Below are 115,343 nucleotides of genomic sequence, written 5' to 3'. Positions count from 1 at the left end.
CAGGCGATCCGCGCCGAGCCGGGCACCGACTGGGTGCCACGGGTGAAAATCTTCGCCGGCAAGGCTGCAGCCAGCTACCACCAGGCCAAGCTGATCATCAAGTTGACCAACGACATCGCCCGCACCGTCAACAACGACCCGACCGTGCGCGGTCTGCTCAAAGTGGTGTTCCTGCCCAACTACAACGTCAGCCTGGCGGAGAGCATCATTCCGGCGGCGGACTTGTCGGAGCAGATTTCCACTGCCGGCTTTGAAGCATCGGGTACCAGCAACATGAAGTTCGGCCTCAACGGCGCGCTGACCATCGGCACCATGGACGGCGCCAACGTGGAGATGCACGAGCGGGTCGGTGCCGAGCACATGTTTATCTTCGGCCTCAGTGCCCAGCAGGTGGAAGCCCGCAAGCACGCCGGTGAGTTCAACGCCGGGCCGGACATCGCCGCGTCCCATCGCTTGAACGACGTGTTGCAAGCGATCCGTGGCGGGGTGTTCTCGCCGGATGATCCGGGGCGCTATGTGGGCCTGATCGATGGGCTGATCGACTACGACCGTTTCCTGGTGTGTGCCGACTTTGACTCCTACTGGGATGCCCAGGCGCGGGTCGAAGCCCACTGGCACGACTCCAAGGAATGGTGGCGCTCGGCGGTGCTCAATACCGCGCGCATGGGCTGGTTCAGCTCGGACCGGACCATCCGCGAGTACGCCACCGAGATCTGGAAAGCCCTCGACTGACCACTGCGGTTAAAAAATGTGGGAGGTGGCAAGCCCCTTCCCACATGGGTTCTGCGATGTTGGAGAGGGTCGTGGCGCCAGGTCGTGAACTCTATTGGCGTTAAATCCTCTGATTAGAGGAAATAACCCTCGACTCGCGTTAAACTGCGCGGGTTTTCAGCCCCCCATTTTCCGGAGCCTTCCATGTCCCGCGTTACCCTGAGTCGCTATTTGATCGAGCAGACCCGCAGCAACAACACGCCTGCCGATCTGCGCTTCCTTATCGAAGTGGTGGCGCGTGCTTGCAAGGAAATCAGCCACGCCGTTTCCAAAGGCGCACTGGGCGGCGTCCTGGGCAGCATGGGCACTGAAAACGTCCAAGGTGAAGTGCAGAAGAAGCTCGACGTACTCTCCAATGAAATCCTGCTCGAAGCCAACGAATGGGGCGGTCACCTGGCCGGCATGGCGTCCGAAGAAATGGACAATGCCTACCAGATCCCTGGCAAGTACCCGAAAGGCGCTTACCTGCTGGTATTCGACCCACTGGACGGTTCGTCCAACATCGACATCAATGCACCGGTCGGCACCATCTTCTCGGTACTGCGTTGCCCGAATGAATACCTGAGCCAGAACGAAGCCCTGAACGAAAAGGCCTTCCTGCAGCCGGGCACCGAGCAGGTCGCTGCCGGTTATGCCATCTACGGTCCACAGACCATGCTGGTGCTGACCCTGGGTGATGGCGTCAAAGGCTTCACCCTGGACCGCGAAATGGGCAGCTTCGTGCTGACCCACGAAGACATTTCGATTCCTGCTTCTACCCAGGAATTCGCCATCAACATGTCTAACCAGCGTCACTGGGAAGAACCGGTGAAACGCTACGTCAACGAGTTGATGGAAGGCGAAGAAGGCCCGTTGAAGAAGAACTTCAATATGCGCTGGGTCGCTGCGATGGTTGCCGATGTGCACCGCATCCTGACCCGTGGTGGCCTGTTCATGTACCCACGAGACAGCCGCGAGCCGTCCAAGCCGGGCAAACTGCGCCTGATGTACGAAGCCAACCCGATGTCGTTCCTGGTTGAGCAGGCAGGCGGTGCGTCCACCGATGGCCACCAGCGCATCCTCGACATCCAGCCTGAGGGTTTGCACCAGCGTGTGGCGGTGTTCCTGGGTTCCAAGGAAGAAGTTGAGCGTGTGACCAGCTACCACAAGAAGTAATACACGGCGATAAGTTATCCACTGTGTTGTGAGGCCGTTCACCCTTGAAGAAGCCCCGAAACGTTTCAGCGTTTTCGGGGCTTTTTTGTTTTCGCTCGTCGGGAACCAGACACCCCTTTTCCCTTCTAAGCTTCTGGCAGATACCCCAGCTGCTTTGTCTCTCCAGGAGCTTTTCCATGTCTTTACGCCGTCTCGCCCTGCTGACTTTTTGCGTGCTGTTAGCCGCTTGCAGCAAGGTCACTCAAGAAAACTACCAGAAACTGTCGGCTGGCATGGCCAAGGCCGAGGTGGAGTCGTTGCTGGGTAAGCCGACCGATTGTTCCGGTGCGCTGGGCATGTCCAGCTGCACCTGGGGCGATAAAAACAGCTTTATCAGCGTGCAGTACGCCGGTGACAAAGTTCTGATGTTTTCCGGGCAAGGCCTGAAGTAAACCGGGGCGCGAGCCTGCGGGAGAAGAAGAATGATGCGTTTTGTTTTGTTCCTTTGCGCCAGCCTGTTTTTGGCGGGCTGCGCCAGCCATTCTGGCGATGATCTGCAACCCAAGACGGCAACCAACGTCAACCTCAAGCGTTACCAGGGCACCTGGTATGAGTTGGCCCGATTGCCGATGTACTTCCAGCGCAACTGCGCGCAGTCCGAGGCGCGTTACACCTTGCTGCCGGATGGCGACATGTCGGTGTTCAACCGCTGCCTGACGCCTGAATGGAAGTGGCAAGAAGCCAAAGGCACGGCCACGCCGCAGGTGCCTGGCAAAACCGACAAGCTCTGGGTGGAATTCAATAACTGGTTTACGTCACTGTTGCCGGGCGTTGCCAAGGGCGATTACTGGGTGCTGTATGTCAGCGATGACTACAAGACCGCCATCGTCGGCAGCCCGAGCCGGCGCTATATGTGGATCCTGTCGCGCACGCCGACGGTGAGTGCCGAGACGCGTGAAGACCTGTTGAGCAGGGCGCGACAGCAGGGGTATGACACTACGCGGTTGATCTGGCGTACTTCAGATAAACAAATGGCCAAGAGTTCGCAGTAATCAAATGTGGGAGGGGGCTTGCTCCCGATGCAGTGTGTCAGCCAGTACATCTGATACTGACACACCGCTATCGGGAGCAAGCCCCCTCCCACATTTGTTAGGTGTTGGCCGTTAGCCCAACAAAGCCTTCAAGACCTGGGTGAATGCCCGGTTGCTTTCCTCTTCACCGGCATGATGCCCATCCCGCACCACCCACTTGCCATTGACCAGCACATCGCGCACCTGCCGATCGCCACCAGCGAAGAGCCAGCGATTGAGAATCCCATCCTCACTGGCGGTCGCCAGGTACGGGTCGCTACCGTCCAGCACAATCCAATCCGCCCGCTTGCCGACTTCCAGCCGCCCGATCGGCTGGCCAAGCGCCTGTGCGCCACCATCCAGCGCAGCATCGAACAGCGTGCGGCCAACCATTGGCTGATCACTGCGATACAGGCGATTACGCCGTTGATCGCGAAGACGCTGGCCGTATTCCAGCCAACGTAATTCCTCCACCACGCTCAGTGAAACATGGCTGTCGGAGCCGATACCCATGCGTCCGCCCTGGGCAAGGAAATCCACCGCCGGGAAAATCCCATCGCCCAGGTTGGCTTCGGTGGTCAGGCACAAACCGGCAATCGCTCGGCTGTTGGCCATGCGCGTCACTTCGTCAGCATCGGCATGAGTGGCGTGCACCAGGCACCAGCGCTCGTCCACTTCAACGTTGTCATACAGCCATTGCAGCGGGCGCTTGCCGCTCCAGGCCAGGCAATCGTCGACTTCTTTTTGCTGCTCGGCGATATGGATATGCACCGGGCAGGTCTTGTCACTGGCCGCCAGCACTTGCTGGATCTGTTCGGGGGTGACCGCACGCAGGGAGTGGAAACACAGGCCCAGTTGCTGCGCAGGTTGTGCCGCCAGGATCGGCTGCAAACGCGCTTGCAGGTCCAGGTAGTGCTCGGTGCTATTGATAAACCGGCGCTGCCCCTCATTCGGCGCCTGGCCACCGAAACCTGCGTGGGTATAGAGCACCGGCAGCAAGGTCAGGCCGATCCCGCTGCTGGCGGCTGCCAGGCTGATCTGGCGTGACAGTTCCGTACGGTCGGCATAAGGCTGGCCGTTGGTATCGTGATGCACATAATGAAACTCGGCCACCGAGGTGTACCCAGCCTTGAGCATTTCGATATACAGCTGGCGGGCGATGACCTGTAACTGCTCGGGGTTGATCTTGCCGACCATGCGGTACATCAGGTCGCGCCAAGTCCAGAAACTGTCATTGGGGTTGCCGGCCACTTCGGCCAGACCTGCCATTGCGCGCTGGAAGGCATGGGAATGCAGGTTTGGCATGCCCGCCAATACTGGGCCTCTGAGCCGTTCGGCAGCGTCTGCACTGGCATTGGGCTCAACATGGGTCAGCAGGCCATCGGCGCTGACTTCAAGACGTACATCGTTGGCCCATCCATTAGGCAGCAGCGCGCGTTCGGCAAAGAAAGCGGACATGATCAAGGCACCCCGGTCGTGTGTTTATTTGTATATACATATACAGACGTTTGCCTGCTCGGTAAACTCCGGCAATCTATGCATCTTTTTCCCCTGCAAGGATTCCTCGTGCCGACTCCGCCTGCCAAGTCTTCGCTGGCTGCCCACATGGACGAAAGTCCGGCGCCCTTGTATGCCCGCGTCAAACAGATGATCAGCCAGCAGATCCTCAACGGCAACTGGCCGCCCCATTACCGCGTGCCGTCGGAAAGCGAACTGGTCAGCCAGCTGGGTTTCAGCCGCATGACCATTAACCGCGCCCTGCGTGAGCTTACCGCCGAAGGTCTGCTGGTGCGCATGCAAGGCGTGGGTACGTTCGTGGCCGAGCCGAAGAGCCAGTCGGCGCTGTTTGAAGTGCACAACATTGCCGATGAAATCGCTTCCCGCGGGCATCGGCACACGTGCCAGGTCATCACCCTGGGCGAAGAGGCCGCGGGTTCCGAACGCGCCGTCGCCCTGGAAATGCGTGAAGGTGGGCGAGTGTTCCACTCGTTGATCGTGCATTACGAGAACGATATTCCCGTGCAAATCGAAGATCGTTTCGTCAACGCCCTGGTTGCGCCGCAATATTTGCAGCAGGACTTCACCCAGCAAACCCCCTATGCCTATCTGAACCAGGTCGCGCCGTTGACCGAGGGTGAGCATGTGGTCGAAGCGATCCTTGCCGACGCAGCCGAGTGCAAGCTGTTGCAGATCGAGCCGAGCGAGCCGTGCCTGTTGATTCGCCGTCGCACCTGGTCGGGTCGCCAGCCGGTAACCGCTGCGCGATTGATCCACCCCGGTTCCCGTCACAGCCTGGAAGGACGTTTCAGCAAATGAGTACAGTGAAGGTCTGGCGCGCCGCCGACTACGTGCGCATGCCGTGGAAAAACGGTGGCGGCAGCACCGAAGAAATCAGCCGCGACGCCGGCATCGGCCTGGATGGATTTGGCTGGCGTGTGTCGATTGCCGATATCGCCGAGTCGGGTGGTTTTTCCACCTTCGCCGGTTACCAGCGCGTGATCACGGTGATCAAGGGCGCGGGCATGGTGTTGACCGTGGACGGCGAGGAGCAGCGCGGCTTGTTACCGTTGCAGCCGTTCGCGTTCCAGGGTGAAAGCCAGGTTTCCTGCCGCTTGATCACTGGGCCGATCCGCGACTTCAACCTGATCTACTCGCCCGAGCGTTACCATGCACGGTTGCAGTGGGTGGACGGTGTGCAGCAGTTTTTCAGCACGGCGCAGACGGTGTTGGTGTTCAGCGTGGCGGATGAGGTGAAGGTGTTGGGCGAGAAGCTCGGCCATCACGATTGCCTGCAAGTGGACGGTAACACTGGCTTGCTGGATATCTCGGTCAGCGGCCGCAGCTGCGTAATCGAATTGACCGCACTCGGTTAAAAACTGTGGGAGCTGGCTTGCCTGCGATAGCGGTGTATCAGCCTAGGATGTGCTGACTGACACACTGCTATCGCAGGCAAGCCAGCTCCCACATTTGTTTTTGCATTGTTCACAAAATCTGTTTCCAGCCCGCGCACCAATTTGTTACCGAATGCCCCAGCGTGACGCAAAGCTGCGCCGACGTGCCCCATCCTCCTGGCCGCAAAACATCTCCGTAAGAAATTTCATCAAGCTTCCAGGCCTTTATTTTCAAGGCTTTTGCTCATCTTCGAAAAAAATCTGCAGGGCTCACCCAGAAAGTTGGCCGCTCGATTGCATATGCTTGTACATACAAGTAAAGATGTGTGCGTAAGAGCTTCCTTCGCACCATCCATGTTCGCGCATCGATCGCCGAGGAGTCCTAGCAGTGACCAAGTCTACAAAATACCGTGACGTCGAAATCCGCGCCGCCCGCGGTAACAAGCTCACCGCCAAAAGCTGGCTGACTGAAGCGCCGCTGCGCATGTTGATGAACAACCTCGACCCACAAGTGGCCGAGAACCCCAAGGAACTCGTGGTTTACGGCGGTATTGGCCGTGCGGCGCGCAACTGGGAATGTTACGACCAGATTGTCGAGAGCCTCACCCATTTGAACGATGACGAAACCCTGCTGGTGCAGTCCGGCAAGCCGGTCGGCGTGTTCAAGACCCACAGCAACGCCCCGCGCGTACTGATCGCCAACTCCAACCTGGTACCGCACTGGGCCAGTTGGGAGCACTTCAACGAACTGGATGCCAAGGGCCTGGCCATGTACGGCCAGATGACCGCCGGCAGCTGGATCTACATCGGTAGCCAAGGCATCGTCCAGGGCACCTATGAAACGTTCGTCGAAGCTGGCCGTCAGCACTACGATTCAAACCTTCAGGGCCGTTGGGTCCTCACCGCTGGCCTCGGCGGCATGGGCGGCGCGCAACCGTTGGCCGCGACCCTGGCCGGCGCCTGCTCGCTGAATATCGAGTGCCAACAGGTCAGCATCGACTTCCGCCTGGCCAGCCGCTATGTCGACGAACAAGCCACCGACCTCGATGACGCCCTGGCGCGCATCGCCAAGTACACCAAGGAAGGCAAGGCCATTTCCATCGCCCTGCTGGGCAACGCCGCCGAAATTCTGCCAGAGCTGGTCAAGCGTGGCGTGCGCCCGGACATGGTCACCGACCAGACCAGCGCCCACGACCCGCTCAACGGCTACCTGCCGGCCGGCTGGACCTGGGACGAATACCGCGCCCGCGCCAAAACCGAGCCGGCTGCCGTGATCAAGGCCGCCAAGCAGTCCATGGCCGTGCACGTCAAGGCCATGCTGGAATTCCAGAAGCAAGGCATCCCAACCTTCGACTACGGCAATAACATCCGCCAGATGGCCCAGGAAGAGGGCGTGGAAAATGCCTTCGACTTCCCGGGTTTCGTACCGGCCTACATTCGCCCGCTGTTCTGCCGTGGCATTGGCCCGTTCCGCTGGGCGGCGCTGTCTGGCGACCCGCAAGACATCTACAAGACCGACGCCAAAGTCAAAGAGTTGATCCCGGACGACGCCCACCTGCACAACTGGCTGGACATGGCCCGCGAGCGCATCAGCTTCCAGGGCCTGCCGGCACGTATCTGCTGGGTCGGCCTGGGCCAGCGCGCCAAGCTCGGCCTGGCCTTCAACGAAATGGTACGCAGCGGCGAGCTGTCCGCCCCTGTGGTGATCGGTCGTGACCACCTGGACTCCGGTTCCGTATCCAGCCCGAACCGCGAAACCGAGGCCATGCAGGACGGTTCCGATGCCGTGTCCGACTGGCCACTGCTCAACGCCTTGCTCAACACCGCCAGCGGCGCGACCTGGGTCTCGCTGCACCACGGTGGTGGCGTGGGCATGGGCTTCTCTCAGCACTCAGGCATGGTGATCGTCTGCGACGGTACCGATGAAGCGGCCGAGCGGATTGCGCGGGTGCTGCATAACGACCCGGCGACCGGGGTGATGCGTCATGCCGATGCCGGTTATCAGATTGCTATCGATTGCGCCAAAGAGCAGGGCCTCAACCTGCCGATGATCAAGTGACCCATGTGGGAGGGGGCTTGCCCCCGATAGCGGCGGGTCAGTCATCTGATCTGTTGGCTGAGACACCGCAATCGGGGGCAAGCCCCCTCCCACATTGGATCGGCGGCAACCCCAAGACAATCCATCAGAGGTTGAACCACATGGCTGCAAACGACACTACCCCGTTGATCGAAAGGCGCTCGATCGACTACATCCCGGAAGCGGAAAGACACGGTCGTCTATTGAGCCAGTTCACCCTATGGATGGGTGCCAACCTGCAGATCACCGCGATTGTCACCGGGGCCCTGGCCGTGGTGCTGGGTGGTGATGTGTTCTGGTCGTTGATCGGCCTGCTCATCGGTCAACTGATCGGCGGCGGCGTCATGGCGCTGCACGCGGCGCAAGGCCCCAAGCTCGGCTTGCCGCAGATGATCTCCAGCCGGGTGCAGTTCGGCGTGTATGGCGCGGCTATCCCGATCGTGCTGGTGTGCTTGATGTACGTGGGTTTCACCGCGACCGGCACCGTGCTGTCGGGTCAGGCGCTGGGCCAATTGTTCGGAGTCAGCGACAGCGTAGGTATTCTGATTTTCGCCAGTGTCATCGTGCTGGTCACCGTACTGGGTTACCGGGTGATCCACTTCATCGGCCGTGTCGCCAGCATCATCGGTGTGATTGCCTTTGTATATCTGTTCAGTCGCCTGATGAGCCAGACCGACGTTGGCGCGCTCCTGCAAATCCGCCACTTCAGCTGGAGCAGCTTTCTGTTGGCCGTGTCGCTTGCGGCCTCCTGGCAGATCGCTTTCGGCCCCTACGTGGCGGACTATTCGCGTTATCTGCCGAGCAACACGTCGTCAGTGAAAACCTTTCTCGCCGCCGGCGCGGGTTCGGTCATCGGCGCGCAGGTGGCAATGGTGCTCGGCGTGTTCGCCGCGGCCATGTCCAACGGCCAATTTGCCGGGCATGAAGTGGCCTACATCGTTGGCTTGAGCGGCACGGGGGCCACCGCTGCACTGCTGTACTTCAGCATCGCGTTCGGCAAGGTCACCATCTCCACGCTCAACTCCTACGGCAGCTTCATGTGCATCGCGACCATTATCAGCGGTTTCCGTGGCCGCCTGGAGGTTACGCGTCTGCAACGCCTGGTGTTCGTGCTCGCCATCGTCGGTACGGCAACCCTGATCGCCTTGCTCGGCCAGCACTCGTTTCTCGGTGCATTCAAGTCGTTCATCCTGTTCCTGCTGGCGTTTTTCACGCCCTGGAGCGCGATCAACCTGGTGGATTACTACTGCATCACCCGCGAGCGCTATGACGTGCCGGCACTGGCCGACCCGAACGGTCGCTATGGCCGCTGGAACCTCTTGGGTATCAGTGTCTATGTCTTCGGCGTGCTGGTGCAGTTGCCGTTCATCTCGACCAAGTTCTACACCGGCCCTTTGGTGGCCGCGCTGGGTGACGTGGATATTTCCTGGATCATCGGCCTGGTGCTGCCCGCGGCCCTCTATTACGTGTGTGCGAAAAAATGGCACGGCACGGTACCCGATCACCTGATCCTGCCAAAAGAGCAGGGCGCTTTACCCACAACAGACGGGCTGGCTGCACAAGCCTGATGGGACGTGGACAAGGCAGGACGCCTTTTGACTGCCGTAATCCATTTCATGATTGGGAGCGTCACAACAATGAAAATGCATAAGACCCTGCTGACTACGTTGCTCTCTGCGGGCTTGCTGGCGAGTGCCGGCGCCCAGGCGGCCGGCTGGTGCGAATCCGGCAAACCGGTGAAATTCGCCGGCCTGAATTGGGAAAGCGGCATGTTGCTCACCGACATCCTGCAAACCGTGCTGGAAAAAGGCTACGACTGCAAAACCGACAGCCTGCCAGGCAATTCCATCACCATGGAAAACGCCTTGAGCAGCAACGATATTCAGGTGTTCGCCGAAGAGTGGGTGGGCCGCAGCGAGGTCTGGAACAAGGCCGAAAAGGCCGGCAAAGTCGTCGGCGTAGGTGCCCCGGTGGTCGGCGCGGTGGAAGGCTGGTACGTGCCGCGTTATGTGATCGAGGGCGACGCCAAGCGCAAGCTGGAAGCCAAGGCCCCGGACCTGAAAAACATCTCCGACCTGGCCAAATACGCCTCGGTGTTCAAGGACCAGGAAGAGCCCTCCAAGGGCCGTTTCTACAACTGCCCGGCCGGCTGGACCTGTGAGCTGGACAACAGCGAAATGCTCAAGAGCTACGGCCTGGAAAGCACCTACACCAACTTCCGCCCAGGCACCGGCCCGGCGCTGGATGCGGCGGTGCTGTCGAGCTACAAGCGCGGCGAACCGATCCTGTTCTACTACTGGTCACCGACACCGCTGATGGGCCAGGTCGACCTGGTCAAGCTGGAAGAAAAGCCCGGCGTGGATAAGAGCGTAAGCATCAAGGTCGGCCTGTCCAAGACCTTCCACGAACAAGCGCCAGAACTGGTGGCCGTGCTGGAAAAGGTCAACCTGCCCATCGACCTGCTCAACCAGAACCTCGGCCGCATGGCCAAGGAGCGAATCGAGTCGCCGAAACTGGCGAAAATTTTCCTCAAGGAACATCCTGAAGTCTGGCACGCCTGGGTGAGCGACGACGCAGCCAAGAAAATCGAAGCGGCCTTGTAGGTCAAGTGTGCACGGCTACCCTCAGGGGTGGCCGGGCGGCTGGCCACAACCCACTGGATCGAGAGCACGATATGTTTCCTGAGAGTTTTACGTTTTCCATCGCCGACTGGGTCAACGGTTGGGTGGACTCGCTGGTCACCAACTACGGCGATGTGTTCCGGCACATCTCCGACACCCTGCTATGGGCCATCGTCAACCTGGAAGGCCTGCTCCGCATGGCGCCCTGGTGGCTGATGCTGGCCATTGTCGGGGGCATCGCCTGGCACGCCACGCGCAAGCTGGTGACCACAGCGGTGATCGTCGGTTTGCTGTTCCTGGTGGGCGCGGTTGGCCTGTGGGACAAGCTGATGCAAACCCTGGCACTGATGATGGTCGCCACGGTGATCTCGGTGCTGATCGGCATTCCCCTGGGCATCCTGTCGGCGCGCAGCAATCGCCTGCGTTCGGTGCTGATGCCGTTGCTGGACATCATGCAGACCATGCCCAGCTTCGTGTACCTGATCCCGGTGCTGATGTTGTTCGGCCTGGGCAAGGTGCCGGCGATTTTCGCCACGGTGATCTACGCCGCGCCGCCGCTGATTCGCCTGACGGACCTGGGCATTCGCCAGGTCGATGGCGAGGTCATGGAAGCCATCAACGCCTTTGGCGCCAACCGCTGGCAGCAACTGTTCGGCGTGCAACTGCCGCTGGCGCTGCCGAGCATCATGGCCGGGATCAACCAGACCACCATGATGGCGCTGTCGATGGTGGTAATCGCCTCGATGATCGGCGCCCGCGGCTTGGGTGAAGACGTGCTCGTCGGCATCCAGACCCTCAACGTCGGCCGTGGCCTGGAAGCCGGGCTGGCGATCGTGATTCTCGCAGTGGTCATCGACCGCATTACCCAGGCTTATGGCCGCCCACGGCATGAGGCGAGCAAATGACGACTGTCAGCAAAATCGAAGTAAAGAACGTCTTCAAGATCTTCGGCGCCCGTTCCAAGGACGCCCTGGCGATGGTCGGCCAGGGCAAGACCAAGGATCAGGTACTGGCCGAGACCGGTTGCGTGGTCGGCGTGAACGATCTGTCCTTGAGCATCGGCACGGGTGAGATCTTCGTGATCATGGGCCTGTCAGGTTCCGGCAAGTCCACCCTGGTGCGCCACTTCAACCGCCTGATCGATCCCACCAGCGGCGCGATCCTGGTGGACGGCGAAGACATCCTGCAACTGGACATGGAAGCCCTGCGCCAATTCCGTCGCCACAAGATCAGCATGGTGTTCCAGAGCTTCGGCCTGTTGCCCCACAAGAGCGTGCTCGACAACGTCGCCTACGGCCTCAAAGTGCGCGGTGAAACCAAGCAGGTATGCGCTGAGCGCGCCCTGCACTGGATCGAAACCGTGGGGCTCAAGGGCTACGAAAGCAAATACCCACACCAGCTTTCCGGCGGTATGCGCCAGCGTGTGGGCCTGGCCCGCGCCTTGGCCGCAGACACCGACATCATCCTGATGGACGAAGCCTTCAGCGCCCTCGACCCGCTGATCCGCGCAGAAATGCAGGACCAGTTGCTCGAGCTGCAAAAGACCCTGCACAAGACCATCGTGTTTATCACCCATGACCTCGACGAAGCCGTGCGCATTGGTAACCGCATTGCGATCCTCAAGGACGGCAAGTTGATCCAGGTCGGCACGCCGCGGGAGATTTTGCATTCGCCGGCGGACGAGTATGTGGATCGGTTTGTTCAGCGGCGGGCGGCGGTGGTCTGACGGACGCCATCGCAGGCAAGCCAGCTCCCACATTTGATTGGGTTCACACAGTTCAAATGTGGGAGCCGGGCTTGCCCGCGATGAGGCCGCCAAAGGTTTAGAGAATATGAAGAGGTCAACGATGTCCCAGGCAACCAAAATCATCATCGCCGACGCCCCGATGCGCTGGCAGGACGTCGCCGCCGTTGCTCGCCACGGCGCAGTGCTCGAACTCTCGGGCCACGCCTGGGCGCGCATCGACAATGCCCAGGCCATCGTGCAGCGCATCGTCGCCAGCGGCGAGCGCGCCTATGGCGTGAACACCGGCCTGGGCGCGTTGTGCAATGTGTCGCTTGAGGGCGGGCAACTGAGCCAACTGTCGCGCAATACGCTGCTCAGCCATGCCTGCGGCGTCGGCCCGGTGCTCAGCGACGAGCAGGCCCGCGCGATCATGTGCGCGGCAATCATCAACTACAGCCACGGTAAATCCGGCCTGCACCCGCAGGTGGTGCACGCGTTGCTGGCGCTGCTCAATCACGGCATCACGCCGCAAGTGCCATCCCAGGGTTCGGTGGGGTATTTGACCCACATGGCCCATGTCGGTGTGGCCTTGCTCGGCATCGGCAATGTGAGTTACCGCGGCCGGATCGTCACGGCGCAATACGCGTTGCAGGCTGAAGGCTTGCAGCCCGTGGTACTCGGTGCCAAGGATGGCCTATGCCTGGTCAACGGCACGCCGTGCATGACCGGCCTGAGTTGCCTGGCCCTGGCCGACGCGCACCACCTGTTGCAATGGGCCGACGTGATCGGCGCCATGAGTTTCGAAGCCCAGCGCGGCCAGATCGATGCCTTCGACGAAGAAATCATCGCCCTCAAGCCGCACCCGGGTATGCAGCAAGTGGGCAGCAACCTGCGTGCGTTGCTCGACGGCAGTGAGGTGATCGCCAGCAGCAAAGGTATCCGCACCCAGGACGCCTTGAGCATTCGCTCGATCCCGCAGATCCACGGCGCGGCCCGCGATCAGGTGGAGCACGCCACGCGCCAGATCGAGACCGAACTCAACAGCGCCACCGACAACCCTTTGGTGCTCGGCACGCCGGTCAGCTACCGCGTGGTGTCCCAGGCCAACCCCCACGGCCAGTCCGTGGCGCTGGCGGCCGACATGCTCGCCATCGCCATGGCCGAAATCGGCTCGGTGGCCGAGCGCCGCCTGGATCGCCTGATCAATCCGCACGTCAGCGGCTTGCCGGCCTTTCTGGTCAGCAACCCCGGGGTCAACTCCGGGATGATGATCGTGCAGTACGTCGCCGCGTCCTTGTGCGGGCAAAACCGCCAGTTGGCGCAACCGGCGGTGCTCGACAACTTCGTCACCTCGGGCCTGCAGGAAGACCACCTGAGCATGGGCACCAACGCCGCGCTCAAGCTGCACCAGGTATTGGCCAACGTCACCCAGATTCTTGCCATCGAATACTTGCTGGCGGCCCAGGCGTTCGAGTTCCTCAAGGACCAGCGCTTGGGCGCCGGTACCGACCACGCCTGGCGCTTGCTGCGCGAAGTGGTCCCCGCTTACGAGCAGGACCGCTGGCTGGCGCCGGATATTGCCGCCGCTGCCCAGTTGCTTAAAGACACTGCGTTACCGAATTTGCACTGAACACTTAAGAATAATTCACAAGGAGAACGAATGTGACTGCGCTAAACCTGATTCCAGGCCAACTGAGCCTCGCCCAACTGCGTGCCATCTACCAGCAGCCGGTAACCCTCAGCCTGGATGACAGCGCCTCGGCCCAGATCGAAGCCAGCGTTGCCTGCGTGGAGCAGATCCTCGCCGAGAACCGCACCGCCTATGGCATCAACACCGGTTTTGGCCTGCTGGCCTCGACCCGTATCGCCAGCGAAGACCTGGAAAACCTCCAGCGTTCACTGGTGCTGTCCCATGCTGCCGGCGTCGGTGAGCCGATCAGCGATGCGCTGGTGCGGCTGGTCATGGTGCTCAAGGTCAACAGCCTGAGCCGTGGTTTCTCCGGGATCCGTCGCCAGGTGATCGACGCGCTGATTGCGCTGATCAACGCCCAGGTGTACCCGCACATTCCGCTCAAGGGTTCGGTCGGTGCATCCGGTGACCTGGCGCCATTGGCGCATATGTCCCTGGTGCTGCTCGGCGAAGGCAAGGCGCGCTACAAAGGCGAATGGCTGGACGCGACCGCAGCGCTGAAAGTGGCTGGCCTCACACCGCTGACCCTGGCCGCCAAAGAGGGCCTGGCCCTGCTCAACGGTACCCAGGTGTCCACCGCTTATGCATTGCGCGGCCTGTTCGAAGGTGAAGACCTGTTCGCCGGCGCCCTTGCCTGCGGCGGCCTCACCGTAGAAGCCGTACTGGGTTCGCGCTCGCCGTTCGATGCGCGTATTCATGCGGCGCGTGGCCAGCGTGGGCAGGTCGATGCGGCTGCGGCCTATCGTGACCTGCTGGGCGAAAGCAGCCAGGTCTCGCAGTCGCACCAGAACTGCGACAAAGTGCAAGACCCTTACTCCCTGCGTTGCCAGCCACAGGTCATGGGCGCCTGCCTGACCCAGTTCCGCCAGGCTGCCGAAGTGCTGGTGGTGGAAGCCAACGCGGTGTCGGATAACCCACTGGTATTTGCCGCCGAAGGCGATGTGATTTCCGGTGGCAACTTCCACGCCGAACCGGTGGCCATGGCCGCCGATAACATGGCCCTGGCGATTGCCGAAATCGGCTCCCTGAGCGAGCGACGCATCTCGTTGATGATGGACAAGCACATGTCGCAACTGCCACCGTTTTTGGTGGGCAATGGCGGGGTGAACTCCGGCTTCATGATTGCCCAGGTGACGGCTGCTGCGCTCGCCAGCGAGAACAAGGCGCTGGCCCATCCCCATAGCGTCGACAGCCTGCCGACCTCGGCGAACCAGGAAGACCACGTGTCCATGGCCCCGGCTGCGGGCAAGCGTCTGTGGGAAATGGCCGAGAACACCCGTGGCATCCTCGCGGTGGAATGGCTGGCAGCGTGCCAGGGCCTGGATTTGCGCGACGGCCTGAAGACCTCGCCGAAACTTGAAAAAGCCCGCGGCATCCTGCGCGATAAGGTGGCGTTCTATGACAAGGATCGCTTCTTCGCCCCAGACATCAACGCCGCCAGCGAACTGCTCGCCACCCGCTGCCTGAATGAGCTGGTACCGGCCAAGTTGCTGCCGAGCCTTTAAGCACCCCGGTACCCAATGTGGGAGCTGGCTTGCCTGCGATAGCGGTGTGTCTGCGCCAGATGGGCTGGCTGGAAGTCCGCCATCGCAGGCAAGCCAGCTCCCACATTGATTTTCGCCAGATTCAGATTTTCTCGGGATAAGAATAATAGGGAAGAGAAATGCACCAGCCAGAAAAAGGTTTGAAACGCGGGCTCAACGCCCGACATATTCGCTTCATGGCACTCGGTTCCGCGATCGGCACCGGGCTGTTCTATGGTTCTGCCTCCGCTATCCAGATGGCCGGCCCCGCCGTGCTGCTGGCTTACCTCATCGGCGGCGCCGCCGTGTTCATGGTGATGCGCGCCCTCGGTGAAATGGCCGTGCACAACCCGGTGTCCGGCTCGTTCGGCCACTACGCCAGCACTTACCTGGGGCCCATGGCGGGGTTTATCCTCGGCTGGACCTACGCCTTTGAAATGATCATCGTCTGCCTGGCCGACGTCACCGCGTTCGGTATCTACATGGGCTTCTGGTTTCCCGAGGTGGCCCGTTGGGTCTGGGTGCTGGGCATCGTGTTTTTGATCGGCGGCCTGAACCTGTGCAACGTCAAGGTCTTTGGCGAAATGGAGTTCTGGCTGTCGTTGCTCAAGGTCGGTGCCATCGTGGCGATGATCCTCGGCGGTTTCGGCATCATGCTGTTCGGCATTCACTCGGCGGGTGAAACCCAGGCTAGCGGCCTGAGCAACCTGTGGGCGCACGGCGGCTTCATGCCCAACGGCATTGGTGGCTTGATCGCCTCGTTTGCGGTGGTGATGTTTGCGTTCGGCGGTATCGAAATCATCGGCATCACTGCCGGTGAAGCCAAGGACCCGCAGCGAGTGATCCCCAAGGCGATCAACGCGGTACCGCTGCGTATCCTGTTGTTCTACGTGCTGACCCTGTTCGTGCTGATGGCGATCTACCCGTGGCCGCAAATTGGCAGCCAGGGCAGCCCGTTCGTGCAGATCTTCAGTAACCTGGGGATAGGCTCGGCGGCGACCATTCTCAATATCGTGGTGATCTCGGCGGCGGTCTCGGCCATCAACAGTGACATCTTCGGCGCCGGTCGCATGATGTACGGCCTGGCCCAGCAAGGGCAGGCGCCCAAGGGCTTTGCGCAGCTGTCCAAACAAGGCGTGCCGTGGATGACCGTGGTGGTGATGGGCGCCGCGTTGCTCGGCGGCGTGGTGCTCAACTACCTGATCCCGGAAAACGTCTTCCTGCTGATCGCTTCGATCGCCACCTTTGCCACCGTGTGGGTCTGGCTGATGATCCTGTTTACCCAGGTCGCCATGCGTCGCTCAATGACCAGGGAGCAGGTCGCCGAACTGAAATTCCCGGTGCCGTTCTGGCCCTATGCGCCGGCAGCGGCCATTGTGTTCATGCTGTTTGTGTTTGGTGTGCTCGGTTACTTCCCGGACACCCAGGCGGCCTTGATGGTCGGCGCTGTGTGGATCGTGCTGCTGATCGTCGCGTACCTGCTGTGGGTCAAGCCCGCTGCCGGGCAAGCGGCCAAGGTCCATTACGAACAGGCTTTGTCTCATCGATAACTTAGGGAGGCGTTGATGAAAACCCTTTGGCAACACTGCCACGTCGCAACCATGGCCCAAGGCAAATACTCGATTATCGAGGATGCCGCCATGGTGACAGCGGGCTCGCTGATCGAGTGGATCGGCCCGCGCAGCCAGGCACCTACGGCCGATTACGCCCAGGTGCATGACCTGCAAGGCGCGTGGGTCACCCCCGGGCTGATCGACTGCCACACCCATACCGTGTTTGGTGGCAATCGCAGCGGCGAATTCGAGCAGCGCCTCGAAGGCGTCAGCTACGCCGAGATCGCGGCCAAGGGCGGCGGGATTGCCAGTACCGTGCGTGCCACGCGTGCAGCCACGGAAGATCAATTGTTCCTGAGCGCTGAAAAACGTCTGCGCAGCCTTTTGCGTGACGGCGTGACTACCGTGGAGATCAAGTCCGGCTACGGCCTGGATCTGCCCAACGAGCGCAAGATGCTGCGCGTGGCCCGGCGCCTGGGTGAAGCGCTGCCGGTCAGCGTGCGCGCCACGTGCCTGGCCGCTCACGCGCTGCCGCCGGAGTACAAGGACCGCGCCGATGACTACATTGAGCACATCTGCAATGAGATGCTGCCGGCGCTGGCCGCAGAGGGCCTGGTGGATGCGGTGGATGCCTTCTGTGAATACCTGGCGTTTTCCCCCGAACAGGTCGAGCGCGTGTTCAAGGTTGCCCACCAGCTTGGCTTGCCGGTAAAGCTGCACGCCGAGCAACTCTCATCGCTGCACGGTTCCAGCCTGGCGGCGCGCTATCACGCGTTGTCGGCCGACCATCTTGAGTTCATGACTGAAGAAGATGCCATCGCCATGGCCGCTGCCGGCACGGTCGCCGTGTTGCTGCCGGGCGCTTTTTACTTCCTGCGCGAAACCCAGTTGCCGCCCATGGAGGCCCTGCGCAAGCACGGCGTGAAGATCGCCATCGCCAGCGACCTCAACCCCGGCACTTCCCCTGCGTTGTCGGTGCGTCTGATGCTGAACATGGCCTGCACCCTGTTCCGCATGACTCCCGAAGAAGCCTTGGCCGGTGCCACGCAACACGCCGCCACCGCGTTGGGCATGGGCGACACCCATGGCTCCCTGGAAGCGGGCAAGGTCGCTGACTTTGTCGCCTGGCAGATTGATCGCCCCGCTGACCTGGCCTACTGGCTGGGCGGCCAGCTGGATAAACGCGTTGTGCGCCACGGCGCCGACGTCACTGTGTAAGGAGTGGTGTTGTGGATAAGGTTCTGACATTCAAACAAGGCCGCGTACCGCTGCTGATCAGCATGCCCCACGCCGGCGTGCGCCTGACGCCTGCGGTCGAGGCCGGGTTGATTCCCCAAGCGCAAAGCCTGCCGGACACCGACTGGCATATTCCGCTGCTGTATGACTTTGCCGAAGAACTGGGCGCCAGCACCCTGGCGGCGGAGTACTCGCGGTTTGTCATCGACTTGAACCGGCCTTCCGACAACAAGCCGCTCTATGCCGGCGCTACCACTGGCCTGTACCCGGAGACGCTGTTCGATGGTGTGCCCTTGTTCCGCGAGGGGCTGGAGCCGAACGAGACCGAGCGCGCCAGTTACTTGCAGAAAATTTGGGGCCCATATCACCGCACGCTGCAGGAGGAACTGGCACGGCTCAAGGCCGAATTCGGCTACGCGTTGCTGTTCGATGCGCACTCGATCCGCTCGGTGATCCCGCACCTGTTCGACGGCAAGCTGCCGGACTTCAACCTCGGCACCTTCAACGGCGCTGCCTGTGATCCCGAGTTGGCCAGCCAACTGGAAGCCATCTGCGCCGGGCATCCGCAGTACAGCCATGTGTTGAACGGGCGCTTCAAGGGCGGGCATATCACCCGTCACTACGGCAATCCCGCGCAGGATGTTCATGCGGTGCAGTTGGAGTTGGGGCAATGCACGTATATGGAAGAGGTTGAGCCGTTTCGGTATCGGGCGGATTTGGCTGAGCCGACGCGGGAGGTATTGAAGCAGTTGTTGCAAGGTTGTTTGGCCTGGGGGAAAAAGCAGTACGGCTGAAATCGCCACCGCAAGCCAGTCGCGCCTGCTGATCGTTGCCGGCCTGTGGATGACCGCTGTGATCGGTGGCTCGGCCAGGAATCGACAGCAGCGCTGAGGAGGCGGGCGGTGTTGCTAAGAGTTGCACGCGCGTTTGACCGTCACTGGACAATATCGCTTTGTTTCAGGTCGCCGTGCACCTTCACCTCCAGTGGCTGACCTTGGCCATCGAAGACCCGCAGTGTGCTGATGTTCTTGTGTGGGTCGTAGGATATGGAGGCGTCGCCTTTTTGCATCTGCGCCGATTTGCCATCGACAAATCGCAATGGGGCGTCTCCGATTTTACTGCGTATGCCCGACACATCGACCTTGTCCTTGCCGCTTTCAAAATCCATGATTTCGTCGGTTCCATCCACGCTGTTCGATTCAGTCCAACTACCATAAACATAGGTGTCGGCACCTTTTCCGCCCCACAGTTTATCCGCGCCTCTGCCACCATCAATAATGTCGTCGCCATCACCACCCTTGAGTATGTTGTCGGCGTCGTTACCGATTATCAGGTCATTGCCTTTGCCACCAATCGCGTTTTCGATGATGACGCCCCGGGCAATAGAGAGGTTTCGATCGCGACCATTGGCATTGGTGAAGGTGCCAGGCGTCAGGTTGATCTTTTGGTTTTTCTGATAGCCGGATAAATCCAGTGTGTCGTTGCCGCCGCTATCCCAAAGGGTACCTCTGAGCTCATCCTTGTCGGACTTGAGCTTGAGGAAGTTTCGGTTGGCGTTGGAGTTGAAGCCGTAGACGGTGTCCTCTTTGCGAGTATTGTGGTTCACACCGTACCGGGTCTGTATGGCGGTGATGTCATCCTGTAGGGGGGACTTCGCAACCGAGCCATGCTGGTATTTGCTCATAATGGTGTGGGAACGGGAATCTTCCACATAACCGAGTTTTTGCTGTTCATATTTTGTTCCGTAGTTGCCTCCTGGATGCTTCAAGCCAAGCGTGTGGCCGACTTCATGGATCAGAGTCGTCATGCCGCTCGGGCCTGCACTTTCTTTTTCTGTGGTCCAGACATGCGCCGTTAGCCTGTCTTTCGTCGGCGGCAAGGCGTGGGGGTTGAAAGGGGTGTACTGACCTTTGTGATTCAGTCTGGTTTTGAAGTTGCCGAAGTTGATATGACCTTCGCTTTGTTCATTTCTCGGCCCTTCTACAAATTTCACGTTTGTCACATCTTCCCAGAGCTTGAGTGCCTCGCGGGTTTTGGCTTTGTTTGCTTCGGACACATCAGTCACGCCTTGGTAACTGTCATGTTGCCCTTCAGGTTTATCGGAGCCGGGGGTAAATGAATAGGTGATGGTGATGACGCCATCGCCGTTCTTATCCTTCCAGATCGGATTCGGGCTTATCAGTCGCGCAGTGGCTTCCTCTGCGGTCTTGGACTTCAGGCCGTTGATTTCGATGTGCCCGCCACGATCATCACGACGCCTGAACTGTTCAACTTGTTGATATGTGGCACTTCCTTGCGGGGGAAGTCTGCTGATCGACATGGGATTCTCTATTCAAAGTTGGCGAGCTCTGAGCTTGGCGATGTCGAATCCAGTCGCAATTAAGAGTTTTCCGCAGTAGTGAGATGTCTTGCTCGCTGATTTGTAGGAAAGGGCAGTGACGCAATTGCAGCAACTCGACGATAACGTGCTGCATTACCTGAGCAGCGAAGGGCTGACACAGGTCTAAGCGCTCAATGACATGCTCATTGCACAATTCGGGTTTATGATGCGAGACGGCAAAATAATAGACGTCCCCCCAGGGATGAACCCGACACCCTACGGAGCGCGCAATGCAGACTTGGTACCCGCAGATCAAACCCTACGCCCGGCATGATCTGGCAGTCGATGACACCCACACGCTGTATGTCGATGAAAGTGGCTCTCCCGAGGGCTTGCCCGTCGTGTTCATCCACGGGGGGCCAGGTGCCGGTTGCGACGCCCAGAGCCGCTGCTATTTCGATCCGAACCTCTACCACATCGTCACCTTCGACCAGCGTGGCTGCGGGCGCTCCACCCCCCGCGCCAACCTTGAGAACAACACCACCTGGGATCTGGTCGCCGACCTTGAGCGCATCCGCGAGCACCTGGGCATCGACAAATGGGTGCTGTTCGGCGGCTCCTGGGGTTCAACCCTGGCCCTGGCCTACGCACAAACCCATCCAGAGCGTGTGCTTGGCCTGATTGTGCGCGGCATCTTCCTGGCCCGCCCGCAGGATATTCACTGGTTCTACCAAGAGGGCGCGAGCCGTCTTTTCCCGGACTACTGGCAGGACTACCTGGCGCCAATCCCGGTGGAAGAACGCCACGACATGATTGCCGCCTACCACAAGCGCCTCACCGGCAACGACCAGATCGCCCAGATGCATGCGGCCAAAGCCTGGTCGGGTTGGGAAGGGCGCATGCTCGGCCTGTGCCCGAGCCCGCAGCATGTGGAGCGTTTTTCCGAACCGCAACGCGCGCTGTCCATTGCGCGTATCGAGTGCCATTACTTCACCAACAACTCCTTCCTGGAGCCCAACCAGCTGATTCGCGATATGCACAAGATCGCCCATCTGCCGGGCATCATCATCCATGGTCGCTACGACATGATCTGCCCGCTGGATAACGCCTGGGAGCTGCATCAGGCCTGGCCCAACAGTGAATTGCAGGTGATTCGCGAGGCTGGCCATGCCGCGTCTGAGCCGGGCATCACCGACGCGCTGGTGCGCGCCACCGGCGAGATGGCACGGCGCCTGCTTGATCTGCCGCCTGAAGAAGCATGAAGGGCCTGTTGCAGCGGGTGCGTGGCGCCCGCGTCGAAGTAGCCGGTGAGGTCGTGGGGGCGATTGACCAAGGTTTGCTGGTGCTGGTCGCCGTCGAACCTACAGATACGCCCGAGAGCGCCGACAAACTGCTGCACAAGCTGCTTAACTACCGGGTGTTCAGTGACGCCGAGGGCAAGATGAACCTCTCGCTCAAGGATATCGGCGGCGGGTTGCTGCTGGTGTCGCAGTTCACCCTGGCGGCGGACACGAAGAGCGGGCTGCGGCCAAGCTTCTCCACCGCTGCCCCTCCGGCCTTGGGAGCGGCGCTTTTTGAGCACTTGTTGTTACAAGCGCAACAATTGCATGGCAAGGTGGCGTCAGGGCGTTTTGGCGCTGATATGCAGGTGCATTTGGTCAATGATGGCCCTGTGACCTTTCTCTTACAGACATGAATGTATGAAAAACGACTTTAATGCCTAAAAACGCAGGTTTTCGCTACAAATACTTCGCTGTCCCTGATGCGTTGTCTCGCGGGCTACTAGATAATCGCGCGCTACGGGGATCAGCGTTGTTTGGTCCATTTTTGACTTAGGTAGAGCCTTGTCCGATAGCCTTTGGGGAATCATTTTGCCTTGGGGGAGTCGGAACATTGCTCGCCAACCTGGCATATAGATAGCTGGCCGTTGGTTTTTTGATCTGTTTTCGGCGAGGGTTGCTCGTGATTGTTAGTCCCTGTAATGCACCAAAATTGTCTGCCAAACGGTTACGAAACGCACTGGTAACGGGCTCTGCCCTGTTTTGCCTGTTCGGCGCGGGTCAACTGTGGGCATTCAGTCTGGATGATGTGTCGGCCAAGGCAAAAGAGCTGGCCGGGCAGAAATACGAAGCTCCGCGCAGCAATCTGCCGAACGAATTCCGCGAAATGAAATTCGCTGACTACCAGAAGATTCGTTTCCGCAACGAAAAAGCCGAGTGGGCCGATCAGAACACCCCGTTCAAGCTGTCCTTCTATCACCAGGGTATGCATTTCGATACGCCGGTGAAAATCAATGAAGTCACCGCCGACAGCGTGCATGAAATCAAGTACGACCCGACTCGCTTCGATTTCGGTGACGTGAAATTTGATCCCAAAGCCACCGAACAGCTGGGCTATGCCGGTTTCCGTGTGCTTTTCCCGATCAACAAGGCCGACAAGCAAGACGAAATCATGACCATGCTCGGCGCGAGCTATTTCCGCGTCGTCGGCAAGGACCAGGTGTATGGCCTGTCTGCCCGTGGCATGGCTATCGATACCGCGCTGCCGTCCGGTGAAGAGTTCCCACGGTTCACCGAGTTCTGGATCGAGCGACCAAAGCCGGGCGACAAGCACCTGGTGATCTTCGCCCTGCTGGACTCGCCGCGCGCTACCGGTGCCTATCGCCTGATCCTGCGCCCCGGCACTGACACCGTGGTCGATGTGAAATCCCAGATGTTCCTGCGCGACAAGGTCAGCAAGCTGGGGGTTGCCCCGTTGACCTCGATGTTCCTGTTCGGCGCCAACCAGCCTTCCAAGGTGCTTAACTACCGTCGCGAGCTCCACGATTCCAGCGGCCTGTCGATCCACGCCGGCAATGGCGAGTGGATCTGGCGCCCGTTGAACAACCCTAAACACCTGTCGGTCAGCAACTTCAGCGTCGAGAACCCGCGTGGCTTCGGCCTGCTGCAACGTGGCCGCAACTTCAGCCACTACGAAGACCTGGACGACAACTACGACAAGCGCCCAAGCGCCTGGATCGAACCTGAAGGCGATTGGGGCAAAGGCTCCGTTGACCTGGTAGAGATCCCGACAGCCGATGAAACCAACGACAACATCGTGGCGTTCTGGAGCCCGGCCGAACTGCCGGAAGTCGGCAAGCCGCTGGACATCGCCTACCGTCTGCACTGGACCCTGGACGACGCTGCATTCCATTCGCCGGACAGCGCCTGGGTCAAGCAGACCCTGCGTTCTACCGGTGATGTGAAGCAATCCAACCTGATCCGTCAGCCCGATGGCAGCGTGGCCTACCTGGTGGACTTCGAGGGCCCGGCCCTGAAGAAACTGCTACCGGACGCCCCGGTGCGCAGCCAGGTGAGCGTGGGCGACAACGCCGAACTGGTTGAAAACAGTGTGCGCTACAACGAACACACCAAAGGCTGGCGCCTGACACTGCGTATGAAGATCAAGGACGCAGGCAAACCGACCGAAATGCGTGCGGCACTGGTGCAGGATGTGGTGCAACCAGCGCCTGAGCCGGTTTCCAATCACGTGTTGAAGGCTGACAAAGTCCTGGCCAAGCAGCACGAGAAACAGGCCAGGAAAGACGCAAAAGACAAGCAAGACCCGCAGCCAGAAGCTGCCCCAGCCACACCGGAGCCGGCCAAGACCGAACAAGTCCTGACCGAAACCTGGAGCTATCAGTTGCCTGCCGATGAGTAATTCAAATGTCCGGCCAGAGACTCTGAGCGAGTATCTGGCGCACCTCCCGTTGACCGCTGAGCAGCGCGCCGAGCTGGCGGGCTGCAACTCGTTCAGCGAATTGCACGAACGCTTGTCGTCGTCGACTTTCGACGCGCCGACTGAGGCCGCCCAGGCTTCGGTCGGCCGTCGCTTGACCCTCAACAGCGCCGAAGAGCTGCAAGACGCCGAGATGCTGGCGCTCGACGCCAGCGGTCGCGTGTGCCTTAAAGCCACGCCGCCGATCCGCCGGACCAAAGTGGTGCCCGAGCCTTGGCGCACCAACATCCTGGTGCGCGGCTGGCGCCGGATGACGGGTCGCACCAACCCGCCCAAGCCACCCAAGGATGAGCGCGTACTGCCCGCTGCCCGCTGGCGTACCGTGGGTTCGATCCGTCGCTATATCCTGCTGGTGTTGATGCTGGGCCAGACCATTGTCGCCGGCTGGTACATGAAAGGCATCATGCCGTACCAGGGCTGGTCGCTGGTCGACTTCGATGAAATCCGCAACCAGACCCTGCTGCAAACCGCCACTCAGGTAATGCCTTACGCGCTGCAAACCAGCATCCTGATCATGTTCGGGATTCTGTTCTGCTGGGTCTCGGCCGGTTTCTGGACCGCACTCATGGGCTTCCTGGAGCTGCTGACCGGTCACGATAAATACCGCATCTCCGGTAAAAGTGCCGGTAACGAGCCAATTCCGAAGGATGCGCGCACCGCACTGGTAATGCCGATCTGCAACGAAGACGTGCCGCGGGTATTCGCAGGTTTGCGTGCCACGTTCGAATCGGTAGCCGCCACCGGTGACCTGGATCGCTTCGATTTCTTTGTGCTCAGCGACAGTAACGACGCCGACATCTGCATCGCCGAACAGCAAGCCTGGCTCGACGTGTGCCGCGAAGCTGGCGGCTTTGGCAAGATCTTCTATCGCCGCCGCCGCCGTCGTGTAAAGCGCAAGAGCGGCAACCTCGACGACTTCTGCCGTCGCTGGGGTGGCGACTACAAATACATGGTCGTTCTCGACGCTGACTCCGTGATGAGCGGCGAATGCCTGACCAGCCTGGTACGCCTGATGGAAGCCACGCCGGATGCGGGGATTATCCAGACCGCGCCGCGGGCGTCGGGCATGGACACCCTGTATGCGCGTATGCAGCAGTTCGCTACCCGCGTATACGGCCCATTGTTTACCGCCGGCCTGCACTTCTGGCAGTTGGGTGAATCCCACTATTGGGGTCACAACGCCATTATCCGCATGAAACCGTTTATCGAACACTGCGCCCTGGCGCCGTTGCCAGGTAAGGGCGCATTCGCCGGTGCAATCCTTTCCCACGACTTCGTTGAAGCCGCGCTGATGCGCCGTGCCGGCTGGGGCGTGTGGATTGCCTACGACTTGCCGGGCAGTTACGAAGAACTGCCGCCGAACCTGCTGGACGAACTCAAGCGTGACCGTCGCTGGTGCCACGGTAACCTGATGAACTTCCGCCTGTTCCTGGTTAAAGGCATGCACCCGGTGCACCGTGCGGTGTTCCTGACCGGCGTGATGTCCTACCTGTCGGCGCCGTTGTGGTTCTTCTTCCTGGTGTTGTCCACGGCGTTGCTGGCGGTGAACACCCTGATGGAGCCGCAGTACTTCATGGCGCCGCGCCAGTTGTACCCACTATGGCCACAATGGCACCCGGACAAGGCGGTGGCGCTGTTCTCCACCACCATCGTGCTGTTGTTCCTGCCCAAGCTGCTCAGCATCATCCTGATCTGGGCCAAGGGTGCCAAGGAGTTCGGCGGCAAGTTCAAGGTGACCTTGTCGATGCTGCTGGAGATGCTGTTCTCCATGCTGCTGGCGCCGGTGCGGATGATTTTCCACACCCGTTTCGTCCTCGCCGCTTTCCTCGGTTGGGCTGCCACCTGGAACTCGCCGCAGCGTGACGACGACTCCACGCCTTGGAGTGAAGCGGTCAAGCGTCACGGCCCGCAAACTATCCTCGGCTTCCTGTGGGCGCTGTTGGTGGTGTGGTTGAACCCAAGTTTCCTGTGGTGGCTGGTGCCGATTGTCGGCTCGCTGATGCTGTCGATTCCGGTGTCGGTGATTTCCAGCCGGGTCAAGCTGGGCCTCAAGTCCCGTGACGAGAGCCTGTTCCTGATCCCCGAGGAGTACAATCCGCCGCAAGCGCTGCTGTCGACCGAGAAGTACACCCACGAAAACCGTTGGCACGCCCTCAATGACGGTTTCGTGCGTTCGGTGGTCGACCCGCAGCAGAACGCCCTGGCCTGTGCCTTGGCGACCTCGCGTCACCGTGAGGCCGAGCCGATCGAGTATCTGCGCATGGAGCGCGTTCGCCATGCGTTGAAAGTCGGCCCTGCCGGCCTCAACAACAGCGAACGCCTGGCCCTGCTCAGCGACCCGGTAGCCCTGGCTCGCCTGCATGAGCAGGTCTGGAACGAAGGTCATGCCGAGTGGCTCGGTGCCTGGCGTGCTTCGATCAAGGCAGATCCGCACGCGCCATTGCTGCCTCTGCAACCGCAGTCGCCGCAGGCCCAACCGGCCTGATTCAGACGCCCCCGAGGGCTCGCCTCGGGGGCGCTGCAGACGCTGGTCCTACAGCGTTTACAGTCGCTTCCTTTTATCCCTAACTCCTTGTTATTTCGAAACAAAAGACCTTTGATCGAGGCGTATTGTCGTGCCTGTCGCTGGGTTAGCATCGCCCCCCAAAATTTGACTCGCCACGGGGGCATTCATGATCAAAAGGTATTGTTCGGTATTGCTGGTTAGCGTTTTCCTATGGGCTTACGCGGGTCTGCTGAGTGCGGGCGCCCTGGACGATGCTGTTCGTCGCGGCGTGTTGAAGGTGGGGACCACGCCCAATTACGTGCCCTTCGAGATGCTCGATAAGCAGGGGCGCATCGTCGGTTTTGAAATTGACTTGCTCCGCGCCATGAGCCGTGCACTGGGCGTGGAACTTGAGCTGATTGCGGTGCCCTATACGGATTTGGTACCGGGGTTGATGGCGAAGAAATTCGACCTGATTGGCAGTGGCATGACCGTCACCCAAGAGCGCAACCTGAAGCTCAACTTCAGCGACTCTTTCATTGTGGTGGGTCAGACCGTGCTGCTGCACCCCCGCCTGGCCGGCATCGTTTCCAGCATCGAAGAACTGGACGACGCCAGCTACCGGGTGGTGACTATCCAGGGCACGACCGGAGAGGCAGCAGCCCAGCGTTTTCTGGGGGCTGCTCAACTGAGCACGGTGACGACCCCGGAAGACGGTGTGCGGCAGGTCGTGGAAGGCAAGTTCGATGCGTTTATCCATGATGCGCCCTACAACCTGATCGCGATGAGCCGGCCGCAGAACAGCGCCTTGTTGACACTGGAACAACCCTTCACCTTTGAGCCCCTGGCGTTTGGTTTGAAAAAGGGTGATTACGACAGCCTCAACTGGATCAATCACTTTCTCAACCAGATCGCTCAGGATGGCTCCTACGATCACCTGCATGACAAGTGGTTCAGGGACACGGCCTGGATGGCAGAGATTGAGTGATGGTCATAACTACTTACACATCAATCAATTGTCGAGGGGCCGCGTAGACGCGTCTACCCCTGCGCTTGACTGCGCCGCCGTAGGACTTTTACGACATACGCCGATAACATTTACCGCTGAAACCTTTGTGACGGACAACGAGTGGGTTAGGATCGCATCCCGAAATGGCGCAGCCCTTTTGTGCGCCGACCTTATAAGAATCGTTCAGGGGTCTTGAAGATGAAAAAGTATCTTTCGATGCTGATGCTCGGCGTCACCGCGATGGTCGCTGCCACTGCGGCCCAGGCCGGTGCCATCGACGATGCGGTCAAGCGCGGCACGTTGAAAGTCGGCATGGACCCGACCTACATGCCGTTCGAAATGACTGACAAGCGCGGTGAAATCATCGGCTTCGAAGTCGACATCCTCAAGGCCATGGCCAAGTCCATGGGGGTCAAGCTGGAGCTGGTGTCCACCGGTTATGACGGCATCATCCCGGCCTTCCTGACCGGCAAGTTCGACATGATCGGCAGCGGCATGACCCTGACCCAGGAGCGCAACCTGCGCCTGAACTTCAGCGAACCCTTCATTGTGGTCGGCCAGACCCTGCTGATCCGCAAGGACCTGGAAGGCACCATCAAGTCCTACAAAGACCTGAACGATGAGAAATACCGTCTGACCTCCAAGCTCGGCACCACCGGTGAGATGGTCGCCAAAAAGCTGATTTCCAAGGCCAAGTACCACGGCTACGACAACGAGCAGGAAGGCGTGCTGGATGTGGTCAACGGCAAGGCTGACGCCTTCGTCTATGACGCACCGTATAACGTAGTAGCCGAGAAGAAAGTCGGCAACGGCAAGCTGGTGTTCCTGGAAGAACCCTTCACCTTTGAACCCCTGGCCTTCGGTTTGAAGAAAGGCGATTACGACAGCATCAACTTCATCAATAACTTCCTGCACCAGATCCGTAACGACGGCACCTACGATCGTATCCATGACAAGTGGTTCAAGAGCTCCGAGTGGCTCAAGGACATGGAATAAGGCCTGACACCGAGTTGCCTGCATCGCAGGCAAGCCAGCTCCCACATTTGACTGTATTTACACATCAAATGTGGGAGCTGGCTTGCCCTCGATGGCGGCCTATCAGGCAACACATATCCGGAAAGTGAAATGAAACAGAAAAAAGCCCAATGGCCCTGGCACCTGCTGACGGTGGTCGTGCTGGTCGGCCTGGCTGGCGCCTTGTACTACGCCACCTCGTTGATGTCCTACGAGTGGCGCTGGAACCGCGTGCCGCAATACTTTGCCTATCAAGCCGAAACCTCCCAGCGCGCCGCGGATATTTCCACCGTGGTCGAGTTGGTGCGCAAAGGCGATGTGGCCGAAGTCACCCTGCGCAACGACGCGGGGGCCGAGCAAAAGCTCACGGTTGCCGACAACAGCCTGCAAGTGGCGCGCGGTGATGATGTGGCTGAGGGCGATGTGGTCGGCGTGACCCGCCAGTGGGCGTTGGGGCCGCTGATGTGGGGCTTGTGGACCACGCTGTGGCTGTCGGTGGTGTCCGGCATCCTGGGCTTGGCGATAGGTTTGGCGACCGGTTTGTGCCGGCTCTCCAAAAACCCGACCCTGCGGGATTTGTCGACGATCTACGTCGAACTGGTGCGCGGTACGCCGCTGCTGGTGCAGATTTTCATTTTCTATTTCTTCATCGGCACGGTGCTCAACCTCTCCCGGGAGTTTGCCGGGATCGCCGCGCTGTCGTTGTTCACCGGCGCCTACGTGGCCGAAATCGTCCGCGCCGGCGTGCAGTCTATCACCCGTGGCCAGGATGAAGCGGCGCGTTCCTTGGGCTTGAGCGCCAGCCAGTCGATGCGCCATGTGGTGTTGCCGCAAGCCTTCAAGCGCGTGCTGCCACCCCTGGCCGGGCAATTTATCAGCCTGGTCAAGGACACGTCCCTGGTGTCGGTGATCGCGATTACCGAATTGCTCAAGAGTGGCCGCGAAGTGATCACCACCTCGTTTTCGCCATTCGAGATCCTGTTCTGTGTGGCAGGCCTGTACCTGCTGATCAACCTGCCGCTGTCGAAAATGGCCAGCCGGCTTGAGCGGAGGCTCGCCCAAAGTGATTGAAGTGCGCGATCTGGTAAAAGTCTTCGACACCCGTGGGCATGTAGTACGCGCGGTTGATCACGTCACCACCCAGGTGGCCAAGGGCGAAGTGCTGGTTGTCATTGGCCCGTCCGGTTCCGGCAAGTCCACCTTCCTGCGCTGCCTCAATGGGTTGGAGGAGTTCGACTCGGGCTCGGTGAGCATTGATGGCCTGCAATTGGCCGATCCTAAAACCGATGTGAACGCCTATCGCCGTGAAGTCGGCATGGTGTTTCAGCATTTCAACCTGTTCCCCCACATGACCGTGCTGGAAAACCTGTGCCTGGCGCAAAAGGTCGTGCGCAAGCGCGGCAAGCAAGAGCGCGAGGCCAAGGCCCTGGCTCTGTTGGAAAAGGTGGGTATCGCGCAGAAGGCCCATGAGTTTCCATCGCGCCTGTCTGGCGGCCAACAGCAGCGGGTCGCGATTGCCCGAGCGCTGGCCATGGAGCCCAAGGTGATGCTGTTTGACGAGCCCACCTCGGCGCTCGACCCGGAAATGGTTGGCGAAGTCCTCGACGTCATGAAGACCCTGGCCCTGGAAGGCATGACCATGGTCTGCGTGACCCACGAGATGGGCTTTGCTCGCGAAGTGGCGGACCGGGTGCTGTTCTTCGACCATGGCAAACTGCTCGAAGATGCCGCGCCCGCAGCCTTCTTTGCAGCCCCCCAGGACCCGCGGGCTCAAGCCTTCCTGCGCCAGGTGTTGTAACTGCTCAGACCTTGAACCGGCCTACCGAGCGCGCCAGGTCTGTGCCCAGGCGCGCCAGCTCGATGCTGGCCGCCGCCGTCTGCTCACTGGCGGTCGAGGTTTGTTCCGACGCATCCTTGACCTTCAGTACGCTGCGGTTGATCTCTTCGGCCACCGCGCTTTGCTCCTCGGCTGCTGCGGCAATCTGTGGGTTCATCTCCTGAATCACCGATACCGTACGGGTGATGTTGGCAAGGGCTGCGCCTGCGCGGCGCGTCAGCTCCACGCTGTTGTCGGTCAGGCTGAGGCTGTTGTCCAGGATATCGGCGGTGTGTTGCGTGCCACGCTGCAAACCCTCGATCAATACCTCGATTTCCTCGGCTGATTGCTGGGTGCGCTGGGCCAGGGTGCGTACTTCGTCGGCCACTACAGCGAAACCGCGACCGGCTTCACCCGCGCGTGCCGCTTCGATAGCGGCGTTAAGGGCCAGCAGGTTGGTTTGCTCGGACACCGATTTGATCACCTCCAGCACGCTGCCGATCTTCTGGCTTTCCTGTTGCAAGCCTTGCATCGCCAGGCTCGAGCGGTTCATCTGCTCGGCCAGATGTTCGATATGGGTAATCGCTTCTGCCACCACCTGGTCGCCCACCCCCGCTTGTTGATCAGCCTCAGTGGCGGCAATCGAGGCTTGCTCTGCATGACGAGCGACCTCTTGGGAGGTCGCGAGCATTTCGTTCATGGCGGCGGCGACTTGCTCGGTTTCCAGTTTCTGGCCATTGACCCCGGCGCGGGTTTGCTCGGTGACGGCGGACAGTTGCTCGGCGGCGCTTGCGATCTGGCGGGCGCTGTCGTTGATACCGCCGATCAGGGCGCGCAGGTTGAGCGTCATCTGGCCGATGCTGCGTTGCAATTGGCCCAGTTCGTCGCGCCGCGAGGTAGTGATATCGTGGCTCAGGTCGCCCTCGGCGATGCGGTTGGCTGTCAGCAGCGCCTGGCGCAACGGCCGCACGATCTGGCCGGCGATCAGCCAGGCGGCGAGGGCCCCGAGCAGCAGCGCTGCGCCTGTCACGTAGAGCAACATCAGGCGAGCCAAGTCTGCTTCTTTATCGCGTTGCAGGGTCTGTTCCTCGCTCAGGCGGTCGCTTTGCGAGAGTAACTGGTCCAGCCACTGCTCCAGTTGATTCTGGGTGTTTTCAACAGTGACCTGCGCGTCCTTGACGCGGTTGAGTTGGGCGCGATAGTCGAGCAGGGCGCTATTCAGAGCGGTGCTGTCGACCGGTAAAGCCGTCACGGCAGACTGAGCACCGTCGAGGGCCTTGAGCGCGTCGTCCACGCCTTGGGTGTAAATCTGCAGTGTGTCTGCGGCCCATGCCGGTGCCTTGGCGCGGTCTTCGGCTTTTTCCAACGCCAGGCGCAGGTTTTCCACGCTATCCAAGGCTTTCTCATCGTTCTGGTCGGGCAAGTCACTGGAAAATTGTCCAAGGGTGTCGCTGGCCGCCACAGAACTGCTGGTGAGCCCCTTCTGCGCTTGCTCACGTTGTTGCATCAAGGTGGGTAGCCCGCCCAGTGCGGTCTTGAAGCGCGCGCTGAGGCGACTGGAGTCTTGGACTTGCTGCAGATGTGCCTGGATTTTCAGGCGATCCGCCAACTCGACCAGGTAACCGTCGATTTTTTCCATGTGCCGGCCGATCTTGTCGAAGTTCGTCGGTTCATTGAGGGTGCGGTACACAATCCGTTCGGCGCGTAGCTCTTCACCGGCCACGGCCAATCGAGAAAGGGTGGTCAAGGTTTGTGCACGAAAGAGCGAGTCGTTCAGTGCCTGCCATCCCGTCAGGGCGACAGCCATGCACAGTGCCAGCACCAGGCCGAAGCCAAGGATAAGCTTGAGGGTGACGCTGGTATTGCCCAATACGCGGGTCAGTGGTCGAAACATGATGCACCTCCATCAGCAAAGAGAAAGCGTCTCGCAGTCCGACTGACGCAGGTCAGGAGGAGTGGGAACGCTAAATCTTTTCGGCAAGGGGCGCGTAAGAATTGACCTGAAAGACGTGTAGGAAATTTCACAAGTTGCAGGGAGGACCCCGCACGGGCCACTCCCTGGTGTGAGCGTGTCAGACCCTGAAGCGGCCGACCAATGCTTGCAGATGAATGCCCAGGCGCGCCAGTTCTGCACTCGACGCAGCGGTTTCTTCGCTGGCCGAGGACGTCTGTTCGGATACGTCACGCACATTCAACACGCTGCGGTTGATCTCTTCGGCTACGGCGCTCTGTTGCTCGGCGGCGGTGGCGATTTGTGAGTTCATCGCCTGGATGGTTGAAACCGTGCGGGTGATATTCGCCAATGCGCTGCCGGCGCGACGCGTCAGTTCAACGCTGCTGTCGGTCAGCCCACGGCTGTTGTCCATGATGGAGGCCACCTGCTGGGTACCGTTTTGCAGGCCGACGATCAGCTCTTCAATCTCTTCGGTGGACTTCTGTGTGCGCTGGGCCAGGCTGCGCACTTCATCGGCCACCACCGCGAAGCCACGCCCGGCCTCCCCGGCACGCGCCGCTTCAATGGCCGCATTCAGCGCCAGCAGGTTGGTTTGCTGGGCGACGGATTTGATCACGTCAAGCACGCTGCCGATCTTGTCGCTTTCGCGCTTCAGGTCGCCCATGGCGAGGGTGGAGTTGCCGACTTCGGTCGCCAGGCGTTCGATCTGGGCGATGGCTTCGCCGACCACCTTGTCACCTTCACGGGCCTGTTGGTCTGCGGCTACAGCAGCTTCCGAGGCTTGCTCGGCATTGCGTGCAACTTCCTGCACGGTGGCGGCCATTTCGTTCATGGCGGTGGCGACCTGATCGGTCTCGACCTTTTGGCTGTTGACCCCCGCGCTGGTCTGTTCAGTCACGGCCGACAACTGCTCGGCCGCGCTGGCGATCTGGGTGACGCCCTCGCTGATACCACCGATCAACGCGCGCAGGCCCACGGTCATGCTCTGCATGGCGCGTTGCAACTGGCCCAGTTCGTCCTGGCGGCCAGAGTCCAGGTTGTGGCTCAGGTCGCCGGAGGCCACGCGCTCGGCGACCTTGAGGGTCTGGTTTAGCGGGATGACGATCTGGCGGGTGATGGCCCAGGCTGCGAACAGGCCGAAGACCATCGCCAGTACGGTGGCGAGCAGCAACAGATATTTGGCCTGGGCCACATCGTGGTCGCGCACTGCGGTTTGCGACGTGGTGAGTTTCTCGCTATGGCCCAGCAGAATATCGCCCTGGGCGCTCATGATTTTAAGTGCGGCGGCACTGGCCACTTGGGAGTCGCGATATTGGCTGACGGCGGCGCGATAGGCTTGCAGTGAGACACCAGCCTCTTGCAGGTTGGCCTGGTAGGGCGCTGGAAGTTGGCTTTGCAGTTCGGTGATTTTTTTCAGGGCATTGTCGATGGCATCAAGGGCCGGTTGCTCGGCCTCGACTTTGCCGCTGTAGGTGTAGCCGCGTACCTGGAAGCGCGCTTGCTGGATCAGCTTGCTCAGGTCAACCACGCTGTTGAACTGGGTGACGCTGTCGCCTTGCAGGAGGCTTTTTTCAATCTCGTTGGTTTTGGCCACGGCATTGTCGGCGGTGTCGCCGAGCTTGCTGCGCGCGCCCTCACGCTTGAGACCCGCCTGGACCATGGCCGCGAAGGCTTTTTTGTATTGGCTCAACGCTTCCTGTTGTTGTTCGACGAGGGCCTTGTCATTGGGCTGTTCGATTAACTGCGCGGCGGTTTCAAGGCCATTGTCCAACTGAGTAATCAGGCCGGTGACCGCGTCAGTGCCTTGTTCGCCGCGGCGCATATCAAAGTCCAGGCGCGCCAGGCGCAGGTCTTTGGTCAGGCCATTGAGGCTGGAGATAAAACCCAGCTTATCGCCGCGATTGATTACGTCGCCCAGGCCGGTCCAGCCGGTAAAGGTGATCAACAGCGTCAGGATCAACACCAGGCCAAAGCCGACGCTCAGCTTGCGGTTGACGCTTACATTCCCCAGTTTCTCGGCTAACCAACGATACATGCTGCGAACTCCCCTGGAACAAGGCTTGGACTTATTCAGAGGCTATCGGCATGGGCATAGGATTCTGTAGCGCCACAGATCCAATGTGAGAGGGGGCTTGCCCCCGATGGCAGAGTGTCAGCCACCACATTCAGTGATTGATACACCGCTATCGCGGGCAAGCCCCCTCCCACATCTGGGCTGTAGTGTTTTTGGATTTGATATCAGAACAGTCGGGCGAGCAGGGCCGTCACGGCGGTTTCAACCCGCAGGATGCGCGCACCTAGCTGCACCGGCTGTAGACCGGCCTTGGTCAGCAGGTCCACCTCATAGGGAATCCAACCACCTTCTGGGCCAATCGCCAGCGTCACCGGCTCATCCAGCCCACGGGGGCAGGCCGGGTAATCGCCGGGATGGCCGATCAGGCCCAGGGTGCCTTCAACCATGGCCGGCAGGCGATCTTCGACAAACGGTTTGAAGCGCTTTTCGATAATGATCTCGGGCAGCACCGTGTCCCGCGCCTGTTCCAGACCGAGGATCAGTTGCTCGCGAACCGCTGCAGGTTCCAGGAATGGGGTCTGCCAGAAGCTTTTTTCCACGCGGTAGCTGTTGACCAGCACGACCTTGGGCACGCCCATGGCCGCCACGGTTTGCAGCACCCGGCGCAGCATCTTCGGGCGGGGCAGGGCCAGCAGCAGTGTCAGGGGCAGCTTTGGCGGCGGCGGTTGGTCGAAGCTGACTTGCAGCTCGGCTTCGCCTGCGTCCAGGCGCAGCAGTTGGGCATTGCCCATCAGCCCACCAATGCGGCCCACACGCAGGTTGTCGCCTACGGCGGCGCGGTGGACTTCCTGCATATGCACCAGGCGCCGATCACGCAGCACCACGCGGTCGGCCGCGATGAAGTCGGCGTCTTCCAGCAGCAGCAGGTTCACGGCTGGGTCGCTGGCGGCTGGTCGTCGTCGGCAGGCTGGTCGTCCGGGTGTTCGCCGCGCTTGCTGATCAAGCCGCTGAACAGGATGCCCACTTCGAACAGCATCCACATCGGCACGGCCAGCAAGGTCTGGGAGAAGATGTCCGGCGGCGTGAGGATCATGCCGACCACAAAGCAGCCGATGATCACGTACGGGCGGATCTTCTTCAGATATTTGACGTCGACCACTCCGATCCACACCAGCAACACCACCGCCACCGGGATTTCGAAGGCCACGCCAAAGGCGAAGAACAGCGTCATCACGAAGTCGAGGTAGCTGGTGATATCGGTCATCATCTCCACGCCGGCCGGGGTGGCGGCGGCGAAGAACTTGAAGATCAGCGGGAACACCAGGAAGTAGGCGAAGGCCATGCCGGTATAGAACAGCAGGATGCTCGACACCAGCAACGGCACTGCGATGCGCTTCTCGTGCTTGTACAGGCCCGGCGCAATAAAGCCCCAGATCTGATGCAGGATCACCGGGATCGCCAGAAACAGCGAAACCATCATGGTCAGCTTCAATGGCGTCAGGAACGGCGACGACACGTCGGTGGCAATCATCGTCGCACCGACAGGCAGGTACTGGCGCAACGGTGTGGAAACGAAAGTGTAGATCTGCTGGGTGAAGGCAAACAGCCCGGCAAAGATGATGAAGATGGCCGCTACGCAACGCAGCAGGCGGGTACGCAACTCGGTGAGGTGCGAGACCAGCGGCATGTGCTGGTCGTTTTCCGGTTTATCAGCGCTCATGGGGCTCGCGGCGGCAGTGTAGGGTCATTGGGCGCGGGCGACGCGACGGGCGTCGGCGCAGGCGTTATCGGGGCGGGAACGGCTTCGGCAGGGGACACCGGCGCGATGCTCTGCTCGGCCACCGGAGTGACCGGCTTGGCCGGCTCCTGCACCGGGGAAAGAATCTTGCGCGCCTCCTGCTCCAACGACAGGATATGTTCGTTGTGCAATTGCCGGCGGATCTCGTCGGCACCGATTTCACGTTCAACTTCCTGTTTGATCGCGTTGAAACTGCGTTTCAGGCGCCCGATCCACAGGCCGGCGGTGCGTGCGGCACCGGGCAGGCGTTCCGGCCCCAGTACCAGCAGGGCTACCAGGCCGACGAGCAGCAGTTCAGAGAAGCTGATACCAAACATTAGTCAGTGCTCACGAGTCTTTGCGGGTCGGCTCTTGGACTTTTTCAGCCTGCACGTCGAAGGTACGACGCTCGGTGATCGGCTGAGCGGCCTGCGGGTGCACAGGCTGTGCCGGTGGCACCGGGTTTGCGCTTGGCTCGGCGGGTTTCTCGTCGTCGTTCATGGCTTTACGAAAGCCCTTGATCGACTCGCCGACGTCGGTGCCGAGGTTTTTCAGTTTTTTGGTGCCGAACACCAGAACAACCACCACCAGAATGACGATCCAGTGTTTCCAGTCAAAAATGCCCATGCTGCAAATCCTCAAGTCTTGGTTAATCAGGCGGACGGGCGCGAGGCCTTTTCGGCGTGCCCGGACAAGCCGAAGCGACGGTCCAGTTCATCCAGCACGGCCTGTGGATGCTGCCCCAGTTGGGCAAGCATGACCAGGCTATGGAACCACAAGTCGGCGGTCTCATAGATTACATCGCTGTAATCACCGCTGATTTGCGCGTCCTTGGCCGCAATGATGGTCTCGACGGATTCTTCGCCGAGTTTTTCCAGAATCTTGTTCAGACCCTTGTGGTAAAGGCTAGCGACATAGGAGCTGTCGGCATCCGCGCCTTTGCGGTCTTCCAGCACCTGGGCCACACGGTTCAGGGTATCGCTCATGTTCAGTGTCCTGCCGAATAAATGGCGTGCGGGTCTTTAAGCACTGGGTCCACTGTCTTCCATTCGCCGTCTTCGAAGACGCGATAGAAACAGCTGTGGCGCCCGGTATGGCAGGCGATGTCGCCGATCTGATCGACCATCAGGATCACCACGTCAGCGTCGCAGTCCAGGCGCATTTCATGCAGAACCTGCACGTGCCCGGATTCTTCGCCCTTGCGCCACAGTCTGCCACGCGAACGTGACCAGTAGATGGCGCGCTGCTCAGTGGCGGTGAGGCTCAGCGCCTCACGGTTCATCCAGGCCATCATCAATACGCGCCCGGTCTTGTAGTCCTGGGCAATGGCCGGCACCAGGCCGTCACTGTCCCACTTGATCTCGTCCAGCCAGTTTTTCATGTTCGGCTCCGGCAATTTGCGACAGTGTATAACCGGATTGGCTATCGACGCACGATCAGATAAACACCCACCGCCACCATGATTCCGGCTGGCCAGTGACCCAGTTGATTCAGCGGCCCGCCGATCACCAGCATCACACCGCCCACCAGGTGCGCGGCGCCGAGCAGGCGCAGGAACCAGTCGTCCTTGCGCTTGCGCCAAGGCGGCTCGGGGTCTTTGGCGTGGGGCTGGGACATGCGCTCCAGTAGATCGCGGGTCATGTTGGCCAGGTGCGGCAGTTGTTCGAACTGGCTGTGCAGGTTGCCCAACATGGTCTTCGGGCTCATCCGCTCACGCATCCAGCGCTCCAGGAACGGTTGCGCGGTGTTCCACAGATCGAGGTCCGGATACAACTGGCGGCCCAGGCCTTCGATGTTGAGCAGGGTTTTTTGCAGCAGCACCAACTGCGGTTGTACTTCCATATTGAAGCGCCGCGCAGTCTGGAACAGGCGCATCAGCACCTGACCGAAGGAAATATCTTTTAACGGTTTTTCAAAGATCGGTTCGCATACGGTACGGATCGCCGCTTCGAATTCGTTGAGCTTGGTTTCCGCCGGCACCCAACCTGAATCAATGTGCAACTGCGCCACGCGGCGGTAGTCGCGCTTGAAGAAAGCAAACAGGTTGCGCGCCAGGTAGTCCTGGTCTTCCGGGGTCAGGCTGCCGACGATGCCACAGTCGATCGCGATGTACTGCGGGCTCCACGGATTGACGGTGCTGACGAAGATGTTGCCGGGGTGCATGTCGGCGTGGAAGAAACTGTCGCGAAATACTTGGGTAAAGAAGATCTCCACCCCGCGTTCGGCGAGCATCTTCATGTCGGTGCGCTGGTCGGCGAGGGTGGCCAGGTCGGTGACCTGCACGCCGTAGATGCGCTCCATCACCAGCACTTTCGGCCGGCACCAGTCCCAATACACTTGTGGCACGTACAGCAGTTGCGAGCCTTCGAAGTTGCGTCGCAATTGGCTGGCGTTGGCCGCTTCGCGCAGCAGGTCGAGCTCGTCGTAGATGGTTTTTTCGTAGTCGGCGACCACATCCACCGGGTGCAGCAGACGCGCGTCGGCAGAAAAACGTTCGGCCGCCCGAGCCAGGATAAACAGCCACGCCAGGTCCTGGCCGATGATCGGCTTGAGGCCCGGGCGAATGACTTTTACCACCACCTCTTCGCCGGTCTTGAGCTGTGCGGCGTGGACCTGCGCGACCGAGGCCGAGGCCAGGGGCTCGACATCGAAGCGGCTGAACACCTCGCTGATCTTCTGGCCCAGTTGTTCTTCGATCAACGCCATCGACTGCTGTGAATCGAAAGGCGGCACACGGTCCTGCAACAGCATCAGTTCGTCGGCGATGTCTTCAGGCAGCAAGTCGCGGCGGGTGGAGAGGATCTGCCCGAACTTGATAAAGATCGGCCCCAGATCCTGCAACGCCAGGCGCAGGCACGCGCCTCGGCTGAGCTCCAGCTGTTTGCGCGGGAACCAGCGCCACGGCAGCACATAACGCACCGCCAGCAGGAACCAGGGCAGGGGCAGGGCAAACAGCAGGTCATCGAGGCGGTAACGGATTACGACGCGCTGGATACGAAACAAACGGCGGACGGCGAGCAGCTTCATGCGTTATCGCTTGGATCAAGGGAGCGGCTCAGGCGTTCGAAGCGGGCCTCGAGGCGTTCCAGGTCGATTTTGGCCTTGTCGAGATCACGAAAGCGCGCTTGCGCTTCCCGTTGCCCGACCAGGGTGCGCGATTCTTCGCTCAGGTATTCGGCGAGGTTCTGGTTCAGGCTGGCGAACCCTTGCTGGTACCAGCGCGAGCGGCTGCGCAGGTGCCCGCTGAGCAACTGGGTGGCGACCGGGCCGATCCAGCGCGAGAGTTCGTATTCCCAATCCAGCTCCAGGTCCTGCAGCACGGCGGCCAGATCCATCAGCACCGCACTGTCGCCTTCCAGCTCCACCTCGGGGCTGTGGAGGATGGCGGTCTTGTTGCGGCTCAGCGCCAGGTGCAACAGGCTGGAGGCCGGCGCACGCAAGGTGCAGTCGGCGTCGGCTGCCCATTGAGTGGCGAGCAGCAAGCCTTCATCGCTGGGCAGGATAAACAGCTGCACAGCGGGGCTGCGGCAGTCGACGGCAATGACTTTGCCGTTCAAGTGCGCGAGCCGTGCCAGGGCGGTGCTGTCCAGGCGCAGAACACGGTTGAGGCCATGTTCGACGCTTGCGAGAAGGCCTGCGAGCAGCATCAGGGTTTGATACCTCGGTGCAAGGCAACGATGCCGGAGGTCATGTTGTGATAGGTCACGCGGTCGAAACCGGCCTCCACCATCATTGACTTCAGGGTTTCCTGGTCGGGGTGCATGCGGATGGATTCGGCCAGGTAGCGGTAGCTCTCGGCGTCATTGGTGATCAACTTGCCCATCAGCGGCATGAAGGCGAACGAGTAAGTGTCGTAGACCTTGGACATCAGCGCGTTGGTCGGCTTGGAGAATTCCAGCACCAGCAGGCGACCACCCGGCTTGAGGACGCGCAGCATCGAGCGGATCGCGTCCTCCTTGTGAGTGACGTTGCGCAGGCCGAAGGCGATGGTCACGCAGTCGAAATGGTTGTCGGGGAACGGCAGCTTCTCAGCGTCGGCCTGGACGAACTCGATATTGCCGGCCACACCTTTGTCGAGCAGGCGATCGCGGCCGACCTTGAGCATCGAACCGTTGATATCGGCCAAAACCACCTGACCGGTGGGGCCGACCAGTTTGGAGAACTTGGCGGCCAGGTCGCCCGTGCCGCCGGCGATATCCAGTACCCGGTTGCCGGTGCGTACGCCCGACAACTCGATGGTGAAGCGCTTCCACAGACGGTGCATGCCGCCGGAAAGCACGTCATTCATCAGGTCGTACTTGGCCGCCACGGAGTGAAACACCTCAGCGACTTTTTCCGCTTTCTGGCTTTCCGGGACGTTCTTGAAACCGAAGTGAGTGGTGGGTTCGGCATCGCTGCCTTTGCGCTGATCAGTCATATCGCTGTCACCAAAAGAGAATGCGGGACATGATAATCCCCAAGGCCTGCTTTGTCTTGGCAAGGCTGCAGGTAAGATAGATGCTCACCGAGGCCATTTGCCGCATGGCGGGTGTTCCGAGTCGTTATAAAGAGGAGTCATTGCAATGGCCCGTATTACCGTTGAGCGTGAACATACCCTGGGGAAAGAACAGGCGCGGGCCAAGGCTGAGCAATTGGCGCGCAAACTCGAGGATAAATATGGTGTGGAGTCTTCATGGGCCGGCGATACCCTGAAGCTGAAACGTTCCGGGGTTAAGGGCACGGTCGCGGTGGCCGATGACTCGCTGCGCATCGAGGTAGAACTCGGCCTGTTGATGTCGGCCATGAGTGGCACGATCAAGTCCGAAATCGAAAAAGCCTTGGATAAGGCGTTGGCCTGACTTAGGGTGCCGATTCTAATTTTAACCCCTACTTTGTGCCCAAGCCCTCAACTCCTGCGGGCCGTCCTCCACCCTTTTTGCGTGAGGTGCACCATGGCCAAAGTTATTTTGAAGAAAAAAATCGACGTTCAAACCACCCCCCTGAGTGAGGTTAAAAGCTATGCCCGCAAGATCTGGCTGGCGGGCCTTGGTGCCTATGCAAAGGTCGGCAGCGAGGGCGGCGAATACTTCAAAGAACTGGTCAAGAGCGGCCAACGCGTTGAAAGTAAAGGTAAAAAAGTTGTAGTTGAACAACTTGATGCCGCCAACAGTCAGATTGATCAAGTAAAGAGTAACGTCTCCGGCGTCAGGGGCTTGGTTGAAGTTCAGCTGGATAAAGTTGAAAAAGCTTTTGACACGCGTGTTGCAAGTGCCTTGAATCGAATCGGCATTGCGTCTAAACATGACGTGGAGACACTCTCTGCTAAGCTCGAAGAGCTGACGGCATTGCTCGAACGTGTCGCGCGTAAACACTAAGGAGACATCGGGATGGCTGTTAAAAAGACTACTCAGAAAGAAGGCAGCTCGTGGGTCGGGGAAGTTGAAAAATATTCCCGCAAAATCTGGCTTGCTGGTTTAGGCGTGTACTCGAAGGTTAGCAGTGACGGCGGTAAATACTTCGAGACTCTGGTCAAGGACGGCGAGAAGGCCGAGAAGTTGACCAAGAGCACAGTCGGTAAAAAAGTGGACGCGGCCAAGGCAACTGCCGGTTCTGCCAAGTCGAGCATTTCTGACACTTGGGGCAAGTTGGAAGAAACCTTCGACAAGCGCCTCAATAGTGCAATTTCGCGACTGGGCGTACCCAGCAAGGCTGAATTGAAGACGCTGCACAGCAAGGTCGATACCTTGACCAAGCAAATTGAAAAACTGACCGGCGCCAAAGCGGCTCCTGCCAAGACCGCCGCGGCCAAGCCTGCAGCAAAACCGGCTGCCAAACCTGCGGCTAAAACAGCCGCTGCAAAACCCGCTGCAAAACCCGCCGCGAAAACTGCCGCCAAGCCTCTGGTTAAAGCCGCCGCCAAGCCGGCTGCAAAACCCGCTGCCAAAGCACCAGCCAAAGCCGCTGCGAAACCTGCGGCCAAGCCCGCGGCTAAAACCGCTGCCGCCAAACCGGCCACCAAGCCTGCCGCTAAGCCAGTGGCCGCTAAAGCCGCCGCGAAACCTGCGGCTAAACCGGCTGCCAAACCTGCGGCTAAAACCGCTGCTGCCAAACCTGCTGCCAAGCCCGCTGCTGCGAAACCAGCAGCCAAGCCTGCGGCCAAACCTGCAGCGGCCAAAAAGCCTGCGGTAGCGAAAAAACCGGCAGCAGCAAAGCCTGCCGCAGCGGCCAAGCCGGCAGCGGCGCCAGCACCGGCCGCTTCTACCGCCAACTCGGTGTCCGCACCGACGCATACGGCTGCTACCCCGACTGCAACGCCGGTCACCCCGACGCCATCCAGTCAGTCCTGATTTTTCCGGGACACAAAAAAACGCCCGGTCTGCGAAGACCGGGCGTTTTTTTATGCAAGCCTAAAAAACGCTGCATTTCCAATGTGGGAGCGGGCTTGCCCGCGATGGCGGAGTGTCAGTCATACAGGCATTGGCTGATCCAACGCTATCGCGGGCAAGCCCGCTCCCACATGTTTAATCAGTGTCATCCAGATATTTCAAGGCGAACTTCTCAGTCGCCTTCCGCGCCGTCGGTAACAGATGGGGGGCCACCAGCATCATGATCTGGTACACCACCACTCGCACCTCACCCTCACGGTCCAGAATCCGTTGGTAATCCAGGGAAAACAGCAGGGTTAGGGTGATCTGTTCCACCAGCTGTCCCAGCGCCTGGGTGTCACTGACCAGTTGCCCCGCGGCTTTCAACCGCGCTAACAATGAGGCCAGGGTGCGCTTGAGCGCCGTGAGCAGGGTGCGAATCCCCTTGGCCAGCTTCGGCAGGCGCCCGGTCAGGTTCGACAGGTCCTGGAACAGGAACCGGTAGTGGGCCATGCGCTCGACAATCAGGTGCAGGAACAGCCAGTAATCCTCGGCCTCCAGTTGCGCATCGGCGGGAGGATCGAGCAATGGCGCCAACTCGCATTGAAAGCGCTCGAACAGCCCCAGCACCAACGGCTCCTTGCCGTGGAAGTGGTAGTAGAGGTTGCCGGGGCTGATCCCCATTTCATTGGCCACCTCCATGGTCGATACGTTCGGTTCGCCCTTGTGGTTGAACAACTGCAAGGCACATTCAAGGATACGGTCGCGGGTCTTCATCCAGTCTTCTTAATGTGATCGTTGAGCTCAACGCACCCGCACATAAGTGCCTGGCGCTGCTTCCATCGGTGGGTAGTTCTGGTTGCCCAGGGCGGTAAGCGTTTCGCGTTGTACCCCGGAGCGTTGTTGTACCCATTCCAGCCACTGCGGCCACCAGCTGCCTTCGACATGCCGGGCGTCGTAGTACCAGGCACGCGGGTCACTGCTCAGCTTGAGGTTCTCGACGTAGTTGGCCTTGGGGTTGCCCGGCGGGTTGAGGATGCTCTGGATATGCCCGCTGTTGGACAGCACAAAGCGCCGCTCGCCGCCCAGCAGTTGGGTGGAGCGATACACCGCGTCCCACGGTGTGATGTGGTCGTTGATCCCGGCCACGCTGAAGCTGTCCACCGTGACCTTGCGCAAGTCGATGGGCGTGCCGCACACCTCCAGGCCGCCGGGATGGCTCAGGGGGTTGTGCTTGAAGAAGTCCAGCAGGTCGCCGTGCAAGGCGGCGGGCAGGCGCGTGTTGTCGTTGTTCCAGTACAGGATGTCGAAGGCCGGCGGCTCCTTGCCCAGCAGGTAATTGTTGATCCAGTAGTTCCAGATCAGGTCGTTGGGGCGCATCCAGGCAAACACCTTGGCCATGTCACGGCCGTCCAGTACGCCCTCCTGGTAGGAGCGGCGCTTGGCGGCTTCCAGGGTTTGTTCGTCAGCGAACAAGGTTGCGGGGCTGTCGATCTGGCTGTCGAGCAGGCTCACCAGGTAACTGGCGCTGGAGATGCGCCGCACCTGGCGCTTGGCTTGCAGGTGGCCTTGCAGGGCGGCGATGGTCAGGCCACCGGCGCAGGCGCCCATCAGGTTGACCTCGCGGGCGCCGGTGATGGCCCGGCAGACATTCAGTGCCTCCTCCAACGCCGCCACATAGGTGGACAGGCCCCATTCGCGATGCCGCACGTCCGGGTTGCGCCAACTGATCATGAAGGTTTGCAGGCCATTTTTAAGGGCATATTGCACAAAGCTGTTGGCCGGGCTGAGGTCGAAGATGTAGTACTTGTTGATTTGCGGCGGCACCACCAGCAGCGGCTTGGCGTACTGTTTTTCGCTCATGGGCTTGTACTGGATCAGCTCCAGCAGTTCGTTGCGAAACACTATCGAACCGGGCGTGGTCGCCACCGTCTTGCCGACTTCGAAGGCGTGTTTGCTGACCTGGCGGGGCAAACCGTTGTTGTGCAGCAGGTCTTCGAACAGGTTACTCACGCCGCGCACCACGCTGTTGCCGCCGGAGTTGAGCAACTCCTTGATCGCCAGCGGGTTGAGCAGGGTGTTGGAAGGGGAGACGGCGTCGTTGAGCAGGGCGAAGGCGAACTGCGCACGCGCGCGATCATCGTCACTGAGGGTGCTGTCATCGATCCACTGCCGCGTCTGTTTCTGCCAGCTCAGATAGGCTTGCAAGCTGCGCCGGTACAGCGGGTTGAGCTTCCAGGTGGGGTCGCTGAAGCGATTGTCCCTGGGGTTGGGCTCGTGCACGGTCTCACCCAGCAGCACACGGCCCAGTTGGCCGCCCAGGGCCAGGGCGTGGCGGGCGGTGTGCACCGGGTTGCGCAGCCCGTGCGCGGCGACGGTGCGCAGGGTTGACAGCAGGTCGCGGCCGCGCAGGCCGGTGATCGCATTTTGTGCGTTGATGAACGCAGCGGGGGTGGGCGCCGGGTTCGTCACGGGTCTTTCTCGCATGAGCCAACACTCCTTCGTCAAGACATCAAGCAGGCACGCCAATCCAGAACCATAGTCGGTTCCTGGCAACTTGCGCGGTGGTGTGGTCCTTCACACCGCCGGTCGCGGATGTATCACTGCGCGCAAGCGCTCCTCTTCGAGAAACTTCATGATGATCGGCGCCACGGCTTCAGCCCGGGTGATCAGGAACAGGTGCCCGTCATCGATGATGTGCAACTGCGCATTGGGGATGCGCCAGGCGAGCATCCGCATGTTGACCAGCGGGATCAGCGGGTCATCGTCCCCGGCCAATACCAGGGTGGGCTGGCGGATTTTGTGCAGCCAATGAATGCTGGTCCAGCCCAGCCCGGCGAACAATTGCCAGTAGTAACCCAGCTTGCCAGCCGAGCGCACTTTGCTCGCATGTTCGGCGGCCAGGTTCGAATCGCGGCGGAACGAGCCGCCATAAATCATCGGCGCGATGCGCACCACATGGGAGGGTTGGATATAACGCCGGGGGCTGGCCATCAGCCACAGCACTTTGGGTTTGCCCGGCACCATAAAGGCCCCGGCAGCTGTGGCCGCCAGGATCAGCTTCTTGCAACGTTCCGGGTAGTCATAGGCGAACTGCTGCGCCAGTGCCCCGCCCCAGGACACACCCACGGCGTTCACCTGGCCGTAGTCGAGGTAATCGAGCATACGCGCGGTGAGCCTGGCCAGGCCGGGGAAGCGATAGGGCCGCTTCGGCGTCGAGGAACCGCCAACGCCGGGCACGTCGAACGCAATCACTTCCAGGTCCGGGTCCAGGGCCTGGACGAACGGGAACACCAGCTCAAGGTTGGCGCCGATGCCGTTGAAGATCAGCAGCGGGGTCAAGTGCGGCTTGCCCGGGCGTACCGCCGTGCGGATGGTCTGGCCATCCAGGTCGATGGTACGGAAGATGAACGGTTGCGCCATGCTCAAGCCCTGTGAAGTGGTGCTATTGGTCTGTAGGAACCCGGTCAGTGTGGGAGCTGGCTTGCCTGCGATGGCATTTTTTCAGGCAGCGATTAGTGAGCAGGCCCATCGCTATCGCAGGCAAGCCAGCTCCCACATCTGATCTCATTTCAATCACAAGAATGCCTAGCGTTCATGTACATAGGTACCCGGCGCCGCTTCGGCGGCGGCATAGGTTTTATTGCCTAATATTGTCGGGGCTTTTTTCAACTTCCCCGCCCGCTCCGCCTGCCACGCCTGCCAGTGCAGCCACCACGAATCGGTGTGCTTGGTGGCGTTCTCCTGCCACTGCAACGCACTGCCCGACAAGCCCTCGCTGGTCTGGTAGCGCGCCTTGGGGTTGCCTGGCGGGTTGAGGATGCTCTGGATGTGCCCACTGCTGGACAGCACGAACTCGACCTTGCCGCCAAACAACTGCGCCGACTTGTAGCACGACTGCCACGGCGTGATGTGGTCGTTGGTGCCGGCCAGGGAGTAGATGTCGGCAGTGACCTGCTTGAGGTCGATGGGCGTGCCGCACACTTCCAGGGCGTTGGCGCGTACCAGTGGGTTGTTCTTGAACAGTTCGATAAGGTCGCCATGGAAAGCGGCCGGCAAGCGGGTGGTGTCGTTGTTCCAGAACAGGATGTCGAACACCGGCGGTTCGTTGCCCAGCAGGTAGTTATTGACCCAGTAGTTCCAGATCAGGTCGTTGGGGCGCATCCATGCAAACACCTTGGCCATGTCGCGGCCTTCCAGCACGCCGGCCTGATAGGAATGGCGCTTGGCTGCTTCCAGGGTCTGCTCGTCGACAAACAGTGCCACCTGGGTGTCCAGGGTGGTGTCCAGCACGCTCACCAACAGGGTCAGGGCGTTGACCTTCTTCTCGCCCAGCGCCGCGTAGTGGCCCAGCAGTGCGGTGCAGGTGATGCCACCGGAGCAGGCGCCGAGCATATTCACGTCCTTGCTGCCGGTAATTGCCGTGACCACATCGACCGCTTCCTTGAGCGCCTCGATATAAGTAGAGAGCCCCCACTCGCGCTGGGCCTTGGTGGGGTTGCGCCAACTGACGATAAAGGTCTGTTGCCCATTGCGCAGGCAGAAACGCGCCAGGCTCTTTTCCGGGCACAGGTCGAATACGTAGAATTTGTTGATCTGCGGCGGCACCACCAGCAGTGGGCGCTCGTGTACCTGCTCGGTGATGGGCTTGTACTGGATCAGCTCCAGCACATCGTTGCGAAACACCACCGCACCTTCGCTGGTGCCCAGGGTCTTGCCGACCTCAAAGGCGCCCATGTTGACCTGGCTCGGCATACCGCCGTTGTGCACCATGTCCTTGGCCAGGTGGGACAAACCGTCGAGCAGGCTTTTGCCGCCGGTTTCAAAGAAGCGCTTGACCGCCGCCGGGTTGGCCGCACTGTTGGTGGGGGCCATGGCTTCGGTCATCAGGTTGATCACGAAGTGGCCACGGCTGATGTCTTGTGCCGGCAGGTTGCTGTCGTCGATCCAGTCGTGGAGTTCCTTGCGCCACGCCAGGTAAGTCTGCAAATAACGTTTGTACAGCGGGTTCTGGCTCCAGGCCGGGTCGTTGAAGCGACGGTCATCGCCTTCAGGTACCAGTTGGGATTTGCCGAACATCACATTCTTCAACTCGACGCCAAAGTGGGCGACGTGCTTGACGCTGTGCAACGGCTGCTTGATGGCTTGGGTCAGCACCATCTTGGCCGAGGCCAATAAATCCTTTTTGCGTAACGCGATGATCGGGTTCAGCCCCAGGGTGTTTTCCGAGGCCTGGCGTTTCAAGTCATCGTTATTCTTGTTACTCATCTACGACGCTCCATTGTCCGAAAGACGAGTACCGGCGATTGCTGCGCACCCAATTTCGATACACGACACCAGCCTGGTACTGCGACCCGGGTGACCGTTGATACCGCATCGTCAAATGCAGGGAACTTGCCAGCTCCATTGGTTACCCGAGTTTATTTTTTTTCGCAAGCGGGCCGATCATTGGCCACGCGACAGGGCATTCAAGCAGATGAAATTAGAAAATGCGCTCTAAAGACCAAGATGCCTGTGCTAGAGCATCAGCCGCACGACCGACTCACTCGGGTCGCGGGTTTTTCCGGCCGCTTTGAGCTCGGCCAGGTAGTCGGCCCATAGCGCGTCCTGACGTACGGCCAACTGATAGAGGTAGTCCCAAGTGAACAGTCCGCTGTCATGGCCGTCATCGAAGGTCAATTTCAGTGCGTACTGGCCGGCCGGTTCGACCTGGGTCAACCTGACATTGAGCTTGCCGAATTGCAGGATGGGCTTGCCGTGGCCCTGAACCTCGGCCGAAGGCGAGTGAACCCGCAGGAATTCGGCGGGCAGTTGGTAGGTTTCATCCGGCCCGTAAGTCAGGCCAAGGGTATTGGAGGTTTTGTGCAGGTTTACTGCGGTAGGAAATTTCGACATTGGAGATAACCCTGAAGGAACCGGCCCAAAATGTGGGAGGGACCAATGTGGGAGCCGGGCTTGCCCGCGATGCAGGCACCTCGGTGTTTCAGGAACACTGAGGTGATGCTATCGCAGGCAAGCCAGCTCCCACACAAACCACTCCCACATTGAGTGAGGCTTACAGGATATAACGAGACAAGTCTTCGTTCTGCGCCAATTCGCCCAAGTGGCTGTTGACGTAGTCAGCATCGATCTTGATCGCTTCACCATTCTGCGCACCCGCCATGTCGCCGGCACTGAACGACACTTCCTCAAGCAAGCGCTCAAGCAAGGTATGCAGGCGTCGGGCACCGATGTTCTCGGTCTTCTCGTTGACCTGCCAGGCGATTTCCGCCAAACGCTTGATACCGTCTGCCTGGAACTCGATACCCAGGCCCTCGGTTTTCAGCAACTCACGGTACTGCTCGGTGAGCGAGGCGTGGGGTTCGCTGAGGATGCGCTCGAAGTCGCCAGGGGTCAGTGCCTTGAGTTCCACACGAATCGGCAGGCGGCCTTGCAGCTCGGGTACCAGGTCGCTTGGCTTGCTCAGGTGGAACGCACCGGAAGCGATAAACAGAATGTGGTCAGTCTTGACCATGCCCAGCTTGGTGTTGACTGTGCAGCCTTCGATCAGCGGCAACAGGTCACGCTGCACACCTTCGCGGGATACATCGACGCCACCGGAGTTGCCACGCTTGGCCACTTTGTCGATCTCATCGATAAACACGATGCCGTGCTGCTCGACCGCTTCCAGGGCCTTGGCCTTGAGTTCTTCCTCATTGACCAGGCGCCCGGCTTCTTCGTCGCGCACCAGCTTCAGCGCTTCTTTCACCTTGAGCTTGCGGCTTTTCTTCTTGCCCTTGCCCATGTTGGCGAACAGGTTCTGCAACTGGCTGGTCATTTCTTCCATGCCAGGCGGGGCAGAAATATCCACGCCGGACACTTCAGCCACTTCGATCTCGATTTCCTTGTCATCCAGCTGGCCTTCACGCAGGCGCTTGCGGAACAGCTGGCGAGTATTGGAATCCGACGACGGTGCGGCGTCTTCGTTGAAACCCATGCGGGCCGGTGGCAGCAGGGCGTCGAGGATGCGCTCTTCCGCTGCGTCTTCGGCACGGTGGCTGACCTTGGTCACTTCCTGTTCGCGCAGCATCTTCAGGGCGGCATCGGCCAGGTCACGGATGATCGACTCGACATCACGGCCCACGTAGCCGACTTCGGTGAACTTGGTCGCTTCGACCTTGATGAACGGGGCGTTCGCCAATTTGGCCAGGCGCCGGGCGATTTCGGTTTTACCGACACCGGTCGGGCCGATCATCAGGATGTTCTTGGGGGTTACTTCAACGCGCAGTTCTTCGGGCAGTTGCATCCGGCGCCAGCGGTTACGCAGCGCAATGGCAACGGCGCGCTTGGCATCGTCCTGGCCGATGATATGGCGATTGAGTTCATGGACGATTTCGCGGGGGGTCATGGACATAGTGTCTGGCGGCCTCAAGCGGGAATAAGCCTACGGCTTACTCGGCGAGGTCCTGCTCCTCAATGGTCTGGTTGTGGTTGGTGAACACGCAGATATCGCCGGCGATACCCAGGGCGGTCTCGACGATTTCACGGGCCGACAGGTCGGTTTTCTTCAGCAGCGCACTGGCTGCCGCTTGGGCATAGCCACCGCCGGAACCCATGGCGATCAGGCCATGCTCGGGCTCTACCACATCGCCGTTACCGGTGATGATCAGGGAAGCGTCTTTGTTCGCGACGGCGAGCATGGCCTCCAGGCGGCTGAGGGAACGGTCGGTGCGCCATTCTTTGGCAAGTTCCACAGCGGCGCGCACCAGGTGGCCCTGATGTTTCTCAAGCTGGCCTTCGAAACGTTCGAAGAGGGTAAAGGCGTCGGCGGTAGCGCCTGCGAAACCGGCAAGTACCTGGCCGTGGTACAGGCGACGCACTTTTTTCGCGTTGCCTTTCATCACGGTGTTGCCCAGGGAAACCTGGCCGTCGCCGCCCATGACGACTTTGCCGTGGCGACGTACTGAAACGATGGTGGTCAAGGGGAGAGTCTCCACGCAGCGGGGCGAAAATGCCCTGATGAGAACTCATATGGGGGTGGCGGGGGGGATTTCAACCGTAGGACGGGTGCGCGGACGAGTGGTGTTTATTGATCCGACACCTATTCAAGAACACCGCAAAACCAAATGTGGGAGGGGGCTTGCTCCCGATCGCGGTGTGTCAGTCGCTGAATATATTGACTGATATACCGCCATCGGGGGCAAGCCCCCTCCCACATTAGCCCTGCTATGTCTTCGAAATCAGCGGCTCTGGCGCTGTTGTAACAACAGATTGCTAAACCCGGCCCCGGCCAATTGTTTCTGCGCCACGGTCAGTTGCTCACGGTTGCTGAACGGCCCCACCAATACGCGATACCAGGTCGCGTCCTTCACCGTGCCGGACTCAACCGAGACCGATTGGCCCAACAGAATGATCTGTGCACGCACACGATCGGCATCCGCCTGTTTCGGGAACGAGCCGGCTTGCAGGAAGAACTTGGTCACAGGCGCGGCCTTGGTCGCTGCCACTGGCGGTGCTGGCGGCGGAGTGATGCCGGCCAGTGCAGCCTGGGCGCGAGCCGTATCGATTTTCGCCGCTTCCGCTGGGGTTACGGGCGTGGTCGGCACTTGCGGGGTCGGCAGGGTTTTCTCCGGCACGGCGTCGGGCGGCACGATCACTTCCGATTCCGGCAGCAGCGTGTAGAAGTCGTATTTCGGCTTCACCGGTGCGGTCGGGCTTGGCGCAGTCTTGTTGGCCTCGGCAATTTTCGTGGCCTTCTGCTGCTCCTGTTTGACGCGCTTGACGTCATCGCCCTGGCCAGGCTCCAGCTTCATCAGAAACACAACGAAGGCACCGACCGTCAGGCCGATGGCCATCCACAGCCAGCCCGGGATCGGCTGCTTCGCCGGGGCCTGATAACGGCTGGCGCCGCGTTTGGGTGCAGGTTTTTTCTTGGCAGCCAACTTACATACGCTCCAGAGTTTCCAGGCCCAAGAGTTCCAGGCCTTGCTTGAGGGTGCGTCCAGCCAATGCGGCAAGGCGCAGGCGACTTTGTTTCTGGGCTTCGTCGTCGGCGGTGAGGATAGGGCAGTTCTCGTAGAAGCTGGAGAACAACCCGGCCACTTCATACAAATAGGTGCACAGAATATGCGGCGTGCCTTTGTCGCCTACGCTGTTGAGCACTTCACCGAACTGCGCGAGCTTGGCCGCCAGTTCCTGTTCATGGGCGGCGTCCAGCACGATCTGGCCTTCGACTTCGCTGAAGTCCTTGCCCAGCTTGCGGAACACGCCGGCCACGCGGGTGTAGGCGTACAGCAGGTACGGCGCGGTGTTGCCTTCGAAGTTGAGCATCAGGTCGAAGTTGAAGCTGTAGTCGCTGGTGCGGTGCTTGGACAGGTCGGCGTATTTCACCGCACCAATGCCCACCACGCGGGCAATATTACGCAGGTCGGCCTCGGCCAGCTCCGGGTTCTTCTCCTTCACCAGGTTGTAGGCACGTTCCTGGGCTTCGGTCAGCAGGTCGATCAGCTTCACGGTACCGCCGTCACGGGTCTTGAACGGGCGGCCATCGGCGCCGTTCATGGTGCCGAAACCCATGTGTTCCATGTGCATCGGGTGGGTGACGAAGCCGGCACGACGGGCCACTTCGAACACTTGCTGGAAGTGAAGGGCCTGGCGTTGGTCGACGAAGTACAGCGCACGGTCGGCCTTGAGCACGCCGCTGCGATAGCGCACGGCAGCCAGGTCGGTGGTGGCGTAGAGATAGCCGCCATCGGCCTTGACGATGATCACCGGCAGCGGCTCGCCGTCGGCGGTCTTGAATTCTTCGAGGAACACGCACTGCGCGCCGTTGCTCTCGACCAGCAGGCCCTTGGCCTTGAGGTCGTTGACCACGTTGATCAGGTCGTCGTTGTAGGCGCTTTCGCCCATCACGTCGGCCATGGTCAGTTTCACGTTGAGCAGTTCGTAGATTTCCTGGCAGTGGGACAGGGAAATCTCACGGAAGCGGTTCCACAGCGCCAGGCATTCCTGGTCGCCGGCTTGCAGTTTGACCACCAGGCCACGGGCGCGGTCGGCAAACTCTTCGGATTCGTCGAAGCGCTTCTTGGCGGCGCGGTAGAAGTTCTCCAGGTCGGCCAGCTCGTTGCTGGTGATCGGGTTTTCCTGCAGGTAGGCCATCAACATACCGAACTGGGTACCCCAGTCGCCGACGTGGTTCTGGCGGATCACGGTGTCGCCGAGGAACTCCAGCACCCGCGCCACACCGTCGCCGATGATGGTGGAGCGCAGGTGACCGACATGCATCTCTTTGGCCAGGTTCGGCGCCGACAGGTCGATGACCACGCGTTGGGTGTCGCCAGCCTTGTGTGCGCCGATTTTGGCATCGGCCAGGGCTGCGTCCAGGCGCGAAGCCAAGGCCTGGGTGTTCTGGAAGAAGTTGATAAAGCCCGGGCCTGCGATTTCAGCCTTGGTGACACTGGCGTCAGCCGGCAGCGCGGCAATGATTTTTTCCGCCAGGTCGCGGGGTTTCATACCGGCCGGCTTGGACAGCATCATCGCGATGTTGCTGGCGAAGTCGCCGTGGGTCTTGTCGCGGGTGTTCTCCACCTGGATCGCCGGCGACAGGCCTTCAGGCAACACACCTTCGTTGACGAGTTGGGTGAGGGCTTGTTGGATCAGCTGGCGAATGGTGTCTTTCATGGTGTTCTCTTTCGACCGCAAGCGGCGGCGCGCGATGCGCAGGTGGAAAAACTGGGCATTATCCGTGGCGAGGGCGGGCTTGCCAACCTTCGTCGGGTCTCTATAGACGATTAACCTGTGGCGAGGGAGCAAGCTCCCTCGCCACAGGGAAATTCAATACAGGTCTACCGGATCTACATCCAGAGACCATCGCACTTGCCGGCCGCTAGGCATTTGCTCCAGCTCAAGCATCCAGCTACTTAGCAGGCGATGCAGCGGTGCGCGAGAGGTTGCCTGCAAGAGTAGCTGAGCCCGGTAACGTCCGGCACGCCGCTCCATGGGCGCAGGCACGGGGCCGAGCAACTCGATACCGCTCAGGCCCAGCTCGCCGAGCAAACGTTCGGCCACGCTGCAGGCTTGATCGAGGAAACCTTCAGCCTGGCCGGGTTTGTGGGCTTCGGCACGCAGCAACGCCAAGTGCGCAAAGGGTGGCAAGCCGGCAGCGCGGCGTTCACTCAAGGCCTGCTCGGCGAAGGCAAAATAGCCTTGTTCCGTCAGTTGAATCAGCAGCGGGTGGTCGGCCAGGTGCGTCTGGATAATCACCTTGCCCGGCTCTTCGGCGCGTCCGGCGCGCCCTGCCACCTGCACGATCAACTGCGCCATGCGTTCGCTGGCGCGGAAATCCCCGGAGAACAACCCGCCGTCGGCATCCAGGATCGACACCAGGGTCACCCGTGGGAAGTGGTGCCCTTTGGCGAGCATCTGCGTGCCGATCAGAATGCACGGTTGACCTTTCTGAATGGTGGCAAACAACTGGTTCATTGCATCTTTGCGCGACGTGCTGTCGCGGTCGACCCGTAGCACCGGGTAATCCGGGAACAGAATGCCCAGACGCTCTTCGGCGCGCTCGGTGCCGGCCCCGACCGGGCGCAGGTCGACCTTGCCGCACTGCGGGCAATGGCGTGGCACCCGCTCTACATGACCGCAGTGATGGCAACGCAATTCGCCGTGGCGCTGGTGCACGGTCATGCGCGCATCGCAGCGCTCGCACTCGGACATCCAGCCGCAGTCATGGCACAGCAGTGTCGGGGCAAAGCCGCGACGGTTGAGAAACACCAATACTTGCTGGCCCGCGGCGAGGGTCTGGCCGATGGCCTGTTGCATCGGACCGGAAATACCGCTGTCCAGCGGGCGGCTTTTCACGTCCAGGCGCAGGAAGCGCGGTTGTTTGGCGCCGCCGGCGCGCTCGTTCATGCGTAGCAGGCCATAGCGGCCGGTGTAGGCGTTATGCAGGCTTTCCAGGGACGGCGTGGCCGAACCCAGCACAATCGGGATGTCTTCCTGACGTGCGCGTACCAGCGCCAGGTCGCGGGCGTGGTAACGCAGGCCTTCCTGCTGTTTATAGGAGCCGTCGTGCTCCTCGTCGATGATGATCAGCCCGGGGTTTTTCATTGGGGTGAACAGCGCCGAACGGGTGCCGATAATGATGTCTGCCTCGCCGTCCCGCGCTGCCAGCCACGACTCCAGGCGCTCACGGTCATTGACCGCTGAGTGCACCAGGGCGATGCGCGCGTTGAAGCGCTGCTCGAAACGCGCCAGGGTCTGTGGGCCCAGGTTGATCTCCGGGATCAGCACCAGTGCCTGCTTGCCGGCCTGCAGGGTTTCGCGGATCAGTTGCAAATACACTTCGGTCTTGCCGCTGCCGGTGACGCCAGCCAGAAGGAAGGCGTGGAAGCTGTCGAAACCGGCGCGAATCGCCTCATAGGCAGCGCGTTGCTCGGGGTTCAGCGGCAGCTCCGGCTGGGCCAGCCAATGTTCGTGGCGTGGGTCTGGGGCGTGCTTGCGGATTTCCACCTGCACCAGTCCCTTGGCCAGCAGCAGGTCGAGGCTGTCCTTGCTCAGCATCAGCTTGCTCAACAACTGGTGGGCCACGCCATGGGGGTGCTGGGCCAATGTGGCCAGGGCTTCGCGCTGGCGCGGGGCGCGGGCGATGCGCGGGTCGTCGAGGCGCGCGCCGGGCACCATCGACCAGAAACGCTCCTGGCGCGCTTCGGCCAGTTCGCCCTGGCGCAGCAGCACCGGCAGCGCCCAGCTCAAGGTATCGCCCAAGCTGTGCTGGTAATACTGCGCAGTCCACAGGCACAGCTTGAACAGTGCCGGCGGCAGTGGCGGTGTGGCGTCGAGGATGGCCAGGGCCGGCTTGAGCTTTTCCGCCGGGACCTCGCTGTGGTCCGTGACCTCCACCAGAATGCCGATCATTTCCCTGCGCCCAAACGGCACACGCACGCGCATCCCCGGCTGCAACTGCGTCCGCAGCACTCCAGCCGGGGCCCGGTAATCGAACAGGCGGCGCAGGGGGGAGGGCAGGGCTAGGCGCAAAATGGCGTCGGGCACGCGGGGCATCTCATATAAAGGCAGGCAGTGGTGCAGGGGCGCGAGCCTAGCAGAGCGGGGAGGGCTTGGGTATGCCATGGTTTTCTGATGAAAGGAGGTTTTTGGTCAGTAGCGCCGCTTGCGCGTTTAAAAAGGTCTGGTAGAATCCGCGGCCTAATTACGTGCGGTATTCGACAATAGTGTCGAGTGGCGGCACGCTAGCCCGAGGAAGTGCCATGAAAGCCGATATCCATCCAGCGTACGAAACCATCGAAGTTACCTGCAGCTGCGGCAACAAGTTCGAAACTCGTTCGAACCTGTGCAAGCCACTGGGTACTGACGTATGCAACGAGTGCCACCCGTTCTACACCGGTAAGCAGAAAACTCTGGACACCGGCGGCCGTGTACAGCGCTTCGCAGATCGCTTTGGTGCTTTCGGCAAGAAGCCTGCTGCTACTCCAGCAGAGTAAGGCTCAAAAGCCTTATGGGCTTTTGCCAGCTGTTGAAAAAGGCGTCCCTTGTGGGCGCCTTTTTTGTGCCCGGGATTTGGCTGGCAACCGCCCAGGCCGCGGTATTCTGCCCGGCACCCGCTTCCGTGGCGCGGGTAGAAGTGCAGCGCGTGGTGGACGGCGACACCGTACGCCTCAAGGATGGCCGCAGCGTGCGGATGATCGGCCTCAATGCGCCGGAAACCGGCAAGAAGGGTCGTACTGACGAGCCGTTTGCCGTCGCCGCCCGCCAGCGTCTACAAGCGTTGGTGCAGGCCAGTGATGGGCGTGTCGGTTTGGTGCCTGGCCGCGAGGGCAAGGATCATTACGGCCGCACCCTGGCCCACCTCTACGGCGCCAATGGCGAGAACCTGGAAGCGCAATTACTCGCCGAGGGCTTGGGCTTCCAGGTGGGGGTGGCGCCGAATGTAGACCTCGCCACCTGCCAGCAGGCGGCGGAAAACAGCGCCCGCCAGGCGCGCCTGGGGCTGTGGCGCCAATCGCCGGTGCAAACGGTGGCACAACTCAAGCGCTCCGGGTTTGCGCTGGTAACTGGCCGGGTCAGCAAGATCGAGCGCAATCGCGGTGGCATCTGGATTGAAATCCAGGGTTCACTGGTATTACGTATTGCCCCCGAACTGATCAGTCAGTTCGATCCGGCCATGCTCAATGGTCTGCAAGGTCGCACTATTGAAGCGCGCGGCTGGGTGCAGGATCGCTCCCGCCGTGGGGGTTTGAAAAGAGGTCAATCACGCTGGCTCCTGCCAATAACCGATCCTGACATGCTGAAATCGACGCTTTGAATAAAAAATTGTAGACATTTTTTATTTCGATTGTGAACAGTTGAGCCCTTGTATCCCGTGGCTCTTGGCCAAAAGTCGTAGCCCAGGGCCCTTGACACCCGTGACTGCCCAGTCTTGTAGGGACTTTGCGACACGCGTATCCTCGGCGGTCCGTCGACCAACAGTAAAAGCGGAATGCCGATATGTCTGATTTGAAAACTGCCGCTCTCGAATACCATGCCCATCCTCGTCCAGGAAAGCTGAGTGTAGAGCTCACCAAAGCCACTGCCACTGCTCGCGACCTGTCGCTGGCCTACAGCCCTGGTGTTGCCGAGCCCGTACGTGAAATCGCCCGTGACCCAGAACTGGCGTACAAGTACACCGGCAAGGGCAACCTGGTTGCAGTGATTTCCGATGGCACCGCGATCCTTGGCCTGGGTAACCTCGGCCCATTGGCTTCCAAGCCAGTCATGGAAGGTAAAGGCGTGCTGTTCAAGCGCTTTGCCGGCATCGACGTTTTCGACATCGAAGTCGATTCCGAGAGCCCGCAGGCTTTCATCGACACGGTCAAGCGCATTTCCATCACCTTCGGTGGCATCAACCTGGAAGACATCAAGGCACCTGAGTGCTTCGAGATCGAAAAGGCCCTGATCGAACAGTGCGACATCCCGGTATTCCACGATGACCAGCACGGCACCGCGATCGTTACCGCGGCCGGCATGATCAACGCCCTGGAAATCGCCGGCAAAACCCTGGGTGAGGCGAAGATCGTCTGCCTGGGCGCCGGTGCTGCGGCCATTTCCTGCATGAAGCTGATCATCAGCATGGGCGCCAAGCTGGAAAACATCTACATGGTCGACAGCAAGGGCGTGATCCAGTCCGAGCGTACCGACCTGAACCAGTACAAGGCGATGTTCGCCCACCCGTCCTCCAAGCGCACCCTGGCTGATGCCCTCGACGGTGCCGACGTGTTTGTCGGCCTGTCCGGCCCGAACCTGCTGAGCGCCGAAGGCCTGAAATCCATGGCGCCGAACCCGATCGTGTTCGCCTGCTCCAACCCGGATCCGGAAATCTCGCCTGAGCTGGCTCACGCCACCCGTAGCGACGTGATCATGGCTACCGGCCGTTCCGACTACCCGAACCAGGTCAACAACGTACTGGGCTTCCCGTTCATCTTCCGTGGTGCCCTGGACGTTCGCGCCAAGCGCATCAACGAAGAAATGAAAGTAGCGGCTGCCAACGCCCTGCGTGAACTGGCCAAGCTGCCGGTGCCTCAGGATGTGTGCGACGCCTACGGTGGTGCCAAGCTGGAATTCGGTCGTGAGTACATCATTCCAAAACCAATGGATAAGCGCCTGATCACCCTGATCTCCGATGCCGTGGCCAAGGCCGCGATCGAGACCGGTGTAGCAACCCTGCCGTATCCAAAGAACTACCCGCTGCAAAGCGTGGATGATGTGTTCAACGGCTAAGCCGTTATAGCGCACCAACAAAAAGCCCCGGCTCGAATGAGTCGGGGCTTTTTTTATGGCAATTCTCTTGAAGCCTATAGAGGTCAAATGTGGGAGGGAGCAAGCCCCCTCCCACATTTGGATCTATGTTGCGTCTTGGATCGGGTCAGAACAAATCGATCGGCGCGCCTTCATCCGCCGGTAGCGGGCTGCCCGGCACCACGCCATTGCCCAACTCGTTAACTGACGGCGGCGTGTCTTCGCTCTTGAACAGCTCGAAGTACGCATTCGGCGTACTCGGCGACGCCGCACGTCCACTCACCGGGTCGATGCGCAGGCTCAGGATGCCTTCCGGTTCAGGCTGGGTGTGCAGCGGCTTGTCCTTGAGCGCGGCGCCCATGTAGCTCATCCAGATCGGCAGGGCGACGGTGCCGCCAAACTCACGGCGGCCCAGGCTTTCCGGCTGGTCGTAGCCAGTCCATACCGTGGTCACGTAGTCGCCGTTGTAGCCGGAGAACCAGGCATCCTTGGACTCGTTGGTGGTACCGGTTTTACCCGCGATATCCGCACGGCCCAGGGCCAGTGCGCGGCGGCCGGTGCCCTTCTTGATCACGTCCTGCAGGATGCTGTTGAGGATATAGGTGGTGCGGCCATCCACGATGCGCTCGGCAACCGCTGGCGCTTGCGGCTCGGTCGTTGCGGGAGCGTTTGCGGCCGGCGCTGTGCCTGGCGTGGGCTCGATGGTAATGCCGCCGTTACCCGGTGCTGCGAGACCATCGGTTGCCGCCACACCATTGACCACATCACCGGGCACCCGTGGTGGGTTGGCGGTGAACAGGGTGTCGCCATTGCGGCTTTCGATCTTGTCGATCAGGTACGGCGCAATCTTGTAGCCGCCGTTGGCAAAGGTGCTCCAGCCAGTGGCGATTTCCATCGGCGTAAGGGTTGCGGTACCCAACGCCAGGGACAGGTTGGGCGGCAAGTCCGACTTGGCGAAGCCGAAGCGCGTCATGTAGTCGATGGTCTTGCCTACGCCCATGGCCTGCAGCAGGCGGATCGATACCAGGTTGCGAGACTTGTACAACGCCTCGCGAATGCGGATCGGGCCGAGGAAGGTGTTGGTGTCGTTCTTCGGCCGCCAGACCTTGTCCAGGTATTCATCGACAAACACGATCGGTGCGTCGTTGACCAGGCTGGCGGCGGTGTAGCCGTTGTCCAGTGCGGCGCTGTAGACGAATGGCTTGAAACTTGAACCCGGCTGGCGCTTGGCCTGTATCGCACGGTTGTAGTTGCTCTGCTCAAAGGCGAAACCGCCGACCAGTGCGCGGATTGCGCCGTTCTGCGGATCGAGGGATACCAGGGCGCCTTGGGCGACCGGCACCTGGCTGAACTTGAGGCTGTCATCCTGCTGGCGTTGCACGCGGATCAAATCACCCACCTTGGCCACGTCGGACGGCTGCTTGGGCATCGGCCCCATGCTGTTGGTGTTCAGGAACGGGCGCGCCCATTTCATGCTGTCCCACGCCACGTGGGCTTCACCGGCGCGGGTCAGCACTTGAATGCCGTCTTTGGTCACCTCGGTGACGATGGCCGGCTCCAGGCCGCTGATCGAGCGCTGTTTGCCCAGTTCGGTGGTCCAGGCACTCAGGGTCTTGCCCGGCAGGCGCGACTCGGGGCCGCGGTAGCCGTGACGTTGATCATAGGTGATCAAGCCTTCGTGTACGGAGTGGTTGGCGATTTCCTGCAAGTTGCTCGGAACCGTCGTGGTCACGCGAAAGCCTTCGGTGTAGGCATCGCTGCCATAACGGCCAACCATTTCGGCGCGGGCCATTTCGGCGATGTACGGTGCATTCACTTCCGGCGTCGGCACGTGATAGCTGGCGTTCAGCGGCTCGGCCACGGCGCTTTCATAAGCGGCCTGATCGATCTTGCCCAGCTTGTACATGCGCCCCAGGATCCAGTCGCGACGTTCTTTACTGCGCGCCGGGTTGGCCAGCGGGTTGAAGCGCGACGGCGCCTTGGGCAGGCCGGCGATCATGGCCATCTGCGCCAGGCTGGCGTCACGAATCGATTTGCCATAGTAGACCTGGGAGGCGGCCTCAATGCCGTAGGCGCGGTTGCCCAGGTAGATCTTGTTGACGTACAGCTCGAGGATTTCGTCCTTGGTCAGTTGGCGTTCAATCTGTAGCGCCAGCAGGATCTCGGTAGCTTTACGCGAAAAGCTGCGCTCGCTGGTGAGGAAGAAGTTCTTCGCCACCTGCATGGTGATGGTGCTGCCGCCGGATTGAATGTGTCCGCTCTTTACCAACTGCGTGGCCGCACGCACCAGGCTGCTGGGGTCGACGCCGTAGTGGTTGGCAAAATTGTCGTCTTCTGCCGACAGCAATGCACTGATGAAATTGGGTGGAATGTCGGCGAAACGGATCGGTGTGCGGCGCATTTCGCCGAACTCCGCGATCAGTTTTTCGTCGCTGCTGTAGACCCGCAAAGGAATCTGCAACTGGATACTTCTGAGGGCCTCTACGGAGGGCAAACCCGGACTAAGGTAGAGGTAGGCCCCGCTGAGTACGAGCAGCAGCCCGCAGACGATCGCGACAATGGAGTACCCGAAAAACTTCAGCAGACGAATCAAGGCTTTTGGATTTCCAGAGAAAAGAATGAGTTACGCGTCGGGGATGCATGGCAAACGATGGATCGACCCGGGCAGCAGATAAAAAAGCGGGAAAAAACGCTGGGCATTAAAGCATTTTTCAGCTTGGGGCGTCATTCGCGTGCCTCGAACAAGCCGACCGAATGCAGGGTGCCTGGCAGCAATCAAGCGAGATGACAGCCGGTATGACAGGGAAAGTTTTGGGGAGTTTTATGGGAAAGGGATTTTTCAGGCGAAAAGCCGACATCGTCTTGGGTGTCGACATCAATGACAGCGGTATCAAGCTGATCGAGCTGAGCCGTTCATCGGGTGGTTTCAGTGTCCAGGGCTATGCCACCCAGGCGCTGCCCGCCCATGCGGTCGTCGATGGCGCCTTGCTGGACGTCGAGGGCGTGGGGCGAGCTTTGCAACAAGCGTTATCCTGCCTGCGAACTTCGGCTCGACACGCCGCTGTGGCAGTGGCGGGCCCTTCGGTGATCACGCGGTTGATCGAGATGGATGCGGGCCTGCGCGACGAAGAAATGGCCTGGAAGATCCAGATGGAAGCCGACCAGTTCATTCCTTATCCATTGGATGAGGTGGCGATCGACTTTCAGGTCCAGGGCCCATCGGCCCAAGGGCCGCAGTGGGTTGAAGTCATGTTGGCGGCCTGTCTGCGCGAGCAGGTCCAGGCGCGAGTGGCGGTTTTAGCCCGGGCGGGGCTGGTGCCGCGGGTGGTCGATGTCGAAGGGTTTGCATTGGAGCGCGCTTGCCGTCAGGATTTTGCCAGCTTCACGCCGGGTCATCGAGTCGATGGTGCACAATGGGCCGTGGATGCCCAAGGGATGGGAGTGGCTTGCGGGTTGGCCCTGAGGAGTTTCGCTGGATGACACGAATCAATCTTTTGCCTTGGCGTCAGGCGCTGGCAGAGCGCAAGCGCAGGTATTTCATGGTGCTATTGCTGGCATTTGCCTGCCTGGCGCTGGCGGCCGTGTGGCTGGCTGACCAGGTGATTGACCAGGCGATAGATCGGCAAGTGAGCCGCAATAGCCGCTTGGGTGAGGAGGTGGCTACCCAGGATTCGCGGATCAGGACCATCGACGACCTGCAGGAACGAAGCCAGCAACTGGCCGAACGCATGAAGGTGGTGCAGGACCTGCACGACGCCCGCTCTTCCGGCGCCCGACTGTTCGAGCAATTGGCTCGTGCAATGCCTGAAGGTGTCCATCTGCATGAGGTGGTCGCAAACGGTGACACCATCAGCATTCGCGGCACGGCTGAAAGCAACCAGGACATTGCCCGGTTGATGCAGCAGCTCAAGCAGTCATCCCAGGGCTCCAGTTCGACCCGTCTGCAGCGCGTGCAGGCTGATGGAGCGCGCGGCGAAAGTGAGTTTCAACTGATGGTGCGCCAGGGGGAATCCAGCGAGGCGCAACCATGAGCCTGCCCAGGCTCGATTTTCCCACGCTCTTCTACAACGCTGCTAAATGGCCCTTGCCTGGCAAGGTCCTGCTTGGCTGTGGGCTGGCCGGCCTGGTGCTGCTGATAGGAGAGGCTGCGTACCTGAGCTCGTCACGTGAGCGATTGCATGGGTTTGAGGCGCGGGAGCAAACGCTACAGCAGCAGTTGGCGGAAAAAGCTGAACTGGCCTCCAACCTTGAGGCGCGCACCGATCAGTTCAGGGCAATGGAGGACAAGGTCACAGGCCTTCTACGTCAATTGCCCGGCCAGTCAGAGGTGCCGGCCTTGCTTGAAGATATCGCCCGATTGGCGATTGCCAATGGAGTATGGGTCGAGGGCATCACGGTGTTGGATGAAGAGCCTCGTCAGCTCTATATCGAGCAACCCATGCAAATCGGCGTCACCGGGGGCTACCACGACTTGGCAGCATTCGTCGGCGCCCTGGGTGGGTTACCGCGCGTCGTCACCGTGCAGGATGTTGCACTGGGGCATGACGGCGCCTTGCTGCGTCTGAACATGCTGGCAAAGACCTATCGGCGTACCACGCAAAGCGCCAAGGCCCGCGAAGCGTTCGACCCGGCCCAGCCATTGGTCTACACCCCATCGTTTGTGCGCGACCCGTTTCAGCCGCCCGGTTTGCAAGTAACTCGCGTGCCGGGGCGACCGGCCCTTGCGCCGGATCTCGCTCGGCCACGGGGGCTGCTGGAAGGCATGAACATCGATCAGTTCAAAATGGTCGGCACGCTGTCGTTGGGGGCGCAGGCTTTTGCCCTGCTGCGTGCCGGATCCAGGGTGCACCGGCTGACGATTGGTGATTACCTGGGGCCGGATCATGGCCAGGTCACGGCCATTCAAGAGGGGTCTATCCACTTGGTCGAACGGTTTCCCGATGAACAGGGCGGCTGGCTCGAACGCCCGCGAACCCTTGTGTTGAACGTCAACTCATAACGGAATCAAACAATGAAAAGGACTTTCTCGTCCTTCGGTGTGGCGCTATGGATAGCGTTCACGGCACCGATGGCTGCTGCTGTGCCCAATCGCCTGGACCTGATCCACCTGCCGCCGCCCGACAGTGCAGCGTCGGTCAGCTATACAGGCACCCGGCTGAACCTGAATTTCCAGGACATCGACCTGCGGGCGGTCTTGCAGCAAATCGCCGATGTCGCCGGGCTCAACCTGGTGACCAGTGATGAAGTGCAGGGCTCAATTACCCTGCGGCTCAAGGATGTGCCTTGGGATCAGGCGCTGGATCTGGTGCTGCAAACCAAAGGTCTGGATAAGCGCGTGAAAGCCGGTGTGTTGCTGGTGGCACCTGCGGATGAGTTGGCCGCTCGCGAACTGCTGGCGCTGGAGTCGCGCAAGCAGATGGCGGAACTGGCACCGCTGCGTCGGGAGCTGCTGCAGGTCAACTATGCCAAGGCGGCGGACCTGGCCAAGCTGTTTCAGTCGGTCACAGGTTTTGAAGGCGCCACGGATGAGCGCGGCTCGGTGGCGGTGGATGATCGCACCAACAACATCATCGCCTACCAGACCGGCGAACGGCTCGAAGAGCTGCGGCGTATCGTGGCGCAACTGGATATTCCCGTCCGCCAAGTGATGATCGAGGCGCGAATTGTCGAGGCCAATGTCGACTACGACAAAAGCCTGGGCGTGCGCTGGGGTGGGCGGCTCAGTCATGGCAGGGGAAGTGTCGGAGGTATTTCCAAGCCCGTGGCAGACGGCGCCGAACCGCCGCAAAACCCGCCCAGCTCCCCGTTTGTCGACTTGGGTTCGCTGACCGGCACCTCGGGTCTGGGCGTGGCCTACATCACCGACAATCTACTGCTGGACCTTGAGCTGACAGCCATGGAGAAAACCGGCAACGGCGAAATCGTCTCGCAGCCCAAGGTGGTCACGTCCGACAAGGAGACGGCACGCATCCTCAAGGGCACCGAAATTCCCTATCAAGAGTCCACCTCCCAGGGCGCTACCTCGGTGTCGTTCAAGGAGGCTTCGCTTTCGCTGGAGGTCACGCCGCAAATCACCCCCGACGACCACGTGATCATGGCGGTCAAGGTCACCAAGGATGAGCCCGATTACTTGAACAGGCTCAATGATGTACCGCCGATCAAGAAAAACGAGGTCAACGCCAAGGTGCTGGTCAGGGATGGCGAGACCATCGTCATCGGTGGGGTTTTCTCCAATACCCAAAGCAAAGTGGTAGATAAAGTGCCATTTTTGGGCGATGTGCCGTATCTTGGCCGCCTTTTCCGGCGCGATGTGCTGGCGGAGAAAAAATCCGAGCTGCTGGTATTCCTGACTCCGCGTATCATGAATAACCAGGCGATTGCTGTGAGTCGTTGATTCTGTGCGAAATTTGATTCTTGTAGGGCCGATGGGGGCTGGAAAGAGCACCATCGGCCGTTTGCTGGCCAAAGAGCTGCGCCTGCCGTTCAAAGATTCCGACAAGGAAATTGAATTGCGCACGGGTGCCAATATCCCATGGATCTTCGATAAAGAAGGCGAGCTGGGCTTTCGTGACCGCGAGCAGGCGATGATTGCCGAGCTGTGTGGCTGCGATGGCGTGGTATTGGCGACCGGCGGTGGCGCCGTCATGCGCGACGAAAACCGTCGAGCGCTGTATGCCGGTGGTCGGGTAGTGTATTTGCATGCCTCGGTCGAGCAGCAGGTGGGCCGCACCGCCCGCGATCGCAATCGCCCGTTGCTGCGCACCGCCAACCCGGAAAAAACCCTGCGGGACCTGCTGGCGCTGCGCGATCCGCTGTATCGGGAAATCGCCGATCTGGTGGTGGAAACCGATGAGCGACCCCCTCGGATGGTGGTGCTCGATATTCTGGAGCGCCTGCAGCGGTTGCCACCCCGTTAAAGCCTGGCCCGAAATGCGCTATTCTCGGCGGCGCGCCATAACCTTGTGAGGTGTGGCGTAGAGCCATCAGGTGATGTCGGATTGCGACATTGCCGGTCGTCAATACATCTTCAACGCGGGGAAACATGCAGACACTTAAGGTCGATCTAGGCGAGCGCAGCTACCCGATCCACATTGGCGAAGGTCTGTTGGACCAGCCCGAACTGCTCGCGCCGCATATTGCCGGTCGGCAGGTGGCGATCATCTCCAACGAAACGGTTGCGCCCCTGTATCTTGAGCGTTTGAGCCGCAGCCTTGCGGCGTATTCGGTGATTTCCGTGGTGTTGCCCGACGGCGAAGCCCACAAGAACTGGGAAACCCTGCAACTGATCTTTGATGGCCTGCTGACTGCGCGCCATGACCGTCGAACCACCGTGGTTGCCCTGGGCGGCGGTGTGATCGGCGACATGGCCGGTTTTGCTGCAGCCTGCTACCAGCGTGGCGTGGACTTTATCCAGGTGCCGACCACCCTGTTGTCCCAGGTCGATTCTTCGGTGGGCGGCAAAACGGGTATCAATCACCCGCTGGGCAAGAACATGGTCGGTGCGTTCTACCAGCCACAGGCCGTGCTGATCGACACCGCTACCCTCAACACACTGCCACCGCGTGAGTTGTCGGCGGGCCTGGCGGAAGTCATCAAGTACGGGCTGATCTGTGACGAGCCCTTCCTGAGCTGGCTTGAAGAACATGTAGATGCCTTGCGCGCACTCGACCAGGTGGCCTTGACCGAAGCGATTTCCCGCTCCTGCGCCGCCAAGGCGCTGGTGGTCAATGCCGACGAACGGGAGTCCGGCGTGCGCGCTACCCTGAACCTGGGCCACACCTTCGGCCATGCGATCGAAACGCACATGGGCTATGGTGTGTGGCTGCATGGGGAAGCCGTAGCGGCTGGCACGGTGATGGCGTTGGAGATGTCGCAACGCCTGGGCTGGATCACCGCCCAGGAGCGTGATCGCGGTATCCGCCTGTTCCAGCGCGCCGGCTTACCGGTCATCCCTCCCACAGAGATGACCGAGGCAGATTTTCTCGAACATATGGCAATAGACAAGAAAGTGATCGACGGTCGACTGCGACTGGTACTGCTGCGCCACATGGGCGAGGCGGTGGTGACCGACGATTATCCGAAAGAGATTTTACAGGCCACGCTGGGAGCGGATTACCGCGCCCTGGCCCAGCTTAAAGGTTAATAAGATCCCGATGACTAGTTTGCATGCCGACGAGGCGTTCCTCGGCCATTATCACTTGAGCCATGACCCTTTTGCTCCACGGGTGCCTGGTTTCAAATTCTTCCCTGCGCAGCGCAAGCCGGTATTGGGGCAACTGCATCATCTGGCGCGCTACAGCCAGTTGCTGCTGGTGGTCACGGGACCGTTGGGCAGTGGCAAGACCTTGCTGCGCCAGGCGCTGGTCGCCAGCACCAACAAGCAATCGGTGCAGAGCGTGGTGGTATCGGCCCGTGGCGCCGGTGACGCAGCGGGCGTACTGCGCCAGGTTGCACAGGCCCTGGACGTATCCAACGCCGAGCCGAACGCGATTCTCAAACAGGTGGTGCAACTGGGCCTGACCGGCCAGGAAGTCTACCTGCTGGTCGACGACGCCGAGCAGCTTGACGAATCCGCGCTGGAAGCGCTGTTGGCGCTGGCCGCGGGCACGCCGGAAGGCCGCCCGCATGTGTTCCTGTTTGGCGAGTCGTCGTTGATCGCCGATCTGGAGCAGATCAGCGGTGAGCAAGAGTTGTTCCACGTCATCGAATTGCAGCCGTACGAAGAGGAAGAAACCCGCGAATACCTGGCTCAGCGCCTCGAGGGTGCAGGGGCCGGTATCGAACTTTTCTCCGCTGCGCAGATCTCTGATATTCACGAAAGCTCCGATGGCTGGCCTGGAAACATCAACCAGGTTGCCCGCGATGCAATGATCGAAGCCATGATTGCCAGCCGCTCTGCGGTCAAGCGTCCAAAGATGGGGTTCACTATGCCTAAGAAGCACGTATTGGCTATTTCCGCCGTTGTCGTGGTCGCTGTAGCCGCCGCCTGGTTGATCCCGGGTCGCAACAAGGCACCGACAACAACCGGCGCGCCAACTGAGCAGGCGCAGTTGCCACTGGGCAAGCCCACGCCAAATGTCGAATTCGCCAACTCCGGCCAACCAACCAATCTGCCTATGGTCGGCCAGCCTGTAATGCGCGGCCCGCTGGCTGAAGAAGCCGGTGGCATCTCCGAAGGCGACGACGGCGTGCCGGTGGAAGGCTCCAGCGCCACGCCGCCGACCGTGACCACCACCGCGCCACCAGCGGGCGTACCGGCCGGCACGCCAGCAACCCCAGTAGCGCCTGCCGCACCGGTTGCGCCAGTTGCCAAGCCGACCCCGGCGCCGACAGTAGCGACAGCCAAGCCCGCAGCACCAGTTGCCAAGCCGGCACCGGCACCCGCGGCCAAGCCTGCTGAAAAACCTGCCGCTACCGTGGCCAAGACCGGCGCCGCTGGCAGCAGCTGGTACAGCAGCCAGCCTACCGGCAATTTCGTGGTGCAGATCCTCGGCACCAGCTCTGAGGCCAACGCCCAGGCGTTCGTCAAGGAGCAGGGCGGCCAGTACCGTTATTTCAAGAAAGTGCTCAACGGCAAGCCTCTCTACGTGATCACCTACGGCAGCTTCCCAAGCCGCGCCGCAGCCGATTCTGCCATCAAGGCCTTGCCAGCGAAGGTTCAGGCTGGTAAACCTTGGCCTCGCACTGTTGCCAGCGTTCAACAAGAACTGGCAGCAACTCGCTGAAGATCCGGCGGCCTTACCCAGGCCGCCCTCCCGGCACCTCAAAAAACAATCGCAAGGCGTGCAGTCCCCCGCAAGGACCGCGCGCTTTGTGGTGTCTGCGCCACAGTAGCTTTTGAGTCGTAGCGGTCAGAATTAAAAAAGTTTTGACTAGCACAGCATATCGCTTTAAACCTTTCATAAATGCGACATAGATTTGCGACATTTCGTCGCTAAATTTGTGAGCGTCTGTGTCGGTGTGTACAATGACCTCCCTTTTGCCCCCGCTAAGCCGGCGTACGTTCGGCGTGGAAGGTAACCGGTTGAATTGAAAAGAAATTTGCCTCGATATAAGAGGCAGCCTGGTGAGAAAGTGTCTATGAAAGCAGGTCTGTACCAACCCGATGAATTCAAGGATAACTGCGGTTTCGGCCTGATAGCCCACATGCAGGGCGAGCCCAGTCATACCCTTTTGCAAACGGCCATCGAGGCCCTGACCTGCATGACCCACCGCGGTGGGATCAACGCCGACGGCAAGACCGGTGACGGTTGCGGCTTGCTGATTCAAAAGCCCGACCAGTTCCTGCGCGCTGTCGCCAAAGAGCATTTTGCGGCCGACCTGCCCAAGCAGTACGCCGTGGGCATGGTGTTTTTCAACCAGGACCCGGTAAAAGCCGAAGCCGCTCGCGAGAACATGAACCGCGAGATCGTTGCTGCCGGCCTGCAACTGGTCGGCTGGCGCAAAGTGCCAATCGACACCAGCGTACTCGGCCGCCTGGCCCTGGAGCGCCTGCCGCAGATCGAACAAGTGTTCATCGCGGGTGACGGCCTGAGCGACCAGGACATGGCGATCAAGCTGTTCACGTCCCGTCGTCGTTCGTCGGTGCTCAACGCCGCCGACACTGACCATTACATCTGCAGCTTTTCCCACAAGACCATCATTTATAAAGGCCTGATGATGCCGGCGGATCTCACCGCCTTTTATCCAGACCTGAGCGACGAGCGCCTGCAAACCGCGATCTGCGTGTTCCACCAGCGCTTCTCCACCAACACCCTGCCGAAATGGCCGCTGGCCCAGCCATTCCGCTTCCTCGCCCACAACGGCGAGATCAATACCATCACCGGCAACCGCAACTGGGCCGTGGCCCGTCGCACCAAGTTCGCCAACGATTTGATGGACCTCGAAGAGCTCGGCCCGCTGGTCAACCGCGTGGGTTCCGACTCCTCCAGCATGGACAACATGCTTGAGCTGATGGTCACCGGTGGCATCGACCTGTTCCGTGGCGTGCGCATGATCATTCCGCCTGCGTGGCAGAACGTCGAGACCATGGACCCGGACCTGCGGGCGTTCTACGAATACAACTCGATGCACATGGAACCGTGGGACGGCCCGGCCGGCGTGGTCATGACCGACGGCCGCTACGCGGTGTGCCTGCTCGACCGTAACGGCTTGCGCCCGGCGCGCTGGGTCACCACCACCAACGGCTTTATCACCCTGGCGTCGGAAATCGGCGTGTGGGACTACAAGCCTGAAGACGTGATCGCCAAAGGCCGTGTCGGTCCTGGCCAGATCCTGGCCGTGGACACCGAAACCGGACAGATCCTCGACACCGACGCCATCGACAACCGTCTGAAGTCGCGTCACCCGTACAAGCAATGGCTGCGCAAAAACGCCCTGCGCATCCAGGCGACCATGGAAGACAATGACCACGGTTCGGCTTTCTACGACATCGACCAGCTCAAGCAATACATGAAGATGTATCAGGTCACGTTCGAAGAACGTGATCAGGTGCTGCGCCCGCTCGGCGAGCAAGGCTACGAAGCCGTAGGCTCCATGGGCGACGATACGCCGATGGCTGTGCTGTCCCAGCGTGTGCGCACGCCGTACGACTACTTCCGCCAGCAGTTCGCCCAGGTGACCAACCCACCGATCGACCCGCTGCGCGAAGCCATCGTGATGTCCCTGGAAGTGTGCCTCGGTGCCGAGCGCAATATCTTCCAGGAATCGCCTGAGCACGCCTCCCGTGTGATCCTCAGCTCGCCGGTCGTTTCCCCGGCCAAGTGGCGCTCGCTGATGACCCTGGAGCGTCCAGGCTTCGACCGCCAGATCATCGACCTGAACTACGACGAGAGCCTCGGCCTTGAAGCCGCTGTGCGCAACGTCGCCGACCAGGCTGAAGAAGCTGTGCGCGCCGGCCGCACTCAGATCGTACTGACCGACCGCCATATCGCGCCGGGCAAGTTGCCGATCCACGCGTCCCTGGCGACCGGCGCGGTGCACCACCGGCTGACCGAAAAAGGCCTGCGCTGCGACTCCAACATTCTGGTGGAAACCGCCACTGCCCGTGACCCGCACCACTTCGCGGTGCTGATCGGCTTCGGCGCCTCGGCGGTGTACCCGTTCCTGGCGTATGAAGTACTCGGCGACCTGATCCGTACCGGTGAAGTGTTGGGCGACCTCTACGAGGTGTTCAAGAACTACCGCAAGGGCATCACCAAGGGCCTGCTGAAGATCCTGTCGAAGATGGGCATCTCCACCGTCACCTCCTACCGCGGTGCGCAATTGTTCGAAGCCATCGGCCTGTCCGAAGAAGTCTGCGAGCTGAGCTTCCGTGGCGTGCCGAGCCGTATCAAGGGCGCACGTTTCGTCGATATCGAAGCCGAGCAGAAAGCCCTGGCAGCCGAAGCCTGGAGCGCGCGCAAGCCGATCCAGCAAGGCGGCCTGCTCAAGTTCGTGCACGGTGGCGAATACCACGCCTACAACCCGGACGTGGTCAGTACCCTGCAAGCCGCCGTGCAGCAGGGCGACTACGCCAAGTTCAAGGAATACACGAGCCTGGTGGATAACCGCCCGGTGTCGATGATCCGCGATCTGTTCAAGGTGAAGACCCTGGACACGCCGATGGATATCGCCGAAGTCGAGCCACTGGAATCGATCCTCAAGCGCTTCGACTCCGCCGGTATTTCCCTGGGCGCCTTGTCGCCTGAGGCTCACGAAGCCCTGGCCGAAGCCATGAACCGCCTGGGTGCGCGTTCCAACTCCGGCGAAGGCGGCGAAGACCCGGCGCGTTATGGCACGCTCAAAAGCTCGAAAATCAAGCAGGTGGCAACCGGCCGTTTCGGTGTGACCCCGGAGTACCTGATCAACGCCGAAGTGCTGCAGATCAAGGTTGCCCAAGGCGCCAAACCGGGTGAGGGCGGGCAATTGCCAGGCGGCAAGGTCAACGGCCTGATCGCCAAGCTGCGTTATGCAGTGCCGGGCGTGACCCTGATCTCGCCGCCGCCGCACCACGACATCTACTCGATTGAAGATTTGTCGCAGCTGATTTTCGACCTCAAACAAGTCAACCCGCAGGCCCTGGTCTCGGTAAAACTGGTCGCAGAAGCGGGCGTCGGCACCATCGCCGCTGGCGTCGCCAAGGCCTATGCCGACCTGATCACCATCTCCGGCTACGACGGCGGCACCGGCGCTTCGCCGCTGACCTCGATCAAGTACGCAGGTGCGCCGTGGGAGCTCGGCCTGGCCGAAACCCACCAGACCCTGCGCGGCAACGACCTGCGCGGCAAGGTGCGGGTACAGACCGACGGTGGTCTGAAAACCGGCCTCGACGTGATCAAGGCCGCGATCCTCGGCGCCGAGAGTTTCGGCTTCGGCACTGCGCCCATGATCGCGCTGGGCTGCAAATACCTGCGTATCTGCCACCTGAACAACTGCGCTACTGGCGTGGCGACTCAGAACGAAAAACTGCGCAAGGACCACTACATCGGCACCGTCGACATGGTGGTGAATTTCTTCACCTACGTCGCCGAAGAAACCCGTGAGTGGCTGGCCAAGCTGGGCGTGCGTTCGCTGGAAGAGCTGATCGGTCGCACCGACCTGTTGGACATCCTCGAAGGCCAGACCGCCAAGCAACAGCATTTGGACCTGACACCGCTGTTGGGCAGCGATCACATCCCCGCAGACAAGCCACAATTCTGCCAAGTGGACCGCAACCCGCCGTTCGACAAAGGCCTGCTGGCCGAGAAAATGGTCGAAATGGCCGGCTCCTCGATCAGCGATGCCAGCGGTGGCGAATTCGCCCTGGATATCTGCAACTGCGACCGTTCCATCGGTGCTCGCATCTCCGGTGAAATCGCGCGCAAGCACGGCAACCAGGGCATGGCGAAAGCGCCGATCACCTTCCGCTTCAAGGGCACTGCGGGCCAGAGTTTCGGTGTGTGGAACGCCGGTGGCCTGCACATGTATCTGGAAGGCGATGCCAACGACTACGTGGGCAAAGGCATGACCGGCGGCAAGCTGGTTATCGTCCCGCCAGCCGGTAGCGTGTACAAGACCCAGGACAGTGCCATCATCGGCAACACCTGCTTGTACGGCGCCACGGGTGGCAAGCTGTTTGCCGCGGGTACTGCCGGTGAGCGCTTCGCCGTGCGTAACTCCGGTGCCCACACCGTGGTGGAAGGCACTGGCGATCACTGCTGCGAGTACATGACCGGGGGCTTTGTCGCGGTACTGGGCAAGACCGGTTACAACTTCGGTTCGGGCATGACCGGCGGTTTCGCCTACGTGCTCGACCAGGACAACACCTTCGTCGACAAGGTCAACCACGAGTTGGTCGAGATCCAGCGGATCAGCGGTGAAGCCATGGAATCCTACCGGAACCACTTGCAGCACGTGCTGGACGAGTATGTCGAGGAGACCGGCAGTGAATGGGGTCGCAACCTCGCCGAAAACCTCGATGATTACCTGCGTCGTTTCTGGCTGGTCAAGCCCAAGGCTGCCAACCTGAAATCGTTGCTTTCCAGCATCCGTGCCAACCCGCAGTGATATGCGCCTGAACAGTTTGATGAGGTTTTAACATGGCTGAACGTCTGAATAACGACTTCCAGTTCATCGATGTCGGGCGCAAAGATCCGAAGAAGAAACTGTTGCGTCAACGCAAGAAAGAGTTCGTGGAAATCTACGAACCCTTCAAGCCCCAGCACTCGGCCGATCAGGCCCACCGCTGCCTGGGGTGCGGTAACCCGTATTGCGAATGGAAGTGCCCGGTGCACAACTTCATTCCCAACTGGCTCAAACTGGTGGCCGAGGGCAACATTCTCGCCGCCGCCGAGCTGTCGCACCAGACCAACACCCTGCCGGAAGTCTGCGGCCGGGTGTGCCCGCAAGACCGTCTATGTGAAGGTGCCTGCACCCTCAACGACGGCTTCGGCGCAGTGACCATCGGTTCGGTGGAGAAGTACATCACCGACACCGCGTTCGCCATGGGCTGGCGCCCGGATATGTCCAAGGTCAAACCGACCGGCAAGCGCGTCGCGATCATCGGCGCGGGCCCGGCGGGCCTGGGGTGTGCCGACGTGTTGGTGCGTGGTGGCGTGACCCCGGTGGTGTTCGACAAGAACCCGGAGATCGGTGGTCTGCTGACTTTCGGTATTCCCGAGTTCAAGCTGGAAAAAACCGTACTGAGTCACCGTCGTGAAGTGTTCACCGGCATGGGTATCGAGTTCCGCCTCAATACCGAGATCGGCAAAGACATCACCATGGAGCAACTGCTCGCCGAATACGATGCGGTGTTCATGGGCATGGGCACCTACACCTATATGAAGGGCGGCTTTGCCGGTGAGGACTTGCCGGGCGTGTATGACGCGCTCGACTTCCTGATCGCCAACGTCAACCGCAACCTGGGCTTTGAAAAGTCGCCGGAAGATTTCGTCGACATGAAAGGCAAGAAGGTCGTGGTGCTGGGCGGTGGCGACACCGCGATGGACTGCAACCGTACCTCGATCCGCCAGGGCGCCAAGTCGGTCACCTGTGCGTATCGTCGCGACGAAGCCAACATGCCCGGCTCGCGCAAAGAGGTGAAGAACGCCAAGGAAGAAGGCGTGAAATTCCTCTACAACCGCCAGCCGATTGCGATCGTCGGTGAAGACCGCGTCGAAGGCGTGAAGGTGGTCGAGACCCGTCTCGGCGAACCGGATGCCCGAGGCCGTCGCAGCCCCGAGCCGATCCCGGGTTCCGAAGAAATCATCCCGGCTGACGCCGTGGTCATCGCTTTCGGTTTCCGTCCAAGCCCGGCGCCCTGGTTCGAGCAGTTCGAAATCCAGACCGACAGCCAGGGCCGCGTGGTAGCCCCGGAACAAGGCCAGTACAAGCACCAGACCAGCAATCCGAAAATCTTCGCCGGTGGCGATATGGTGCGCGGCTCTGACCTGGTAGTGACGGCGATCTTCGAAGGCCGCAATGCCGCCGAAGGGATCCTGGACTACCTGCAGGTCTGATCAAATTTCAGTCTGAAATGCGATCAAATGTGGGAGCTGGCTTGCCTGCGATGCAGGCAACTCGGTCTGTCAGCCAGACCCAGTTGATGCTATCGCAGGCAAGCCAGCTCCCACACAAACCTCATTTCACATTGAGGTTTGTGTTGCCAGTCATTGCGACAAATTGACCCGATAGACAAAAGGCTCCGCTCTTGCCGTGCCTTTTGCGTCGCGCTCTGAGAAAATGCCCGCACTTTTTTTGCGGATGCCGACATGACTGCCCTCAAGAACGACCGTTTCCTTCGTGCCCTGCTCAAGCAACCTGTAGACGTCACCCCCGTGTGGATGATGCGTCAAGCCGGTCGCTACCTGCCGGAATACCGCGCCAGTCGCGCCCACGCCGGTGACTTCATGAGCCTGTGCATGAATCCTGCGTTCGCCTGCGAAGTCACGATGCAGCCGCTGGACCGCTACCCACAACTGGATGCGGCCATTCTCTTCTCCGATATCCTCACCATCCCCGACGCCATGGGCCAGGGCCTGTACTTCGAGACCGGCGAAGGCCCGCGCTTCAGGAAAGTCGTCAGTACCCTGGCCGATATCGAAGCCTTGCCGATCCCTGATCCGCACAAAGACCTCGGCTATGTGATGGACGCGGTCAGCACCATCCGCCGCGAGCTCAACGGTCGCGTGCCGCTGATTGGCTTCTCTGGCAGCCCGTGGACGCTGGCCACCTATATGGTCGAAGGCGGTTCGTCGAAAGACTTCCGCAAGACCAAGGCCATGCTCTACGACAACCCGCAAGCCATGCACCTGTTGCTGGACAAGCTGGCGCAGTCGGTGACCTCCTACCTCAACGGCCAGATCATGGCCGGTGCGCAAGCGGTGCAGATCTTCGATACCTGGGGCGGCAACCTGTCGGCGGCGGCGTACCAGGAATTCTCCCTGGCCTACATGCGCAAGATCGTCAGCGGCCTGATCCGCGAACACGAAGGTCGCAAGGTTCCGGTCATCCTGTTCACCAAGGGCGGCGGCCTGTGGCTGGAAAGCATCGCCGATGCTGGCGCCGATGCATTGGGCCTGGACTGGACCTGCGATATCGGCGAAGCCCGCCGTCGCGTTGGAAACCAGGTTGCGCTGCAAGGCAACATGGACCCCACTGTGCTGTACGCCAAGCCGGAAGCGATCCGTGCCGAAGTCGGACGCATCCTCGCCAGCTATGGCAAGGGCACCGGCCATGTGTTCAACCTCGGCCATGGCATCACGCCGGAAGTGAATCCGGAACATGCGGGTGCGTTCCTACGCGCAGTCCACGAACTCTCGGCGCAATACCACGAATAAAGCACAGAGCAAAAATGTGGGAGGGGGCTTGCTCCCGATAGCAGAGTGTCAGTCAACAGATTTATTGACTGAACCAGCGCTATCGGGAGCAAGCCCCCTCCCACATTAAAAGCCGGAAACCTTCAGACCTGCCCCAACGGCGGCAACTTCGCCAGCTTCAACGCCACCAGCAACGCGCCGATCAGTAGCGCGATAATGAATCCGCCAATCCCGTTCCACCCGGCAAAATGCCAGAAGAACCCGCCTGCCGTCCCGGCAATACTCGATCCCACGTAATAGCAGAACAGGTAAAGCGAAGACGCCTGCCCCTTGGCTTTCACCGCCCGGCGGCCGATCCAGCTGCTGGCCACCGAGTGGGCGCCGAAGAAGCCGAAAGTGAAGATCAACATGCCCGGCACCACCAGCCACAGCGGGGTGAACAGCGTCAGGGCCATGCCGGCGAGCATCAGCACGATGGTGGCCCACAGCACCCGACGGCGGCCAAGGCGGTCGGCCAGAGAGCCGATCTTGGCCGAGCTGTAGATGCCCGAGAGGTACACCAGCGACAGCAGGCCGACCACGGCCTGGCTCAGCTCATAGGGTGAGGCCAGCAGGCGATAACCGATGTAGTTGAACATCGTCACGAACGCGCCCATCAGCAGGAAGGCTTCCAGGAACAGCCACGGCAAGCCCGCATCCTTGAAATGCATGACGAAGCCATCCACCAGGCTGCGCGGCTTGAGGCTGCTGGCGCGGAAGTTGCGCGATGGTGGGAGGATCTTCCAGAACACAGTGGCCGCGATCAGGGCCAGGGCGCCGATGATCAACATTGCGGTGTGCCAGCTGACGAAGTCGATCAACACGCCGATGATCAGGCGCCCGCTCATGCCGCCAATCGCATTGCCGCCGATGTACAGGCCCATGGCCAGGCCTATGTGCTGGGGATGAATCTCTTCGCTGAGGTAGGTCATCGCCACGGCAGCCAGGCCGCTCAGGGACAGGCCCACCAGCGCACGCATCAGCAGAATCCCCTCCCAGGTCGGCATCAGACCGCTGGCGATGGTGGCCAGCGCCGCACAGAACAACGCGGCGACCATCACCGGCTTGCGCCCCAGCCTGTCGGAAATTGGCCCGGTGACCAGCAGGCCGCAGGCAAGCATCGCGGTCGCCACCGATAGAATCAGGCTGCTTTGCGCCGCATTGATGGAAAACTCGTGGGACAGCGCCGGCATCATCGGCTGTACGCAATACAACAGGGCAAAGGTGGCAAACCCGCCGGAAAATAGCGCCAACACCGTGCGCATGAACATCGGCGTGCCTTTTTCGATGTACTCGTCATTGAGCTGCGCCACCACGTCATCAAGGGCTGAGGGCGGGGTGTGTTGGGCAAGTGGAGCAACAGCAGGATTCACGGGGGACCTCGGGGAGGAAAGTCTGCCAGGACTGACAATACGAAAAAGAATATAGCTGGCTAATGATTCTTTCCAATATATTGTTCGACCTGTTTGATAGGTTCTACGACCTAATGAGGTGTGCATGGAATTACGTCACCTGCGGTACTTCATCGCCGTCGCTGAAGAACTGCACTTTGGCCGCGCCGCGCAGGTGCTGGGCATATCGCAACCGCCCTTGAGCCAGCAGATCCAGGCACTGGAGCAAGAGGTGGGGGCGCGGTTATTTGAGCGTACCAATCGTCGGGTCGAGCTGAGCGAGGCAGGGCGGCTGTTCCTGCAAGAGGCGCGGCTGGTGTTGGCCCAGGTCGACAAGGCGGCAGACGTGGCGCGCAGAGCGCAATTAGGAGAGCTCGGGGAGTTGAAGATCGGCTTCACATCTTCCGCGCCGTTCAATTCCAGTATTCCCCAGGCGATCTTTGCGTTTCGCCAGGCTTTCCCGGCAGTGCACCTCAATCTGCAGGAGATGAGCAGCACGGAGGTGGCCGAGTCATTGGTGGATGAGTCGATCCAGGTCGGGCTGATGCGGCCTTTGCCGTTGCCTGATTCGCTGAGCGTGGTCGAGTTGATGCGCGAGCCCCTGGTTGCCGTATTGAGCGCCGGCCATCCGTTGGTGGAAGGCAGCGAGCGCGGCCTGCACCTGGCGCAGTTGGCGCAGGAACCCTTTGTATTTTTCCCACGCACCTACGGCAGCGGCCTGTATGCCCAACTGCTCAACCTGGCCCGCGACGCCGGGTTCAGCCCGCATTTTGCCCAGGAAGCGGGGGAGGCGATGACCATCATCGGCCTGGTGGCGGCGGGGTTGGGCGTGTCGGTGTTGCCGGCGTCTTACCAGCGTATCCGCATTGATGGCGTGGTCTACCGCACACTGCTCGACCCGGAGGCGATGACGGCGGTGTGGCTGGTGCAGCGCAAGGGCGTGCAAACACCGATGGCTAAGGGGTTTGTGGAGTTGTTGACGCACAGGGCATCTGAATAACGCCCTTGAGAACATGGCATATCTCATGTGGGAGGGGGCTTGCTCCCGATAGCGGTGGTTCAGTTAGAGAGACTGAGACTGACACACTGCTATCGGGAGCAAGCCCCCTCCCACATTTGGCCTTACTGCATCCCGGCCGAGCGTATCCCCGCCAGAATATCCCGGTCCAGCATGCTCACCCAGCGGTTGTAGTTGCGATGGATCTTGCCGTCCTTGTAGCCCAGGTCGCGGCTGTCGCGGTAGGTGATGGCGTAGCTGTTGCGGGTGTAGCGGATATCGATTGCTGCATAGAACTGGCCGCGCACGGTGATCTCGGCCTGCACCAGCTGCGGGCTCAGGCGTTGTACCGTCCACTCACGTTTTTGCAGGGCGGCGACGATCACCTGTTTCATTTTTTCTTCGCTGACCTGGGTCGTGGCCGGCAGTTCGTGCTGGGTGTTGAGCACTGGTTTGCTGGTGCAGCCGGCAGTGGTCAACAGGGCCAGGGTGATCAGGGTAGCGCGTAGCAGGGAAGACATTCCGTTTTCTCCAATCGATTAAAAAGTCAGGCCCAGCGGCGGAAGATCAGCGAGGTGTTGACGCCGCCGAAGGCAAAATTGTTGTTCATCACGTAGTCGTTGTGCATCTGGCGAAAGCCCCCTTGCAGGTAATCGAGCTCGCCGCATTGCGGGTCGACCGAATCCAGGTTGAAGGTGTGCACGTAGTGGTCGCGGTTCATCATCTCGATGCTGAACCACGACTCCAGCGCGCCGCAGGCACCCAGGGTGTGGCCGAGGAAACTCTTCTGCGAGCTGATCGGCATACGGCTGCCGAACAGGCTGCTGGTGGCCAGGGTTTCGGCGATGTCACCTTGGTCGGTGGCGGTGCCGTGGCCGTTCACATAGCCGATGGCAGAAGGTGCAAGCCCAGCGTCTTCCAGTGCCAGTTCCATGGCACGGCGCATGGTTTTCTGTTCCGGGCGGGTGGTGTGCTGGCCGTCGGCATTGCTGCCAAAGCCAACCAGCTCAGCGTGAATATGCGCGCCCCGCGCCAACGCGTGTTCCAACTCTTCCAGTACCAGGATGCCGGCGCCTTCACCAATCACCAGGCCATCACGGCCGCTGTCGTAGGGGCGCGGACTGGTTTGCGGCGCATCGTTTTTCAGGCTGGTGGCGTAGAGTGCATCGAACACCATGGCTTCGGTGGGGCACAGTTCTTCGGCTCCGCCGGCGAGCATCAATGGCAGGCGCCCGAACTTGATTGCCTCGTAGGCATAGCCGATGCCCTGGCTACCGCTGGTGCAGGCGCTGGACGTGGGGATCAAGCGCCCGGTGAGGCCAAAGAAAATGCTGATATTCGCCGCGGTGGTGTGCGGCATCATCCGCACATAGGAGTTGGCGTTTAGCCCCTCGGCCACGGAATTGAGCAGCATATTGCCGAACGCCTTGATCTCATCGGTGCTGCCGGTGGACGAGCCACAGGCCACGCCCATGCGCCCGTCCTTGATCGACGGGTCACCGAGCAAGCCGGCATCCTGCAGTGCCTGCTCCGCTGCCCACACCGCCAGGCGCGAGACGCGCCCCATGCTGCGCAATTGCTTGCGGGTCCAGTGCGCAGGCACCACAAAATCATCAATCGGCCCGGCCAGGCGCGTGTTCAATTCGGTAAAGCGGTCCCATTCATCCATGCGCCGGATACCGCTGCGGTTGGCGCGAAAGTTGGCGGCGATGGTGTCCCAATCGCTGCCCAGGGAGGTCATGCCGGCCATGCCGGTGACGACGACGCGCTTCATCAGCACAAGCCTCCGTTCACGGCCAGCACCTGGCGTGTGATATAGCCCGCTTCGGCCGACATCAGGAAATTCACCGCGCCGGCGACTTCTTCCGGGGTGCCCATGCGTTGCGCGGGGATCATTTTCATCAGCTCTTCGACGGGGACGTTTTCATCCAGCATCGCCGTGTCGATCAACCCCGGCGCCACGCAGTTGACGGTGATCTTGCGTTTGCCCAGTTCGATCGCCAGCGCCTTGGCTGCGCCGATCAGGCCGGCTTTTGAAGCACTGTAGTTGACCTGGCCGCGGTTGCCGATCAACCCGGACACCGAGGTGATGCACACGACACGCCCGGCGGCGCGACGTCGAATCATCGGCATCATCACTGGGTGCAGCACGTTGTAGAAACCATCGAGATTGGTGCGCATCACCACGTCCCAGTCGTCTTCCGACAGGGCAGGGAAGGCGCCGTCGCGGGTCAGGCCGGCATTGAGCACCACGCCGTAGTAGGCGCCATGTTGCTCCACGTCGGCTTCAAGGATGGCCTTGCAACTGGCGCGGTCGGACACGTCGAATTGCAGCACCCGCGCCTTGCGACCCAGGGCCTCGATCTCGACCTGCACGGTGTCGGCTTCGGCGCGGCCACTGCGGCAATGCAGCACGATGTCATGGCCGGCCTGGGCCAGGCGCAGGGCAATGGCGCGGCCGATGCCACGGCTTGAGCCGGTGACCAGTACGGATTCAGTCATGACGTTGGGTCCTTCGATTCATCTAAATAGTTGGCCGCCTGGGGCGGTCGAAATACGTTCAGGCGCGCACTGGCCTGGATACCCTTACCGGTGAGGTGGCATTCGAACACACCCATGCCGTTGTCGTCTTCCAGGGAGCGCAGGCCGTGGATATTCAGCTCGGCGCCTGCCGGGAAGTACTCGACATTGCACTCGAACTTGCGTGTACCCAACAGGAAGCCCAGTTCCACCGCGCGGCCTTGCTGGCGTGCATGGCAGCCGGCATAAGCGGCGACGCTTTGCGCCATCAATTCCAGGCCGACCCAGGCCGGCAGGCTACCGTCAGGGCGGTTGAACAGGCCGTCGGGCTTGACGGTGACGCGGGTGCGGATCTGCTCATCATCGAACGACAGCACCTGGTCGATCAGGATCATGTCGCCCGCGTGGGGTAGCAGCTCGGCAAGTGGCCAATCGATCATGGGGCCTCTGCGATTATCAGGCTGACGTTATTACCGCCGAAGGCAAACGAGTTGCTCATCAGGCAGGTTTTTTTCAAGGTGTCCCCGCTGTGCGTCCATTGCAAGGGCGGCAGCGCCGGGTCAGCGTGGCCATCCCACACGTGAGGCGGCAGCTGGCCGTGAGCCAGGCTCAGCCAGCAGAACGCCGCTTCCAGCGCTCCGGCGGCGCCAAGGGTGTGGCCGGTCATGGGCTTGGTCGACGAACAGGCCACACCGCCGGGGAACAGGCTGGCGACCGCCAGGCTTTCCATGGCGTCGTTGTGTTGAGTGGCGGTGCCGTGCAGGTTCAGGTAGCCGATCTGCTCGGGAGCCAGCTTTGCGTTGGCCAGGGCCTTGCGCATCGCTTGCAACGCGCCCTTGCCGCTGGGTTCCGGCGCGGAGATATGGTGAGCGTCGCAACTGGCACCGCTGCCCAGCAAGGCGATCGGTGCCGGCTCGCGGCTCATCAGGAACAGTACCGCCGCCTCACCGATATTGATGCCGTTGCGGTTCACCGAGAACGGGTTGCAGCGCTCGCTGGATACCGCTTCCAGCGAGGTAAATCCGTTCAGGGTCAGCTTGCACAGGCTGTCCACGCCGCCACAGATTACCGCATCGCATACCCCCAGGTTCAGCAGGCGCTGGGCGCTCATCAAGGCACGGGCGCTGGAGGTGCACGCGGTGGAAATCACATAGGCCGGGCCGCTCACTTGCAGCCAGTCGGCGAGGAAGTTTGCCGGGGCGCTGAGTTCCTGTTGCTGGTAGTCGTAGTCGGCAGGGAACTGCTTGTCGCGCAGGTAATGGGCAATGCCACGGCTGGCTTCGTCGATGCCCGAGGTGCTGGTGCCAAGCACCACGCCGACTCGCCCTGGGCCATAGGTTTGAATGGCCTGACGGATCTCATCTTCAATCTGCAACGCCGCTTCCAGCAACAACTGGTTATTGCGACTGCTTTGTTGAGCCAGTTCCACCGGCAAAGGCACCAGTTCGCCCTGGACGGCAGCCACCGGCACCACGCGCTCCGGCACCCAGCCGCTTTCGACGCGCATGCCTGAGCAGTCACCGGCAAACAGGTTGCGGCTGACTTCGGCCTGGCCTCGGCCAAGGGCGCAGATCACACCGAGGGCATTGAGGTAAGCGGTCATCGGCTGATACCCAGCGGGGTGATGCGATAACTCAACGGCTGGCCGGCCATGTTCACGCTGAACACCTCGGAAGACTGATAGATGATTTGCCAATGGCCCGGCAGCGTGCGCGTCAGGTCCATGGCCTGGGCGTGCGGATACAGCGCCGGCACATCACCGGCCTGGGTCAGGGCAAACAGCAGCGCGGCAAACAGCTCCCGCGCCTGGGGATTGGGTGGCAGCAAGCCGTCGGCCTGCCACTGCCCATCGAGCAGTTTTTGCCGGGCCAGGGGAATGCCCAAGGGGTCCATCATCGACCAGCGAATCGCGTGGCCTTCGCGCTGGATCACCAGCAGCCAGTCCTGGCGCTGCCCGTCCGCCAGGCGCTGCACATGCAGTTGCATCGGCAAGGCCAGGGCCGGGATTTTTTCCGGCAGCGGTGCCTGGCTGGCGCAGGCACTGAGCAGCAACAGGCAACCCATTAACAGCAGGCGCATCATGAGGCGGCGTTCTCCAAAGGTTTGCGCGCTACGCAGTTGACCAGGGTTTCCTCGCGCTGGCCCACCGGCGGCGCCTTGCGCAGGCCCCAGCGCTCCAGCAGGCCGAAGTCGCTGGAGCGGCTCCACCACAGGTAGGGGTACGAGACATTCTGCGAGTCGAATTCAAAGCCTTGCTCGCGCAGCATCTCCAAGTACTCTTCGGCGCTTTTTTGCACATGCATCGGGTGGCGGAACAACCAGCGAATCACCCAGGTGTCGATATAGGCTTCGGTGGATTCGGCAAACAGCAGATAGCCGCCCGGTTTGAGTACCCGGTAGAACTCCTTGAGCGCGCGATGTTGCTCGACCAAATGGTGAAAGGTCTGGTGGCAAAACACGATATCGACGCTGGCGTCCGGTACATCGAGGGTGGCGCAGTCACTGCCGATCAGCTCGACAGCCAGGCCCTGGCGCGCGGCCTCTTCACGGCTCAGCTCCAGACTGTGGGGGTCGGCATCCAGGCCGATCAGGCGTGAAGGCGCAAACACCTGCTGCAGCAACCGGAAGGACTTACCCTGACCACAACCGGCGTCCAGCAACACCGGGGCCACCGGCAGCGGCTCGCTGAACAGGCTGCGCAGGTCGTTGATCGCCACGCGCAATACGTGATGCTGCCAGGTGTGGCTGCGCAGGAACCAGAAGCCGAACCTGGTTTCCTCGACATAATTTTTGCTCAGGTAGTTTTTTTCAACGGCAGGACTGCTCATACCGCTTCACTCGCACAAATATCCGACAACATCCGCAATCGCCGTTTAGGCTCGCTGACAAACGGGTTGCGCTCATCCCAGGCGTAACCGGCCAGGATCGAACTGATCATGCGGCGAATCTCCGGCGAGCTGCCAGGATGGAAAATCACATCCTGGAACGTACCGGCATACCAGCCTTCGACGTAGCAGCGGAAGGTATCGACACCGCGCTTCAAGGGTTCGGCGAATTCGCTTTGCCAGTCCACGGTCTCGCCGTTGAGCTGACGGTGCAGCACAGCGGCGGCCATGCTGGCCGACCGCATGGCGATGGTCACGCCGGACGAGAACACCGGGTCGAGAAATTCCGCCGCATTGCCCAGTAGCGCAAAGCCTGGGCCGTGCAGGCTTTTGACGTTGGCCGAATAGCCGCCGATGCTGCGTGCCGGGGTGTCCCAGACGGCGTTTTGCAGCACGGCGGCCAGGCTTGGCGTTTCATCGACAAAGCTGCGCAGGCAGGCATCAAGGTCGCTGTCGCGGCCATCGAAATGCTCTTTGGCCGCGACCACGCCCACCGAGCAACGGCCGTTGCTGAACGGGATGGTCCAGAACCAGATGTCGCGCTGGGTCGGGTGGGTGGTGACCAGAATTTTGCTGCGATCAAAGCCTGGGTGTTCGATGCGGTCTTCGATGTGAGTGAACACGGCCTGGCGCAGCGGGAAGTTCGAGGGCGCCTCAAGGTCCAGCAGGCGCGGCAGTACGCGGCCATAGCCGCTGGCGTCGAGCACGAACTTGGCTTTGATGTGGTACTCGCTGCCGTTCTGTCGGCGCACATGCAGGTAGCGGCACTCGCCGGAGAAATCCACACCGACAATGCTTTGGCCATAGCGGATTTCCACACCTTGCAGCGCCGCCTGATCGGCCAGCAACTTGTCGAACTCGCCGCGCTGCACCTGGAAGGTGGTGGGCTTGCCGTTGCTGAAGGTGTCGCCAAAGTCAAACGCACTGTAGCGCTCGCCCCAGGCGAACGCGGCGCCGGTTTTTACCAGGAAGCCCGCCGCTTGCACAGCGTCGAGCATCCCGGCTTCTTCGATGAAGTCGATGCAGTGCGACAGCAGGCTTTCGCCAATCGAAAAACGCGGGAAATGCTCGCGTTCGATGATCAATACATCATGCCCTTTGCGCTTTAGCAGCGCGGCCGCAATGGCACCGGATGGCCCGGCACCGATCACCACCACCTGGCGACGTTCCATTTCAACTGTGGGCACGAGGGCTCCTTGCCGCATGGGCGATAATCGCATTCATAAGGTGTGTTTCTGCTGGGCTGCCCAGGGCGCCAGCATAAAGCTGAATGCCAGGCCCAGGCTGACCGATAAACCGAAATTACTCACGGCCGGTGTGCTCGACACCGCCAGCAGGCCGAACGACAACCAGGTTGTCAACGCCGCCAGCAGTGTTCCCAAGAGGCTGACGGCCGGGCCGCCGATCTGCTCGCGCATCAAGATCGCGTAGTCAACGCTGATGGCCGTGACCAGCAACAGGCCAAACAGGCTGAACAAGGTCAGCGGCTGGCCCAGCCAGCCGAGGCTGGCCAGGCTGCACAGCGCGGCCAGCAGGGGCAGGGCGACGATACGCAAGGCGCCGCCAAAACCGAAGGGCGCAATCAGCAACAGCACGATCAGCACGCACGACAGCAACTTCAATTCGGCTGCGCTGATTTGCGTGTCGGCAAACACGCGGTTCAAGTCGCCCAGGCGATCGACTAGTTGCACGCCGGGCAAATCCAGCGCCTGCACCCGCAGCAACGCCGGGTTGTTCAAGCCTTGCAAGCTGACCATGGCCGCCACGCCGCCGTCGACCGGGCCGAGCCAGAGCGTGCGCCAGGGTTCGGCCAGCGGGCCTTGCAGCGCTGCGTCAATGTCTTGAGTGGGCAGCGCCTGCAACTGCGCGACTTCAGCCTGCAGGGCACTGACGGGCACGCCGAGGTCCAGCAGCGGTTGCCAGTGTTGCGCCAGAGTGTTCAGCGCATCGCGCAGTTGTTGCTGCTCCTCGGGCAGGTTCACCAGTTGACTGAGCGCCAGGTAGCCCTGGAGCTTGTCCATGTTCACCAACTGATCCAGGCGTTTGCCCAGGGCGGCTTGGCGTTCCAGCAACTGTTGCTGATTATCTGCGCGCACCAGGAAAAACTGGCTGGTGGGCTGGAACCCGGTGATGCGCGCTACGGCCTGGGCCTCCTGGAGCAATTGCGGCGGCGCGCCGATCCACTGGCGAATATCGTTCTTGCTGTTGAGCTGCCACAGGCCGGCGGCGCAGAACACCAGCACCGCCACCAGCAGCACTGAACCGGGCACGCGCTTGATCAAGGCAGTACGCAGTTGCCATAGGGCCTGGGCGACACGCAGCGGCCATTGCGCCGGGCGCAGCTCCACACCCTTGAGCAGCGCAGGCAGCAGGCACACCGCACACAAATAAGCCCCCACCAGCCCGGCGGCGGAGAACACCGCGATTTGCGTCAGCGCCGGGAACGGCGTCCAGGCCAGCGCCAGGTAGCCGATGCAACTGGTGGCCAGGCTCAGGCTCAGCCCCGGCAGGGTCAGGCGCAACGCCGGCCAACTGCGCCAGGGTTGCAGGCTCCAGCTTTTGGACAGGTAGTGCAGTGGGTAATCCACCGCCACGCCGATCAGGCTGGAGCCCATCACCAGGGTCATCACATGCATATGCCCAAACAGTGCCACACAAGCGACTGCGCCAAACAGCATGCCCACCAGCACCGGCACAAATGCCAGCAACACCCTCCAGCGTCGGAAAGCCAGCAACAGCAACAACAGGATGCCGATGGTTGCGCCACCGCCGACCCAGGTGATTTCCCGCGTGGCTTGCTGCTGCCCATTGGCCGCGTAGAGCAAGCCGCTGGCGGCGAGCAATTGCGCGCCGTGCTCACCAGCCTGCTCGCGGCTGGCCTGGAGTAAATCCGCCACTTGCAACGGCAATTTCATATCGAAGGCATTGCCGTGGGTGCGTGCCCGCACCAGCACCCAGCTTTGGCCGTCGGCTTCGGCGATCAAGGCGCCGCTGCCGATGTCCAGCTGAACCGCGCCGTGTTGTGGCTGGCTGTTCTGGATACGCCCGGTCAGGCCGAGCCAGTCGTCCTGGCTCGGCACCAGGCTGAAGCCGGTGAACGGGTCGAACAGCGCTTGCACCCGTTGCTGGATAAAGGCGTCGGGGCGTTCGATCAGTTGCTCACGGTCGTTGGCCGAGAGCATCGACAAACGCCCGCGCAGCAGTTGCTCGCGCAACGCCGGCAAGTCGGCTTGCAGGTTCCATTGCACCTGTTCAAACAGACCGCTGGCCTGCCAACGCTCGCCCATTTGCTGCGCCGCGGCCAGTGCTTGCTGGCGGTCGGCATGGCCCACCAGTACCAGCATCTCGCGGTTCAGCGGTTCTTGCATACGCTGTTCGGCCTGCTGTTCCAGGGCGTCCGGCGTACTGCCCGGCACCAGTTCCATCAGGTTGGCCGACAACGGCGCGCCATCGCGCCACTGCCAGCCGGCCAGGGCCAGCACGGCCACCAGCAGGATCAGGAACAGGCGCGGCAGCAGGCGCTCACTGGGCAAAGTCGTGTTGCTCCGCATCGCTCAAGGGTTGGTCGGCCGTGCTGTCCTGCATACGCAATACAGTGCTGTCGCCCTGGGTTTCCAGCAGCTCGATGGTTTGCACCAGTTCGCCGCCGTCGATATTGATCCGGGTGAACACTTGCTTGAGCAGCAATGAGCGCGGGGTCAGCGTGAGCTTCCAGTTGTGGGGCTGGCCTTGCAGTTGCAGTTCGAAGTCACGCTGCAAGCCGCTGCTGTCGCCCTGGAGTACGGCGAGAAACAGGCGATTCTGTTCGGCCCCGGCGCTCTTGTTCGGCAGCGGTTGCCAGCCGTTGGCGTCACGCCGGGCGATGCCTTGGCCTGTGATGCGGTAGTCCTGTTGCAGCGGGGTCTTGAGCAGCCATAACAGGCCGTGGTCCTTGGCGAGCACGAAGGTGCCTTTGCTGACCAGCGGCTGGGGCAGGGCGCGCAGGTGTTTTTCCTGAGTGAAGCTGCCGTGGATGACAGAGGGTTTTGCAAGCTGATCGCTCAACTGCTGCAAGTCGAACGCCTGGGCCAAGCCTGGAACGCCCAACAGCAGGATAAGCACAATCCCTGTGGGAGCGGGCTTGCCCGCGAAGAACCTGAGGACGCTGCGTAGTGTCAGGCGTCGTGCGTTATCGTTAACGACCATCGCGGGCAAGCCCGCTCCCACAGGGGTCAGCATTTCAGGGCCCTTTCTACGGCATCGGTGAATATCTTGGGCGAGGCAAGTTGCATCTCGCGGTTGGCGATTTGCACCGCCACTTGCACGGTGCTGGCGCGGGTCAAGCGCTCGCCGCTCGCCAGGTCAGTGATCAGGTAGTTGACCTTCAAACGGTTCTCCCACTCCACCAGGCTGGCACGCACATTGAGCGTCTGGCCGAAGGTCGCGCCACGTACATAGCGTAGCTGCATGTCGATCACCGGCCAGGCGTAGCCGGACTCGAGCATCGCCGTGTAGTTATGGCCGATCTTGTCCAGCAGCGCACAGCGCGCCACTTCCAGGTACTTCACGTAGTGCCCGTGCCACACCACGTTCATGGTGTCGATATCGAAAAACGGCACGAGGATTTGCGTGTCGCAGTGCAATACGCCGGGGCTACGCATGCAGCCTCCAGTGTTGCGCGGCGATGCGTTGCAGGCACAGGCGCAGTTCGCCTTCCAGGGCACGGTCTTCGATGACTGGCGGGAAGTCCATGGCCAATTCTGCGTGCATTGCGGCCAGTGCCGGTGGCAGCGCTCGGGCATCTTCTGCTTGGGCTCGCAGCCACACGCCCTGGTTGGCGGCGAGCAGGGCGGCGGCGGCTACTTGTTCGGTCAGCTCCAGTACGCGGATTGCATCGCGGGCAGCGATGGTGCCCATGCTCACCTTGTCCTGGTTGTGGCACTCGGTGGAGCGTGAGAACACACTGGCCGGCATGGTGTTCTTCAATGCTTCGGCGGTCCAGGCGCTGGTGCCGATCTGCACGGCCTTGAAACCGTGATTGATCATCGCGCGGTCGGCGGGGGCGCCCGAGAGGTTGCTTGGCAGGCCATGGTTGTAACGCACGTCCACCAGCAGCGCGAGCTGGCGGTCGAGCAGGTCGGCGACGTTGGCCACCAGGGTCTTGAGGCTGTCCATGGCGAAGGCGATATGCCCGCCGTAGAAGTGCCCGCCGTGCAGCACGCGTTCTGCTTCGGCGTCGATGATTGGGTTGTCGTTGGCGCTGTTGAGCTCGATCTCGATAAATGAGCGCAGCCAGTTCAGGCTGTCGGCCAGCACGCCGAGGACATGAGGGGCGCAGCGCAAGGAGTAGCGATCCTGCAAGCGATGCAGCGGCGCCGTTGGCGCATCAATCGCCAGGTCGTTGCGCAGCCACGCGGCCACTTGCATCTGCCCAGGGTGCGGCTTGGCGGCGAACAGGCGCTCGTCGAAGTGTTCCGGGTTGCCTTGCAGCGCCACCACATTGAGCGCGGTGATGCGCGTCGCCAGGTGCAGCAGGTAGTCGGCGCGGGCGAAAGCCAGGCAGGCCAGGCCAGTCATCACGGCGGTGCCGTTCATCAAGGCCAGGGCTTCCTTGGGGCGCAGCACCAAAGGCTCCCAGCCCAGTTCGCGGTGCACGTCGACCGCCGGGCGGCGTTCGCCACGAAACAGCACTTCACGTTCGCCGGACAAGGTCGCTGCCACGTAGGACAGCGGCGTCAGATCACCGCTGGCGCCCACCGAGCCTTCTTCCGGGATCAGTGGCAGCACATCGTGTTCGAGGAAGGCGTGCAGGCGTTCCAGCAGTTCCACGCGTACGCCCGACACGCCATGGCACAGCGACTGCAAACGCGCCGCCAACACGCCGCGGGTGGCTTGGGCGTCGAGCAGCTTGCCCAGGCCGCAACCGTGAAAGGTGTACAGGTGACGCGGCAAGGCTTCGACGTGTTCCAGCGGCACCGCCACCACGCAGGAGTCGCCGTAGCCGGTGGTCACGCCGTAGATCACGCCTTCCTTGTCCAGCAGCGAGTCGAGAAACTGCGCGCCCTTGGCGATGCGCTGACGATAGGCAGCATCACCCTGCAATTGCGTGGGCGCCTGACGGTTGGCCAGGGCCAGCACGTCTTCGATGCGCAAGGGGCGTTCGCCAAAGGTTACCGGCTCAAGATGCGTCGTCATCGGTCTTCCAGAAAGGGTAAAAGTTGAACCATTGTTGGGGCGCTTGCAGGCAGAACTGGCCCAGGCGTGCGGCGTAGCGGGCGGTCCACTCGGCAATCACCTGCTCGCGGGTGCTGCGCTTCCATTCGATCAACGGTGCGAAAGGCTCGATGGTCAGGCGATAGCGGCCTTGGTGTTTGAGGCACATCAGCAGGTTCACCGGGCATTTGAGCAGCCCGGCCAGCAGCCACGGGCCTTGGGGGAACGCAGCCGGGTGGCCGAGGAAATCCACGCGCACCGTGCGCCCACCGTGCAACGGTATGCGGTCACCGGCAATCGCCAGCCATTCGCCGTCGTCCAGGCGCTGGCTGAGCAGCAGCATGGTGGCCGGGTCCAGCTCGCTGACCTGGATCAGGCGCAAATGGCTGGCCCCGGCTTCACCCAACAGGCGGTTGAAACGCTCGGCGTGCTTGGTGTGCACCAACACGTTCATGGTGACCTGTTCACCGATCTCCGCCAGTGCACGGCACACTTCCAGGTTGCCCAGGTGCGCGCCCACCAGCATCTGCCCGCGCTCGCTACGCAGTTGCCCGCGCAATTGCGCCGGGTCGTTGATTTCGATCTGTTCCAGGCCCAGCTTGCCGTTCCATACGTCGAGCTTGTCGAGCAGGGAATCGGCGAAGGCCATGAACTGGCCGAAGACTTTCCGGTGGCTGGGCAGCAGTTCATCGCGCCCACTCCATTGGGCCAGGCGCTGTTGATATTGCCAGGCGCTGTGGCGCGCCGTGCGGCCAAACAGAAAGAAGTAGAAAACGATGCTGTAGAGCAAAGGGCTCAACAGGCGACGACCCAGGATTTTTGCGGCGAGCGCCGTGAGCTTCATCAGCCAGAAGCTGCCGCGTTCCTCGCGGTCGGCCCAGTGCTTGGTGCTGTCGCTCATGCCTGCCACCGTCGCCACAGGATCATCGGCGCACGCACCAACATGCCGAAAAACAGCCGCGTGTGCATGGCGCTGATGCGAACGTTGTCGCGGAACAAGCGAAAGTGCGACAGGCCGTCGGCCGGGTAGTGCACCTGGGTCGGCAGCCAGCGCATCGGTTGGTTGCGCCAGGCCAGGCGCACCAGGATGTCCGAGTCGAAATCCATGTGCGTGCCGATGTAGGCCGAGTCCATCAAGGCCAGGGTTGGCGCCAGCGGGTACACGCGAAAACCGCACATCGAGTCGCGAATCTGCAACGACAGGGTGTTGATCCACACCCATACGTGGGTCAGGTAACGCGCATACAAACGGCCTTTGGGCACGCTGTCGTCGTATTCGGGGTAGCCGCAGATGACGGCGTCAGGGTGCCGGCGCGAGGTGTCGATAAAGGTCTCGACTTCACGCAGGTCGTGCTGGCCGTCGGCGTCCACTTGCAGGGCGTGGGTGTAGCCCCGGCGCGCCGCTTCGCGAAAGCCGGCCATCACTGCGCCGCCCTTGCCCTGGTTGCTGGGCAGGGTCAACAGGGTGACGTTGTCGAGGGTGGCCAATTGCGCCAACACCGCTGCGCAGGCCGGGCTGCTGCCGTCGTCGACCAGCAGGCACGGCAAGCCGCTGCCCAGCAGGCTGCGGACCACGGCGGGTACGGCAGTTTCGTGGTTGTACACCGGAATCAGGGCGCAGGGGTTATGCATTCGCAGTCACCAACTGTATGCGACCGCTGGAACAGGCGGCAACGCCGTTGCGGTAGGTGAAATAAAGCTTGCTGCGTTCCCGGTCAAAGCGCAGGTGCAGTTCAATCTGATCGCCCGGGCGCACCAGTTGCTGGAACTTGAGTACTTCCATACCGGCGAAGGTGCTCGGCAAGTCGAGCAGTTGCTGGCCCAGGTTGAATGCCCATTCCACTTGCACCACGCCCGGCAGCACGGGCGTTACCGGGAAGTGCCCGCTGAAATAGGCCAGGTCCGGCGGAACGCTCAGTTGCACGGTCCATTCGCCATCGGCTTCGACCTGCTCCAGCACTTCGGGGGCTTTTGGCCGGGGAGCCAGCAGAAGTGCTTCGATATCGGCCTGGGGCAGCTTGCCCTGGCTGTTGAGCGGCAATTGGCGCAGCAACCGCCAGCGACGGGGCAGGGCCAGGGCTTCGCAATGTTGGCCCAGGTGCTGGCGCAGGGTTTGGGTGAGCGTGCGCCGGCCCTGGTTGCGCAGGGCATGCAGGCCATCGCTGCTGAGCACCACCAGCGCGCCAAGGGAGGCGCGGTTTTCCTGCACTACACCCAAGCGGGTTTCGGCGACCCAGGGATGGGTCATCAATGCCTGTTCGAGCATCGGCAGGGAGATGCGTTTTTCTTCCAGCTTGACGATACGGTCCAGGCGGCCCAGCAATTCGAAGCGGCCATCGGCATGGATGCGTGCAGCGTCGGCGGTCTGTTCGATGTGCCCTTCGGGGAGGTATTTTGATGCGATGCGCAGCGCGCCGTCGGCATCCTGGCTCAGTTGCACGTCGGCAAACGGCTGCCAGGGTTGCGCGCCCTGGCGCCAGGCGATGCCGCCGGTTTCCGAGCTGCCGAGAATTTCCGTCGGCCATTGCTGCAAGCGGTCATACAGACTGCCGGCGGCTTCAACGGGCAGCGCGCCACCGGAGGAAAACACCCGCGCAACCTGGCTCAGTGCCGGCCAGTCGAGGTTGTCGCCCATGCGTTTGAGCAGCGCCGGGCTGGCGACCCAGGCAAATTGTGGGTGCTCGCGGCTGGCGCGCTGCATGTCTTCGGGGAACGCCAGTTGCTTGCGCACAAAGGTGCGACCTGCGCACAGCGGCCACAGCACGCGAAACAGCAAGCCGTAGATGTGCTGGGTGGCGACGCTGCCGATGATGCAGGCGTCTTTGAGGTCCGCCCCCCACAGGGCTTCCAGCGCCTCGACTTCATTGGCCAGTTGGCGCAGGGACTTGTCGATGCGCTTGGGCTCGCCGCTGGAACCGGAGGTGCACAGGCTCAGTTGGCAGGTGTCCAGGTCGAGAACCGCAGGGCTCAGTGGCGCCTGGTACAGCGCCTCGAGATCAGCGGCTTCGATCAACCAGGCGTCGACGGCAGGATCCCAGCGATGGCGGGTCTGGGGCTGCAGGTCGGCCGGCAGCAGTACGCTGGCACCGGCGCGCCAGGCGCCCAGCAAGGCAATCGCCAGGACGCCCGCGTCTTCCAGGTACACGGCCAGGCGCTGGATGCCTCGCGCCTGCAAGCCGGCCGCCAGGCGCAGGGATGCTTCCCACAGCTGGGCGTGATTCATGTCAGGCTCGGTGGTGACCCAGCGCTGTTGCAGCGGCTCAAGCAACAAGTGCTCAAGTTTCAACCCATTCATACGCGGCCTCGAACCCTTTGTCGTACCAGCCATTCCACGGCAAACAACAGCGCCATCAGCCCGTAGGCGATCAAGCCGTTGTACAACGTCCACCAGCTCAGCGGCGCCCACAGCGTGAGCGCGGCGGCGAGCAAGCCGTTACACAGAAAAAATGCACTCCACACCACGGTGACCTGGCGGGTATACACGATTGCCTTCGGCGGCAGTTGCGGGTCAGTCATGCGTGCCAGGCGCTCGACCATCGGCGGGCCGTATTTCAGGCTCAGGCCGAACAGCGCCAACATGAACGCGCTGACCAGGCTGGGGTACCAACGCAGCCACTGCGGGTTATCGAACCAGGCCAGCAGCACGCAGAACACGATCACCGTCACCGCCATCCAGCGGCTGCCCGGGCGCCGCCCAGCGGTCAGGGCGCGCAACAGCCACAGGCTGCCCAGCAACAGGCCGAATTGCCACGGTGCAAAATGCTCGGTGCCGTAATACACCGCAAAGGGGTACAGCAGCCCCGCCAACAACAGGCCAAGGCCGATCAGCCGGCTCATGCGGCGGGCTGGACCAGACGGTATACCGCCTCAACCACGTCGTTCACGGTGCGCACCGCCTTGAATTCTTCGGCGGCGATCTTCTTACCGGTCTGGCGCTTGATGTGGTCGATCAGGTCCACGGCGTCGATGCTGTCGATTTCCAGGTCTTGATACAGGTTGGCGTCGAGGGTGACGCGCTCCGGGGGCAGTTCAAACAGTTCCACCAAGGCATCGCGCAGGGTGTTGAAAATATCGTCACGAGTTTGCATGGTACGGTCTCAAGCTGCCTGTCGGGCCGTGACGAACGCCGCAAGGCTGGCCACGTTGGTGAAATGATTGCGGGTGTCCTTGGCGTCGGCATCGATCTTGATGCCGTAGGTTTTCTGGATCGCCAGGCCCAATTCCAGGGCATCGACCGAGTCCAGGCCCAGGCCTTCGCCAAACAGAGTCTGTTCGCTGCCAATGTCGTCGGCGCTGATGTCTTCCAGGCCCAGGGCCTCGATGATCAGCTCTTTTATCTCGTGCTCAAGGCTTTTTTGGTCGCTCATCTTCGGCGAGCTCCTTAATGAAATAGTGATGCAGGTAATCGTTGAGCTTGCGTGAAGCCTGGGGCGCGGCGCCGAGCGCGGCAAACGCTTGTGGCTCTATATCGGCCCCCACGCGCAAACTGAAGTGAAATCGACGTTTGGGGATGCGATACCAGGGTTCGGCCTTGGTCAGGGTGGTGGGGCTGACCTTGATCACCACCGGGGTGATGATTGTCGCACCCCGCAGGGCAATGGCCGCGCCGCCGCGATGAAAGGCGGGGGCCGCGCCGGGTGTGGTGCGTGTGCCTTCGGGAAAGATGATCAGGGTCTGGCCGGCGCGCAGGGCATCGGCAGCCGCATCGAGCATATCGGCGCTGCCGTCGTTGCTGATGTAGCCGGCATCACGCACCGGCCCGCGGGTGAAGGGGTTCTGGAACAGGCTCTGCTTGACCACGCAGTTGGTCTGGCGCATCAGGCCGATCAGGAACACCACATCGATCAGCGACGGGTGGTTGGCAACGATCATCTGCCCTGGGCGCCCGAGCTTCTCGGCGCCTTCCACGCTGTAGGTCAGCACGCCGACACGCTGCATCAACCGCACAAAGAACCAGAACAGCCGGCTGATGGTGTGACGTGCACGGCGCTGGTGCTGTTCGGCACTGCCCGGCAAGCAACTGAGCAATGGAAACACCAGCAAACGCAGGCACAACCCGCCCACGCCGAACAGGAAAAAGCTCGCGGCGGTAGCGAACAGGCGCCAGTAATAGGCGTCCCGAGGCTTGTCGGTCAGGGCTTGCGTTGCCAGTTCCATACTCGGTTCTTCCAGGCATGTTGGCAGGCGCCCTGTTCGGTCAGCAGGGTGCGCAGCAGGTTCAGGGCGTGGGGCCACTGGGCGATGGTGGAGGGTTGGACAGTGCCGGTGGTAAGTTCCAGCTGCCACTCGTCGCCCGGTGTGAGCAACAGGCCGAGGGCATAGGGGAACGGTACGTCATGGATCCAGCCGGCGTAGGCTTCGGGCGGCTGTTCTTCAGTGATCACCAGCAGCACCGCCGGGGCGCCTTCGTTGAGCAGTGCGGCGGCTTCGAGGAGGCCGTGCTCCAGGCCATCGCCAACGGCGGCGAGGGCAGTCATCTCGGCGGTTTCATTGCGCAGGATCGACCACAGGCCGATCACCGCGTTGTGCACCGACAGGCTGAACTGGGTGGGCGACAGCGGCTGCTCGTTGGCCAGATCACTGAGGATATCCAGGGTGCGCGGGGTTTCGCCGTGGCGGGAAATGAACACCAGCGGCAGCTCTGCAAGGCCCTCGGCCAGCGGCCAGCCGACGCTGAACGCCATGCGCGCCAGCCGGCTCAAGCGGCGGCGCTGCATAGCTGGCAGAAATGACACATCCGGGCAGGCTTCGCTGACGGGCAGCAACACCGGGTCCCGGCACCAGGCGTGCCAGTCGTGCGCACTCTCAAGGCCAGGAGCCCAGGCGCGCCATTGGGCGATGTTGAAGTTGATCACTGAGAAGTTATCCCGCCCCTGCGGGCTTCCATGTGCGGCCAATGGCCCCGGATTCCGGGACAGAGAGCAATAGCCGAATGGCGCGCATTATCCCGGTGCCGCGGGGTTCTAGCAAATAGTGGTGAAAATTTGTTCACTATCGATCACAAATAAGTTGGAAGAATTTACAGATTGTCGGCGATCACAGGCCAGGCTGGGTCGTCGGAGATTTCCCATTCATTTGTGAGCCAGGCACAGCGTATGGATGAACGAGGTAGCTAACTGGCGCTTTTGCGCTCTACACTCGGTCATTCATTGATACACGGAGGTTTTTCCATGCGGCGCGTGGTGTTCAATCAAAAAGGCGGCGTGGGCAAGTCCAGCATCGCCTGCAACCTGGCGGCGGTCAGCGCCAGCGAAGGTTATCGGACCCTGTTGGTGGACCTCGATGCGCAAGCCAACTCGACCCAGTACCTCACCGGCTTGACCGGCGACGATATTCCCATGGGAATCGCCGACTTTTTCAAGCAAACCCTGTCTTCCGGGCCGTTTTCGAAGAAGAACAAGGTGGATATCTACGAAACGCCGTTCGACAACCTGCACGTCATCACCGCCACCGCCGAGCTGGCAGACCTGCAGCCCAAGCTCGAAGCCAAGCACAAGATCAACAAGCTGCGAAAGCTGCTGGATGAGTTGAGCGAGGATTACGACCGGATTTACCTCGATACTCCACCCGCGTTGAACTTCTATGCGGTTTCTGCGCTGATTGCGGCTGATCGTGTGCTGATCCCCTTCGATTGCGACAGCTTTTCGCGCCAGGCCCTGTATGGCCTGCTGGCGGAAATCGAAGAACTGAAGGAAGACCATAATGAAGGCCTGGAAGTGGAAGGTATCGTGGTCAACCAGTTTCAGGCCCGGGCCAGCCTGCCGCAGCAGATTCTGGATGAACTGATTGCCGAAGGGCTGCCGGTGCTGCCGGTGTACCTGGCCAGCTCGGTGCGAATGCGCGAGTCGCACCAGGAGAGCAAGCCGCTGATCCACCTCGACCCACGGCACAAGCTGACTCAGCAGTTTGTGGAGTTGCATAACCTGCTGGAAAACGCCTGACCCCACAGGCAGCGCAGAACACTGTGGGAGCTGGCTTGCCTGCGATGGCATCACCTCGGTGTACCAGGCAGACCGAGTCGCCTGCATCGCAGGCAAGCCAGCTCCCACAGTTTGGATTGCATTTCGGCAGGTGGGTTGGATTTGTCCCACAGGGTCTGTAGGAAGGGTCTGGCAATTGGGCTTGTGCCTTGTAACCTTGCCTACAGCTACGCCAGAATCCGCCGGCTTGTGCGTCTGGATGGGCGTCTCTAAGGTTTGCCGGTCGCTGAATGTTCAGTGATCGGGTTTAGTAGCCCGACCGACCAAAGCATGTGCACCTGCTCCAAAAGCATGGCGTTATCGCCTATCTGATGGTGGCTGTGCGCAGGGCACCTTCGGGTGCGCCGGTCTTTGCTTTGTTCCCCGGTCTACTAACCTGCGTACAGCTGCCACCCTTCGTTTAGTAGCGAAACGGTAGTGGCCCTATCAGGGAACAAATGCATGTCTATCCGTCTTTTCAATGTTTCACCCAACCTCCCCACCGAAGCCCTCGTGCTCAACAGCTACGAAATCTTCTCCTCCGTGCGCACGCTATTACTCAACTTGTCCAACGACCTCACAGGCGAACATCGCGATGTGGCTCTGGCGATTCACCAATTAAGCGAACTGGGCGTCATGCTGGTCGGCCAGATGATGGACCGCGAAGCCCCACTCCCTCAAGGCTGAAATGCGGTCAAAATGTGGGAGGGGGCTTGCTCCCGATGGCGGTGTGTTAGTCCCCTGATAAGTTGACTGGCTTACTGCTATCGGGAGCAAGCCCCCTCCCACACTGTCCAGCGGTGTTCTGAAGGGGTGGTTACACCCCCTGGCTACGCAACCAGCTCATCAGCTGCGGCAACGGAAACGCTCCGCTCTGGCGCGCCACTTCGCGACCGTTCTTGAACAGAATCAAACTGGGAATAGAACGAATCCCCAACTGCGCCGACAGCTGCTGATTAGCCTCACTGTCCAGCTTCGCCAGCCGGCACTTGCCTTCAAGCTGCCCGGCGGCCTGCTCGAATACCGGCGCAAACGACTTGCACGGCCCGCACCATTCGGCCCACACATCGACCAGGAGCGGCAGGTCGCCCTTGATCTGGCTGGCATAGTCGCCCTGTTTCAAATCAAAGGGTTTGCTCAGCAACACCGACTGCTTGCAACGCCCGCACTTGGGCGCATCACCCAGGCGTTCGCCGGGGATGCGGTTGAGGCCGTTGCAATGTGGGCAGGGGATGACAAGAGATTCGGACATCGGGGGCTCCTTGGGGGTGGCTAAGGGTTTCAGGACTTACGACGAACAACTAATCTCCAAATGCTTACCCCAATCCGGCGGCCGTTGCGCGTACTGCTCCATCCCCGCTTGCTCTTCAAACGGCCTGGTTAGCACTTCATGCAGCCGTCGCACTTCGCTGTAGTCGCCTGATTCGGCGGCGGCGATGGCGTTTTGGGCCAGGTAGTTACGCAGGATGTAGAGCGGGTTCACCGCATGCATCCGCTCACGGCGCTGTTCCAGGGTGTAATCCCCGTCCCGCGCAACGCGGGCCTTGTAGCGCTCGGCCCAGGCATCAAACCCGGCCAGGTCGACAAAGTCGTCACGTAGCCGCGTCACGGCCAGCGCCGCGGATTCATCGCCCAGGCGTCGGAAGAACAGTGTGTAGTCCACGCCGCTGTTCTGCATCAGCTTGAGCAAGTCTTCCACCAGTTTCTGGTCATCCTCTTCAGCGCTTGTGAGCCCCAGCCGGCGGCGCATCAGGTCCAGGTAGTGGGCCTGGTAGAACGGCAGGTACAGGCCAAGTGCCTCCTTCAAGGCATCAACGCTGATGAACGGCGTAAGCGCCTGGGCCAAGGCGCTGAGGTTCCACTGCCCGATAGGCACCTGGTTGCTGAAGGAGTAGCGCCCTTCATGGTCGGAATGGTTGCAGATGAAGTGCGCGTCAAAATCATCGAGAAACGCAAACGGCCCGAAGTCGAAGGTGATGCCCAGAATCGACATGTTGTCGGTGTTCATCACCCCGTGGCAAAAGCCATAGGCCTGCCATTTGGCGATCATTTCGGCATTGCGCTCGACGATTTCGCGGAACATCGCCAGGTACGGCTCAGGCTGCTCGCGGCACTCGGGGTAATGCAGATTCAACACGTGTTCGGCCAGCTCGGCCTGCTGTTCGGGCTTCTTGGTGTAGTAGAAGTATTCGAAATGCCCGAAGCGGATATGGCTATGGGCCAGGCGCAACACCATGGCGCCACGTTCCTGTTTCTCACGCCAGACCGGGGTGCTGGAGCCGATCACGCATAGCGCGCGGCTGCTGGGGATGCCCAGCGCGTGTAGCGCTTCGGAGGCGAGGAATTCGCGGATCGAAGAGCGCAACACCGCACGCCCGTCGCCCATGCGCGAGTAAGGCGTCATCCCCGCGCCCTTGAGGTGCAAATCCCAATGCTCGCCGGCGTCGTTGTAGACCTCGCCCAGCAACAACCCGCGGCCGTCGCCCAATTGCGGGGTGTAGCCGCCAAACTGATGCCCCGAATAGACCATCGCCCTTGGTTCGGCTTCGGCCCACAGCTTGTGGCCGCCAAACAGTTCGGCAAACACGGGCGTTTTAGCCACGGCCGGGTCGAGGTCGAGCAGCGCCATGGCGGCCTTGCTTGCCACGACCAGGCGCGGCTCGTCCAGAGGCTCGGGCAGAACGTGGGTTGAGAACGCATCGCCCAGGCGTGCGAAGCGGTTGTCGAAGGTCAGTTCGTCGAGGGCTTTCACCGGCCATCTCCAGCAGAATGTCCGAGCATTCTGCTGGGGACAGGGCGTTTAGTCGAGTTTGCTCGGTGGCGGCTCCGGCGCATCCACCACTTTGCCGGCGGGTGGCTCTGGTGCGTCGGGCTTGTCGACGGGCTCGACGATGGTCTTGCGCTCATCCTCGGCCGGCACCAGTTTGTATTCCTGGCCGTGGAGGTTTTTCAGGTAGATCTCCATCTGCCTGAACGAGATGTTGATGTGCTGTTTCTTGAACTCACGGTTGATAAAGCGGTTGACCTCATCCAGCACCGGGTTGCGGTCGCCGAGGTCGCGCACATGCATGCGCAGCTCGTGGTCCAGGGTGCTTTCGCCGAAGTTGAGGAAGTACACGTGGGGTTCGGGTTCTTTCAGTACCCGCGGGTTTTCCCGTGCGGCTTTGAGTAACAATTCCTTCACCAGATCCAGATCGGAGCCGTAGTCCACGCCGAGTTTCAAGGTGACGCGAGTGATGGTGTCGGTCAGCGACCAGTTGATCAGTTGCCCGGTAATGAAAGTCTTGTTCGGGACAATGATGTCCTTGTTGTCGAAGTCGGTGATGGTGGTGGCGCGAATGCGGATTTTGCTCACTGTGCCCGATAGGTTGCCGATGGTGATGGTATCGCCAATGCGCACCGGGCGTTCGAACAGGATCATGATGCCGGAGATGAAGTTGGCGAAGATCTCCTGCATACCGAAGCCCAGGCCCACCGACAGCGCCGCAACCAGCCATTGCAGCTTGTCCCAGCTCACGCCGAGGGTGGACAGGGTGGTGACAAACCCTACGCCGGCAATGATGTAGGACAGCAAGGTGGTGGTGGCATAGGCGCTGCCCTGGGCCAGGTCCAGCTTGGACAGCACCAGCACTTCCAGCAGGCCGGGCAGGTTGCGCGCCAGGGCGAAGGTGATGCCGATGATGATCGACGCGCCGAGCAGGTCGCCGATACTGATGGGCACCATGCTGATATTGGTACCCGTACCGCTGGTGTATTCGTACAGGGTGACGTTATCCAGGTACGAAAACACCGAGATCAGGTCCGACCACACCCAGTACAGCGCCGCGATAAAGCCGCCTAGTAAAGCCAGGCGGATCAGGCGCATGGACTGTTCGTTGACCTGTTCGATGTCCAGGGTCGGCTCCTCGATCACCGTTTCGCCATCACCGGCTTCCTTGGCGGCCTGGCGTTTGGCCAGGGCGCGGGCATAGGCCAGGCGCCGGGCGGCCACGCCGAGGCCGCGCACGAAGGTGGCTTCGATCACCAGCCAGAACATCAGCAGGTACAGGGTGTTGATCAGCCGGTCGCTGAGTTTCAGGGCGGTGTAGTAGTAGCCAAAGCACACGGCGATGAACAGCGCGATCGGCAGGGCGGTGAACACCAGCCCGATGGCCTTGCGAAACAGCGAGGCCTTTTCATGGGTGGGGCTGTTGAGCAGCAGGCGACTCAGCAGCCACGCCATCAAGCCATAGCAGGTGAGCACCACGGCAATGCCCAGCACGTCTTCGGCCAGTGCCGCCGGTTGGTGTTCGGCAATCGCCACCACCGCCACCAGGGCCAGTACCACCAGCCCGAGCTTGCGTATCCAGCCCTGGAGGAACTGGACCTGAGGTTTCTCCCAGCGAAAGTGCAGTTCGGCCACGCCGCCCGGCGCAAGGATGCGGTAGGCGGTGTAGAACACCAGCCACGCCTGGGCGATCTGCAGCAGGGCCGAGCCCAGGTTGGCGTTTTGCCCGCGGGCGTCGATCTGCAATGCATAGCCGCACAGCGCCAGGCCCAGTGACACCGGCATTGCCAGCAGGATATTGATCAGGATCGCCTGCGGCGTATGCCACTGGCTGTCGCGCTTGAAGTGACCGATGTCCAGGTGGACCTTGTTCAGGCGCTGGTACAACGCCTTGCGCCGCCACAACAGCGCGCCGAGCAACAGCAGCAGCGGCAGGAACAGCAACGGGCGCTGGGTCAGGCCGTCATACAGTTCGCTGACACTGGACGCCCAGGGCAGGGTGGCGACTTGCTTACTCAGGTGCGCCGGCACGGTTTCCAGCCATTCGGTGTCCAGCGGCTTGTTGCTCGGGATCCAGAACATCTGCTCATCAAGCGTCGCGCGCAGTGTAGTGGCGGTGCTCAGCAGTTGCTTCTGGTTCAGTTGCAGGGTGATCGATTCGTTCAGTAGCGCACTCAGCTCGCGGCTCAGGCGCTCCAGCAGGTCGCTGCGGGTGATCGCCAGTTCCAGCAAGGTGCGACGCAGTTGCGGCGTGACTTCGTCCGGTGGCTGGTTGGCCAGCAGGTTATCCACATAGGCGCTGGGGGAACTGATCAGCTCACGCTGCTGGTTGACCTCGAACTGGTACAGGCGAATGTTGGCGATATCGTCGGCCAGGTCGCGGTCGACGGTAAGGCGCGGCAGGGCCTGTTTTTGCTTATACAGAATCTTGGAAAGCAGCAGGCTGCCCTTGAGCACGTTGATCTGCTCGTCCAGGGCCGAATCGCTCTGGTTGACCGTGTCCAGTTGCTGCTTGGTCTGCAGGTTCTTCTGGGTCAGGTCATTGAGGCGGTCAGTGCTCTTGAGCAGGTAGTCGGAGAGCTTCAGGTTGTCGGCGCTTTCCTTGGCAAGGATGCTGCTGCCCCCGGCTTTCTGGGCTTCGATGGACTGTTGGGTCACCGTCTGCTGGGACTGGGCCAGGCGTTTCTGGTTGATCAGGGTTTGCAGGTCCTGGATTTCCTGCTCCAGGCGCGCGGTTTTTTCCTGGATCAGGTCGTGCTGGCTGTTGCCCAGGTCTTGCAACTGGCTGTTGCCGGCCAACTCCTGGCGGCGCAGGGGGATCAGCGCATTCAGGGCCGCCAGTTCAGCGTTCAACTGGTTGCGCTGGTCGCCGCTGAGGGCTTTGCCGTTGTCTTTGCCCAGCTTGAGCGTGGCGTTGATCTGCTGGATGCGCGTCTGGCTGCTGCTGATTTCGGTTTGGGCGCGCTCGGGGCGGGTCTGGGCGGCGATGGTCAAGCTGTTGGCGTCGGCCAGCTCTTTTTGCAGGTCGCCTTGCTGGGTGCTGCGTTGCACCAGCAATTGCTCAAGCTGCGGCACGGGCAGCGAGGCGTAGCGTTGGGCGACCGGGATGATTTTGGTGGCCTTGAGCCGGGCCAGCTCGCGCTGGTTGTCGGCGGTCTGGCGTGGGGCCTCTTCCAGCTGACGCTTGAGATCGGCCAGGCGCTGCTCGTAATCCTGCTGGTTCGCCAGGTACGTCAGGGTCTGCTGCAGGATGCCCTGCAACGCCTTCATGTCAGCGTCGGGCAGCTTGCGGTCGGGCAGTTTATCCAGGGTTTGCTGGATGGCGTCGGCGCTGGGCGGGTCGGCAGCGTGAACGGCGCCGACGCAAAGGGTCAGGCCCAGCAGGGCAGTGGCGATAAAAGTGCGCAGGGTTGGCATAGAGACCGGTCTTGCAAGGTGAAGAATCGGGGCGTTGTTGCCCCGCAGTTTAGAGGAAGAGTCCGGGGCCCGGGCGACTTCCTTCGGGGAATCTGACGCCGACTTTGCCAATCTTGTTCCCGTCCATGACCGCGACAGTCCAGATGGTGTTGTTCCATTCCACCTGGTCGCCCACCACCGGTGCACCGCCGACCTTCTGGGTGATGAAGCGACTCAGCGGCATGTCCGGGTCGATACCCTCGAGCTTGAGCCCGTACAAGGCCGAAACCGCGCCCAGCTGGGCGTCGCCTTCGAGCACGAAGTCGCCGAAGAAGCGCAAATCGAGGCCCCGTTGCGGTGCCTGGCTGAACAGTTTGCCCAGGGCCGGCAGGTTGTGTTCATGGCCGATCACACAGAGCAAATCATCGACTTCCAGCACGGTACTACCCGACGGATGGAGCAGTTGCTGACCGCGAAACAGTGCAGCGATGCGCGTGCCTTCGGGCATTTTCAGCTCGCGCAGGGCCGCGCCGATGCACCATTTTTCCGCGCCCAGGCGGTAGACGAACAGCTCCCACTCGCTGGTGACGTGTACTTCCAGGGCTGCGCGGGAAATCGGTGCCGGGTCCGGTGGTACGGTGACCTTGAGCAACTTGGCCACCCACGGCAGACTTGTGCCCTGCACCAGCAGCGACACCAGCACGATAAAGAACGCCAGGTTGAAGTACAGCTGCGCATGGGGCAGGCCGGCCATCAGCGGGAACACCGCGAGGATGATCGGCACCGCGCCGCGCAGGCCGACCCAGGCGATAAAGGCCTTTTCGCGACCGTGGAAGGCCTTGAACGGCAGCAGGCCGACCATTACCGAAAGAGGCCGCGCAAACAGGATCATCCACAGCGCCAGGCCCAGTGCAGGCAGGGCGATGGGCAGCAGGTCATGAGGCGTGACCAACAGGCCCAGCACCAGGAACATGCCGATCTGCGCCAGCCAGGCCATGCCATCGAGCATATGCAAAATGCCATGGCGGCTGCGCACCGGGCGGTTGCCAATCACCAGGCCGCACAGGTACACGGCCAGGAAGCCGCTGCCGTGCAGGGCGTTGGTCAGGGCGAAAACGAACAGGCCGCCGGCGATTACCAGAATCGGGTACAGGCCGTTGGCCAGGTTGATGCGGTTGACCAGCTGCAGCATCAGCCAGCCGCCGCCCAGGCCCACCAGGCCACCGATGCCGAATTCGCGAATCAGATGAGTCAACAGGCTCCAGTGCAGGCCGGTCTGGCCGCTGGCGAGCATGTCGATCAGGGTGACAGTGAGGAACACCGCCATCGGGTCGTTGCTGCCGGATTCGATTTCCAGGCTGGCGCTGACCCGTTCGTTGAGGCCCTTGCCGCCCAGCAGCGAGAACACCGCTGCAGCGTCCGTGGAGCCGACGATGGCGCCAATCAGCAAGCCCTGGATGATATTGAGGTCGAACAGCCAGGCCGCCGCCATGCCGGTGAGGCCGGTGGTAATCAACACCCCCACCGTGGCCAGGGACAAGGCCGGCCACAGCGCCACGCGGAAACTCGCCACCCGTGTGCGCAAGCCGCCGTCGAGCAGGATCACGGCCAGGGCGAGGTTGCCCACCAGGTAGGCAGTCGGGTAGTTATCGAAAATGATGCCGCCGCCATCGACACCGGCGGTCATGCCCACGGCCAGGATGATCACCAGGATCGGGATGCCCAGGCGGGACGAAAGGGAACTCACCAGAATGCTCGCACTTACCAGCAACGCGCCGATCAAGAACAGGCTGTTGATGGTCGTCGCATTCAAAGGCAGTACTCCAGAGCAGGGAAGACGGGGCGCAAACTGACCATGCAGTCTGCGTGCCAGCGATTCTAACCTGTTGAATTGCTGCACTGTCAAAAAGCTTTTTCTGAATTTTTGCAGAAGCAAATGTGGGAGGGGGCTTGCCCCCGATAGCGGTGGGTCAGCCGCAGATAAGTTGACTGATATACCGCAATCGGGAGCAAGCCCCCTCCCACATTTTCAAGTGCCGTCAGTTAGAGACGGAAGCGGCCTACCATCCCATTCAGATCCACTGCCAGGCGCGACAATTCGCTGCTCGCGGCGCTGGTCTGGCTGGCGCCCGTAGCGGATTGCACTGACAGGTCGCGAATATTCACCAGATTACGGTCCACTTCCCGCGCCACCTGGGCCTGTTCTTCCGCCGCGCTGGCGATCACCAGGTTGCGCTCGTTGATCTCGACAATTGCGGTGTTGATGGTATCCAGCGACATGCCCGCGCCCTTGGCGATGTTCAGCGTCGATTCGGCCCGCTCGGTGCTGTTTCGCATCGAATCCACTGCGTGCTCAGTACCCGTCTGGATACTGCCGATCATGCGCTCGATCTCGCTGGTGGATTGTTGCGTGCGATGGGCCAGCGCTCGCACCTCGTCGGCCACTACGGCGAAACCACGTCCGGCTTCCCCGGCGCGTGCGGCTTCAATCGCCGCGTTCAGGGCCAGCAGGTTGGTCTGGTCGGCCAGGCCGCGAATCACGTCCAGCACTTTGCCGATATCCCGCGATTCATTGGCCAGGTCGCCAATCAGGGAGGCGGTGGCCTGCACGTCAGCGCTCATGCGTTCGATGGCGCTGACGGTTTCCTGCACCAGGTCCCGACCATCACCGGCAGAGGTGGTGGCGTTGCGCGAAGCTTCGGAAGTGCTCACGGCGTTGCGTGCGACTTCTTCAACGGCGCTGGTCATCTCGTTGACGGCGGTGGCGGCTTGTTCGATTTCGTTGTTTTGCTGGGTCAGGCCACGGGCGCTTTCGTCGGTGACGGCGTTCAGCTCTTCGGCGGCAGACGCCAACTGAGTGGCGGAGCCGGCGATGCGTTGCAGGGTGTCGCGCAGTTTGTTTTGCATCTTGGCCATGGCGGCGAGCAGGCGCCCGGCCTCATCGTTGCCGTCCACGGTGATCGGGCGTGTGAGGTTGCCTTCGGCCACTTCTTCGGCGGCTTCAAGGGCACGGGCGATGGGCAGGGTGATGCTGCGGGTCAGCAACCAGGCGAACAACACGGTCAGCGCCGTGGCAACCACCAGCAGGCCCACCACCAGGTCGAAGGCCATGTCGTATTGGTCTTTGGCTTGCTGGTTGGTGGCGTTGGCGTCGTCGTTATTGATATCCAGCAAGCGGGTCAATACGGCGTTGACTTGCTCGGAGTTGCTCAGCAACTCGGTGTTCAGCAAGTTGCGCAGCTCGTCGACCTGATTGGCGCGCGACAGGCTCTTCATGCGCTCTTCAATCTGGCGGTACTGGCCCAGCAGGCGCACGTATTCGTCGTAGGCGTTGCGTTCCTGGGTACTGGTGATGAGTTTTTCGTAGACGCCCTGGGCCGTGCGAATCTGCTGATTGCGCAACTCGAAGGCTTCCAGAGTCTTTTGCTGTACATCCGGCTCGCGGTTGGTCAGCAAGCGATACGACAGCACGCGCAGGCGCAGGGTCAGTTGGGTGAATTCGTCGAGGGCACGAATGCTTGGAACGCTGGCTGAGGTGATGTCTTCGGTGGCTGCGCGAATCTTGCTCATCTGGTTCAGGGCGAACACACCCAGCAACAACATCAGGGCGCCAATAAACGCGAAGCCGAGGAAGGCCCTCGGGGCGATATTCATATTACGAAGAGACATGCTGGAATCCTGGGGGAAGCGCGATCCGTGCGGCCATGAGACGAGGTGTGCCTGCGTTATCGGCCCTGCGACTAAAGTCTTAAGGGGCTGCGCGCTTTTGTCGCATCTGACGAAGGGTTGGGGGCATTGGAGGAACCAGATCGGGTAATTGCAGTCACTAAGGCTCGAAAGTGCGGCCCGGTCCCGATAAATCGGGCTGCACGCCGGGGATATCCCTGGCATCCGAGGTGAATTTTCTTTATCGTCACCGCCCTTTTAAAAGCCCGGGAAATCAAAATGTTAGAAGCATCTCTCAGCCAATTGGAACAACTGGTCAGCGACCTGGTACAGCAGAATCAAGAGCTGCTGGGCAGCAACGAATCCCTCAAGGCCGAACTGGCTCGCGCCAAGGATGAAAACGACAGCCTGCAACTGAACCTGATGGAGCAGGAAGAAAAGCACGGCGCCACCGCCGCCCGCATCCAGGCCCTGGTTGAGCGTGTGAGTGCAGGGCCTGTCAGCGCATGAATGAGGGGATAAAGGTCGTTTCGATTCTCGGAGAGGATTACTCGATCAAGGCACCGGCCGGCGAAGATCAGACCCTGATGCATGCCGTGACCATGCTCAAGGCTTCCCTGGCGGTTACCAAGAAAAAGTACCCGACCCTGATCGGTGACAAATTATTGGTACTGGCCGCGCTGAACCTGTGCGCCGAGCAGATCGAAATGCAACAGGCTCACCAGCAGGAACTCGACCGTTACCAAGAGCAAGTCAGCGCCACGGTCGAGGTGATTTCCAAGGCGATCCAGCCTTAGTACCACTCATCCTGCATCCCCAGGCACGTATCGTCGCGTGCCCCCAGAATTGCCAGTTCGTGATGGCAGCTCGGTACTTCCCAAGTCAGGAAGTACCGGGCGGCCTGGAGCTTGCCCTTGTAGAAGGCCGCATCGGCCGCTTCACCCTTGGCCAGCCCTTCTTCAGCGCGGATCGCCTGTTCCAGCCAGCGCCAGCCAATCACCGTGTGCCCGAACACTTTCAAGTACAGCGCCGAGTTCGCCAGGCTGCTGTTGACCTTGCCCTGGGCGAGATCCGTCAGCAGGCCAATGGTGACGCCTTGCAGTCGATTGACCAGTTGCTCCAGCGGCTCTCGCAGTGCCGTAAGTGACGGGTACTTCTGCGCACGGGCTCCGGTTTCGGCAATCAGGCGAATCAATTGCTTCAAGCCGGCGCCGCCGTTCTGCGCCAATTTGCGCCCAAGCAAGTCCAGGGACTGGATGCCGTGGGTGCCTTCATGGATCGGGTTCAAGCGGTTGTCGCGGTAGTACTGCTCCACCGGGTATTCGCGGGTGTAGCCGTGGCCGCCGAGAATCTGGATCGCCAGTTCATTGGCCTTGAGGCAAAACTCCGACGGCCAGGATTTGACGATGGGGGTGAGCAGGTCCAGCAGTTCGTGGGCGTGCTTGCGCTCGGTGTCGGTTGCCAGGGTGGTGGTGTCGTCAAACAGTCGGGCTGCGTAAAGGCCCAGGTCAAAGGCGCCTTCCACATAGGCTTTCTGGGTCAGCAACATGCGCTTGATGTCGGCGTGCTGAATGATCGCCACTGGTGCGGTGCCTGGGTCTTTGCTGTCGGGCAGTCGGCCCTGGGGCCGTTCGCGGGCGTAGTCCAGCGAGTAGAGGTAGCCGGCGTAACCAAGCATCACCGCGCCCATGCCCACGCCAATGCGTGCTTCATTCATCATCTGGAACATGCAGCTCAGGCCCTGGTGCGGTTTGCCCACCAAGTAGCCGACGCAGTTGCCGTTATCGCCGAAGTTGAGCGCCGTGGACGTGGTGCCGCGCCAGCCCATCTTGTGAAACAGCCCGGCCAGCAGCACATCGTTGCGTTCGCCCAGGCTGCCGTCATCGTTGACCAGGAACTTGGGCACGATAAACAGCGAAATACCCTTCACGCCCGCGGGTGCGTCCGGCAATTTGGCCAGCACCATATGCACGATGTTTTCCGACAGCGAGTGGTCGCCACCGGAGATGAAGATCTTGTTGCCTTTGAGGCGATAACTGCCGTCAGCCGCCGGTTCTGCGCGGGTACGAATATCTGACAGCGAGGAGCCGGCGTGGGGCTCGGTCAGGGCCATTGTGCCGAAGAAGCGCCCGTCGATCATCGGTTGCAGGAAGCGCTGTTTCTGCTCCTCGGTGCCGAAGCTTTCGATCAGATTGGCGGCGCCCATGGTCAGGAACGGGTAGGAGGTCGATGCGGCGTTGGCCGCTTGAAAGTGGGCGAAGCAGGCTTGGGACAGCAAGGTCGGCAGTTGCATGCCGCCTGCTTCGAAACTGCGGGCTGCGTTGAGGAAACCGGCCTCCAGGAAGGCGTCTACGGCGGGTTTGACTTCCGGGATCAGGATCGCTTGGCCGTTCTCATAACGCGGTTCGTTTTCGTCGTTCTTGCGGTTGTGGGGGGCGAAGTACTTTTCGGCGATGCTGCGCGCCGTGCTGATCGCAGCGTCGAAGGTTTCGCGGTTGTGCTCGGCAAACCGCTCACGCTGGGTCAGGCCCTCGGCATCGAGGACTTCGTACAGCTCGAAAGCCAGATTGCGGGAACTGAGCAGCGTCTCGGACATGGCGGACTACCTTTGAAGGAATTGGCCTGAGTCTAAGCGCGTGAATAGAGGCTGGATAGCAAGATTGATCTGGGTGATGGAAGGGCAAAACGCAGGCAGGGAATTGAAATGCAGTCAATGTGGGAGGGGGCTTGCTCCCGATAGCAGTGTGTCAGTGTCCAATGTGCTGACTGACACTCCGCTATCGGGAGCAAGCCCCCTCCCACAGGTTTTAACCGATAGTCATCAGGCTGGCGTTACCGCCTGCCGCTGCGGTGTTGACGCTCAACGCCCGCTCGATCACCAATCGCTCCAAGGCAATGGCCGTCTCACCCTGAGACATACCATGCACCCCAACAATCGCCCCACCGCGCTGCGCCACTTGCTGGCACACCGCACGCAATTGGTCGGAATCACCGTGATGCAGCACGGCGTCAAACACTACGTCGTCCTTGGTCCAGTCGGCCACGCGCTTGATCTTCGCCTGAATGTCTCGCGGCAGGCGTGGGAACAGAGCCTTGGTCAGCTCGGTTTCCGGCCATACCGCCGAACCGCCGACGGCCAGCACTGCCGCCAGTTGGGTCAGCAGATCGCCTTCCACTTCAGCCAGGCACAGCACGTGTTCACGCGGCAGGATCGCGTAGCTGTTGCGCTCGCCGGTCGGGCCGGCCAGTTGGCGGGTGATACCGCTTTGCGACTGCGCTGCGAACTGCGTGCACAGTGCGCTCAGTTCGCTGAACTTGTGGCTGTCGGCCCAGGTTTTCAGGGCTGTCAGCGGTTGGCTCATGGCGTCGCGCAGACGTACGTCCGGTGCAGTCAATGCGTCGCCACGTACGAAGGATTGCTCGATCGCGTCGGTAGGACGAGTCGACAGCAGGCGGTACAGGTACAGCGGGCCACCGGCTTTCGGGCCAGTGCCCGACAGGCCTTCGCCGCCGAACGGTTGCACGCCGACCACGGCACCCACGATGTTGCGGTTGACGTAGACGTTACCGGCGTTGACGTTGTCGATCACCTTGGCGATGGTCTCGTCGATGCGGGTATGCACGCCCAGGGTCAGACCGTAGCCCGACGCATTGATCTGGCCGATCAACTGGTCGATCTCTTTACGCTTGTAGCGCACTACGTGCAGCACCGGGCCGAAGATCTCGCGTTGCAGCTCGTCGAAGCTTTCCAGCTCGATCAGGGTTGGCATCACAAAGGTGCCGCGCTTTATCTCTTCGCCATCGGCAATTGCAACCTGATAAACGTTGCGGCCTTTGTCGCGCATGGCCTGGATGTGTTTCTCGATGCCGGCCTTGGCTTCGGCGTCGATCACTGGGCCGATATCCACCGACAGGCGCTCCGGGTTGCCCAGACGGCATTCAGCCATGGCGCCCTTGAGCATTTCGATGACGCGGTCTGCCGAATCTTCCTGCAGGCACAGTACACGCAAGGCCGAGCAACGTTGGCCGGCGCTGTCGAAAGCCGACGACACCACGTCGATCACCACCTGTTCGGTGAGCGCCGACGAATCAACGATCATCGCGTTCTGGCCACCGGTTTCGGCGATCAGCGGGATCGGGCGACCCTGGGCATCCAGGCGCCCTGCGACATTGCGTTGCAACAAGCGAGCAACTTCGGTGGAACCGGTGAACATCACGCCTTTGACGCGATCATCACCCACCAGGCGGGCGCCGACGCTTTCGCCTTGGCCGGGTAGCAGCTGCAGCACGCCCTCGGGAATGCCGGCTTCGAGCAGGATGCGCACGGCTTGGGCGGCGACCAGCGGGGTCTGTTCGGCAGGCTTGGCCAGTACCGGGTTACCGGCGGCCAATGCCGCAGCCACCTGGCCGCTGAAGATGGCGAGCGGGAAGTTCCACGGGCTGATGCAGACCACCGGGCCCAGTGGGCGATGGGCATCGTTGGTGAAGTCGTTGCGCGCCTGCACCGCGTAGTAACGCAGGAAGTCCACGGCTTCACGCACTTCGGCGATGGCGTTGGCGAAGGTCTTGCCGGCTTCACGGGCCAGCAGGCCCATCAGCGGCTGGATCTCGCCTTCCATCAGGTCGGCGGCACGCTCCAGAATCGCGGCGCGTTCGGCGGGCGGGGTGGCCTGCCAGATCGGCGCGGCGCTGATCGCGCACTGGATCGCGTTGTCGACGTCTTCGACGGTAGCTTCCTGTACGTGGCCGACCACATCCCGCAGGTCGGACGGGTTCAGCACCGGTTGGGCCGCTTCCTGGCTGGAGGCGCAACCGAGCATCGGCGCGGCTTTCCAGTTGTTGTGCGCGGTAGCCAGCAGGGCGCAGGACAGCGACGCCAGACGGTGTTCGTTGGCCAGGTCGATACCGGCCGAGTTGGCGCGGTCGCTGCCATACAGGTCACGCGGCAGTGGAATACGCGGGTGCGGCAAGCCGAAGCCGCCTTCCAGCGTGGCCATCTGCTCGATGCTGGCCACTGGATCGGCCACCAGCTCCTGGATCGAGATCGATTGGTCGGCGATACGGTTGACGAACGAGGTGTTGGCGCCGTTTTCCAACAGGCGGCGTACCAGGTAGGCCAGCAGTGTTTCGTGGGTACCGACCGGCGCGTACACACGGCACGGACGGTTCAGCTTGCCTTCGGAAACCTTGCCCACCACTTGTTCGTACAGCGGTTCACCCATGCCGTGCAGGCATTGGAACTCGTACTGGCCGGGGTAATAGTTCTGACCGGCGATATGGTAGATGGCCGACAAGGTGTGGGCGTTGTGCGTGGCGAACTGCGGGTAGATGGCTTCCGGCACCGACAGCAGTTTGCGTGCGCAGGCAATGTAGGAAACGTCGGTGTACACCTTGCGGGTGTACACCGGGTAGCCTTCCAGGCCCTCGACCTGGGCGCGTTTGATTTCGCTGTCCCAGTACGCGCCTTTTACCAGGCGGATCATCAGGCGATGGCGGCTGCGGCGGGCCAGGTCGATGACGTAGTCGATTACATACGGGCAACGCTTCTGGTAGGCCTGGATCACAAAACCGATACCGTTCCAGCCGGTCAGTTGCGGCTCGAAACACAGACGCTCCAGCAGGTCCAGGGACAGTTCCAGCCGGTCGGCTTCTTCGGCGTCGATGTTCAGGCCGATGTCGTATTGCTTGGCCAGCAAGGTCAGCGACAGCAGGCGCGGGTACAGTTCGTCCATCACGCGCTCGTACTGCGCACGGCTGTAGCGCGGGTGCAGGGCGGAGAGCTTGATGGAGATGCCCGGGCCTTCATAGATCCCACGGCCATGGGAGGCTTTGCCGATGGAGTGAATGGCTTGTTCATACGAGGCCAGGTACTTCTGGGCATCGTGTTCGGTGAGGGCGGCTTCACCGAGCATGTCGTAGGAGTAGCGGAAGCCCTTGGCTTCGAACTTGCTCGCATTGGCCAGGGCTTCGGCGATGGTTTCGCCGGTGACGAACTGTTCGCCCATCAGGCGCATGGCCATGTCGACGCCTTTGCGGATCATCGGCTCGCCGCTTTTGCCGATGATGCGGCTCAGGGAGGAGGTCAGGCCCGCTTCGTTGTGGGTGGCGACCAGTTTGCCGGTCAGCAACAGGCCCCAGGTGGCGGCGTTAACGAACAGCGACGGGCTGTTGCCCAGGTGCGGCTGCCAGTTGCCGGTGCTGATCTTGTCGCGGATCAGCGCGTCACGGGTGCCTTTGTCCGGGATGCGCAGCAGCGCTTCGGCCAGGCACATCAGCGCCACGCCTTCCTGGGACGACAGGGAGAATTCTTGCAGCAGGCCCTGGACGATACCGGCACGGCCGCCGGCGCTCTTCTGGTTACGCAGTTTCTCGGCAATGGTGGCAGCCAGCTTGTTGGTGGCTTCGGCCATGTCTGCCGGCAGGCGTGCCTGCTCGATCAGCATCGGTACCACTTCCGGTTCCGGGCGACGGTAAGCGGCGGTGATCGATGCGCGCAGTACCGATTGCGGCAGGATGCTTTCAGCGAACTCAAGGAAGCACTGGTGGGCGTGGTCAGCCTGGATCTCGCCCGCGTCTTCGGCGTCCTTGCTGCTCAAGCCATTGAGCTCGGACAGGGTTGCACCACCCTCGAGTTTCTCCAGGTAATTGAAAATTGCCTGCTTGATCAGCCAGTGCGGCGTGCGATCAATGGAGGTCGCGGCGGCTTTCAGGCGCTCGCGGGTTGGGTCGTCGAGTTTGACCCCAAGGGTGGTCGTTGCCATTTTCTTATCCTCATGGGTGCCACTACCGAGTGGCATCTGCTGGCGGCAAGATTAGCTTTGCCCATGCAGAGGTGCAACCGGGTGCAACCCTTTTGTTCAGGAAATTTTCGACGGTTGATCGGAAAAAAATTGGCCTTCGACAAAATTCGCCTGGCATTGGTGCATTTGCTTCTGAGATCGGCTGTTCTTGCTCCGAAAAGGAGCAAAAACAGTGCGTTTGTCCTAAATCGCGCCTGGGTGCAACTTATTCGCAAGAAACTGGTTGCACCTTATTTGCTTTGTTGAATAGCATTCGCGCACCAAGGTGCAACCACCTCTAAGGTTTGGTTCATCGGCTGGCGGCTTTCCTGGGGAAACGCCAGTCATAAATGCGCGGCTAGCAGGCTCGTCTACTCGGTTATCCACCAGTGGCGATCTGACAGACCGTCGCTACATAAAAACAAAGCCAGGGCGTCACTCATATGAGCGTTAGCAATCCAACCCTGATCACGTTCGTGATCTACATCGCAGCAATGGTGCTGATCGGCTTGATGGCCTATCGCTCCACCAACAACCTTTCCGATTACATCCTCGGCGGTCGCAGCCTTGGTAGCGTGGTGACAGCTTTGTCGGCCGGTGCTTCCGACATGAGCGGCTGGTTGTTGATGGGCCTGCCGGGCGCCATCTACATGTCCGGCCTGTCGGAAAGCTGGATTGCCATCGGCCTGATCGCCGGTGCTTACCTCAACTGGTTGTTCGTGGCTGGCCGCCTGCGGGTGCAGACCGAACACAACGGCGACGCCCTGACCCTGCCGGATTACTTCTCCAGCCGCTTCGAAGATAAAAGCGGCCTGCTGCGGATCATCTCGGCAGTGGTGATCCTGGTGTTCTTCACCATCTATTGCGCCTCCGGCATTGTCGCCGGTGCCCGCCTGTTCGAAAGCACCTTCGGCATGTCCTACGAGACCGCGCTGTGGGCCGGTGCTGCGGCAACGATTGCCTACACCTTTATCGGTGGTTTCCTGGCGGTCAGCTGGACCGACACCGTACAAGCCACGCTGATGATCTTCGCGCTGATCCTGACGCCGATCATCGTGCTGCTGGCCACCGGCGGTGTGGACACCACGTTCCTGGCCATCGAAGCCAAAGACCCGACCAACTTCGACATGCTGAAAAACACCACCTTCATCGGCATCATCTCGCTGATGGGCTGGGGCCTGGGCTACTTCGGCCAGCCGCACATCCTGGCGCGTTTCATGGCGGCCGACTCGGTGAAGTCGATTGCCAACGCACGTCGCATCTCCATGACCTGGATGATCCTGTGCCTGGGCGGCACAGTGGCAGTGGGCTTCTTCGGTATCGCTTACTTCTCGGCGCATCCGGAAGTGGCTGGCCCGGTAACTGAAAACCCTGAGCGAGTGTTTATCGAACTGGCCAAAATCCTGTTCAACCCATGGGTTGCCGGTGTATTGCTGTCGGCGATCCTCGCGGCGGTGATGAGTACCTTGAGCTGCCAGTTGCTGGTGTGCTCCAGCGCCCTGACCGAAGACTTCTACAAGGCGTTCCTGCGTAAAGGCGCTTCCCAGCTTGAGCTGGTTTGGGTCGGTCGGATCATGGTGCTGGTAGTGGCCTTGATCGCCATCGCCATGGCCGCCAACCCGGAAAACCGCGTGCTGGGCCTGGTCAGCTACGCCTGGGCCGGTTTCGGCGCTGCGTTCGGCCCTGTGGTGCTGATCTCGGTGATCTGGAAAAACATGACCCGCAACGGCGCACTGGCCGGCATCCTGGTCGGCGCGATCACCGTGATCGTGTGGAAGCACTTTGAACTGCTGGGTCTGTACGAAATCATCCCAGGCTTCATCTTCGCCAGCCTGGCGATCTACTTCGTGAGCAAGATGGGCGCACCGACGGTTGGTATGGTCGAGCGTTTTGATGCTGCGGA

At 61.1% G+C, this 115,343-nt stretch carries 98 protein-coding genes (2 of these 98 cut by a window edge); 46 read left to right on the top strand and 52 right to left on the bottom strand.

Features of this window, described 5'->3' with window-relative positions:
* The 4 genes from E4O97_RS20750 to E4O97_RS20735 all read left to right on the top strand — a co-directional run.
* Positions 1 to 732, top strand: partial view of a glycogen/starch/alpha-glucan phosphorylase gene (locus E4O97_RS20750; RefSeq protein ID WP_078820070.1) — the 3' portion only. 1,719 nt of this gene lie to the left of the window's left edge; the window shows 732 of its 2,451 coding nt (coding positions 1,720–2,451); the start codon falls outside the window, past its left edge; its stop codon occupies positions 730 to 732.
* A 183-nt stretch (positions 733 to 915) separates the two neighbouring features.
* Positions 916 to 1,926 carry a class 1 fructose-bisphosphatase gene (locus tag E4O97_RS20745; RefSeq protein WP_032878350.1) on the top strand — a complete coding sequence of 337 codons (1,011 nt, stop codon included), beginning with the start codon at positions 916 to 918 and terminating at the stop codon, positions 1,924 to 1,926.
* 176 nt (positions 1,927 to 2,102) lie between these two features.
* The gene (locus tag E4O97_RS20740) at positions 2,103 to 2,357 is read left to right on the top strand and encodes a hypothetical protein (RefSeq protein WP_005783949.1); all 255 of its coding nucleotides are present in this window, start codon (positions 2,103 to 2,105) and stop codon (positions 2,355 to 2,357) included.
* Positions 2,358 to 2,387: 30 nt separating this feature from the next.
* On the top strand, positions 2,388 to 2,957 hold the full coding sequence (locus tag E4O97_RS20735; protein ID WP_032878349.1) for a lipocalin family protein: 570 nt from the start codon (positions 2,388 to 2,390) through the stop codon (positions 2,955 to 2,957).
* 111 nt (positions 2,958 to 3,068) lie between these two features.
* On the opposite strand, the gene E4O97_RS20730 is transcribed toward E4O97_RS20735, so the two are convergent.
* Entirely contained in the window at positions 3,069 to 4,433 is a 1,365-nt protein-coding gene (locus tag E4O97_RS20730; RefSeq protein WP_032878347.1) for a formimidoylglutamate deiminase, read from the bottom strand.
* Positions 4,434 to 4,580: 147 nt separating this feature from the next.
* Here E4O97_RS20730 and hutC point away from each other — a divergent pair, with 147 nt between their 5' ends.
* The 12 genes from hutC (at position 4,581) to hutG (ending at position 19,086) form a co-directional block, all read left to right on the top strand.
* Positions 4,581 to 5,291, top strand: coding sequence for a histidine utilization repressor (gene hutC, locus E4O97_RS20725; protein WP_171905445.1), 711 nt, complete (start codon positions 4,581 to 4,583; stop codon positions 5,289 to 5,291).
* Positions 5,288 to 5,848 carry a HutD family protein gene (locus tag E4O97_RS20720; protein ID WP_148853049.1) on the top strand — a complete coding sequence of 187 codons (561 nt, stop codon included), beginning with the start codon at positions 5,288 to 5,290 and terminating at the stop codon, positions 5,846 to 5,848. The genes hutC and E4O97_RS20720 overlap by 4 nt, the downstream gene beginning before the upstream one ends.
* A gap of 406 nt (positions 5,849 to 6,254) precedes the next feature.
* Positions 6,255 to 7,925 (top strand): urocanate hydratase, encoded by a 1,671-nt coding sequence (gene hutU / locus E4O97_RS20715; RefSeq protein WP_032878345.1) that lies wholly within the window; start codon positions 6,255 to 6,257, stop codon positions 7,923 to 7,925.
* A 140-nt stretch (positions 7,926 to 8,065) separates the two neighbouring features.
* A complete protein-coding gene (locus tag E4O97_RS20710) occupies positions 8,066 to 9,511 on the top strand; it encodes a cytosine permease (protein WP_078820073.1) in 1,446 nt (481 codons plus the stop codon).
* A gap of 69 nt (positions 9,512 to 9,580) precedes the next feature.
* Positions 9,581 to 10,546 (top strand): ABC transporter substrate-binding protein, encoded by a 966-nt coding sequence (locus E4O97_RS20705; protein WP_248162072.1) that lies wholly within the window; start codon positions 9,581 to 9,583, stop codon positions 10,544 to 10,546.
* A gap of 71 nt (positions 10,547 to 10,617) precedes the next feature.
* The gene (locus E4O97_RS20700) at positions 10,618 to 11,469 is read left to right on the top strand and encodes a proline/glycine betaine ABC transporter permease (protein WP_032878340.1); all 852 of its coding nucleotides are present in this window, start codon (positions 10,618 to 10,620) and stop codon (positions 11,467 to 11,469) included.
* On the top strand, positions 11,466 to 12,290 hold the full coding sequence (locus E4O97_RS20695; RefSeq protein WP_050549364.1) for a glycine betaine/L-proline ABC transporter ATP-binding protein: 825 nt from the start codon (positions 11,466 to 11,468) through the stop codon (positions 12,288 to 12,290). The genes E4O97_RS20700 and E4O97_RS20695 overlap by 4 nt, the downstream gene beginning before the upstream one ends.
* Positions 12,291 to 12,411: 121 nt before the next feature.
* A complete protein-coding gene (gene hutH, locus E4O97_RS20690) occupies positions 12,412 to 13,920 on the top strand; it encodes a histidine ammonia-lyase (RefSeq protein WP_248162070.1) in 1,509 nt (502 codons plus the stop codon).
* A 32-nt stretch (positions 13,921 to 13,952) separates the two neighbouring features.
* Positions 13,953 to 15,485, top strand: coding sequence for a histidine ammonia-lyase (gene hutH, locus E4O97_RS20685; RefSeq protein ID WP_032878337.1), 1,533 nt, complete (start codon positions 13,953 to 13,955; stop codon positions 15,483 to 15,485).
* A 158-nt stretch (positions 15,486 to 15,643) separates the two neighbouring features.
* Positions 15,644 to 17,053 (top strand): amino acid permease, encoded by a 1,410-nt coding sequence (locus tag E4O97_RS20680; protein WP_032878336.1) that lies wholly within the window; start codon positions 15,644 to 15,646, stop codon positions 17,051 to 17,053.
* 15 nt (positions 17,054 to 17,068) lie between these two features.
* On the top strand, positions 17,069 to 18,274 hold the full coding sequence (hutI, locus tag E4O97_RS20675) for an imidazolonepropionase (RefSeq protein WP_248162069.1): 1,206 nt from the start codon (positions 17,069 to 17,071) through the stop codon (positions 18,272 to 18,274).
* An 11-nt stretch (positions 18,275 to 18,285) separates the two neighbouring features.
* Entirely contained in the window at positions 18,286 to 19,086 is an 801-nt protein-coding gene (gene hutG, locus E4O97_RS20670; RefSeq protein ID WP_078820075.1) for an N-formylglutamate deformylase, read from the top strand.
* A gap of 140 nt (positions 19,087 to 19,226) precedes the next feature.
* Here hutG and E4O97_RS20665 read toward each other — a convergent pair whose 3' ends face one another.
* Positions 19,227 to 20,612, bottom strand: coding sequence for a M10 family metallopeptidase C-terminal domain-containing protein (locus E4O97_RS20665; RefSeq protein WP_248162068.1), 1,386 nt, complete (start codon positions 20,610 to 20,612; stop codon positions 19,227 to 19,229).
* 290 nt (positions 20,613 to 20,902) lie between these two features.
* Between E4O97_RS20665 and pip the strand changes: the two genes are divergently transcribed.
* The 8 genes from pip to E4O97_RS20625 all read left to right on the top strand — a co-directional run bounded on the left by pip (position 20,903) and on the right by E4O97_RS20625 (position 30,695).
* Positions 20,903 to 21,874 carry a prolyl aminopeptidase gene (pip, locus tag E4O97_RS20660; protein WP_005783969.1) on the top strand — a complete coding sequence of 324 codons (972 nt, stop codon included), beginning with the start codon at positions 20,903 to 20,905 and terminating at the stop codon, positions 21,872 to 21,874.
* The gene (gene dtd, locus E4O97_RS20655; RefSeq protein WP_005783971.1) at positions 21,871 to 22,308 is read left to right on the top strand and encodes a D-aminoacyl-tRNA deacylase; all 438 of its coding nucleotides are present in this window, start codon (positions 21,871 to 21,873) and stop codon (positions 22,306 to 22,308) included. Before pip ends, dtd begins: the two co-directional genes overlap by 4 nt.
* A gap of 266 nt (positions 22,309 to 22,574) precedes the next feature.
* The gene (locus E4O97_RS20650) at positions 22,575 to 24,311 is read left to right on the top strand and encodes a glucan biosynthesis protein G (RefSeq protein WP_005783973.1); all 1,737 of its coding nucleotides are present in this window, start codon (positions 22,575 to 22,577) and stop codon (positions 24,309 to 24,311) included.
* A complete protein-coding gene (gene mdoH, locus E4O97_RS20645) occupies positions 24,304 to 26,874 on the top strand; it encodes a glucans biosynthesis glucosyltransferase MdoH (protein ID WP_005783974.1) in 2,571 nt (856 codons plus the stop codon). Before E4O97_RS20650 ends, mdoH begins: the two co-directional genes overlap by 8 nt.
* Positions 26,875 to 27,061: 187 nt before the next feature.
* On the top strand, positions 27,062 to 27,862 hold the full coding sequence (locus E4O97_RS20640) for a transporter substrate-binding domain-containing protein (protein ID WP_032878330.1): 801 nt from the start codon (positions 27,062 to 27,064) through the stop codon (positions 27,860 to 27,862).
* A gap of 219 nt (positions 27,863 to 28,081) precedes the next feature.
* Positions 28,082 to 28,879 (top strand): transporter substrate-binding domain-containing protein, encoded by a 798-nt coding sequence (locus E4O97_RS20635; RefSeq protein ID WP_005783978.1) that lies wholly within the window; start codon positions 28,082 to 28,084, stop codon positions 28,877 to 28,879.
* Between the two features lie 129 nt (positions 28,880 to 29,008).
* Positions 29,009 to 29,968 carry an amino acid ABC transporter permease gene (locus E4O97_RS20630; protein WP_005783980.1) on the top strand — a complete coding sequence of 320 codons (960 nt, stop codon included), beginning with the start codon at positions 29,009 to 29,011 and terminating at the stop codon, positions 29,966 to 29,968.
* Positions 29,961 to 30,695 (top strand): amino acid ABC transporter ATP-binding protein, encoded by a 735-nt coding sequence (locus E4O97_RS20625; RefSeq protein WP_032878328.1) that lies wholly within the window; start codon positions 29,961 to 29,963, stop codon positions 30,693 to 30,695. Before E4O97_RS20630 ends, E4O97_RS20625 begins: the two co-directional genes overlap by 8 nt.
* 4 nt (positions 30,696 to 30,699) lie before the next feature.
* Here the strand turns inward: E4O97_RS20625 and E4O97_RS20620 are convergent, their stop codons facing one another.
* From E4O97_RS20620 to ubiE, 11 genes are all read right to left on the bottom strand, one after another.
* Positions 30,700 to 32,607 carry a methyl-accepting chemotaxis protein gene (locus E4O97_RS20620; protein ID WP_216090620.1) on the bottom strand — a complete coding sequence of 636 codons (1,908 nt, stop codon included), beginning with the start codon at positions 32,605 to 32,607 and terminating at the stop codon, positions 30,700 to 30,702.
* Positions 32,608 to 32,785: 178 nt separating this feature from the next.
* Positions 32,786 to 34,702 carry a methyl-accepting chemotaxis protein gene (locus E4O97_RS20615; protein WP_248162067.1) on the bottom strand — a complete coding sequence of 639 codons (1,917 nt, stop codon included), beginning with the start codon at positions 34,700 to 34,702 and terminating at the stop codon, positions 32,786 to 32,788.
* A gap of 203 nt (positions 34,703 to 34,905) precedes the next feature.
* The gene (locus tag E4O97_RS20610; protein WP_228309251.1) at positions 34,906 to 35,613 is read right to left on the bottom strand and encodes a 16S rRNA (uracil(1498)-N(3))-methyltransferase; all 708 of its coding nucleotides are present in this window, start codon (positions 35,611 to 35,613) and stop codon (positions 34,906 to 34,908) included.
* The gene (tatC, locus tag E4O97_RS20605) at positions 35,610 to 36,401 is read right to left on the bottom strand and encodes a twin-arginine translocase subunit TatC (protein WP_005783990.1); all 792 of its coding nucleotides are present in this window, start codon (positions 36,399 to 36,401) and stop codon (positions 35,610 to 35,612) included. Before tatC ends, E4O97_RS20610 begins: the two co-directional genes overlap by 4 nt.
* Positions 36,398 to 36,796 carry a Sec-independent protein translocase protein TatB gene (gene tatB, locus E4O97_RS20600; protein WP_032878326.1) on the bottom strand — a complete coding sequence of 133 codons (399 nt, stop codon included), beginning with the start codon at positions 36,794 to 36,796 and terminating at the stop codon, positions 36,398 to 36,400. Before tatB ends, tatC begins: the two co-directional genes overlap by 4 nt.
* A gap of 10 nt (positions 36,797 to 36,806) precedes the next feature.
* Positions 36,807 to 37,085: a twin-arginine translocase TatA/TatE family subunit gene (locus E4O97_RS20595; protein ID WP_005783993.1), complete on the bottom strand. Its 279-nt coding sequence runs from the start codon at positions 37,083 to 37,085 to the stop codon at positions 36,807 to 36,809.
* A gap of 26 nt (positions 37,086 to 37,111) precedes the next feature.
* A complete protein-coding gene (locus E4O97_RS20590) occupies positions 37,112 to 37,444 on the bottom strand; it encodes a phosphoribosyl-ATP diphosphatase (protein WP_003187881.1) in 333 nt (110 codons plus the stop codon).
* Positions 37,445 to 37,446: 2 nt separating this feature from the next.
* On the bottom strand, positions 37,447 to 37,839 hold the full coding sequence (gene hisI, locus E4O97_RS20585) for a phosphoribosyl-AMP cyclohydrolase (protein ID WP_005783996.1): 393 nt from the start codon (positions 37,837 to 37,839) through the stop codon (positions 37,447 to 37,449).
* Between the two features lie 41 nt (positions 37,840 to 37,880).
* On the bottom strand, positions 37,881 to 39,485 hold the full coding sequence (gene ubiB / locus E4O97_RS20580; RefSeq protein WP_005783998.1) for a ubiquinone biosynthesis regulatory protein kinase UbiB: 1,605 nt from the start codon (positions 39,483 to 39,485) through the stop codon (positions 37,881 to 37,883).
* Positions 39,482 to 40,105, bottom strand: coding sequence for an SCP2 domain-containing protein (locus tag E4O97_RS20575; RefSeq protein ID WP_078820081.1), 624 nt, complete (start codon positions 40,103 to 40,105; stop codon positions 39,482 to 39,484). Before E4O97_RS20575 ends, ubiB begins: the two co-directional genes overlap by 4 nt.
* Positions 40,105 to 40,875 carry a bifunctional demethylmenaquinone methyltransferase/2-methoxy-6-polyprenyl-1,4-benzoquinol methylase UbiE gene (gene ubiE, locus E4O97_RS20570; RefSeq protein WP_003171186.1) on the bottom strand — a complete coding sequence of 257 codons (771 nt, stop codon included), beginning with the start codon at positions 40,873 to 40,875 and terminating at the stop codon, positions 40,105 to 40,107. Before ubiE ends, E4O97_RS20575 begins: the two co-directional genes overlap by 1 nt.
* Before the next feature lie 145 nt (positions 40,876 to 41,020).
* On the opposite strand from ubiE, the gene E4O97_RS20565 reads away from it, so the two are divergent.
* The 3 genes from E4O97_RS20565 to E4O97_RS20555 all read left to right on the top strand — a co-directional run bounded on the left by E4O97_RS20565 (position 41,021) and on the right by E4O97_RS20555 (position 42,784).
* The gene (locus E4O97_RS20565; protein ID WP_005784005.1) at positions 41,021 to 41,296 is read left to right on the top strand and encodes a polyhydroxyalkanoic acid system family protein; all 276 of its coding nucleotides are present in this window, start codon (positions 41,021 to 41,023) and stop codon (positions 41,294 to 41,296) included.
* Positions 41,297 to 41,389: 93 nt separating this feature from the next.
* Entirely contained in the window at positions 41,390 to 41,812 is a 423-nt protein-coding gene (locus tag E4O97_RS20560) for a phasin family protein (protein WP_032878324.1), read from the top strand.
* A 12-nt stretch (positions 41,813 to 41,824) separates the two neighbouring features.
* A complete protein-coding gene (locus tag E4O97_RS20555) occupies positions 41,825 to 42,784 on the top strand; it encodes a phasin family protein (protein WP_248162066.1) in 960 nt (319 codons plus the stop codon).
* A gap of 174 nt (positions 42,785 to 42,958) precedes the next feature.
* Here E4O97_RS20555 and E4O97_RS20550 read toward each other — a convergent pair whose 3' ends face one another.
* The 10 genes from E4O97_RS20550 to E4O97_RS20505 form a co-directional block, all read right to left on the bottom strand.
* Positions 42,959 to 43,579, bottom strand: coding sequence for a TetR/AcrR family transcriptional regulator (locus E4O97_RS20550; protein WP_248162065.1), 621 nt, complete (start codon positions 43,577 to 43,579; stop codon positions 42,959 to 42,961).
* A gap of 27 nt (positions 43,580 to 43,606) precedes the next feature.
* Entirely contained in the window at positions 43,607 to 45,289 is a 1,683-nt protein-coding gene (gene phaC, locus E4O97_RS20545; protein WP_248162063.1) for a class II poly(R)-hydroxyalkanoic acid synthase, read from the bottom strand.
* Positions 45,290 to 45,379: 90 nt separating this feature from the next.
* Positions 45,380 to 46,225, bottom strand: coding sequence for a poly(3-hydroxyalkanoate) depolymerase (gene phaZ / locus E4O97_RS20540; RefSeq protein WP_005784015.1), 846 nt, complete (start codon positions 46,223 to 46,225; stop codon positions 45,380 to 45,382).
* A 165-nt stretch (positions 46,226 to 46,390) separates the two neighbouring features.
* On the bottom strand, positions 46,391 to 48,070 hold the full coding sequence (gene phaC / locus E4O97_RS20535) for a class II poly(R)-hydroxyalkanoic acid synthase (protein ID WP_078820085.1): 1,680 nt from the start codon (positions 48,068 to 48,070) through the stop codon (positions 46,391 to 46,393).
* Between the two features lie 249 nt (positions 48,071 to 48,319).
* Positions 48,320 to 48,697, bottom strand: coding sequence for a DUF971 domain-containing protein (locus E4O97_RS20530; protein WP_248162061.1), 378 nt, complete (start codon positions 48,695 to 48,697; stop codon positions 48,320 to 48,322).
* Between the two features lie 160 nt (positions 48,698 to 48,857).
* Positions 48,858 to 50,195, bottom strand: a complete 1,338-nt coding sequence (hslU, locus tag E4O97_RS20525) for an ATP-dependent protease ATPase subunit HslU (RefSeq protein ID WP_003171208.1) — start codon at positions 50,193 to 50,195, stop codon at positions 48,858 to 48,860.
* A gap of 37 nt (positions 50,196 to 50,232) precedes the next feature.
* Entirely contained in the window at positions 50,233 to 50,763 is a 531-nt protein-coding gene (hslV, locus tag E4O97_RS20520; RefSeq protein WP_003171209.1) for an ATP-dependent protease subunit HslV, read from the bottom strand.
* A gap of 258 nt (positions 50,764 to 51,021) precedes the next feature.
* The gene (locus E4O97_RS20515; protein WP_005784023.1) at positions 51,022 to 51,723 is read right to left on the bottom strand and encodes an SPOR domain-containing protein; all 702 of its coding nucleotides are present in this window, start codon (positions 51,721 to 51,723) and stop codon (positions 51,022 to 51,024) included.
* A 1-nt stretch (position 51,724) separates the two neighbouring features.
* Entirely contained in the window at positions 51,725 to 53,461 is a 1,737-nt protein-coding gene (gene argS, locus E4O97_RS20510) for an arginine--tRNA ligase (protein ID WP_122732471.1), read from the bottom strand.
* Between the two features lie 153 nt (positions 53,462 to 53,614).
* The gene (locus tag E4O97_RS20505) at positions 53,615 to 55,834 is read right to left on the bottom strand and encodes a primosomal protein N' (RefSeq protein WP_148853009.1); all 2,220 of its coding nucleotides are present in this window, start codon (positions 55,832 to 55,834) and stop codon (positions 53,615 to 53,617) included.
* A 215-nt stretch (positions 55,835 to 56,049) separates the two neighbouring features.
* On the opposite strand from E4O97_RS20505, the gene rpmE reads away from it, so the two are divergent.
* From rpmE to E4O97_RS20490, 3 genes are all read left to right on the top strand, one after another.
* Entirely contained in the window at positions 56,050 to 56,283 is a 234-nt protein-coding gene (gene rpmE, locus E4O97_RS20500; protein WP_005784030.1) for a 50S ribosomal protein L31, read from the top strand.
* A gap of 14 nt (positions 56,284 to 56,297) precedes the next feature.
* Positions 56,298 to 57,104, top strand: coding sequence for a thermonuclease family protein (locus tag E4O97_RS20495; protein ID WP_248162059.1), 807 nt, complete (start codon positions 56,298 to 56,300; stop codon positions 57,102 to 57,104).
* A 182-nt stretch (positions 57,105 to 57,286) separates the two neighbouring features.
* On the top strand, positions 57,287 to 58,555 hold the full coding sequence (locus tag E4O97_RS20490; RefSeq protein WP_005784034.1) for a malic enzyme-like NAD(P)-binding protein: 1,269 nt from the start codon (positions 57,287 to 57,289) through the stop codon (positions 58,553 to 58,555).
* Positions 58,556 to 58,700: 145 nt separating this feature from the next.
* Here E4O97_RS20490 and E4O97_RS20485 read toward each other — a convergent pair whose 3' ends face one another.
* Complete coding sequence (locus tag E4O97_RS20485; protein WP_248162057.1) at positions 58,701 to 61,166, bottom strand: penicillin-binding protein 1A; 2,466 nt, start codon at positions 61,164 to 61,166, stop codon at positions 58,701 to 58,703.
* Between the two features lie 230 nt (positions 61,167 to 61,396).
* On the opposite strand from E4O97_RS20485, the gene pilM reads away from it, so the two are divergent.
* The 10 genes from pilM (at position 61,397) to hemE (ending at position 75,870) form a co-directional block, all read left to right on the top strand.
* Positions 61,397 to 62,053, top strand: a complete 657-nt coding sequence (gene pilM, locus E4O97_RS20480) for a type IV pilus assembly protein PilM (RefSeq protein WP_032881135.1) — start codon at positions 61,397 to 61,399, stop codon at positions 62,051 to 62,053.
* Entirely contained in the window at positions 62,050 to 62,604 is a 555-nt protein-coding gene (locus E4O97_RS20475; protein ID WP_005784037.1) for a PilN domain-containing protein, read from the top strand. The genes pilM and E4O97_RS20475 overlap by 4 nt, the downstream gene beginning before the upstream one ends.
* Positions 62,601 to 63,572 (top strand): pilus assembly protein PilP, encoded by a 972-nt coding sequence (locus E4O97_RS20470; protein WP_248162056.1) that lies wholly within the window; start codon positions 62,601 to 62,603, stop codon positions 63,570 to 63,572. The genes E4O97_RS20475 and E4O97_RS20470 overlap by 4 nt, the downstream gene beginning before the upstream one ends.
* 69 nt (positions 63,573 to 63,641) lie before the next feature.
* Positions 63,642 to 64,967, top strand: a complete 1,326-nt coding sequence (locus tag E4O97_RS20465; RefSeq protein WP_078820091.1) for a type IV pilus secretin PilQ family protein — start codon at positions 63,642 to 63,644, stop codon at positions 64,965 to 64,967.
* A 4-nt stretch (positions 64,968 to 64,971) separates the two neighbouring features.
* Positions 64,972 to 65,490 carry a shikimate kinase AroK gene (aroK, locus tag E4O97_RS20460; RefSeq protein ID WP_005784043.1) on the top strand — a complete coding sequence of 173 codons (519 nt, stop codon included), beginning with the start codon at positions 64,972 to 64,974 and terminating at the stop codon, positions 65,488 to 65,490.
* Between the two features lie 125 nt (positions 65,491 to 65,615).
* The gene (aroB, locus tag E4O97_RS20455; protein WP_032878306.1) at positions 65,616 to 66,716 is read left to right on the top strand and encodes a 3-dehydroquinate synthase; all 1,101 of its coding nucleotides are present in this window, start codon (positions 65,616 to 65,618) and stop codon (positions 66,714 to 66,716) included.
* Positions 66,717 to 66,726: 10 nt separating this feature from the next.
* Positions 66,727 to 68,298, top strand: coding sequence for an AAA family ATPase (locus E4O97_RS20450; RefSeq protein ID WP_223017972.1), 1,572 nt, complete (start codon positions 66,727 to 66,729; stop codon positions 68,296 to 68,298).
* 355 nt (positions 68,299 to 68,653) lie between these two features.
* A complete protein-coding gene (gene gltB, locus E4O97_RS20445) occupies positions 68,654 to 73,099 on the top strand; it encodes a glutamate synthase large subunit (protein ID WP_248162055.1) in 4,446 nt (1,481 codons plus the stop codon).
* Positions 73,100 to 73,131: 32 nt separating this feature from the next.
* Positions 73,132 to 74,550 carry an FAD-dependent oxidoreductase gene (locus E4O97_RS20440; RefSeq protein WP_003187920.1) on the top strand — a complete coding sequence of 473 codons (1,419 nt, stop codon included), beginning with the start codon at positions 73,132 to 73,134 and terminating at the stop codon, positions 74,548 to 74,550.
* Between the two features lie 252 nt (positions 74,551 to 74,802).
* Positions 74,803 to 75,870 carry a uroporphyrinogen decarboxylase gene (gene hemE, locus E4O97_RS20435; RefSeq protein WP_005784052.1) on the top strand — a complete coding sequence of 356 codons (1,068 nt, stop codon included), beginning with the start codon at positions 74,803 to 74,805 and terminating at the stop codon, positions 75,868 to 75,870.
* A gap of 122 nt (positions 75,871 to 75,992) precedes the next feature.
* Here hemE and E4O97_RS20430 read toward each other — a convergent pair whose 3' ends face one another.
* Positions 75,993 to 77,261, bottom strand: coding sequence for an MFS transporter (locus tag E4O97_RS20430; protein ID WP_216090629.1), 1,269 nt, complete (start codon positions 77,259 to 77,261; stop codon positions 75,993 to 75,995).
* A gap of 124 nt (positions 77,262 to 77,385) precedes the next feature.
* On the opposite strand from E4O97_RS20430, the gene E4O97_RS20425 reads away from it, so the two are divergent.
* A complete protein-coding gene (locus E4O97_RS20425; RefSeq protein ID WP_216090630.1) occupies positions 77,386 to 78,279 on the top strand; it encodes a LysR family transcriptional regulator in 894 nt (297 codons plus the stop codon).
* Between the two features lie 122 nt (positions 78,280 to 78,401).
* Here E4O97_RS20425 and E4O97_RS20420 read toward each other — a convergent pair whose 3' ends face one another.
* Genes E4O97_RS20420 through E4O97_RS20325 form a run of 20 tightly spaced genes read right to left on the bottom strand, consistent with a single transcriptional unit; the run spans position 78,402 to position 95,728 of the window.
* Entirely contained in the window at positions 78,402 to 78,797 is a 396-nt protein-coding gene (locus E4O97_RS20420; RefSeq protein WP_078820097.1) for a hypothetical protein, read from the bottom strand.
* 26 nt (positions 78,798 to 78,823) lie between these two features.
* Positions 78,824 to 80,050: a beta-ketoacyl-ACP synthase gene (locus E4O97_RS20415; protein WP_032878298.1), complete on the bottom strand. Its 1,227-nt coding sequence runs from the start codon at positions 80,048 to 80,050 to the stop codon at positions 78,824 to 78,826.
* Positions 80,050 to 80,778, bottom strand: coding sequence for a 3-oxoacyl-ACP reductase FabG (gene fabG / locus E4O97_RS20410; RefSeq protein ID WP_216090631.1), 729 nt, complete (start codon positions 80,776 to 80,778; stop codon positions 80,050 to 80,052). Before fabG ends, E4O97_RS20415 begins: the two co-directional genes overlap by 1 nt.
* Positions 80,775 to 81,236, bottom strand: a complete 462-nt coding sequence (locus tag E4O97_RS20405) for a hotdog family protein (protein ID WP_078820098.1) — start codon at positions 81,234 to 81,236, stop codon at positions 80,775 to 80,777. Before E4O97_RS20405 ends, fabG begins: the two co-directional genes overlap by 4 nt.
* Complete coding sequence (locus E4O97_RS20400) at positions 81,233 to 82,399, bottom strand: beta-ketoacyl-[acyl-carrier-protein] synthase family protein (RefSeq protein ID WP_248162054.1); 1,167 nt, start codon at positions 82,397 to 82,399, stop codon at positions 81,233 to 81,235. Before E4O97_RS20400 ends, E4O97_RS20405 begins: the two co-directional genes overlap by 4 nt.
* Positions 82,396 to 82,878 carry a hypothetical protein gene (locus tag E4O97_RS20395; RefSeq protein ID WP_148852982.1) on the bottom strand — a complete coding sequence of 161 codons (483 nt, stop codon included), beginning with the start codon at positions 82,876 to 82,878 and terminating at the stop codon, positions 82,396 to 82,398. Before E4O97_RS20395 ends, E4O97_RS20400 begins: the two co-directional genes overlap by 4 nt.
* A complete protein-coding gene (locus E4O97_RS20390; RefSeq protein ID WP_078820101.1) occupies positions 82,875 to 83,624 on the bottom strand; it encodes a class I SAM-dependent methyltransferase in 750 nt (249 codons plus the stop codon). The genes E4O97_RS20395 and E4O97_RS20390 overlap by 4 nt, the downstream gene beginning before the upstream one ends.
* Positions 83,621 to 84,868: an NAD(P)/FAD-dependent oxidoreductase gene (locus E4O97_RS20385; protein ID WP_248162053.1), complete on the bottom strand. Its 1,248-nt coding sequence runs from the start codon at positions 84,866 to 84,868 to the stop codon at positions 83,621 to 83,623. Before E4O97_RS20385 ends, E4O97_RS20390 begins: the two co-directional genes overlap by 4 nt.
* Positions 84,869 to 84,901: 33 nt before the next feature.
* Positions 84,902 to 87,232, bottom strand: a complete 2,331-nt coding sequence (locus tag E4O97_RS20380) for an MMPL family transporter (protein ID WP_248162051.1) — start codon at positions 87,230 to 87,232, stop codon at positions 84,902 to 84,904.
* Entirely contained in the window at positions 87,204 to 87,899 is a 696-nt protein-coding gene (locus E4O97_RS20375) for an outer membrane lipoprotein carrier protein LolA (protein WP_032878290.1), read from the bottom strand. The genes E4O97_RS20380 and E4O97_RS20375 overlap by 29 nt, the downstream gene beginning before the upstream one ends.
* On the bottom strand, positions 87,893 to 88,321 hold the full coding sequence (locus E4O97_RS20370; RefSeq protein ID WP_032878289.1) for an acyl-CoA thioesterase: 429 nt from the start codon (positions 88,319 to 88,321) through the stop codon (positions 87,893 to 87,895). The genes E4O97_RS20375 and E4O97_RS20370 overlap by 7 nt, the downstream gene beginning before the upstream one ends.
* Positions 88,314 to 89,855, bottom strand: coding sequence for an aromatic amino acid ammonia-lyase (locus E4O97_RS20365; protein ID WP_248133482.1), 1,542 nt, complete (start codon positions 89,853 to 89,855; stop codon positions 88,314 to 88,316). The genes E4O97_RS20370 and E4O97_RS20365 overlap by 8 nt, the downstream gene beginning before the upstream one ends.
* A complete protein-coding gene (locus E4O97_RS20360; RefSeq protein WP_248162050.1) occupies positions 89,839 to 90,774 on the bottom strand; it encodes a glycosyl transferase in 936 nt (311 codons plus the stop codon). Before E4O97_RS20360 ends, E4O97_RS20365 begins: the two co-directional genes overlap by 17 nt.
* On the bottom strand, positions 90,771 to 91,505 hold the full coding sequence (locus E4O97_RS20355; protein WP_122732447.1) for a glycosyltransferase family 2 protein: 735 nt from the start codon (positions 91,503 to 91,505) through the stop codon (positions 90,771 to 90,773). The genes E4O97_RS20360 and E4O97_RS20355 overlap by 4 nt, the downstream gene beginning before the upstream one ends.
* Positions 91,498 to 93,168, bottom strand: coding sequence for an acyl-CoA synthetase family protein (locus tag E4O97_RS20350; RefSeq protein ID WP_248162049.1), 1,671 nt, complete (start codon positions 93,166 to 93,168; stop codon positions 91,498 to 91,500). Before E4O97_RS20350 ends, E4O97_RS20355 begins: the two co-directional genes overlap by 8 nt.
* Positions 93,165 to 93,710, bottom strand: coding sequence for a hypothetical protein (locus E4O97_RS20345; protein ID WP_078820107.1), 546 nt, complete (start codon positions 93,708 to 93,710; stop codon positions 93,165 to 93,167). Before E4O97_RS20345 ends, E4O97_RS20350 begins: the two co-directional genes overlap by 4 nt.
* Positions 93,707 to 93,961 carry an acyl carrier protein gene (locus E4O97_RS20340; RefSeq protein ID WP_003187949.1) on the bottom strand — a complete coding sequence of 85 codons (255 nt, stop codon included), beginning with the start codon at positions 93,959 to 93,961 and terminating at the stop codon, positions 93,707 to 93,709. Before E4O97_RS20340 ends, E4O97_RS20345 begins: the two co-directional genes overlap by 4 nt.
* Before the next feature lie 9 nt (positions 93,962 to 93,970).
* Positions 93,971 to 94,240: a phosphopantetheine-binding protein gene (locus E4O97_RS20335; RefSeq protein WP_005784090.1), complete on the bottom strand. Its 270-nt coding sequence runs from the start codon at positions 94,238 to 94,240 to the stop codon at positions 93,971 to 93,973.
* Positions 94,218 to 95,030 (bottom strand): lysophospholipid acyltransferase family protein, encoded by an 813-nt coding sequence (locus tag E4O97_RS20330; protein ID WP_078820109.1) that lies wholly within the window; start codon positions 95,028 to 95,030, stop codon positions 94,218 to 94,220. Before E4O97_RS20330 ends, E4O97_RS20335 begins: the two co-directional genes overlap by 23 nt.
* Positions 95,006 to 95,728, bottom strand: a complete 723-nt coding sequence (locus E4O97_RS20325) for a beta-ketoacyl synthase chain length factor (protein ID WP_078820110.1) — start codon at positions 95,726 to 95,728, stop codon at positions 95,006 to 95,008. The genes E4O97_RS20330 and E4O97_RS20325 overlap by 25 nt, the downstream gene beginning before the upstream one ends.
* A gap of 315 nt (positions 95,729 to 96,043) precedes the next feature.
* Between E4O97_RS20325 and E4O97_RS20320 the strand changes: the two genes are divergently transcribed.
* Together E4O97_RS20320 and E4O97_RS20315 are read left to right on the top strand one after the other, a co-directional pair.
* The gene (locus tag E4O97_RS20320) at positions 96,044 to 96,814 is read left to right on the top strand and encodes a ParA family protein (RefSeq protein WP_057023481.1); all 771 of its coding nucleotides are present in this window, start codon (positions 96,044 to 96,046) and stop codon (positions 96,812 to 96,814) included.
* Positions 96,815 to 97,294: 480 nt separating this feature from the next.
* Positions 97,295 to 97,519 carry a DUF6124 family protein gene (locus E4O97_RS20315; protein WP_216090636.1) on the top strand — a complete coding sequence of 75 codons (225 nt, stop codon included), beginning with the start codon at positions 97,295 to 97,297 and terminating at the stop codon, positions 97,517 to 97,519.
* A gap of 130 nt (positions 97,520 to 97,649) precedes the next feature.
* On the opposite strand, the gene trxC is transcribed toward E4O97_RS20315, so the two are convergent.
* The 5 genes from trxC to E4O97_RS20290 form a co-directional block, all read right to left on the bottom strand.
* Positions 97,650 to 98,084 carry a thioredoxin TrxC gene (gene trxC, locus E4O97_RS20310; RefSeq protein ID WP_032878279.1) on the bottom strand — a complete coding sequence of 145 codons (435 nt, stop codon included), beginning with the start codon at positions 98,082 to 98,084 and terminating at the stop codon, positions 97,650 to 97,652.
* A gap of 36 nt (positions 98,085 to 98,120) precedes the next feature.
* Positions 98,121 to 99,584: a protein adenylyltransferase SelO gene (gene selO / locus E4O97_RS20305; protein ID WP_248162048.1), complete on the bottom strand. Its 1,464-nt coding sequence runs from the start codon at positions 99,582 to 99,584 to the stop codon at positions 98,121 to 98,123.
* Positions 99,585 to 99,632: 48 nt separating this feature from the next.
* Entirely contained in the window at positions 99,633 to 103,016 is a 3,384-nt protein-coding gene (gene mscK / locus E4O97_RS20300; protein ID WP_103733925.1) for a mechanosensitive channel MscK, read from the bottom strand.
* A 49-nt stretch (positions 103,017 to 103,065) separates the two neighbouring features.
* Positions 103,066 to 104,808 (bottom strand): potassium/proton antiporter, encoded by a 1,743-nt coding sequence (locus E4O97_RS20295; RefSeq protein WP_005784108.1) that lies wholly within the window; start codon positions 104,806 to 104,808, stop codon positions 103,066 to 103,068.
* Between the two features lie 230 nt (positions 104,809 to 105,038).
* A complete protein-coding gene (locus E4O97_RS20290; RefSeq protein ID WP_248162047.1) occupies positions 105,039 to 106,664 on the bottom strand; it encodes a methyl-accepting chemotaxis protein in 1,626 nt (541 codons plus the stop codon).
* A 276-nt stretch (positions 106,665 to 106,940) separates the two neighbouring features.
* Here E4O97_RS20290 and E4O97_RS20285 point away from each other — a divergent pair, with 276 nt between their 5' ends.
* Both E4O97_RS20285 and E4O97_RS20280 read left to right on the top strand, forming a co-directional pair.
* Complete coding sequence (locus E4O97_RS20285; protein ID WP_003187970.1) at positions 106,941 to 107,171, top strand: hypothetical protein; 231 nt, start codon at positions 106,941 to 106,943, stop codon at positions 107,169 to 107,171.
* Positions 107,168 to 107,458, top strand: coding sequence for a cell division protein ZapA (locus E4O97_RS20280; RefSeq protein ID WP_005784113.1), 291 nt, complete (start codon positions 107,168 to 107,170; stop codon positions 107,456 to 107,458). Before E4O97_RS20285 ends, E4O97_RS20280 begins: the two co-directional genes overlap by 4 nt.
* On the opposite strand, the gene E4O97_RS20275 is transcribed toward E4O97_RS20280, so the two are convergent.
* The gene (locus tag E4O97_RS20275; RefSeq protein WP_078820114.1) at positions 107,455 to 109,257 is read right to left on the bottom strand and encodes an acyl-CoA dehydrogenase; all 1,803 of its coding nucleotides are present in this window, start codon (positions 109,255 to 109,257) and stop codon (positions 107,455 to 107,457) included. The genes E4O97_RS20280 and E4O97_RS20275 overlap by 4 nt on opposite strands.
* Positions 109,258 to 109,468: 211 nt before the next feature.
* Complete coding sequence (gene putA / locus E4O97_RS20270) at positions 109,469 to 113,422, bottom strand: trifunctional transcriptional regulator/proline dehydrogenase/L-glutamate gamma-semialdehyde dehydrogenase (RefSeq protein WP_103733923.1); 3,954 nt, start codon at positions 113,420 to 113,422, stop codon at positions 109,469 to 109,471.
* 461 nt (positions 113,423 to 113,883) lie between these two features.
* On the opposite strand from putA, the gene putP reads away from it, so the two are divergent.
* Positions 113,884 to 115,343 carry the 5' portion of a sodium/proline symporter PutP gene (putP, locus tag E4O97_RS20265; protein ID WP_005784119.1) on the top strand. Its footprint extends 25 nt past the window's final position, so only the first 1,460 of its 1,485 coding nucleotides appear in the window; it begins with the start codon at positions 113,884 to 113,886; its stop codon lies beyond the right edge, outside the window.

Source organism: Pseudomonas sp. W15Feb34, from assembly GCF_023127765.1.
GTDB lineage: Bacteria > Pseudomonadota > Gammaproteobacteria > Pseudomonadales > Pseudomonadaceae > Aquipseudomonas > Aquipseudomonas synxantha_A.
The sequence above is the reverse complement of the archived record's forward strand: the minus strand, read 5'-3'. Positions and strand labels throughout refer to the sequence as shown.

Bases quoted from the DNA above. Each gene is read 5' to 3' on its own strand.
- mdoH (WP_005783974.1), top strand. From the start codon at position 24,304: ATGAGTAATTCAAATGTCCGGCCAGAGACTCTGAGCGAGTATCTGGCG.
- E4O97_RS20640 (WP_032878330.1), top strand. From the start codon at position 27,062: ATGATCAAAAGGTATTGTTCGGTATTGCTGGTTAGCGTTTTCCTATGG.
- E4O97_RS20390 (WP_078820101.1), bottom strand. From the start codon at position 83,624: ATGAGCAGTCCTGCCGTTGAAAAAAACTACCTGAGCAAAAATTATGTC.
- pip (WP_005783969.1), top strand. From the start codon at position 20,903: ATGCAGACTTGGTACCCGCAGATCAAACCCTACGCCCGGCATGATCTG.
- E4O97_RS20575 (WP_078820081.1), bottom strand. From the start codon at position 40,105: ATGCTGCTCGCAGGCCTTCTCGCAAGCGTCGAACATGGCCTCAACCGT.
- rpmE (WP_005784030.1), top strand. From the start codon at position 56,050: ATGAAAGCCGATATCCATCCAGCGTACGAAACCATCGAAGTTACCTGC.
- E4O97_RS20620 (WP_216090620.1), bottom strand. From the start codon at position 32,607: ATGTTTCGACCACTGACCCGCGTATTGGGCAATACCAGCGTCACCCTC.
- tatB (WP_032878326.1), bottom strand. From the start codon at position 36,796: ATGTTTGGTATCAGCTTCTCTGAACTGCTGCTCGTCGGCCTGGTAGCC.
- E4O97_RS20530 (WP_248162061.1), bottom strand. From the start codon at position 48,697: ATGTCGAAATTTCCTACCGCAGTAAACCTGCACAAAACCTCCAATACC.
- phaZ (WP_005784015.1), bottom strand. From the start codon at position 46,225: ATGGCGCAACCGTTCATCTTCCGTACCATCGACCTGGATGGCCAGACC.
- ubiB (WP_005783998.1), bottom strand. From the start codon at position 39,485: ATGAAGCTGCTCGCCGTCCGCCGTTTGTTTCGTATCCAGCGCGTCGTA.
- E4O97_RS20380 (WP_248162051.1), bottom strand. From the start codon at position 87,232: ATGCGGAGCAACACGACTTTGCCCAGTGAGCGCCTGCTGCCGCGCCTG.
- E4O97_RS20320 (WP_057023481.1), top strand. From the start codon at position 96,044: ATGCGGCGCGTGGTGTTCAATCAAAAAGGCGGCGTGGGCAAGTCCAGC.
- E4O97_RS20740 (WP_005783949.1), top strand. From the start codon at position 2,103: ATGTCTTTACGCCGTCTCGCCCTGCTGACTTTTTGCGTGCTGTTAGCC.
- E4O97_RS20420 (WP_078820097.1), bottom strand. From the start codon at position 78,797: ATGTCTTCCCTGCTACGCGCTACCCTGATCACCCTGGCCCTGTTGACC.
- E4O97_RS20340 (WP_003187949.1), bottom strand. From the start codon at position 93,961: ATGCAAACTCGTGACGATATTTTCAACACCCTGCGCGATGCCTTGGTG.
- E4O97_RS20355 (WP_122732447.1), bottom strand. From the start codon at position 91,505: ATGCATAACCCCTGCGCCCTGATTCCGGTGTACAACCACGAAACTGCC.
- E4O97_RS20680 (WP_032878336.1), top strand. From the start codon at position 15,644: ATGCACCAGCCAGAAAAAGGTTTGAAACGCGGGCTCAACGCCCGACAT.
- E4O97_RS20350 (WP_248162049.1), bottom strand. From the start codon at position 93,168: ATGAATGGGTTGAAACTTGAGCACTTGTTGCTTGAGCCGCTGCAACAG.
- E4O97_RS20365 (WP_248133482.1), bottom strand. From the start codon at position 89,855: ATGACGACGCATCTTGAGCCGGTAACCTTTGGCGAACGCCCCTTGCGC.
- pilM (WP_032881135.1), top strand. From the start codon at position 61,397: ATGGGAAAGGGATTTTTCAGGCGAAAAGCCGACATCGTCTTGGGTGTC.
- E4O97_RS20290 (WP_248162047.1), bottom strand. From the start codon at position 106,664: ATGTCTCTTCGTAATATGAATATCGCCCCGAGGGCCTTCCTCGGCTTC.
- tatC (WP_005783990.1), bottom strand. From the start codon at position 36,401: ATGAGCGCTGATAAACCGGAAAACGACCAGCACATGCCGCTGGTCTCG.
- phaC (WP_078820085.1), bottom strand. From the start codon at position 48,070: ATGAGTAACAAGAATAACGATGACTTGAAACGCCAGGCCTCGGAAAAC.
- E4O97_RS20465 (WP_078820091.1), top strand. From the start codon at position 63,642: ATGGCTGCTGCTGTGCCCAATCGCCTGGACCTGATCCACCTGCCGCCG.
- E4O97_RS20395 (WP_148852982.1), bottom strand. From the start codon at position 82,878: ATGATGCGCCTGCTGTTAATGGGTTGCCTGTTGCTGCTCAGTGCCTGC.
- E4O97_RS20560 (WP_032878324.1), top strand. From the start codon at position 41,390: ATGGCCAAAGTTATTTTGAAGAAAAAAATCGACGTTCAAACCACCCCC.
- E4O97_RS20360 (WP_248162050.1), bottom strand. From the start codon at position 90,774: ATGAGCGACAGCACCAAGCACTGGGCCGACCGCGAGGAACGCGGCAGC.
- trxC (WP_032878279.1), bottom strand. From the start codon at position 98,084: ATGTCCGAATCTCTTGTCATCCCCTGCCCACATTGCAACGGCCTCAAC.
- E4O97_RS20710 (WP_078820073.1), top strand. From the start codon at position 8,066: ATGGCTGCAAACGACACTACCCCGTTGATCGAAAGGCGCTCGATCGAC.
- E4O97_RS20405 (WP_078820098.1), bottom strand. From the start codon at position 81,236: ATGATCGATTGGCCACTTGCCGAGCTGCTACCCCACGCGGGCGACATG.
- E4O97_RS20275 (WP_078820114.1), bottom strand. From the start codon at position 109,257: ATGTCCGAGACGCTGCTCAGTTCCCGCAATCTGGCTTTCGAGCTGTAC.
- E4O97_RS20695 (WP_050549364.1), top strand. From the start codon at position 11,466: ATGACGACTGTCAGCAAAATCGAAGTAAAGAACGTCTTCAAGATCTTC.
- argS (WP_122732471.1), bottom strand. From the start codon at position 53,461: ATGAAAGACACCATTCGCCAGCTGATCCAACAAGCCCTCACCCAACTC.
- hutH (WP_248162070.1), top strand. From the start codon at position 12,412: ATGTCCCAGGCAACCAAAATCATCATCGCCGACGCCCCGATGCGCTGG.
- E4O97_RS20595 (WP_005783993.1), bottom strand. From the start codon at position 37,085: ATGGGCATTTTTGACTGGAAACACTGGATCGTCATTCTGGTGGTGGTT.
- E4O97_RS20495 (WP_248162059.1), top strand. From the start codon at position 56,298: ATGGGCTTTTGCCAGCTGTTGAAAAAGGCGTCCCTTGTGGGCGCCTTT.
- E4O97_RS20705 (WP_248162072.1), top strand. From the start codon at position 9,581: ATGAAAATGCATAAGACCCTGCTGACTACGTTGCTCTCTGCGGGCTTG.
- phaC (WP_248162063.1), bottom strand. From the start codon at position 45,289: ATGCGAGAAAGACCCGTGACGAACCCGGCGCCCACCCCCGCTGCGTTC.
- hutI (WP_248162069.1), top strand. From the start codon at position 17,069: ATGAAAACCCTTTGGCAACACTGCCACGTCGCAACCATGGCCCAAGGC.
- E4O97_RS20415 (WP_032878298.1), bottom strand. From the start codon at position 80,050: ATGAAGCGCGTCGTCGTCACCGGCATGGCCGGCATGACCTCCCTGGGC.
- E4O97_RS20700 (WP_032878340.1), top strand. From the start codon at position 10,618: ATGTTTCCTGAGAGTTTTACGTTTTCCATCGCCGACTGGGTCAACGGT.
- hutC (WP_171905445.1), top strand. From the start codon at position 4,581: ATGGACGAAAGTCCGGCGCCCTTGTATGCCCGCGTCAAACAGATGATC.
- E4O97_RS20315 (WP_216090636.1), top strand. From the start codon at position 97,295: ATGTCTATCCGTCTTTTCAATGTTTCACCCAACCTCCCCACCGAAGCC.
- E4O97_RS20475 (WP_005784037.1), top strand. From the start codon at position 62,050: ATGACACGAATCAATCTTTTGCCTTGGCGTCAGGCGCTGGCAGAGCGC.
- gltB (WP_248162055.1), top strand. From the start codon at position 68,654: ATGAAAGCAGGTCTGTACCAACCCGATGAATTCAAGGATAACTGCGGT.
- E4O97_RS20335 (WP_005784090.1), bottom strand. From the start codon at position 94,240: ATGAGCGACCAAAAAAGCCTTGAGCACGAGATAAAAGAGCTGATCATC.
- fabG (WP_216090631.1), bottom strand. From the start codon at position 80,778: ATGACTGAATCCGTACTGGTCACCGGCTCAAGCCGTGGCATCGGCCGC.
- ubiE (WP_003171186.1), bottom strand. From the start codon at position 40,875: ATGACTGATCAGCGCAAAGGCAGCGATGCCGAACCCACCACTCACTTC.
- E4O97_RS20550 (WP_248162065.1), bottom strand. From the start codon at position 43,579: ATGAAGACCCGCGACCGTATCCTTGAATGTGCCTTGCAGTTGTTCAAC.
- E4O97_RS20470 (WP_248162056.1), top strand. From the start codon at position 62,601: ATGAGCCTGCCCAGGCTCGATTTTCCCACGCTCTTCTACAACGCTGCT.
- E4O97_RS20375 (WP_032878290.1), bottom strand. From the start codon at position 87,899: ATGCTGACCCCTGTGGGAGCGGGCTTGCCCGCGATGGTCGTTAACGAT.
- hslU (WP_003171208.1), bottom strand. From the start codon at position 50,195: ATGTCCATGACCCCCCGCGAAATCGTCCATGAACTCAATCGCCATATC.
- E4O97_RS20330 (WP_078820109.1), bottom strand. From the start codon at position 95,030: ATGGAACTGGCAACGCAAGCCCTGACCGACAAGCCTCGGGACGCCTAT.
- E4O97_RS20665 (WP_248162068.1), bottom strand. From the start codon at position 20,612: ATGTCGATCAGCAGACTTCCCCCGCAAGGAAGTGCCACATATCAACAA.
- E4O97_RS20490 (WP_005784034.1), top strand. From the start codon at position 57,287: ATGTCTGATTTGAAAACTGCCGCTCTCGAATACCATGCCCATCCTCGT.
- E4O97_RS20635 (WP_005783978.1), top strand. From the start codon at position 28,082: ATGAAAAAGTATCTTTCGATGCTGATGCTCGGCGTCACCGCGATGGTC.
- E4O97_RS20615 (WP_248162067.1), bottom strand. From the start codon at position 34,702: ATGTATCGTTGGTTAGCCGAGAAACTGGGGAATGTAAGCGTCAACCGC.
- hisI (WP_005783996.1), bottom strand. From the start codon at position 37,839: ATGAAAAACTGGCTGGACGAGATCAAGTGGGACAGTGACGGCCTGGTG.
- E4O97_RS20555 (WP_248162066.1), top strand. From the start codon at position 41,825: ATGGCTGTTAAAAAGACTACTCAGAAAGAAGGCAGCTCGTGGGTCGGG.
- E4O97_RS20735 (WP_032878349.1), top strand. From the start codon at position 2,388: ATGATGCGTTTTGTTTTGTTCCTTTGCGCCAGCCTGTTTTTGGCGGGC.
- E4O97_RS20425 (WP_216090630.1), top strand. From the start codon at position 77,386: ATGGAATTACGTCACCTGCGGTACTTCATCGCCGTCGCTGAAGAACTG.
- mscK (WP_103733925.1), bottom strand. From the start codon at position 103,016: ATGCCAACCCTGCGCACTTTTATCGCCACTGCCCTGCTGGGCCTGACC.
- E4O97_RS20730 (WP_032878347.1), bottom strand. From the start codon at position 4,433: ATGTCCGCTTTCTTTGCCGAACGCGCGCTGCTGCCTAATGGATGGGCC.
- dtd (WP_005783971.1), top strand. From the start codon at position 21,871: ATGAAGGGCCTGTTGCAGCGGGTGCGTGGCGCCCGCGTCGAAGTAGCC.
- E4O97_RS20590 (WP_003187881.1), bottom strand. From the start codon at position 37,444: ATGAGCGATACCCTGAACCGTGTGGCCCAGGTGCTGGAAGACCGCAAA.
- E4O97_RS20280 (WP_005784113.1), top strand. From the start codon at position 107,168: ATGAATGAGGGGATAAAGGTCGTTTCGATTCTCGGAGAGGATTACTCG.
- E4O97_RS20450 (WP_223017972.1), top strand. From the start codon at position 66,727: ATGACTAGTTTGCATGCCGACGAGGCGTTCCTCGGCCATTATCACTTG.
- E4O97_RS20440 (WP_003187920.1), top strand. From the start codon at position 73,132: ATGGCTGAACGTCTGAATAACGACTTCCAGTTCATCGATGTCGGGCGC.
- E4O97_RS20345 (WP_078820107.1), bottom strand. From the start codon at position 93,710: ATGAGCCGGCTGATCGGCCTTGGCCTGTTGTTGGCGGGGCTGCTGTAC.
- E4O97_RS20370 (WP_032878289.1), bottom strand. From the start codon at position 88,321: ATGCGTAGCCCCGGCGTATTGCACTGCGACACGCAAATCCTCGTGCCG.
- E4O97_RS20720 (WP_148853049.1), top strand. From the start codon at position 5,288: ATGAGTACAGTGAAGGTCTGGCGCGCCGCCGACTACGTGCGCATGCCG.
- aroB (WP_032878306.1), top strand. From the start codon at position 65,616: ATGCAGACACTTAAGGTCGATCTAGGCGAGCGCAGCTACCCGATCCAC.
- E4O97_RS20745 (WP_032878350.1), top strand. From the start codon at position 916: ATGTCCCGCGTTACCCTGAGTCGCTATTTGATCGAGCAGACCCGCAGC.
- putA (WP_103733923.1), bottom strand. From the start codon at position 113,422: ATGGCAACGACCACCCTTGGGGTCAAACTCGACGACCCAACCCGCGAG.
- E4O97_RS20565 (WP_005784005.1), top strand. From the start codon at position 41,021: ATGGCCCGTATTACCGTTGAGCGTGAACATACCCTGGGGAAAGAACAG.
- E4O97_RS20400 (WP_248162054.1), bottom strand. From the start codon at position 82,399: ATGACCGCTTACCTCAATGCCCTCGGTGTGATCTGCGCCCTTGGCCGA.
- hemE (WP_005784052.1), top strand. From the start codon at position 74,803: ATGACTGCCCTCAAGAACGACCGTTTCCTTCGTGCCCTGCTCAAGCAA.
- E4O97_RS20630 (WP_005783980.1), top strand. From the start codon at position 29,009: ATGAAACAGAAAAAAGCCCAATGGCCCTGGCACCTGCTGACGGTGGTC.
- E4O97_RS20285 (WP_003187970.1), top strand. From the start codon at position 106,941: ATGTTAGAAGCATCTCTCAGCCAATTGGAACAACTGGTCAGCGACCTG.